This window comes from Xanthomonas arboricola pv. juglandis, from assembly GCF_001013475.1.
Taxonomy (GTDB): Bacteria; Pseudomonadota; Gammaproteobacteria; order Xanthomonadales; family Xanthomonadaceae; genus Xanthomonas; species Xanthomonas arboricola.
The window spans coordinates 1-115,343 of the sequence record NZ_JZEF01000005.1; the positions used below are offsets into that span (position 1 = coordinate 1).

Annotated in this window: 91 protein-coding genes, 5 pseudogenes and 1 riboswitch (1 of these 97 running past the window's edge); of the genes and pseudogenes, 62 read left to right on the forward strand and 34 right to left on the reverse strand. The window is 65.3% G+C overall.

Annotated features, from left to right (window positions below):
* Nucleotides 1-70: 70 nt before the first annotated feature.
* The gene (locus tag XARJCFBP2528_RS17225) at nucleotides 71-10,264 is read right to left on the reverse strand and encodes an autotransporter-associated beta strand repeat-containing protein (protein ID WP_047124944.1); all 10,194 of its coding nucleotides are present in this window, start codon (nucleotides 10,262-10,264) and stop codon (nucleotides 71-73) included.
* A gap of 731 nt (nucleotides 10,265-10,995) precedes the next feature.
* On the opposite strand from XARJCFBP2528_RS17225, the gene XARJCFBP2528_RS17230 reads away from it, so the two are divergent.
* Nucleotides 10,996-12,807, forward strand: coding sequence for an EAL domain-containing protein (locus tag XARJCFBP2528_RS17230; RefSeq protein ID WP_039814526.1), 1,812 nt, complete (start codon nucleotides 10,996-10,998; stop codon nucleotides 12,805-12,807).
* A gap of 118 nt (nucleotides 12,808-12,925) precedes the next feature.
* Here the strand turns inward: XARJCFBP2528_RS17230 and XARJCFBP2528_RS17235 are convergent, their stop codons facing one another.
* The 4 genes from XARJCFBP2528_RS17235 to XARJCFBP2528_RS17250 all read right to left on the reverse strand — a co-directional run bounded on the left by XARJCFBP2528_RS17235 (nucleotide 12,926) and on the right by XARJCFBP2528_RS17250 (nucleotide 17,071).
* Nucleotides 12,926-13,624, reverse strand: coding sequence for a DUF1349 domain-containing protein (locus XARJCFBP2528_RS17235; RefSeq protein WP_039814511.1), 699 nt, complete (start codon nucleotides 13,622-13,624; stop codon nucleotides 12,926-12,928).
* Nucleotides 13,625-13,760: 136 nt separating this feature from the next.
* Complete coding sequence (locus XARJCFBP2528_RS17240; RefSeq protein WP_039814524.1) at nucleotides 13,761-14,681, reverse strand: M14 family metallopeptidase; 921 nt, start codon at nucleotides 14,679-14,681, stop codon at nucleotides 13,761-13,763.
* Between the two features lie 673 nt (nucleotides 14,682-15,354).
* Nucleotides 15,355-15,612: a KGG domain-containing protein gene (locus XARJCFBP2528_RS17245; RefSeq protein WP_039521587.1), complete on the reverse strand. Its 258-nt coding sequence runs from the start codon at nucleotides 15,610-15,612 to the stop codon at nucleotides 15,355-15,357.
* Nucleotides 15,613-15,940: 328 nt separating this feature from the next.
* Nucleotides 15,941-17,071 carry an NAD(P)/FAD-dependent oxidoreductase gene (locus XARJCFBP2528_RS17250; RefSeq protein ID WP_047124945.1) on the reverse strand — a complete coding sequence of 377 codons (1,131 nt, stop codon included), beginning with the start codon at nucleotides 17,069-17,071 and terminating at the stop codon, nucleotides 15,941-15,943.
* A gap of 232 nt (nucleotides 17,072-17,303) precedes the next feature.
* Between XARJCFBP2528_RS17250 and XARJCFBP2528_RS17255 the strand changes: the two genes are divergently transcribed.
* The 5 genes and pseudogenes from XARJCFBP2528_RS17255 to XARJCFBP2528_RS24310 all read left to right on the forward strand — a co-directional run bounded on the left by XARJCFBP2528_RS17255 (nucleotide 17,304) and on the right by XARJCFBP2528_RS24310 (nucleotide 21,494).
* On the forward strand, nucleotides 17,304-18,488 hold the full coding sequence (locus XARJCFBP2528_RS17255; protein WP_039527248.1) for a glycosyltransferase family protein: 1,185 nt from the start codon (nucleotides 17,304-17,306) through the stop codon (nucleotides 18,486-18,488).
* 167 nt (nucleotides 18,489-18,655) lie between these two features.
* Nucleotides 18,656-19,105: a dTDP-4-dehydrorhamnose 3,5-epimerase family protein gene (locus tag XARJCFBP2528_RS17260; RefSeq protein WP_016904473.1), complete on the forward strand. Its 450-nt coding sequence runs from the start codon at nucleotides 18,656-18,658 to the stop codon at nucleotides 19,103-19,105.
* Nucleotides 19,102-20,403 carry an NAD(P)H-dependent oxidoreductase gene (locus tag XARJCFBP2528_RS17265; protein WP_016904472.1) on the forward strand — a complete coding sequence of 434 codons (1,302 nt, stop codon included), beginning with the start codon at nucleotides 19,102-19,104 and terminating at the stop codon, nucleotides 20,401-20,403. Before XARJCFBP2528_RS17260 ends, XARJCFBP2528_RS17265 begins: the two co-directional genes overlap by 4 nt.
* A gap of 109 nt (nucleotides 20,404-20,512) precedes the next feature.
* Nucleotides 20,513-20,908: pseudogene (locus XARJCFBP2528_RS24305) on the forward strand (acyltransferase family protein); the annotation flags it as partial.
* Between the two features lie 94 nt (nucleotides 20,909-21,002).
* Nucleotides 21,003-21,494, forward strand: a complete 492-nt coding sequence (locus XARJCFBP2528_RS24310) for an acyltransferase family protein (RefSeq protein WP_231103936.1) — start codon at nucleotides 21,003-21,005, stop codon at nucleotides 21,492-21,494.
* Between the two features lie 130 nt (nucleotides 21,495-21,624).
* On the opposite strand, the pseudogene XARJCFBP2528_RS23585 reads toward XARJCFBP2528_RS24310, so the two are convergent.
* Together XARJCFBP2528_RS23585 and XARJCFBP2528_RS17280 are read right to left on the reverse strand one after the other, a co-directional pair.
* Nucleotides 21,625-21,762: pseudogene (locus XARJCFBP2528_RS23585) on the reverse strand (ABC transporter substrate-binding protein); the annotation flags it as partial.
* 4 nt (nucleotides 21,763-21,766) lie between these two features.
* Nucleotides 21,767-22,150: pseudogene (locus XARJCFBP2528_RS17280) on the reverse strand (ANTAR domain-containing response regulator).
* Nucleotides 22,151-22,232: 82 nt separating this feature from the next.
* On the opposite strand from XARJCFBP2528_RS17280, the gene XARJCFBP2528_RS17285 reads away from it, so the two are divergent.
* Nucleotides 22,233-23,234: an NAD(P)-dependent oxidoreductase gene (locus XARJCFBP2528_RS17285; protein ID WP_047124946.1), complete on the forward strand. Its 1,002-nt coding sequence runs from the start codon at nucleotides 22,233-22,235 to the stop codon at nucleotides 23,232-23,234.
* A 27-nt stretch (nucleotides 23,235-23,261) separates the two neighbouring features.
* Here XARJCFBP2528_RS17285 and XARJCFBP2528_RS17290 read toward each other — a convergent pair whose 3' ends face one another.
* Genes XARJCFBP2528_RS17290 through XARJCFBP2528_RS17300 form a run of 3 tightly spaced genes read right to left on the reverse strand, consistent with a single transcriptional unit; the run spans nucleotide 23,262 to nucleotide 25,477 of the window.
* Nucleotides 23,262-23,624, reverse strand: coding sequence for a hypothetical protein (locus XARJCFBP2528_RS17290; protein WP_016905048.1), 363 nt, complete (start codon nucleotides 23,622-23,624; stop codon nucleotides 23,262-23,264).
* Nucleotides 23,608-24,177: a molybdenum cofactor guanylyltransferase gene (locus tag XARJCFBP2528_RS17295; protein ID WP_016905047.1), complete on the reverse strand. Its 570-nt coding sequence runs from the start codon at nucleotides 24,175-24,177 to the stop codon at nucleotides 23,608-23,610. The genes XARJCFBP2528_RS17290 and XARJCFBP2528_RS17295 overlap by 17 nt, the downstream gene beginning before the upstream one ends.
* 46 nt (nucleotides 24,178-24,223) lie before the next feature.
* Nucleotides 24,224-25,477, reverse strand: a complete 1,254-nt coding sequence (locus XARJCFBP2528_RS17300; RefSeq protein ID WP_016905046.1) for a molybdopterin molybdotransferase MoeA — start codon at nucleotides 25,475-25,477, stop codon at nucleotides 24,224-24,226.
* A gap of 211 nt (nucleotides 25,478-25,688) precedes the next feature.
* Here XARJCFBP2528_RS17300 and XARJCFBP2528_RS17305 point away from each other — a divergent pair, with 211 nt between their 5' ends.
* Nucleotides 25,689-25,976: a hypothetical protein gene (locus XARJCFBP2528_RS17305; protein ID WP_047124947.1), complete on the forward strand. Its 288-nt coding sequence runs from the start codon at nucleotides 25,689-25,691 to the stop codon at nucleotides 25,974-25,976.
* A 10-nt stretch (nucleotides 25,977-25,986) separates the two neighbouring features.
* Here the strand turns inward: XARJCFBP2528_RS17305 and xth are convergent, their stop codons facing one another.
* A complete protein-coding gene (xth, locus tag XARJCFBP2528_RS17310) occupies nucleotides 25,987-26,979 on the reverse strand; it encodes an exodeoxyribonuclease III (RefSeq protein WP_047124948.1) in 993 nt (330 codons plus the stop codon).
* A gap of 161 nt (nucleotides 26,980-27,140) precedes the next feature.
* On the opposite strand from xth, the gene XARJCFBP2528_RS17315 reads away from it, so the two are divergent.
* Nucleotides 27,141-27,893, forward strand: coding sequence for an OBAP family protein (locus XARJCFBP2528_RS17315; RefSeq protein ID WP_039527295.1), 753 nt, complete (start codon nucleotides 27,141-27,143; stop codon nucleotides 27,891-27,893).
* 90 nt (nucleotides 27,894-27,983) lie between these two features.
* Here the strand turns inward: XARJCFBP2528_RS17315 and XARJCFBP2528_RS17320 are convergent, their stop codons facing one another.
* From XARJCFBP2528_RS17320 to XARJCFBP2528_RS17330, 3 genes are all read right to left on the reverse strand, one after another.
* Nucleotides 27,984-28,400 (reverse strand): hypothetical protein, encoded by a 417-nt coding sequence (locus XARJCFBP2528_RS17320; RefSeq protein WP_146011239.1) that lies wholly within the window; start codon nucleotides 28,398-28,400, stop codon nucleotides 27,984-27,986.
* Nucleotides 28,401-28,457: 57 nt separating this feature from the next.
* Nucleotides 28,458-29,036, reverse strand: coding sequence for a DUF4142 domain-containing protein (locus XARJCFBP2528_RS17325; RefSeq protein WP_047124950.1), 579 nt, complete (start codon nucleotides 29,034-29,036; stop codon nucleotides 28,458-28,460).
* Between the two features lie 585 nt (nucleotides 29,037-29,621).
* Complete coding sequence (locus XARJCFBP2528_RS17330) at nucleotides 29,622-29,837, reverse strand: hypothetical protein (protein WP_016904861.1); 216 nt, start codon at nucleotides 29,835-29,837, stop codon at nucleotides 29,622-29,624.
* A 104-nt stretch (nucleotides 29,838-29,941) separates the two neighbouring features.
* Here XARJCFBP2528_RS17330 and moeB point away from each other — a divergent pair, with 104 nt between their 5' ends.
* The gene (moeB, locus tag XARJCFBP2528_RS17335; protein ID WP_047125005.1) at nucleotides 29,942-31,084 is read left to right on the forward strand and encodes a molybdopterin-synthase adenylyltransferase MoeB; all 1,143 of its coding nucleotides are present in this window, start codon (nucleotides 29,942-29,944) and stop codon (nucleotides 31,082-31,084) included.
* Nucleotides 31,085-31,313: 229 nt separating this feature from the next.
* Here moeB and XARJCFBP2528_RS17340 read toward each other — a convergent pair whose 3' ends face one another.
* The 8 genes from XARJCFBP2528_RS17340 to ndk form a co-directional block, all read right to left on the reverse strand.
* A complete protein-coding gene (locus tag XARJCFBP2528_RS17340; RefSeq protein ID WP_047124951.1) occupies nucleotides 31,314-32,552 on the reverse strand; it encodes a molybdopterin molybdotransferase MoeA in 1,239 nt (412 codons plus the stop codon).
* A 176-nt stretch (nucleotides 32,553-32,728) separates the two neighbouring features.
* A complete protein-coding gene (gene der / locus XARJCFBP2528_RS17345) occupies nucleotides 32,729-34,126 on the reverse strand; it encodes a ribosome biogenesis GTPase Der (RefSeq protein WP_016904421.1) in 1,398 nt (465 codons plus the stop codon).
* A 10-nt stretch (nucleotides 34,127-34,136) separates the two neighbouring features.
* Nucleotides 34,137-35,354 carry an outer membrane protein assembly factor BamB gene (bamB, locus tag XARJCFBP2528_RS17350; protein WP_016904422.1) on the reverse strand — a complete coding sequence of 406 codons (1,218 nt, stop codon included), beginning with the start codon at nucleotides 35,352-35,354 and terminating at the stop codon, nucleotides 34,137-34,139.
* Nucleotides 35,354-35,992, reverse strand: coding sequence for a YfgM family protein (locus tag XARJCFBP2528_RS17355; protein WP_016904423.1), 639 nt, complete (start codon nucleotides 35,990-35,992; stop codon nucleotides 35,354-35,356). Before XARJCFBP2528_RS17355 ends, bamB begins: the two co-directional genes overlap by 1 nt.
* Before the next feature lie 70 nt (nucleotides 35,993-36,062).
* Entirely contained in the window at nucleotides 36,063-36,923 is an 861-nt protein-coding gene (locus XARJCFBP2528_RS17360; RefSeq protein ID WP_016904424.1) for a helix-turn-helix domain-containing protein, read from the reverse strand.
* Nucleotides 36,920-37,708, reverse strand: coding sequence for a type IV pilus biogenesis/stability protein PilW (gene pilW, locus XARJCFBP2528_RS17365; RefSeq protein WP_016904425.1), 789 nt, complete (start codon nucleotides 37,706-37,708; stop codon nucleotides 36,920-36,922). The genes XARJCFBP2528_RS17360 and pilW overlap by 4 nt, the downstream gene beginning before the upstream one ends.
* Nucleotides 37,709-37,718: 10 nt before the next feature.
* Nucleotides 37,719-38,924, reverse strand: a complete 1,206-nt coding sequence (rlmN, locus tag XARJCFBP2528_RS17370; protein WP_047124952.1) for a dual-specificity RNA methyltransferase RlmN — start codon at nucleotides 38,922-38,924, stop codon at nucleotides 37,719-37,721.
* An 18-nt stretch (nucleotides 38,925-38,942) separates the two neighbouring features.
* Nucleotides 38,943-39,368, reverse strand: coding sequence for a nucleoside-diphosphate kinase (gene ndk, locus XARJCFBP2528_RS17375; RefSeq protein ID WP_016904427.1), 426 nt, complete (start codon nucleotides 39,366-39,368; stop codon nucleotides 38,943-38,945).
* Between the two features lie 217 nt (nucleotides 39,369-39,585).
* Here ndk and XARJCFBP2528_RS17380 point away from each other — a divergent pair, with 217 nt between their 5' ends.
* From XARJCFBP2528_RS17380 to XARJCFBP2528_RS17390, 3 genes are all read left to right on the forward strand, one after another.
* Complete coding sequence (locus XARJCFBP2528_RS17380; protein WP_016904428.1) at nucleotides 39,586-40,218, forward strand: TetR/AcrR family transcriptional regulator; 633 nt, start codon at nucleotides 39,586-39,588, stop codon at nucleotides 40,216-40,218.
* A gap of 25 nt (nucleotides 40,219-40,243) precedes the next feature.
* Nucleotides 40,244-42,616, forward strand: coding sequence for a 3-hydroxyacyl-CoA dehydrogenase/enoyl-CoA hydratase family protein (locus XARJCFBP2528_RS17385; RefSeq protein WP_047124953.1), 2,373 nt, complete (start codon nucleotides 40,244-40,246; stop codon nucleotides 42,614-42,616).
* A 157-nt stretch (nucleotides 42,617-42,773) separates the two neighbouring features.
* A complete protein-coding gene (locus tag XARJCFBP2528_RS17390; protein WP_016901771.1) occupies nucleotides 42,774-43,979 on the forward strand; it encodes an acetyl-CoA C-acyltransferase in 1,206 nt (401 codons plus the stop codon).
* A gap of 343 nt (nucleotides 43,980-44,322) precedes the next feature.
* On the opposite strand, the gene crcB is transcribed toward XARJCFBP2528_RS17390, so the two are convergent.
* Both crcB and XARJCFBP2528_RS17400 read right to left on the reverse strand, forming a co-directional pair.
* Nucleotides 44,323-44,724, reverse strand: a complete 402-nt coding sequence (gene crcB, locus XARJCFBP2528_RS17395) for a fluoride efflux transporter CrcB (protein WP_016901770.1) — start codon at nucleotides 44,722-44,724, stop codon at nucleotides 44,323-44,325.
* A gap of 114 nt (nucleotides 44,725-44,838) precedes the next feature.
* Nucleotides 44,839-44,907: riboswitch (Fluoride riboswitch) on the reverse strand.
* Between the two features lie 2 nt (nucleotides 44,908-44,909).
* The gene (locus XARJCFBP2528_RS17400; protein ID WP_026064158.1) at nucleotides 44,910-46,283 is read right to left on the reverse strand and encodes a replication-associated recombination protein A; all 1,374 of its coding nucleotides are present in this window, start codon (nucleotides 46,281-46,283) and stop codon (nucleotides 44,910-44,912) included.
* Between the two features lie 238 nt (nucleotides 46,284-46,521).
* Between XARJCFBP2528_RS17400 and xopZ the strand changes: the two genes are divergently transcribed.
* Nucleotides 46,522-50,688, forward strand: a complete 4,167-nt coding sequence (xopZ, locus tag XARJCFBP2528_RS17405) for a XopZ family type III secretion system effector (RefSeq protein ID WP_087962267.1) — start codon at nucleotides 46,522-46,524, stop codon at nucleotides 50,686-50,688.
* A gap of 102 nt (nucleotides 50,689-50,790) precedes the next feature.
* Here the strand turns inward: xopZ and lolA are convergent, their stop codons facing one another.
* The 3 genes from lolA to XARJCFBP2528_RS17420 form a co-directional block, all read right to left on the reverse strand.
* Entirely contained in the window at nucleotides 50,791-51,420 is a 630-nt protein-coding gene (gene lolA / locus XARJCFBP2528_RS17410; RefSeq protein WP_016901760.1) for an outer membrane lipoprotein periplasmic chaperone LolA, read from the reverse strand.
* Nucleotides 51,421-51,527: 107 nt separating this feature from the next.
* On the reverse strand, nucleotides 51,528-53,453 hold the full coding sequence (locus XARJCFBP2528_RS17415; protein WP_047124954.1) for a DUF3857 domain-containing transglutaminase family protein: 1,926 nt from the start codon (nucleotides 53,451-53,453) through the stop codon (nucleotides 51,528-51,530).
* 180 nt (nucleotides 53,454-53,633) lie between these two features.
* A complete protein-coding gene (locus XARJCFBP2528_RS17420) occupies nucleotides 53,634-55,991 on the reverse strand; it encodes a DNA translocase FtsK (RefSeq protein ID WP_016901756.1) in 2,358 nt (785 codons plus the stop codon).
* A 283-nt stretch (nucleotides 55,992-56,274) separates the two neighbouring features.
* Between XARJCFBP2528_RS17420 and trxB the strand changes: the two genes are divergently transcribed.
* The 4 genes from trxB (at nucleotide 56,275) to infA (ending at nucleotide 59,716) form a co-directional block, all read left to right on the forward strand.
* Nucleotides 56,275-57,243 (forward strand): thioredoxin-disulfide reductase, encoded by a 969-nt coding sequence (gene trxB / locus XARJCFBP2528_RS17425; protein ID WP_016901755.1) that lies wholly within the window; start codon nucleotides 56,275-56,277, stop codon nucleotides 57,241-57,243.
* Nucleotides 57,244-57,303: 60 nt separating this feature from the next.
* Entirely contained in the window at nucleotides 57,304-58,422 is a 1,119-nt protein-coding gene (locus XARJCFBP2528_RS17430) for a GNAT family N-acetyltransferase (protein ID WP_016901753.1), read from the forward strand.
* 245 nt (nucleotides 58,423-58,667) lie between these two features.
* Complete coding sequence (aat, locus tag XARJCFBP2528_RS17435) at nucleotides 58,668-59,417, forward strand: leucyl/phenylalanyl-tRNA--protein transferase (RefSeq protein WP_026064155.1); 750 nt, start codon at nucleotides 58,668-58,670, stop codon at nucleotides 59,415-59,417.
* 80 nt (nucleotides 59,418-59,497) lie between these two features.
* Nucleotides 59,498-59,716 carry a translation initiation factor IF-1 gene (gene infA / locus XARJCFBP2528_RS17440; RefSeq protein WP_002813418.1) on the forward strand — a complete coding sequence of 73 codons (219 nt, stop codon included), beginning with the start codon at nucleotides 59,498-59,500 and terminating at the stop codon, nucleotides 59,714-59,716.
* 285 nt (nucleotides 59,717-60,001) lie between these two features.
* Here infA and clpA read toward each other — a convergent pair whose 3' ends face one another.
* Entirely contained in the window at nucleotides 60,002-62,284 is a 2,283-nt protein-coding gene (gene clpA, locus XARJCFBP2528_RS17445; protein WP_016901749.1) for an ATP-dependent Clp protease ATP-binding subunit ClpA, read from the reverse strand.
* 142 nt (nucleotides 62,285-62,426) lie between these two features.
* Nucleotides 62,427-62,747, reverse strand: coding sequence for an ATP-dependent Clp protease adapter ClpS (gene clpS / locus XARJCFBP2528_RS17450; protein ID WP_016901748.1), 321 nt, complete (start codon nucleotides 62,745-62,747; stop codon nucleotides 62,427-62,429).
* A gap of 250 nt (nucleotides 62,748-62,997) precedes the next feature.
* Here clpS and XARJCFBP2528_RS17455 point away from each other — a divergent pair, with 250 nt between their 5' ends.
* From XARJCFBP2528_RS17455 to XARJCFBP2528_RS17475, 5 genes are all read left to right on the forward strand, one after another.
* A complete protein-coding gene (locus XARJCFBP2528_RS17455; RefSeq protein WP_016901745.1) occupies nucleotides 62,998-63,456 on the forward strand; it encodes an NUDIX hydrolase in 459 nt (152 codons plus the stop codon).
* Complete coding sequence (gene mnmA, locus XARJCFBP2528_RS17460; protein ID WP_016901743.1) at nucleotides 63,453-64,589, forward strand: tRNA 2-thiouridine(34) synthase MnmA; 1,137 nt, start codon at nucleotides 63,453-63,455, stop codon at nucleotides 64,587-64,589. Before XARJCFBP2528_RS17455 ends, mnmA begins: the two co-directional genes overlap by 4 nt.
* Nucleotides 64,589-65,203: a high frequency lysogenization protein HflD gene (gene hflD / locus XARJCFBP2528_RS17465; RefSeq protein ID WP_024940108.1), complete on the forward strand. Its 615-nt coding sequence runs from the start codon at nucleotides 64,589-64,591 to the stop codon at nucleotides 65,201-65,203. The genes mnmA and hflD overlap by 1 nt, the downstream gene beginning before the upstream one ends.
* A 60-nt stretch (nucleotides 65,204-65,263) precedes the next feature.
* Complete coding sequence (locus tag XARJCFBP2528_RS17470; protein ID WP_026064154.1) at nucleotides 65,264-66,541, forward strand: methyl-accepting chemotaxis protein; 1,278 nt, start codon at nucleotides 65,264-65,266, stop codon at nucleotides 66,539-66,541.
* 84 nt (nucleotides 66,542-66,625) lie between these two features.
* Nucleotides 66,626-66,910, forward strand: coding sequence for a hypothetical protein (locus XARJCFBP2528_RS17475; RefSeq protein ID WP_016901738.1), 285 nt, complete (start codon nucleotides 66,626-66,628; stop codon nucleotides 66,908-66,910).
* An 899-nt stretch (nucleotides 66,911-67,809) separates the two neighbouring features.
* Here XARJCFBP2528_RS17475 and XARJCFBP2528_RS17480 read toward each other — a convergent pair.
* Complete coding sequence (locus XARJCFBP2528_RS17480) at nucleotides 67,810-70,596, reverse strand: sensor domain-containing protein (RefSeq protein WP_026064153.1); 2,787 nt, start codon at nucleotides 70,594-70,596, stop codon at nucleotides 67,810-67,812.
* A 120-nt stretch (nucleotides 70,597-70,716) separates the two neighbouring features.
* Here XARJCFBP2528_RS17480 and XARJCFBP2528_RS17485 point away from each other — a divergent pair, with 120 nt between their 5' ends.
* Nucleotides 70,717-72,849, forward strand: a complete 2,133-nt coding sequence (locus tag XARJCFBP2528_RS17485; protein WP_026064152.1) for a sensor histidine kinase — start codon at nucleotides 70,717-70,719, stop codon at nucleotides 72,847-72,849.
* Nucleotides 72,850-72,852: 3 nt separating this feature from the next.
* A complete protein-coding gene (locus XARJCFBP2528_RS17490; protein ID WP_016901733.1) occupies nucleotides 72,853-74,574 on the forward strand; it encodes an EAL domain-containing protein in 1,722 nt (573 codons plus the stop codon).
* 141 nt (nucleotides 74,575-74,715) lie between these two features.
* Here XARJCFBP2528_RS17490 and XARJCFBP2528_RS17495 read toward each other — a convergent pair whose 3' ends face one another.
* The 4 genes from XARJCFBP2528_RS17495 to flgA all read right to left on the reverse strand — a co-directional run bounded on the left by XARJCFBP2528_RS17495 (nucleotide 74,716) and on the right by flgA (nucleotide 77,466).
* Nucleotides 74,716-75,942, reverse strand: a complete 1,227-nt coding sequence (locus tag XARJCFBP2528_RS17495) for an ATP-binding protein (RefSeq protein WP_026064151.1) — start codon at nucleotides 75,940-75,942, stop codon at nucleotides 74,716-74,718.
* A 153-nt stretch (nucleotides 75,943-76,095) separates the two neighbouring features.
* On the reverse strand, nucleotides 76,096-76,428 hold the full coding sequence (locus XARJCFBP2528_RS17500) for a flagella protein (RefSeq protein WP_016901730.1): 333 nt from the start codon (nucleotides 76,426-76,428) through the stop codon (nucleotides 76,096-76,098).
* Nucleotides 76,429-76,443: 15 nt separating this feature from the next.
* The gene (gene flgM, locus XARJCFBP2528_RS17505; protein WP_016901729.1) at nucleotides 76,444-76,755 is read right to left on the reverse strand and encodes a flagellar biosynthesis anti-sigma factor FlgM; all 312 of its coding nucleotides are present in this window, start codon (nucleotides 76,753-76,755) and stop codon (nucleotides 76,444-76,446) included.
* A gap of 66 nt (nucleotides 76,756-76,821) precedes the next feature.
* Nucleotides 76,822-77,466: a flagellar basal body P-ring formation chaperone FlgA gene (flgA, locus tag XARJCFBP2528_RS17510; protein ID WP_016901728.1), complete on the reverse strand. Its 645-nt coding sequence runs from the start codon at nucleotides 77,464-77,466 to the stop codon at nucleotides 76,822-76,824.
* 305 nt (nucleotides 77,467-77,771) lie between these two features.
* On the opposite strand from flgA, the gene XARJCFBP2528_RS17515 reads away from it, so the two are divergent.
* The 37 genes and pseudogenes from XARJCFBP2528_RS17515 to XARJCFBP2528_RS17695 form a co-directional block, all read left to right on the forward strand.
* Complete coding sequence (locus XARJCFBP2528_RS17515) at nucleotides 77,772-78,716, forward strand: chemotaxis protein CheV (RefSeq protein WP_016901727.1); 945 nt, start codon at nucleotides 77,772-77,774, stop codon at nucleotides 78,714-78,716.
* Between the two features lie 349 nt (nucleotides 78,717-79,065).
* Nucleotides 79,066-79,467, forward strand: coding sequence for a flagellar basal body rod protein FlgB (gene flgB, locus XARJCFBP2528_RS17520; protein ID WP_024939612.1), 402 nt, complete (start codon nucleotides 79,066-79,068; stop codon nucleotides 79,465-79,467).
* Nucleotides 79,468-79,470: 3 nt separating this feature from the next.
* Nucleotides 79,471-79,878 carry a flagellar basal body rod protein FlgC gene (gene flgC / locus XARJCFBP2528_RS17525; RefSeq protein WP_005914451.1) on the forward strand — a complete coding sequence of 136 codons (408 nt, stop codon included), beginning with the start codon at nucleotides 79,471-79,473 and terminating at the stop codon, nucleotides 79,876-79,878.
* A gap of 37 nt (nucleotides 79,879-79,915) precedes the next feature.
* The gene (locus tag XARJCFBP2528_RS17530) at nucleotides 79,916-80,587 is read left to right on the forward strand and encodes a flagellar hook assembly protein FlgD (RefSeq protein WP_016901725.1); all 672 of its coding nucleotides are present in this window, start codon (nucleotides 79,916-79,918) and stop codon (nucleotides 80,585-80,587) included.
* A gap of 31 nt (nucleotides 80,588-80,618) precedes the next feature.
* On the forward strand, nucleotides 80,619-81,842 hold the full coding sequence (gene flgE / locus XARJCFBP2528_RS17535; RefSeq protein ID WP_016901724.1) for a flagellar hook protein FlgE: 1,224 nt from the start codon (nucleotides 80,619-80,621) through the stop codon (nucleotides 81,840-81,842).
* 150 nt (nucleotides 81,843-81,992) lie between these two features.
* On the forward strand, nucleotides 81,993-82,748 hold the full coding sequence (flgF, locus tag XARJCFBP2528_RS17540) for a flagellar basal-body rod protein FlgF (RefSeq protein WP_005921307.1): 756 nt from the start codon (nucleotides 81,993-81,995) through the stop codon (nucleotides 82,746-82,748).
* Between the two features lie 881 nt (nucleotides 82,749-83,629).
* Nucleotides 83,630-84,415 (forward strand): flagellar basal-body rod protein FlgG, encoded by a 786-nt coding sequence (gene flgG, locus XARJCFBP2528_RS17545; RefSeq protein ID WP_016901723.1) that lies wholly within the window; start codon nucleotides 83,630-83,632, stop codon nucleotides 84,413-84,415.
* Between the two features lie 38 nt (nucleotides 84,416-84,453).
* Complete coding sequence (gene flgH, locus XARJCFBP2528_RS17550) at nucleotides 84,454-85,146, forward strand: flagellar basal body L-ring protein FlgH (protein WP_016901722.1); 693 nt, start codon at nucleotides 84,454-84,456, stop codon at nucleotides 85,144-85,146.
* A gap of 10 nt (nucleotides 85,147-85,156) precedes the next feature.
* The gene (locus XARJCFBP2528_RS17555; protein ID WP_047124956.1) at nucleotides 85,157-86,275 is read left to right on the forward strand and encodes a flagellar basal body P-ring protein FlgI; all 1,119 of its coding nucleotides are present in this window, start codon (nucleotides 85,157-85,159) and stop codon (nucleotides 86,273-86,275) included.
* A gap of 1 nt (nucleotide 86,276) precedes the next feature.
* Nucleotides 86,277-87,455: a flagellar assembly peptidoglycan hydrolase FlgJ gene (flgJ, locus tag XARJCFBP2528_RS17560; RefSeq protein ID WP_047124957.1), complete on the forward strand. Its 1,179-nt coding sequence runs from the start codon at nucleotides 86,277-86,279 to the stop codon at nucleotides 87,453-87,455.
* Nucleotides 87,456-87,466: 11 nt separating this feature from the next.
* Nucleotides 87,467-89,341 (forward strand): flagellar hook-associated protein FlgK, encoded by a 1,875-nt coding sequence (flgK, locus tag XARJCFBP2528_RS17565; RefSeq protein WP_047124958.1) that lies wholly within the window; start codon nucleotides 87,467-87,469, stop codon nucleotides 89,339-89,341.
* Complete coding sequence (gene flgL / locus XARJCFBP2528_RS17570; RefSeq protein ID WP_016904868.1) at nucleotides 89,341-90,546, forward strand: flagellar hook-associated protein FlgL; 1,206 nt, start codon at nucleotides 89,341-89,343, stop codon at nucleotides 90,544-90,546. Before flgK ends, flgL begins: the two co-directional genes overlap by 1 nt.
* Before the next feature lie 317 nt (nucleotides 90,547-90,863).
* On the forward strand, nucleotides 90,864-92,063 hold the full coding sequence (locus XARJCFBP2528_RS17575; protein ID WP_039814449.1) for a flagellin: 1,200 nt from the start codon (nucleotides 90,864-90,866) through the stop codon (nucleotides 92,061-92,063).
* Nucleotides 92,064-92,297: 234 nt separating this feature from the next.
* Nucleotides 92,298-93,386: pseudogene (gene fliD / locus XARJCFBP2528_RS17580) on the forward strand (flagellar filament capping protein FliD); the annotation flags it as partial.
* Between the two features lie 2 nt (nucleotides 93,387-93,388).
* Nucleotides 93,389-94,036, forward strand: a pseudogene (locus tag XARJCFBP2528_RS17585) (3-oxoacyl-[acyl-carrier-protein] synthase III C-terminal domain-containing protein); the annotation flags it as partial.
* Nucleotides 94,033-94,806: an SDR family NAD(P)-dependent oxidoreductase gene (locus tag XARJCFBP2528_RS17590; RefSeq protein ID WP_016904812.1), complete on the forward strand. Its 774-nt coding sequence runs from the start codon at nucleotides 94,033-94,035 to the stop codon at nucleotides 94,804-94,806. The pseudogene XARJCFBP2528_RS17585 and the gene XARJCFBP2528_RS17590, both read left to right, overlap by 4 nt.
* Nucleotides 94,803-95,555, forward strand: a complete 753-nt coding sequence (locus XARJCFBP2528_RS17595) for an SDR family NAD(P)-dependent oxidoreductase (RefSeq protein WP_039515090.1) — start codon at nucleotides 94,803-94,805, stop codon at nucleotides 95,553-95,555. The genes XARJCFBP2528_RS17590 and XARJCFBP2528_RS17595 overlap by 4 nt, the downstream gene beginning before the upstream one ends.
* Nucleotides 95,555-96,205 (forward strand): acetyltransferase, encoded by a 651-nt coding sequence (locus XARJCFBP2528_RS17600; protein WP_039515089.1) that lies wholly within the window; start codon nucleotides 95,555-95,557, stop codon nucleotides 96,203-96,205. The genes XARJCFBP2528_RS17595 and XARJCFBP2528_RS17600 overlap by 1 nt, the downstream gene beginning before the upstream one ends.
* A 3-nt stretch (nucleotides 96,206-96,208) precedes the next feature.
* Complete coding sequence (locus tag XARJCFBP2528_RS17605) at nucleotides 96,209-97,354, forward strand: aromatic ring-hydroxylating oxygenase subunit alpha (protein WP_026064869.1); 1,146 nt, start codon at nucleotides 96,209-96,211, stop codon at nucleotides 97,352-97,354.
* Nucleotides 97,344-97,967 carry an LbetaH domain-containing protein gene (locus tag XARJCFBP2528_RS17610; RefSeq protein ID WP_016904752.1) on the forward strand — a complete coding sequence of 208 codons (624 nt, stop codon included), beginning with the start codon at nucleotides 97,344-97,346 and terminating at the stop codon, nucleotides 97,965-97,967. Before XARJCFBP2528_RS17605 ends, XARJCFBP2528_RS17610 begins: the two co-directional genes overlap by 11 nt.
* Nucleotides 97,964-99,487, forward strand: coding sequence for an FkbM family methyltransferase (locus XARJCFBP2528_RS17615; protein WP_016904753.1), 1,524 nt, complete (start codon nucleotides 97,964-97,966; stop codon nucleotides 99,485-99,487). Before XARJCFBP2528_RS17610 ends, XARJCFBP2528_RS17615 begins: the two co-directional genes overlap by 4 nt.
* A gap of 87 nt (nucleotides 99,488-99,574) precedes the next feature.
* Nucleotides 99,575-103,084, forward strand: coding sequence for a glycosyltransferase (locus tag XARJCFBP2528_RS17620; RefSeq protein WP_052768002.1), 3,510 nt, complete (start codon nucleotides 99,575-99,577; stop codon nucleotides 103,082-103,084).
* Between the two features lie 321 nt (nucleotides 103,085-103,405).
* Nucleotides 103,406-103,777 carry a flagellar hook-basal body complex protein FliE gene (gene fliE / locus XARJCFBP2528_RS17625; protein WP_006449786.1) on the forward strand — a complete coding sequence of 124 codons (372 nt, stop codon included), beginning with the start codon at nucleotides 103,406-103,408 and terminating at the stop codon, nucleotides 103,775-103,777.
* A gap of 13 nt (nucleotides 103,778-103,790) precedes the next feature.
* Nucleotides 103,791-105,521 (forward strand): flagellar basal-body MS-ring/collar protein FliF, encoded by a 1,731-nt coding sequence (gene fliF / locus XARJCFBP2528_RS17630; RefSeq protein WP_016904679.1) that lies wholly within the window; start codon nucleotides 103,791-103,793, stop codon nucleotides 105,519-105,521.
* Between the two features lie 10 nt (nucleotides 105,522-105,531).
* Nucleotides 105,532-106,521 carry a flagellar motor switch protein FliG gene (gene fliG / locus XARJCFBP2528_RS17635; RefSeq protein WP_016904678.1) on the forward strand — a complete coding sequence of 330 codons (990 nt, stop codon included), beginning with the start codon at nucleotides 105,532-105,534 and terminating at the stop codon, nucleotides 106,519-106,521.
* Nucleotides 106,518-107,138, forward strand: coding sequence for a FliH/SctL family protein (locus tag XARJCFBP2528_RS17640; RefSeq protein WP_016904677.1), 621 nt, complete (start codon nucleotides 106,518-106,520; stop codon nucleotides 107,136-107,138). Before fliG ends, XARJCFBP2528_RS17640 begins: the two co-directional genes overlap by 4 nt.
* Nucleotides 107,135-108,511, forward strand: a complete 1,377-nt coding sequence (fliI, locus tag XARJCFBP2528_RS17645) for a flagellar protein export ATPase FliI (RefSeq protein WP_016904676.1) — start codon at nucleotides 107,135-107,137, stop codon at nucleotides 108,509-108,511. Before XARJCFBP2528_RS17640 ends, fliI begins: the two co-directional genes overlap by 4 nt.
* Before the next feature lie 3 nt (nucleotides 108,512-108,514).
* The gene (fliJ, locus tag XARJCFBP2528_RS17650) at nucleotides 108,515-108,970 is read left to right on the forward strand and encodes a flagellar export protein FliJ (protein WP_016904675.1); all 456 of its coding nucleotides are present in this window, start codon (nucleotides 108,515-108,517) and stop codon (nucleotides 108,968-108,970) included.
* Complete coding sequence (locus XARJCFBP2528_RS17655) at nucleotides 108,967-110,256, forward strand: flagellar hook-length control protein FliK (RefSeq protein WP_047124960.1); 1,290 nt, start codon at nucleotides 108,967-108,969, stop codon at nucleotides 110,254-110,256. The genes fliJ and XARJCFBP2528_RS17655 overlap by 4 nt, the downstream gene beginning before the upstream one ends.
* A gap of 190 nt (nucleotides 110,257-110,446) precedes the next feature.
* Nucleotides 110,447-110,971, forward strand: coding sequence for a flagellar basal body-associated FliL family protein (locus tag XARJCFBP2528_RS17660; protein ID WP_016904990.1), 525 nt, complete (start codon nucleotides 110,447-110,449; stop codon nucleotides 110,969-110,971).
* Nucleotides 110,972-110,981: 10 nt separating this feature from the next.
* Nucleotides 110,982-111,995: a flagellar motor switch protein FliM gene (gene fliM, locus XARJCFBP2528_RS17665; protein ID WP_016904991.1), complete on the forward strand. Its 1,014-nt coding sequence runs from the start codon at nucleotides 110,982-110,984 to the stop codon at nucleotides 111,993-111,995.
* The gene (gene fliN / locus XARJCFBP2528_RS17670; RefSeq protein ID WP_016904992.1) at nucleotides 111,992-112,330 is read left to right on the forward strand and encodes a flagellar motor switch protein FliN; all 339 of its coding nucleotides are present in this window, start codon (nucleotides 111,992-111,994) and stop codon (nucleotides 112,328-112,330) included. Before fliM ends, fliN begins: the two co-directional genes overlap by 4 nt.
* Entirely contained in the window at nucleotides 112,327-112,734 is a 408-nt protein-coding gene (fliO, locus tag XARJCFBP2528_RS17675) for a flagellar biosynthetic protein FliO (protein WP_047124961.1), read from the forward strand. The genes fliN and fliO overlap by 4 nt, the downstream gene beginning before the upstream one ends.
* 1 nt (nucleotide 112,735) lies before the next feature.
* Nucleotides 112,736-113,581, forward strand: coding sequence for a flagellar type III secretion system pore protein FliP (gene fliP / locus XARJCFBP2528_RS17680; protein ID WP_047124962.1), 846 nt, complete (start codon nucleotides 112,736-112,738; stop codon nucleotides 113,579-113,581).
* A gap of 370 nt (nucleotides 113,582-113,951) precedes the next feature.
* Complete coding sequence (locus tag XARJCFBP2528_RS17685) at nucleotides 113,952-114,221, forward strand: flagellar biosynthetic protein FliQ (protein ID WP_005917968.1); 270 nt, start codon at nucleotides 113,952-113,954, stop codon at nucleotides 114,219-114,221.
* Between the two features lie 14 nt (nucleotides 114,222-114,235).
* Nucleotides 114,236-115,027: a flagellar biosynthetic protein FliR gene (gene fliR, locus XARJCFBP2528_RS17690; protein ID WP_024937668.1), complete on the forward strand. Its 792-nt coding sequence runs from the start codon at nucleotides 114,236-114,238 to the stop codon at nucleotides 115,025-115,027.
* A 122-nt stretch (nucleotides 115,028-115,149) separates the two neighbouring features.
* Nucleotides 115,150-115,343, forward strand: partial view of a diguanylate cyclase gene (locus XARJCFBP2528_RS17695; RefSeq protein ID WP_016904239.1) — the 5' end (the start) only. It continues 2,758 nt past the right edge of the window; only the first 194 of its 2,952 coding nucleotides appear in the window; its start codon is at nucleotides 115,150-115,152; the stop codon falls past the right edge of the window.

Here is a 115,343-nt window from a genome sequence, read left to right on the forward strand (position 1 = left end):
AGATCGGAAGGCTGCTCCGCTTAAGTGAACAGCATTACGGCAATGCCGGGGCTTTTTGGTCTGCGGTGAATCAGAAGCTCCAGCCCCAGGTGACCTGGCCGCCGTATGCGGTCTGGCCATCGCCGTTGAGTCCCTGCAACGACAAGGCCATGCGGCTGTTAGGCGAGGTGATCAGGCTGACGCCCAGTTCGCCGACCACCGCGTTCTTGGCCAGCGTGACGCTCTGCACCGAGAACTGCGAGCCGCTGCCGACAAAGCCGGCCGACCGCTCCACAGCGCGGTCGCCGAACGCATGCCGCCAACCCACCGAGGCGTACACCCCGGCCGCCGCACCCAACTGCCAACGCCCGCGTACGCCCACCGTGCTGGTGGTGTACTCGTCCTTGGCACTGTCCACCGACAGCCCGGCAACGCCGCCGCGCTCGTTGAAACCATCGGTCTTCAGATGCGTGTAGTCCGCTGCGATGAAGGGGCTGTACACCGCATTACCGGTGCGCAGTCTCCAGGCCGCCTCCACCGAGACGGTGATGGCCTTCGCATCGTAATCGCTGGTCAGCCGCTCTTCGAGCACGCCGGGCAACATCACCCGACGGCTGCTGTCCACGTTGTAGTCCGCATAGTCGACCGCAGCCTGCAGAGCGAACGCGGACCAATCGGCCTGGCCGTAGATGCCGGCATGGGTGCCATCGATATCGGAACGCTCGAAGGATTCGCGCGAGCGGGTTTCGATGTCCTGATTGCCGACCGCGACACCGATCACACTGCGCTCGCCGATACGCCGTTCTGCACCAGCCATGAGGCCGTTGTCCTCGCGTCGTACCGAGGCGGCGTTGGCATCTCCATCGACACGATTGGGCAGGCTACGGCCGGTGATCCAGACCGTGGTGTCGCCCACCCGCGCGTCCTGACTGTCGCCACGCAGATGATTGCCGATCCCGCTCAGCAGGAAGCGGCTATCCAGCAATGCGGTCGCCGTGCTGGCATGGCTTTCGCCCGACAACGATGCAAACGCGGTGCTGATCGCTTGCGGTTCGTCGGGCAGACGCACCACCGCCTGGTAGACCGGGCTGGTGGTCGGCAAGCCCTCCACGGCCGCTGCGGCAGCCTGCTGGTTTGGCACGGTGACCGCATCGACCATGGACACGGCGTTGCGGCCGAACGACACCGACAGCGCCGTGGCACTGGCGCTGAGATTCGGCGCGACGAAGGCGTAGTCGGAGACGACGTTGGTGAACTGACCGGTGAGCCCGCCAGCGGCGTTGATGACCGGAATCTCGGTAAACAACGGCAGATCCGTCGCACGCACCAGTTGCAGGGTGCTGCCCGGTGCCAGCGTGGCCGCACCGCCCACACTGATTGGTGTGACCGCGCCACCTGCGCCCGGCGTGACCTGCAAGGTGGACCCGCTGCCGAGCGTGGCATTGCCGCCGACGCTGATGGTGCCGCCGCCACCGATCGCCACGGTACCGCCCGAGCTCAGGCCACCGATGCTGCCGCTGCCGGTGAGCGTGCCGCCCGGACCCACCGTCACCGGCCCACCCAACGCGGCACCCGGATTGGCCGGGTTGCCCACGCTCAAGGCGCCTGCGGCGATCGTGGTCGGGCCGGTGAAGCCACTGCTGTTGGCGGTGACCAGCAAGGTGCCCACACCATCCTTGAGTAGACTGCCGGTACCCGACAAGGTCCCTGCGTAGGTGCCATTGGCGGTTTGCTGGAACACCAGCGCGCCGGCATTGGCGATATTGCCCTGCAGGCTGTCGGTATCGCCAATCAATGTGCCTGCATTGATCGTGGTGCCACCGAGATAGGCATTGACGCCATCCAGCGTCAACGCGCCTGCGCCGTTCTTGATCAACGTACCGCTGCCGGTGACGTTGCCGGCAAACGTGCCATCGCCGGCCTGGTCGAACACCAGTGTCGCGTTATCGACGATGTTGCCCTGCAGGCTGGTGGTGTTGCCGATCAGGCTGCCGCTGGCAATGGTGGTGCCACCGCTATAGGTATTGGGCGCAACCAGCGTCAGCGCCCCCGCTCCCTGCTTGACCACACTGCCGGTGCCGCTGACCGCGCCGGCGAACACGCCATCGGTGGCCTGATCGAACACCAGCGTGGCATTGTCGACGATGTTGCCTTGCAGGCTGGTGGTATTGCCGATCAGGCTGCCGGCGCCGATCACGGTGCCGCCGGTATAGGTGTTGGGCCCGAGCAGTTGCAGCGCGCCGGTGCCGGCCTTCTGCAGCGAGCCGGTGCCGCTGAGCGTGCCGGCATACACGCCGCCGGTGTTCTGGTTGAACACCAGTGCCGCGTTGTTGGCGATATCGCCCTGCAGGCTGGTGGTGTCGCCGATCAAGGTACCGGCCGCAATCGTGGTGCCGCCGGTGTACCCGTTCGCACCGTTGAGCAATAGTGCGCCGGCACCGTCCTTGATCACGCTGCCGGTGCCGGTGATCGAACCGGTGAATACGCCATCGGCCACCTGGTTGAACGCCAGCGTCGCGTTGTCGACGATGGCTCCCTGCAGGCTGGCGCTGTCGCCGACCAGCGTGCCGGCATTGACCGTCGTGCCGCCGGTGTAGCTGTTGCTGCCGTCCAGTGTCAGCGTGCCGGTGTTGGTCTTGATCAAGGCGCCGCTGCCGCTGATATCGCCGGCAAGCGTGAGGTCTGCCGGATTGTCGACGCTCAGCGCAGCGCCCAGGACGACCGCATTGCCCACGGTTGCGGCAACAGGGTTGGTCAGCACCGCAGCGCCGACCACCGACAAGCTGCCGGTGCCCAGCGCGTTGTTGCTGCCGATCGACAAGGTGCCATCGCTCAGCGCGGTCCCGCCGGCATAGCTGTTGTTGCCACTGAGCGTGAGCGTGGATGCACCGGCCTTGATCACGCTGCCGGCACCGCTGATGGCGCCGGTCAGGGCGAGATCGTTGCTGCCGAGCAGCGTCACCGCACCGTCGAGCACCACCGCATTGCCCACGGCCAATGCCTGGTCGGTATCGAGGCTGGTGCCGGCTGCCGCGGTCAGCGTGCCGGTGCCCAGTGCCTGCGCGTCGCCCAGCACCAGCGTGCCGCCGCCGAGCGCGGTGCCGCCGGTGTAGGTGTTGGCGGCGCTCAGCACCAGCGTGCCGGTGTCGAGTTTCTGCAGCGTACCGGTGCCGCCGACGCCCACATCAATGGTGCCGGTGACGCCGGGGTCGACCCGGATGATGGTGGTGGCCGCATTGGCGCTCAATGCACCGCCGCCGGCATCGCTCAGCACATACCCGTCGCTGACGAACTGCATGCCGGTAATGCCTTGCGTGCCCTGCACGCCTACATTGCCCGCGGTGCCGGCGAACACGGCAAAACTGTTCTGCCAGTCGCTGTTGCTCAGCCCATCGATCGAGGTCCAGTTGGTGGGGCCTGCGGCCCAGACGCCTGCGCCGCCATCGATGCTGCCATTGGCAACCGTCTGCGCACCATCCCAGAACTGCACGTTGCTGCCGGGCGCCAGCAGCACCACGTTGACCTGCTGGGCCAGCGCGGTCTGCAGCGTCAGCTGGGTGGGATCGATCGTACCGGGCAACGTGCCGATGCCCAGGCCGTTGTCGGTCAAGCCACCGCTGTAGTCGATCAGGCGGTACACACCGGTGCCGAACCCGCCGATGTCGGTGATGTTGAGCGTGCCGTCCAGAGTGAGATCGCCATTGACCGCCAACACGCCGGTCTGGCTGGGGATGCCCAGGAACGCGTCCAGCGTGGCAGTGGGAGCCAGGCTCAGGCTGCCGGTGGTCAACACTGCGCCACTGGTCACCACCAGACGGCCGCCGTCATTCACCGTGACCGCCGCATCGACCACGCCGCTGCCGCTCAAGCTGGCACCGCTGCCCACGGTCAGGCCGCCTGCACTGGCCAGCGTGCCATCCACGTCCAGCGTGCCGGCGGTGACCTGGGTGGTGCCGCCGAGCGCGCTGGTGCCGGTGAGCTGCAAGGTGCCGATGCCGACCTTGTCCAGATTGCCTGCATCGCTCAGGCTGCCGGCAAAAGTACTGCCGACGTTGTTGGCGCCAAGCTGCAGCGTGGTGCCGCCCAGCACCGCGACATTGCCCTGCCCGGTCACTGCACCCAGGGCCGCATTGCTGCCGAGCGAGAGCCCGGCACCTGCGGCAACGTCCACGGCGCTGGTGTTGCCCAACGCGCCGGGGGCGGCGGTGGCGAGCACGCCGGCCTGCACCGACACCGGGCCGGTGAACGTGTTGCCGCCGGACAAGGTCAAGGTGCCCAGGCCCGTCTTGGTCAAGGCACCCGCGCCACTCAGTACCCCGGTCAGGGCCAGATCGTCCGCGCTGGCAATGGTCAGATCGGCACCGAGATTGACCGCATTGCCCAGTGCCAGCGCAATCGCGTTGCTCAAGGTGGCATTGCCCAGCACCGACAGGCTGCCGACACCGAGCGCGGTGTTGCTGCCAACCGCCAGGGTGCCTGCGTTCAACACGCTGCCACCGACGTAGCTGTTGGCGCCGTCGAGCGTGAGCGTGGACGCGCCGTTCTTGATCAGACTGCCCGCGCCGCTGATCGGGCCGGACAAGCGCAGGTCGTTGCTGCCGACCAGGTTGACCGCGCCATCGAGCACCACCGCATTGGTGACCGCCAATGCCTGGTTGCTATCGAGGTTGGTGCCGGTTGCTGCGGTCAGGGTGCCGGTGCCCAGCGCCTGCGCGTCGCCCAGCACCAGGGTGCCGCCGCTGAGTGCGGTGCCGCCGGTATAGCTGTTGGCCGCATCGAGCACCAGCGTGCCGGTGTCGCGTTTTTCCACGCCACCGCTGCCGGAAATGGCGACATCGATGCTGGCGGTTGCACCCGGATCCACACGGATCGCGGTCAACGGCGCAGTCACAGCCAGTCCACCCGCGCCGGCATCGGTCAGCTGATAGCCATCGGTGACGAACTGCAGGCCGCCGATGCTCTGCGTCCCCACCACGCCAACGGTGGCTGCGTTGCCGGCAAAGACCGCAAAATCGCCTTGCCAGGTGCTATTGGCGCTGCCGTCCTGGCTGGTCCAGTTGGTCGCCGCACCCCAGGTTCCTGCACCGCCATCGACGGTGCCGTTGGCGGTGGTTTGCACACCATCCCAGAACTGCACGATGCTGCCCGGCGCCGTCACCACCAGGTTGAGTTGCTGGCCGATGGCGGTCTGCAGCGCGAGCTGGCTGAGATCCACGCTGCCCGGAAACAGGCCGATCGCCAGACCGTTGTTGGTGAGCAGGCCGGTGTAGTCGATCAGCCGGTACACACCCGTGCCGAACCCACCGATGTCGGTGATGTTGAGCGTGCCGTCCAGGGTGAGGTCGCCATTGACCGCGAGCAGCCGCGTATTGCTCGGCGCTGCCAATGCGACGTCCAAAAACGCACCCGGTGCCAGGGTCAGGCCACCCACGCTGAGCGAGGAGCCACTGGTCAAGGCAAGCCGGCCACCGTCGGCGATGGTCACATTGCTTGCCACGTTGCCGGTGGTGCCGGTGCCGGTCAGCGTGCCGCCCAGCGCCACGTTCAATGCACTGGTGCCCAGGGTGCCGATCACATCCAGGGTGCCGCCGCTGACCTGGGTGGCACCGCCGATCGCGCTGTTGCCGAGCAGGCGCACCGTGCCGGCGCCGACCTTGTCCAGATTGCCGCCACCGCCAAGGCTGCCGCCAAAATCGCCACCGCCCAACTGCAGCGTGCCGCCGGCATCGGTAGTGACATTGCCGGCGCCGCTGAGCGCGCTGATCAGGCCACCGTTGCTGAGATTCAGCACCGCACCTGCAGCGACATCGACGTTGCTGGCGTTGCCAAGCGACGCGGCGGTGCTGGCCACTAGCGTGCCGGCCTGGATCGCCAGCGGGCCGGTGTAGGTGTTGCTGCCATTCAAGGTCAGGGTGCCGGCACCGGTCTTGATCAAGTCGCCTGTACCGCTGATGCTGCCGCTGACCAGCATGTCCGCACCGTTGTCCACGGTGAGCGCTGCGCCAAGCGCGATGTCGTTGCCCAGCGCCACCGCAATCGCGTTGCTCAGCGCTGCATTGCCGACCACCGACAGGCTGCCGGTGCCGAGTGCATCGTTGGCGCCGACCGCAATGGTGCCGGCCGTCAAGGTGGTGCCACCGCTATAGCTGTTGCCCGCGTTGAGCGACAACGTGCTGGCGCCATTCTTGATCAGGCTGCCGGTGCCGGTGATGGCAGCGTTCAAGCCGAGATCGTTGCTGCCGACCAGCGTGAGCTGATCGTTCAACTGCACCGCATTGCCCAGCGTCAGCGCGGCAGCGGCATCCAGTTCGGCAGGGCCGCCGACCAGCAGCGCACCCACGCCCAGCGCAGCGTCGTTGCCGAGTACCACACGCCCCGCATTCAGCGCAACGCCGCCGCTGAAGGTATTGGCATTGGCCAAGGTCAGCGTGGCAGCGCCTTGCTTGTCGAGACTGCCGCTGCCGCTGACCACGCCATTGAGCGTGATGTCCTGCGTGCCAGGCAAGGTGAGTGCGCCATTCAAGGCAAGCGCATTGCCCAGCGTCACCGCGGTGCTGGCATCCAGTGTGGTGCCCGCGGCGGCGCTCAGCGTGCCCAAGCCCAGTGCCGTGTCGCTGCCGACCACCACTGCGCCGCCCTGCAGTTGCAGTCCGCCCGCCCAGGTATTGTTGCCATTGAGCGTGAGCGTTTGCGTGCCGTTCTTGATCAGGCGACCGGCGCCGTCGACCACGCCATCAAGGGTGAGGTCCTGGCCATCGATGGCGAGTTGACCGGCGACATTGACCGCGTTCTGCAAGGTCACCGCAGTGCTGGCAGTGAGCTGTGTGCCATCAGCAGCGGTGAGCGCGCCGGTGCCGAGTGCGCTGTCGCTGCCGACCGACAGGATGCCGGTGTCGAGCAAGGTGCCGCCGGTATAGACGTTGTTGCCGGTGAGGGTCAGCGCACCGGCGCCCTGCTTGATCAGGCTGCCTGCGCCACTGACGATGCCGGTGACGCCCAGATCGTTGTTGCCGGTGAGCGAAAGCGCACCGTTGAGTACCACAGCGTTGCCGATCGTGGTCGCGGCGGTGGCCTGCAGCTGCGTGCCATCGGCAGCGGTCAGCGCCCCGGTGCCGATGGCTGCGCCGTCGCCGATCAGCAGCGCGCCTGCATTGAGATCTACGCCACCGGCAAAACTGTTCGGTCCAGCCAGCGTCAATGCAGCATTGCCGTCCTTGACCACGCCACCCACGCCACTGACCGCACCGGTGAGGGTGAGATCCTGGCTGCCGCCGAGCTGCAGGTCCGCTTCCAGCGCAACGTTGTTGGCGAGCACGCGTGCGGCGGTGCTGTCGAGCAGTCCGCCGCCGACGGTCAGGGTGCCAAGACCCAAGGCGGTGTCGCTGCCCAGGATCAGGCTGCCTGCACTCAGGCGCGTGCCGCCGGTGTAGCTGTTGTTGCCGGCCAGGGTCAGGCTGGCGGGCCCCAGCTTGTCCAGGCTGCCCACGCCGGTGATGGCGCCGGTAAGCGTGAGCGCGTTGCTGCCACCCACATTGACCAGGCCTGCCAATGCAATGGCATTGGCCAGCGTGCTGACAGTTGCATTGTCCAGGGTGGTACCGGCTGCTGCGCTCAGCGCGCCAACACCGAGCGCGGTGTCGCTGCCTACCGTCAGCTTGCCGGCGCTGAGCGTGGTGCCGCCGCTGTACAGATTGTTGCCGCTCAGCGTGAGGTCGCCGGTGCCGGATTTGATCAGGCTCCCGGTGCCGCTGATCGCGCCACTCAGTGTCAGTGCTTGCGCCCCGCTGAGTGTCAGCGCACCTGGAGTCAACGCGATCGCGTTGCTCAACGAGGTGGCCGCCGTGTTTTGCAGGGCCGCATTGCCGGTGACGTTCAACGCACCCGTGCCCAGCGCGGTGCCGCTGGCCACCTGCAAGATGCCGGCATTGAGGTTGGTGCCGCCGGCATAGGTGTTCAGGCCACTCAGGGTCAAGCTGCCGGTGCCGAGCTTGTTCAACGCACCGGTGCCGCCAATGGCGCCGGTCAGGTTCAAGGCATTGCCGCTGCTGCCCACGCCCAAGCTACCGGTGAGTGCAATCGTGTTGCCCAGGGTTGCCGCAGCGGTGGCATCCAGCTCGCCGCCGCTTGCGGTCAGGGTGCCGGTGCCCAGTGCCGCGTTCGAGCCCACCACCAGGCGCCCGGTACTCAAGCTGGTGCCACCGGTGTAGGCGTTGTTACCGGTCAGGGTGAGGTCGCCCGCGCCGCTCTTGATCAGGCTGCCGCCGCCGTTGATGGCACCGCTCAATGTCAGCGCCTGCGCGCCGGTCCAGTTCAAGGGTCCGCCAAGGCTGATGCCGTTGGCCACCGTCAGTGGCGTACTGCTGCTGAGGTTGGACGCGCCGGTGACGTTCAGGCCGCCGCTTCCCAGTGCCGAGGCACTGCCCAGTTGCAAGGTGCCCGATGCCAGCGTGGTTCCGCCAGCGTAGGTGTTGGCGCCGTTGAGCGCGAGCGTGCCGGTGCCGGTCTTGTTGACACCACCCGCACCGGCAAGCGTACCGGTCAGGGTCAGCGCATTGCCGCTGGCACCCAGGCCCAGCGTATTGGTCAAGGCAACATTGTTGGCCAGGGTCAGTGGAGCGCTGGTATCCAGCTGCCCACCGGCGGCTGTCACCGTGCCCGCTCCGAGCGCAGTGTTGGTTTCGATCAGCAGCGTCCCCGCACCCAGCGTCGTGCCGCCTGCGTAGGTATTGCTGCCGCCCAGGCTGAGCGTGCCGGTGCCGATCTTGTTCAGCGCTCCGGCGCCGCTGATGCCGCCGCCGAGTCGCAGGTTATTGGCACCGCCGATGCCGATGAAATCGTTGAGCACGAACGCGTTCGGCAAGTCGACCGCCGCACTGGAAAGCACGCTGCCGGCAGATACGTTGACGGTGCCTGTTCCCAGTGCGCCATTGGTGCCAACGGTCACTGAGCCGCCGAGCAGGTTGACGCCACCGCTGAAGGTATTGCTGCCGGTCAGGCCCAACGCACCGGTCCCGGTCTTGGTCAGCGCACCGGTGCCGATGATGGGGCTGGCAACGATCAGGGCATTGGCGCCCTGCAAGGTCAAGCCACCTGTTCCCAAGGTGATGCCGCCGGCAGGCGACAGGCTCAGGCCGGCGGCCGTCGCCTCCAGCGCACCGCCGTTGGCGGTGATGGCAGTGCCTAGCTGCGCAGGATTGGCAAACTGCAGTACGCCGCCATTGAGCGCGCTGCTGCCGAAGTTGCTTCCGCCGCCCACCGACCAGGTGCCGCTGTTGACGCGCAGGCTGCCGAAATTGATGTACTGCGCGGTGCTGAGTGTTCCGACGCCGGTGCTGCCGCTGCCAGTGCCGGTGGCCGAATTCTGCAGGATCAGCGTATTGGTGCCGCCTGCGCCGCCATCCACCACACCGGTCTGCGCAAAGCTCAGCAAGCCACCCGGCCCAAGCAGTTCGAGCGCGAGCCCGCCGCCGCTGTTGACGCTGCCGCCAGTCACCGCCGTGAAGCTGTTGGTGCTGCCCGCCCCCATCGACACGCTGCCGTTGATGCTGCCGGCGTTGACGAAGCTGTTGCCGGTGGCCGAACTCTGGAAGCCCACACGCCCGTTGATGGTGCCGGTGTTGACCGCATTGACGGTACCGCCGCCGCTGACCGCAATCACCGGCGTATCCGCACTCAGGACCGACAGGTTCAACAATGCACGGCTATCGATCAGGCCGGCATTGTTGATCTGCACGACGCCATTGCTGGCCGAGGTGATGCCAAGCGCCATGCCGGCGAGATTGAGCAGGTTCGCCCCCAGCAGGCCGCCGGTGCCGTAAATCGCGCCGGTGGCGAGATTATTGGCGGTCACCGTGGTGGAACTGGCGTTGCCCATGGTGACGCCGGTGCTCAACACCGACAACAGGCCGAGCACCGAGGGATCGATCGTACCGCTGTTGTTGAGCGTGGCATTGGTGCCGGTGAGCGCAATGGCGGTTCCACCCAGCAGCCCGGCGGTCATTTGCGTGCCAGCCGCAACATTGATGGTCAGGTTGTTTGCGTTGCTTGCGAAGCTGTTGCTGGTGATTGGCAGCCCTGTGCAGGTGACGGTCGCACCCGCTGCGGGGAGCGCAGGTGTGCATGCCCCCCAGGCCAGCATCGGTGCGGCGGCTCCCACCGCCAGGACGACCAGGCTCGCCACACTGCGGCGGGTTGAACCGGGCTTACGCCGCCGACGTACCAGCTCGTGCGTCACCACCCAATTGCCAATCGCCGCGTTCCAGACCAGCGCAAATGCACGATTCATTTTATTCCCCCTGTATCGCCGTGCAGAGACTCACGCACACACACACGCGCTCTCCAACAGCAGAAAGTTGATTTACTGTCGAGTCGGTTTAAAACAGCTTTTGCCGTGCCAACCGGTATCGCCTACGGATGAGGACGTTTAATACCATTCCCTGCGGATAATATTGGGAGATTAATAGGCAAAGCGCCATGCATGAAACTGTGCTGAATATCACTAACCACAAAACTATCCATGACACACGTCGAAACTGTCGACTGGTTTGCTCGTGCCTGTCAGTATTATCGTGCCACCTCATGCGGCAGGCGCCGCAGATCATGCGCGGCAGGCTTCAAGTAAAAAATGGCATAATTCAGCTATAAAGCCGAATATGATTGGATGAGGCCGAATGAGTTAAAGCGATCTGATGCGGTAATATTGATGTTAGCGAGCCGAACCATTTCGACTACAACTTTTGTGTGGAATGCTGCGGCGCAGGAATGAATCCCCGATCTTTTCAGTGCCGTTATTTGTTTTAATGAGCCCGCTTTCACTATTAAGACCACCACCAACTGTCGACACCGTTCATTGATTGCGGTATTTGTGTTCAGCCACTCCGCCTGTCCATTTTATTGTCGCGTTCGATAGCCTGCGATGGAGTTTATTGAGGAGGCCGGCTTATTCGAAAAGGTTTTAGTGCCCGATGATCGTCACCTGTCGATGACCTCGGTTTGTTTCTAGTAGCCATGCAGTGTGTGATCTTCAACACGGAATCTGACGACATGACGCTTGCTTTGGATACCAAACGGCAGGAACAGCACTTCGACTGGTCGGGTGTGCCGATCGACCTGGGTGGCATGGAGCCGCTCGATCAGATCGCGCGTCTGCTGTGCCATGCACTGGTTGCGCCTGCGGCCGCACTGACCATCGTCGAGGGCGGCCGCGTGCGCGTGCTGGCGGCGCGCGGCATCAGTGCCGCCCATGTCGAGCAAGCCATCGAATTGTGCCGGCATGCGTCTACTGCGCCCAACGGCGTGACGGAGCTGATCGAACCTGCCGCCCTTGCCCCGATCCAGCTGGGCGACGCCGCCTTCCCGGGCTTGCCGGCGCGCTTTATTGCCTGCGTTCCTGTGGGTGCACCGCAGACCGGCGTCTCCGGCACCCTGTGCGTGATCGATACGCGCGAGCGTCGCCTGGCCAACCAGGAACACCAACAGTTGTTGATGTTCGCCAATGTGGCAGCCGCGCAGCTGGAACTGCAATTCGGCGCCGGGCGGCGCGAACCGCACAGCGGCCTGCTCAATGCACGCCAGCTGCAGTCGGACCTGGATGCCCTCGCCTTTGGCAGCCACTGTGTGCCGACCATCGCCGCCTTCATCGAGGTCTACGACACCCAGGCGGCCAATGAAGCACGTCAGGCGCTGGGCATGCAGCCGCTGGAAGAACTGGTGCGCCATGCCAGCTACGTGCTGACGCGCGCACTCCGCGGCAAGGCCACGGTCTATCACGTGGCACCGATGCGTTTCGCGTTTTTTCTGTTGAATTCCGCGCCCGACGAGATGGAAGACCTGTTGCTCGATCTGCGCGACATGTTGCATGCACCGATGGATGCGGCCGGCATCCCCATGTCTTTGACCTTCCATGCCGGTGTGGTGCGCTTTGCGCCGCAGCAACCGGACACCAACGATGTCATGCGCAAGGGGCTGGTGGCGCTGGGCGATGCGATCAGCAATCACGCCATCGTGTGCTGGTACAGCGCCTCCCACGACGATGCGATCCAGCGCTCGTACCGGTTGGCGCTGGATGCCGAAAAGGCGCTGGAAGCCGGCGATTTCCGCCTGGTGTTCCAGCCCAGGATCAATCTTGAAGACTTGTCGGTGACCGGCTTCGAGGCGCTGTTGCGCTGGCGGCATGCCAACCTCGGCCCGATCGGCCCGGATGAATTCATCCCCTTGTTCGAAAAGACCGCCTTGATGTGCACCGTCACCAATTGGGTGATCGAAAACGCGCTGGTGCACTTGGCCAGCTGGCGTGCGCAGGGGCTGGATTTCTCCATGTCGATCAATCTGTCTTCGCGCGACTTCGGCAACCGCAATCTCGCCGCAGACGTCATCCAACGTTGCAGGGAACTGGCCATTCCCACCCATCGCATCGAGCTGGAGATCACCGAGGGCCGCTGGTTGCGCAGCAATGTCGAGGCCGTGCCCCGGCTGCGCACCCTGCGTGACGCCGGGGTCAGTGTGGCCATCGACGACTTCGGCACCGGCTACAGCAACTTCGGTTATCTCACCGAGCTGCCGGTCAACGTGCTCAAGCTCGATCGATCGCTGGTGACCGGGATCGCCAACAAGGCCGGCATGCAGCTGCGCGCCGAGGCGGTGGTACGTCTGGCCAGTGCACTGGGATATCGCACCGTGGCAGAAGGCATCGAACACGCCGACGAAATTGCGCTGCTGCGCAGTTGGGGATGCGATGAAGCGCAGGGCTATCTGCTGGCCCGGCCGATGGAAGCGGAGCTGGTGGCGGCCTATGTGGCAAGCGCGGTGGCCGAACAGCGCTTGCCGTGATGCGATCTGCCCGAGTAGGCGCGTGCGTCGTCCTTGATCGACTCACACAGCGCCGCCCTCGCCGCCTGCAGTGATACGCGTGGCAACGCAGCGCGCACGCTGCATTGCCACGCGGCCATTAACTGAGATCGTGCAGGTCCTTGCCCAGCGGCGGACCTAGCGTCCAGTCGGAAAACCGCACCTTCAGCCCGGCACGCTCCGGCGTGCAGCACATCGGTCCGACCTGGTACGCGTCGGCGACGGGAAACGGGCAGAGCCTGACCAGCGGCCAGGTCCGGCCATCGGCCGATACCTGCAGACGGAGGACGCCGTCTGCAACGGTGGCGCGTATCCAGAAGTCCTTGGGGTCGGCCTCGTAAGGGCCGGTCGCCCAATCCGAGACAGGGTTGGTCAACACGCTGCTGAGCATGGCACGCCCATCGCTTAGCTCGATGCCCGCCTTGACCCAGTGCTGCTCGTCCACGCGCACCATGATGCCGGCCTGATCGTAGAGCGACTCGTATTGCGCACGCACCCGCAACTGTGCAGTGAAGCGCGCTGCGGCGGTGATACCGAGAAAATGCCCGCTATCGCGCGTGAATCCGTAATGCGTCTTGCGCCAGAAATCGGTGGCCTTGTCGGTGACCACGTCCAAGGTGCCGCCGCTGATTGCGACGGTCTGTGGCCGATTGAGCCAGCTGCCATCCTGCCACTGCGTGTCCTGCGCCATCGTGCTCTCCGTGTTGGGTTGCCTGGCAAGCACACCGCCGCTGATGGCCATTCCCATCGCGCCGCCCAGCAGGCGTCTGCGTGCACCGTCTATCGCATCGTGGGTCATTCGGGGTCGTCCATGCGTGCGCTTGAAGAACTGCATAGTCTAGCCGTGCGGTGGCTCAGGGCATGCATGCGTGGGCCGTGCTGCAGATGGCTGGCATCGCCGCGACGCCAGCGTCGATCTGGCGCCAGCCCATGCGTCAGCGCTGTGCGAGCGCGTAGTCCAGCGCCGCGCAGATCGCAGCCACCTGCGCGGCGTTGCACTGCGCGGGCGTTGCGCGCGGGCTGTCCGGATACACCTCGGTGGTGGTGCGATAACGTGCGTCGGTGACGCCCGCGCACAGGCCCAGATGCCGCACCGGGTAGTTGATGACGCCAGGAGCGACCACCGCTGCGCCGATGATCTGGCCGTTCGCGTCGGCAGGTGCGATATGGGTGAGCTCGGCGACGGCGGCAACGATTGCCTGCTGAAACTGCGGTTGCGGATCGTCGCTATCGCCCACCAGGTAAAACCCATCGGGAATGCTGCCGGGCACGAAATCGACGCCGTCACGCGCGGCCAGGGCCGGGCGAAATTCGCTCTCGTCGCTGTCGGTGGTTTCGTGCAGATCGATATGCACAAGCATCTGTCCGGCCACTGGGGCGACCAACTGCATCAAGGCCGCCGACTCGGCGGCGGGGCTGTCCGGCCGAAACGCACGATTGGGGTCGATGGCATCGGCATTCCAGCGCTGGACCCGCTCGTAGCCCCACGGATTGACGCAGGGCACCACCAGCAGATTGAGCTTGCCTGCGTAGGCCGCCGCGCGTTGCTGCAGGAACTGCAGTGCGCCCTGCACGCCGCTGGTTTCATAGCCATGCACGCCACCGGTCACCAGCGCGCAAGGTAAGCCGGCGTTCCACTGCGCGCTGCGCAGCGCCATCAACGGATACTGCTCGGCTGCCGCCTGGATCGTCCCGTAATGCACACGCTCATAGCTGGCATCCAGTGCATCGATGACCTGCACCACATCGTCGGCATGACTGCGCTGACGCAGCTGACGTGCCCGCCATGCGGCGCGCTCCGCCTCGCCCCAGGGCTGTTGTGGAGTGCCGATCGGATACGCCATGCGTTCTGTCATTACCGGTGCCGTCCATTGAAAGACGGCCAGGGTAAGCGCTGCGCGCCGGGCGGTCCATTCGGCGGCAGATGCGATGATGGTGACGACCCGTAAGGTCGAGCCCGGTTGCTGCTGGCCCTCAAATTTGCCTGTCAACCAGGCTGTGTCGGCATCGAGCGCGATACCGCTTTGCATAAGGATTGCCGCAACTGTGGCCGCGGTTGGGCCTGCCCCATTCGCTGACCCGGTTTCAATGTTGGGCAGTCGAGGGGGTCAACGCAGGCGAGCTGCCATGCAATGGCATCCCTAAGCCTTCCACCGAACGCGCTTGGCTCCTACTCCATCTGCCGGCTTTGCAACTCTGCAGTGGATGCAAATCCTGCATTCCCCTGGGTAGGTGCACCAGGCAATCGCGAAATATTTCCCTGCAATCGATAGCGTGCGTGCGACAACGAGTGAAAAAACTTCCGATCTCGTCGTGATGCATTGCACATCAATATCTTTATCAGGTCTCAATCAATCCAGGCAACGCACAAGCAGATCGAAAACAACATGTCGCTGCAATCGATTGTTCCAGACATGCTGTCAACACTGCGGACGGCTCCGCAAAACGAAGCAGGCCCCGCACATGGCGTGCAGGGCCTGCAGTCCGCTGCAGCAAGAACGGCGCGCCAGATGCGCGCCGCACTCTTGCCTAGACGGCCTCTTCCTGAGGTTTGGCCTGCTTGGAACGCCCACCCTTGCTGCCGATCCGCGACATATGATCGCGATCGCGGCTGACGGCCTGGCCGCCCTTGCGGCCAGCTTCGCGTGCTTCGTCGCTGGTGAATTCGTGCGCGTTGCCGCTGGCATGTGCTGCCTTGCCGCCGCTGCTCGCCAACACGCGGCGCTTTTCAGGATCCAATGCGGCAAAACCGCGCCGGCTACGAGTATTGCTTTGTCCGTCTTCCACTGTGCCTCCTCTCGATGCGTCGATCACGCCACTGGTAGGAGGGGTAACGCAACTATCGTGCCAACCCGTAAAGCCCTGGCAGGCGGCGCCACGCCGCACGCTGCAGGAAAAAACAGCTGCGCTCGCTGTGCAAATCTTGCACTCCTGCCTTGCGCAGGCTGATGTTGCGCACGCGACGCACCGATAGCGCTACCAACGCAGCCGCATGAACCACCTGCCCATGCGGCCGCCGCCGGCAGCACCCAGGCATGCAGCATCGTCAGATCGATCGATGCCTGGCTCGCCCAATGCGTCAGCGAACCGCAACCAGGCGCAAGGTCCGGCGATGTCAGACCGGCAGCGTAGTGGCGCTGCGCCCTGCAGCCATCAATGCGGCCACATGCCGCGCGATGCTCAGGCAGCAGGTCGAGCCTGGCGACTCGATCCCGAACAGGTTTACCAGACCGGCGATGCCGTGCATGGACGGACCGTCGATACGGAAATCGGCCGCCGCCTCGCCCGGCCCGCTGATCTTCGGTCGCACACCGCAATAGCCGGGCTGCAAAGCGCCGTCCGGCAGGCCAGGCCAGTAACGCCGGATCGCTGCGGCAAAACGCGCCGCATGCGCTGGCTCGCAGTGATAGTCGGGCTGCGCGACCCACTCCACGTCGGGGCCGAAGCGCGCACGCCCATGCAGATCCAGCGTGAGATGCACACCCAGGCCGCCAGGTTCGGGCATGGGGTAGATCAACTGCTGGAAGGGCGAGCGCCCCGCCAGGGTGAAGTAGCTGCCCTTGGCGAAATAGCCGCGCACCTGTGCATGCGCAGGCAGGCCATCGATCCGCGCGGCCAGTGGCGGCGCACCATGACCAGCCGCGTTCACCAGCCAGGCGCAGGTCAGCCTTGCCGGCGCCTGGCCCGCGACGCTTACGCGCAAGCCCTGCGCAAGCGGCTCGACCTGCACGACTGGTGCGCGCAGCGCCACGGTGGCGCCATGCGCTTCGGCATCGCCCTGCAACGCCAGCATCAGCGCATGGCTGTCGATGATGCCGGTGGCGGTGGATTCCAGCGCCGCCACGCATCGCAAGGCGGGTTCACGGGCCTGTACCTGCGAAGCGTCGAGCGGCAGCAAGCCGTGCGCGCCGCTGGCGATGGCACTGCGGTGCAACTGCTCGAGCTGGTCGCGCTGTGCGTGGTCGCAGGCGATGATCAATTTGCCACAGCGCCGATGCGGCACGTGGCGCTGTTCGCAATACGCATACAACAGCGGATTGCCGCTGATGCACAGCTGCGCTTTCAAGGAACCGGCCGGATAGTAAAGCCCGGCATGAATCACCTCGCTGTTGCGTGCGCTGCTGCCGGTGCCGATGGCACCTTCGGATTCCAGCACCAGCACCTCGTGCCCTCGCATCGCCAGCTCGCGCGCAATTGCCAGCCCCACCACTCCGGCACCTATCACGATGCACTCGACGTCTTGCATGGCCGCTCTCACACGATGGCCGATCAGTCTATCCGCACACTAGAACGCGCAGGATTGTCGCGACCGTTATCACTGTTTTCTCACTATCCAGCTCTATATTCAGCTGAAGCATGACGTAAATCACGTTATTCAACGCCGACAGACGTTTTCCGAATTTTGCGGTGTGCATTCTTCCCCCACCCGAGCGCCCCGTCGCGTCCGGTTCGAAGCTGCAATCACCGAAGGAGTTTGAATGGACGCAACGCGTTCGGTCCTGCTTGCCTCCAATTACGAGGCATGGCCAGAGGCCTTCAATGGGCAGGCATATGCATTGCTCAACGTGGTCCGCAGTCTGGAACACGCGCAGCTGTTGTGCCCGCCCGCGGCCGATTACACCCGCGGGCGCGGCGTCAATCCCGGCGTGTCGTATCTGCTCAACGAACTCAAATACCGCAGTGTCTCTGCGCTGCAGCGGCTGAGCGGGCAACCTGCGCTCTCCAACGCACAGCCACGGGTGGTCGAACAGGACTATGACCTGTTCTTCTACGTGTGCCAGTTCCCCAGGGAATTGAGCACGCTGGGGCGCATGAAGGGATGGCGCGAGCGCTGCCGTACCCGCGTGGTGTACCTGCTGGAAACCTGGCCGGAATTGCTGGAATCGCAGAAGGCCGAGTTGAAACTGCTGGACCAGTTCGACCATGTGTTCGTACTCAATGCCAGTTGCGTCGATGCGCTGCGGAGCTATACCAGCACGCCGGTCTCGTTTCTGGCCAGCGCCTGCGACACCCTGCTGGCAACGCCATTGCCGCGGCCGCCGCAGCGCTGCATCGACGTGGTCAGCATCGGCCGGCGCATGCCGCAGGTGCACGCGCAGTTGCTTGCGCATGCACAGGCCAACCCGGATTTTTTCTATCTGCACGATGTGCTGCGCGGTGGCGCGGTGCAGGACTGGGCTGCCCATCGGCTGCAGTCGGCAACCATGATCAAGCGCGCCAAGTTCTTCATGGCGCACGACTTCGTGGTCGACACCCAAGGATTTTTCAAGGGTGTGAAAAAACAGGCGCTGGCAACGCGCTATTTCGAAGGCGCCGCCGGAGGTGCGGTGATTCTGGGCTCCGCACAGGCATGCCCGGAGTTTGCCGAGCACTTCGATTGGGAAGATGCAGTGATCGAGCTGCCGGCCGATGGCAAGGAGATTGGCCTGTTCCTGCGCGATCTGGAGCAGCAGACCGACCGATTGGAGTGTGCCCGCCTGCACAACGCCGTGCAGTGCCTGCGACGGCACGACTGGGCACACCGATGGGCGCAGATCCTGCAGACGCTGCAGCTGCCGCGCCCGCCACTGATGGCCGAGCGCTTTGCCATGCTCGACAACTTGGCCACGATGGCCGAACAGACCGCCTGCCCGCCGGCGATTGCGCTGAGCATGACTGCCTAGCGCTCCATCGCACTGCGCCGAGTCACCGGCGCGTCAGTTCAAGGAATCGCAATGAAAGCAGTCATTCTGGCGGGCGGCCTGGGAACGCGCATTTCCGAAGAAACCGCCATCCGCCCCAAGCCCATGGTGGAGATCGGCGGCAACAGGCCGGCCTGGTCGATCAGTTCGTGCAGGTCAACAACTCGTTCAATGCACAGGCCGGCACCTTGCGCGGCATGCATTACCAATTGCCGCCCGCTGCCGAGGTCGAGGTCGTGCGCTGCATCCGCGGTGCGCTGTGGGATGCGATCATGGATCTGCGCCCGGATTCGCCCACCTACCTGCAGTGGTACGGCACCGAATTGACTGCCGACAATCGCCTGGCGCTGTACGTGCCGCGCGGCTTTGCGCATGGCTTCATCACCTTGCAGCCGCAGACCGAGGCGTTCTATTTCGCCAGTGCGATGTACACGCCGCAGGCCGAGCGCGGCTTGCGCTGGAACGATCCGCGCCTGGGCGTGCAGTGGCCGCTCGAACCACAGCTGGTGTCCGACAAGGATGCCGCGTGGCCGGATTTCAACGAACAACAACACGGCATCCCCACCCTTGCCGGACTCACCCCGCGGGAGCGCGCATGAATATCGATCGTCTATTGCAGGCCCGCGCCGCCGAAGGCCGCCCCTTGCGTGTTGGCCTGTACGGCGCCGGCTTCATGGCGCGCGGCATCGTCAACCAGATCGCGCATTCGGTGCCGGGCATGCGGGTGTCGGTGATCTGCAACCGGAGCGTGGACAAGGCGCTGGAAGCCTACCGCCAGGCTGGCCAGCACGCACGCGTAGTGGATGGCGCCAGCGAGTTGAAGCGCCAGATCGCTGCCGGCATTCCCGCCGTGACCGATGACCCTGCACTGCTGTACGAATGCGATGCGCTGGACTGCCTGATCGATGCCACCGGCGCCATCGACTATGGTGCGCGCATCAGTCTGGGCGCCATCGCCCACGGCCGCCACATGGTCACCATGAATGCCGAACTCGACGGCACCGTCGGCCCGCTGCTCAAGCGCAAGGCCGATGCAGCCGGGGTGATCTTCAGCGCCTGCGATGGCGACCAGCCCGGCGTGCAGATGAACCTGTACCGGTTCGTGCGTTCGATCGGCCTGACGCCGCTGCTGTGCGGCAACATCAAGAGCCTGCAGGACCCGTATCGCACACCGGCGACACAGGCCGGTTTCGCAGCGAAGTGGGGCCAGGACCCGCATATGGTCACCAGTTTTGCCGACGGCACCAAGATCAGCTTCGAGCAGGCGATCGTGGCCAATGGCACCGGCATGTCGATCCTGCAGCGCGGCATGACCGGCTATGAGCATCGCGCACATGTCGACGAACTGACCCGGCGCTACGACATCGAGGCCTTGCGTGCGGTGGGCGGCGCGGTGGATTACGTGGTCGGCGCCCTGCCCTCGCCCGGCGTGTTCGTGCTGGCCAGCCACGACGATGCCGGGCAGCAGCACTACCTCAATCTCTACAAGCTCGGCGAAGGCCCGCTGTACAGCTTCTACGCCCCGTACCACCTCTGCCACTTCGAAGTCCCGCTGTCGGTGGCGCGGGTGGTGCTGCTGGGCGATGCGGTGCTGCAACCGCTGGGGGCACCGCTGGTGGAAGTGATTGCCACCGCCAAGCGCGACCTGGCCATCGGCGAAACCATCGACGGACTCGGCGGCTACATGAGCTACGGCCAGTGCGAGCGCGCCGATATCACCGCAAACGCACGGCTGCTGCCGATGGGCGTGGCCGAAGGCTGCGTGCTGCGGCATGCGGTGGCCAAGGATCAGGTGCTGACCTACGACGATGTGCAGTTGCCGGCCAACCGCCTGATCGATCGCCTGCGTGCCGAGCAGGCCAGCGTCTTTGCCGACGCTGCGGAACTGGCCGCCTGAGCGCAGGGACACGGCCGGCGTCCGCGTACCGATGCCGCAGCCGATGGTCGCGCTGCCTGCCTGTCCCACCATCCGCGTCCTGCAGGCCGGGCGTGCGCTGGCCGCCACGATGGTGGTGCTCAGCCACAGCGTGCTGCCCACCACGCATCTGGTGCAGCCGCTACCGGCATGGCTGGCCGCGGCGCTGGCGCACGGCTATCTGGGTGTGGATTTCTTCTTCGTGCTGTCGGGCTTCATCATCTACTACGTCAACCATGCCGGCGCGGACACGCCGGGCTGGAGCTGCGATTACGCCAGCAGCCGCATCAGCCGCATCTATCTGCCGTACTGGCCGGTGGGTGTTGCGTTGGCATTGGCCTATACGCTGCGGCCCAGCCTGGACGATGGGGACATGGGCTGGTCCTGGTTTGCCACGCTGACCCTGCTGCCGGTGGGTGGGCAATCCGCGTTGGGCGTTGCGTGGACGCTGAGTTACGAGCTGATGTTCTATGCACTGGCGTGGCTGTTCTTCCGTAGCGGGCATCCGCTGCGCTGCGCGCTGCTCTGGGCCGGCGTGACGCTGCTGTACGCGGCGCTTGGGGGCGCCGTTCGCGCAACCGGTGGAAGTTTCCTGGCGGGCGTTGTTGTTGCATCCCATCGCGCTGGAATTCGTGTTCGGCATGCTGGCGGCACGCGCGGTACTGAGCGCTGCAGCATGGACGCTATGGGTCAGCGCTGCAGTCGCGGTCGTGGCATCGACGTGTTTCGTGTTCGATGGCATGCAACGCGTGCATTCGCCATTGTTCGGCTTGGCGATCGCTGGCGCAGTGGTCGGCCTGGTGCGCGCGGAATGGCGCGGCTGGCTGCGTATCGGCCCGGCGCTGCTATTGCTCGGCAATACGTCGTATGCGATCTACCTGGTGCATATGCCGTTGATGTCGCTGGTGGCACGCACCACGCGGCGGATGGGGACGACGCTGTCCACCTGGCCGGTGAACCTGCTGCTCAGCGTGAGCGCCGCGCTGCTGCTCGGCGTGAACTATCACCTGTGCTACGAGCGCATCGCATTGCGGCATGCGCGCCGCGTGTTGGCACGCCGCGTGATCCGTTGAAGTTTTACGCCCAAGCCGCGCGTGGATCGGCGCGCACGGCGCTAGGCAAATTGCGTTCAACCGACCGCCTGCTCCAACGCCATGCCGAAGCGCTCGTCGCAATGCGCTGCCGCCTCGGATAAGGCAGCGTCCACCAGGCCTGCCGCTGCAAGTCCAACTTCAGTCCGTAAACCCGATCCAGGTCCAGCCGCTGCGCCGCGACCAGGGGCGCGCAATCGATCAGCGGCATGTAGGCCACGCGCAATACGGGGAGGTCGGCTTGGCTCATGTGTTCATCCCAGCAACTCGGCCATGGCCACGATGCGTCGCGCCACTTCGGCCAGTTTGACGCCCTGCTTCATCGCCTGCTAGCGCAGCGCCGCATAGGCGTCGGCCTCGCTCAGGCCGCGTTTTTCCATCAGCAGGCCCTTGGCGCGATCGCTCAGCTTGCGGTCCTGCAGCGCCTGCTGCACATCGTCCAGGCGCTTGCGCATGTTGCTTTCCTGTGCAAAGCGCGCAAGCGCCACCTGCACGATCGGCGCCAGCCGCGCCAGCGCCAGGCCATCGACCACATAGGCGGCGACGCCGGCGCCGACAGCCGCGTAACCGGCGCACGTCAGTGCCTGACGCAGTTCGCCGATCGGCTTTTCGGTATCGTTGACCAGCAAGACACGCATTGGCGGCAGCGAGGCGTGGACGTGGCCTGATGGTGCCATGCAACATGCCGTCGGTGCGAGCCATCCTTTCGGAGTACGTCTGATGCCGTTGTTCCCGCTGTTCGCAAACCTGCAAGCGCGCGCCGTGCTGGTCATCGGCGGTGGCGAGGTCGCCACGCGCAAGGTGCTGGCGCTGCTCAAGGCGGGCGCGCAGATCCGCCTGTATGCGCATGCGCTCTCGCCCGAACTGGCGGAACTGATGCAGGCCGGCCGTTTCGAACAACTGGACGGCGAGTTCGATCCCGCCTGGATCGACGACGTGTGGCTGGTGGTCGCCGCCACCGACGATGGCGAGTTGAATCAACGCGTCGCCGCTGCCGCCGGCGCGCGTCAGCGCCTGGTCAATGTGGTGGACGATGCCGAGTTGTCGACCTATCAGGTGCCGGCCATCGTGGATCGCGACCCGCTGGTCATCGCCATTTCCTCCGCCGGTGCCGCACCGATGCTGGCACGCCGCCTGCGCGAACGGCTGGAACGCGAACTGGATGTCTCGGTCGGCCGCTTCGCCGGCATGTTCGCGCGTCACCGCGAGCGCATCCGCAGCCAGTTCCCCGACATGAACCGGCGCCGGCGCTGGTTCGATCGCGTTATCGACGGTGACGTGCCGCTGCTGCTGCAGGCCGGCAACGACGACGCAGCCGAAGGCGCCTTCATCGCGGCACTGGACGATGCCGGCGCGGTGCCGGCGCGCGGCAGCGTGCAACTGGTCGGCACCGGCCCGGGCGATCCCGGCCTGCTCACCATCAAGGCGCTGCGTGCGATGAATCTGGCCGACGTCCTGCTGATCGGCGACGACATTCCCGACGCGGTGCTGGAACTGGCAAGACGCGATGCCGCACGCCGCGCCTTGCCGCAGCAGGCCGACGCACAACAGCACCTGGTGCTGGAACTGGCCACAGAAGGCCTGCACGTGGTCGCGTTGCGCAGTGGCGCCGGTTACAGCGATGCCGATGTTGCGGCCATTGAAGCGGCGCTGCAGGCGCGCGGCCTGGCCTGCGATCGGGTGCCCGGCATTGCTGCAGGTCTTGAAAAAATCAACGCATGAGCGCTGCGCGTGTGCGCTGATGGAACGTCAGGCCTTCGGAAAGCGCTTGCGCGCACTGTCACGCACATCGATATCGAAGCTCACCTGCAACGCCGTCGGTTCAGCATGACCAGCACCGGCATCGAAGCTGAAGCGCAATCCCTCGCGGCTGGGCAATTGCCGTGCATGCTGTTCCAGCGCATCGCGCGGCACCGACAACTGCCAATGCTCGGCAGTGCAATTGCAGGCCGCGTCACCATCGCTCAGGCTGACGCTGTGGCGCAACAGTCGTGCGCCCTGCCCGCTCGGCAAGCGGCTCAGATTCTCGACCGTGCGTCCGGCAAGCAAGTCGGCCAATTCGGCTTCGTCGATGCGGAAGCGCAGCTGCTGAGCTTCAATCTGGATTTTCATGGATGAGCTGACTCCACTGCTCGGGCGTGTTGCAATTGACGAACGCGGCGCGTTCGCTGGCGGTGACAGCGATGCGATGGCATTGCAGCGCAGCCTGCAGGGCGCGCAGCGAGCGTGACGAACCAGTTCCTGCCATCAGCGCAGTGAGCGCCTCACGCACAACGTCATCTACGTATAGCCGCATCGGCAGCATCTGGTCTTCAAAGGTAACGCAGCGCCGATGCGGTGGCGCCAGCAGCCGATCCAGCAATGACCGGGACAGCAGCGGCATGTCGACCGGCACCACCACCAGCGTCGTTGCATCGGCGAGCTGATCGATCACGCTGGCCAGGCCGCCGAGCGGCCCCAGGTCCGGCTGCGCGTCGGCAATGCCGGCGTAGTCCGGGCGATCGCCGCTGATCACCACCTTGTGCGCGCCGGCATCGCGCAGCAACGCCTGCATCTGCTCCAGCAATGGACGTCCGCGCCACTGCAGCAGCGCCTTGTCCTGCCCCATCCGCGAGGAACGGCCGCCGGCCAGCACCACGCCCGTCCATGCAGGCCTCGCGCTCATGCCGCCTGCTCGCCGGCACGGCATCGCACGACGTGCAAGTGCAGGCTCATGGCGCGATCGCCGGTGCAGCCGGCTGCAGATGGCCCAGCCCGAACACCTGCGCCGTCGTACCGGGCGCGGCACCTTCATCCTGCGGCTCCAGTACGGCCCACGCATTGGCCTGCAACAACGGCGCCACGCGGAACGACTCCTGCTGCGGCAGGATCTGCACGCAGAGCACGCCGGCAGCGCTGCAGGTCAAACGTGCGCGCAGGTGCTGCCGCCACAGCGGTCGTGCCTGCATCGGCGTTTCCAGCACAACCTGCAAGCCGCGCTCGGCCGGCATGCCAAGCAAACCGCGCAGCGCCGGCTCCACGAAAAAGCGCAGCCCGGCAGCGCTGGCCATCGGATTGCCCGGCAAACCGACATACAGCGCACCGTCTGCGAAGCGCGCCAGCAACACCGGTTTGCCCGGCCGCACCGCAACCTTGTGGAATAGCACCGCCGCGCCATGCCGTACCAAGGCATCGGGCACGAAATCGTAGCGACCGCGCGACACCGCACCGGTGCTCAGAATCACCTCGGCGCCCGCATCGCGCGCCTGCGCAAGCGCCAGATCGAAGCCGGCATCGTCATCGCCCACCTGCCCATGCCAGACCAGTTCGGTACCGGCTGCACGCAGCTGGCTGAGCAGATAGCTGCTGGTGCCATCGCGAATCTGGCCAGGCCGCAACGGCTGCGCCGGATCGCCGATCAACTCGCGGCCGGTCGCAATCAAGGCCACACGCGGACGCCGTACCACCTGCACCCGCGCACAGCCCAGCCCGGCCAACAGCATCAGGTGCGCGGCGCGCAGCACGGTGCCGGCCTCGATCACGCGATCGTGCAAGGCCACATCTTCCCCACGTCGACGAATATGCTGACCGGCGCGGATATCGGCGCGCAGCCGGATGCGGCCGGGCCGCGCGCCATCGTGCGCCAGCACGTCCACCTGCTCGATCGGCACCACTGCATCGGCACCGGCAGGCAAGCCGGCACCGGTCATGATTTCCCACGCGCTGCCCGCCGTGATGCCACCTACATCTTCGCCTGCGGCAACGCTGCCACCGATCACATGTTCGCTGCCGACGATCGCGCCACGGCCGGCCGTGACCAACGCAAATCCATCCATCGCGCTGTTGTCGAACGCCGGCAACTCGGCCGGGCTCGACAACGCCTGCGCAAGCACACGCCCCTCGGCATCGGCACTGTCCACCCACTCGCCGGCAAGCATGGCGATCTGCCGATGGACAATCGCAAGTGCGTCGGCGTAGCTGATCATGAGCAAGGCACGGTCGACCGGTGGATGACCTGGCTAGGATACCGGCCCCCGACGCGGCGGGTACAGGCGCAGCGATCGCGGCATCATCGCATCCTGCTGCATGCGCGCCCTCGTCTCGACCAGTGCGCACGTCGCTTGAAGCCGCTAGAACGCAGCGCCTACACGGCAGATCGCACAGTGGCACGTAGTTCCCCCACGGTATCTGTGCCGCATGCAACTCGTCGACCTTGTGGGCCGGCTCGCCAGTGCCGTCCTGATTGCCACCTTGATCCGTCAGATCTACAAGCAATGGCGCTCGGATGCGGCACAGGGCGTGTCGCGCTGGCTGTTCATCGGCCAGATCAGCGCCTCGGTGCTGTTCATCCTCTACAGCTACCTGGTCGGCAATGCCGTGTTTATCGTCAGCAACGTGTTGATCCTGCTGACCGCCCTCACCGGGCATGTGCTGCACCGGATCAAGCAGCGTCGGATGGAGCGTCACGCGGGCAGTATCGGCTAGCGTTGCCGCGTTATTTGGCGCTTTTCTTCGCCAGCTTGCGCGGCTTGGCGGGTGCGATTGACTTGCTGGCGACAGACCGCGTTGCGGCCTTTTTCGCCGCGGTCTTGGGCGTTTTCTTCGTCGTGGACTTGCGTGCCGGGCTTGCCTTTGCCACGGCCCGCTTCCGTGGCCTGGGCACAGCCTTGGCCTGCGCTGCTGGCTCGGCTACCGCTTCGGGCACACGGACGCTGATCCAGGTCGGCGCGTGATCGCTGGCCTTTTCCAGTGCACGTACCCACTTGTCCACGCCGGCGTCCTGCAGCCCGAGCGCCAGGGTGCGATTGAGCAGCAGATGATCGATGCGCAAGCCGCGATCGCGCGCAAAATGCTGGCGAAAATAATCCCAGAAGGTGTAAATCGGCGTTTCGCCATGCACTGCAAGCAGGCTGTCGGTCCAGCCCTGCTCGAGCAGGGTCTGGTACGCCTGGCGACTCTCCGGCTGCAGCAACGCATCCTTGCGCCAGCCCTTGGGGTCGTAGATGTCGGCATCGGTCGGCACCACGTTGAAATCGCCGATCAGTGCTACCGGGTGCGGTAGGTCCACCAGCGTCCTGGCGTGCCGGATCAAGCGTTGAAACCACGCCAGCTTGTAGTCGAACTTCGGCCCGGGCTGCGGATTGCCATTGGGCAGATACAGGCAGGCCACCACTACCCCGTGAATTGCAGCTTCCAGATAACGGCTCTGGGTATCGCCGCGGTCCCACGGCAGCCCGCGACGGATTTCGACCGGATCGGCGCCGCGCGCCAGCAATGCCACACCGTTCCACGACTTCTCGCCTTGCCAGATGACGCCATAGCCGGCATCGCGGATCGCCTGTTGCGGAAAGGCATCCTGCGTGGCTTTCAATTCCTGCAGGCCGACGATATCCGGTTGCTCGCGCTGTAGCCATTCCAGCAGATGCGGCAGCCGGCTAGTGATGCCATTGACGTTGAATGTCGCGATCTTGCGGGTGGTGGCGGACATGGGTGAGCGACCAGGCATGCGTAGCTGCGCAGCATCGTCGCCATGGCATTAAGCAGATGCTCAAGCGAGGTGAAGCTCCGCTGCAGATCGGCACACGCACTCACGCCTCGCAAACCATCAGCCTCCGTAGCCTGACCCCACCACTCATTGTTGGAGATCGCATGCGACAGTCCGCGCTCTGGATTGCCCTGCTGTGCGCCGGCTGCTCGCGCAGCCCGCCTTCGGTTACCCCACCGGGCGCGCCTGAAAGCGCCAAGACCAATGTGCTGGAAGCCGGCGCCAGGGTTCTGCAACCGACCGGGCCGGTCGGCAAGCTCGACATCTACTTGGTGGGCTTCCATCCGATGAAAGACGCACCGGATGTACAGATGGAGGCACATCACTACTGCCATCAGGTCAACGAAGACCTGGCGCAATGTGCGCTCTACGACGGCAATACCGATCAGGCCAACCTGACCGGTATCGAGTACATCATTTCCGAACAACTGTTCGCGCAGTTGCCGGAGCGCGAGCGCAGTTTCTGGCATCCGCACAATGGCGAAATCCTGTCGGGCCAGCTGTCCGCGCCCAATCTGCCGCTGATCGCCGAGAAAGAACTGATGCGCAGCAAGCTCAACAGCTATGGCAAGACCTGGCACACCTGGCACTCGCGCAACGGCACCGTCGCGGGCGATGCATTGCCGTTAGGCGAACCGATGCTGGCCTGGTCATTCAATCGCGATGGCGAGGTCCAGCAACCGCTGATCGATCAGCGCGACAAGCTGGCTACGTTCTCTACTGCGCAACGTCGCGCCAATCGCCAGGACCTGACCCCGCTGGCAAAGCCGCAGCACGGAGTGGATGCCCTGCGGCCGCACTTCGGCAATGCCGAACCGATTTCCGGGGTAGTTGACGCAAGCACCCCATCCGACTGAATCCTCAAAACCTGACCGCCCGTTGCAACTGCAATCGGGCGGCAAGGTATTCGAAGTCCATCGACAAGGTGCAGACAAGCGGACGCGATCTCACACGTCCATACCGTCACGCAGCCGCCGTAACGCCTTGCCCATCCACAGATGCCGGGCACGCTGCATGCGCTCGACCGATGGCTGAGCGCTCTCCCGCCCATCTGCGCCCTGCAGGCTCAACGTGACACAACTGCCCTCGCATGCAGGCGCAGTCTGCACATGCAGCAACACGCCCAGCTGCAGGCCGCGATCGCCATCAACCTGGTAACGCACCGATTCACCCAGGCGCGCCTCACCACGCTGCAACCCGACAACACCGCGCCGACACCAGGTTGCCTGCAGCGCCCAGCGCGATGCATGTCCATCGCCAGCGACCAGCTCCGCCACTCCACGCAGGATGCGTCGCTGCACATTGGCATCGCACCACGCATCCAGGATCTGGTGCGGCTCGGCACGGATGATCAGGCGACGCATCCACAGCATCGGGTCTTCAGCAGCGGCAACCGGTGTTGCCGGCAATCCAGGCACGTCTCAGCGCCCAGCACCCTTGCTGCTGGCCTGCAGCGTCTTGGCAGCCGCCAGATGCTCGGCGACATGGCTGCGCGTAGTCTGCAGATGCGCCAGCACCTGTGGCGTCTTGGCCGCAGGAATCAGTTGTTTGTCCAGCGCCGCCAGCGCATCGGTGTGGTCCTTGACCATTGCCGTGACGTAGGCGGCCTCGAAGGCCTTGGTATCGAGCTTCTGCAACATCGCCAGTTCGGTCTTGCCCTTGCTCATCTGCGCCTTGGCAGCGGCAGCCGACAGGTCCGGCGACCACTTGGCCAGCTTCTGATTGTTGTCGGTATGCTCCTTGACCATCTGCATTGCATAGTCGCGCACGCCACCTTGCACCTGCTTCTGCAGCGCCAGATTGGCCGCACTGATTTCACTGGTATTGATGGCGCTCAAGGTGCCCAGTGCCTCACGCTCCTTCACGCTCGGGGCGCTATTGCCCGCCTGTTGCTGCGTGGTGGCGGGCATGCCGGCCTGCGTTGCATTCTGCGCATGCGCAGCAGTGGCGATACCTAGACACAGGGTCAGCGCCGCAAACATCGGGTGACGTACTTTCATGTGAATCTCCAGCCAGAAGGGGTGCATCCATGCTGGACTTGGTTGCGTGACCCGATCGTCGTACCGATGTCGAAAGACGGAGAGGAAACGGTGCTGCACCGCAGTGCGCTTCACATGGAGTGAAGGTGGTATGGCGTTCCTGTTCGGCGCGCCGCTACGTATAGTGCAGGTAAGTTGCGCAACAGGCTCCTGCGCCGACGGAACATGGCTCGGACGTCAGACTGCTTTGGAACACCCAGCACTCAGCACCGCCGATGCTGCGATCAAGCGCTGTACGCATATGCTTCAGAGCTCAATCTGCCTAGGGCAGCGCGCACCGCGGGCGTAATGGTGTCTCAGTAGGTCGAGCGTTATCACTCCGACCGATCCGCATAGCTGCGGAGATGGCCGACCCCATGCGCTAATCGATTGCATGCAGCGACTGCGTGCCAGGCAGGATCCCTGTATGCACCGCTATGCGATGCCAAGGGCAAGCCGGCGCTACCGTAATGCTGCGCCAGCTTGCTGCCGGTCGATGCTATGGATACGCGGAGTGGGCGCAGGCCACCCACTTGCGGCAAAGCCCGCGCATTGAAGACTGCTGGGTCAGGCGCCGGGATCCGCAGGGCCCAGCTGATGCGCCGACAGGATTTCGTCGATGCGTTTGACGATTTGCGCCGCCTGCTCCTGCGACTCTGCGGCAGCAGTGATCTTCTCTGCACGTGCGTGGAATACATCCCAGAAATCGTCCGGATGCTGGCGACGAATATCTGGCAATGCATCGGCAAGTTGTTTCAATTGCGCGTCGATATCGGGGGTCATTGGGGGTCTCCTTGTGTGCCCACGCTACCGCCGTGCTGGTGAGCCTGATGCCAACATGGCAGTCCTGTGCATCGCATCGCCTGTGTTTGCGCGACAATGGCGCCATGAGCAGCCACTACATCTCCCCTGCAAATGCCCGCCTGCGCGCTCTGCAAGGCGCCTTGCTGATCGATATCCGGCAGTTGCACGAACGTGCCGGCGGCCAGGCCGAAGGCGCATTGGCGATTGCGCAACACGATCTGGAAACCGCACCCGCACAGCATCTGTCGGAGCAGGCGCGCGAGATCGTGCTGATCTGCCAGAGCGGCAAGCGCTCGGCACACACGGCGGAGATCTTGCGCGCGCAAGGCTATACGCAGGTGTCTTCGGTACTCGGTGGCACCGCCGCATGGACCGGCGCCGGCCTTCCCTTGGTGCGCCCTACCCTGCCGCCCGACGAACAGGATTTTCTCGAGCGCTATTCGCGCCATCTGCGCCTGCCGCAGGTCGGGCTCGAAGGCCAGCAGCGCCTGGCGCGTTCGCGCGTGTTGCTGGTCGGTGCAGGCGGACTTGGCTCGCCGGCGGCGTTCTATCTCGCTGCCGCCGGGGTCGGCCACCTGCGGATCGCCGATGACGATGTGGTGGACCGCAGCAATCTGCAGCGCCAGATCCTGCATGTGGAAGACAGCGTCGGCGTCGCCAAGGTCAGCTCGGCCGCGCAGCGCATTGCCGCGCTCAATCCACGCGTGCAGGTCGAAGCGCTGCAGGCACGCGTGACTGCCGGCAATGTCGAAGCCCTGCTGAAGGACGTGGATGTCGTGGTCGACGGCGCCGACAATTTTCCTGCGCGCTATCTGCTCAACGATGCCTGCGTCAAACTCGGCAAACCGCTGGTCTACGGCGCGGTACAGCAGTTCGAAGGGCAATTGAGCGTGTTCGATGCCGGCCGCAAGCGCGGCCATGCACCGTGCTATCGCTGCCTGTTTCCGGAGCCGCCGCCGCCCGAATTCGCCCCCAGCTGCGCCGAGGCCGGCGTGCTGGGCGTGCTGCCCGGGGTGATCGGATTGCTGCAGGCCACCGAGGCGATCAAGTTGCTGCTGGGCATCGGCGAGACCCTCACCGGGCGCCTGCTCAGCTTCGATGCGCTGGCAATGCGCTTTCGCGAAATCCGGCTGCCGCCCGACCCGCATTGCCCGGTGTGTGCTCCCGGTGTCGCATTGACTGAGTATGCCGATTACGCCGCGTTCTGCGGCAGCACAGTCGGCTGAGAACGGCCTGATCGATGCTGGTTGCAGCCTCGCGTCCGGACGCCGTGTTCCCGCGTACGACGTGGACGGGGCGGTCTGCCACACCGGTCTGCGCCCTCCATGTGGTTGCCATCAGCTCGCGCAGCGTCGGCGTTTAGTGCCGAAGGCGCGAAAGAACCGGCGTGCATCCGATAGCGCCGCCTGGCGGCGAGCGCGGCCCGCTGTTTGTCGCGCGTGCTGCACCAAACGCTCAAAGCGCGTAAGGAATCACCCGCACGCTCTCGCCTGCCTCGAAGCGCCGTGCCTGCTCGGGCAACACGATCAAGGCATTGCTGTCGGCCGCGCCGCGCAGCAGATGCGATGCATCGCCCCGATGCGGCAACGCCGTCAGACGCCCGTCTTCGCCGCACTCCAGCCGCCCGCGCAGGAACTCCAGGCGCTCGTGGCGTTTTTCCCAAGGACTGGCCAAGGCCGCATGCCACAGCGGGCGCGGCTCGCTACGTCCCTGCAGGCCATCCAGCAGCGGCACGCCGTAGGCGATCAGCGTCGCCAGCACCGAGACCGGATTGCCCGGCAGGCCCAGCACCAGGCAGCGGCCGATCTGGCCCAGCACCGCCGGCATGCCCGGGCGCATGCGCACGCGCCAGAAGTGGATGCGGCCCAGTTCGCCGATCAGTTGCGGCAGGTAGTCTTTCTCCCCCGCCGAGACGCCGCCGCAGGTGATCACCACGTCGAAGGCCGCAGCCGCGTCTTCCAGCATGGTACGGATGCGTTGCGGATCGTCCGGCAGGGTCGGCCATGCGGTCGGCGCGTAGCCCAGTGCCCGCAGCTGCGCCATCAGCATGTCGCGATTGCTGTTGTAGATCTGTCCCGGCCCCAGCGGCATGCCCGGCTCCACCAGTTCATCGCCGGTGGCCAGCACCGCAATGGTCGGCCGCGGCGCGACCGCAAGCCGCGACAGACCGAGCGCAGCCGCCAGTCCGATCCGCGCAGGCGTCAACACCTGGCCGCTCTGTACCACCAGATCGCCCGCGCGCACGTCACTGCCGGCCTGTCGCACCGCCGCACCCGGCGCACCCGGCGCACCCGGCGCAGGCATGCTATGGAAACGCACCACGCCATCGCGTTCCTGCGCATCCTCTTTCGGGATTACCGTATCGGCGCCATCAGGCAGCGGCGCACCAGTGGTGATGCGCAGGCACTGCCCGGCGCTCAGCGTGCCGGTCCAACGCTCGCCAGCGAACTGTTCGCCGACCAGTTGCAACGCCGCATCGCCGCCAGCGACATCGGCATGCCGCAACGCGAAGCCGTCCATCGCGCTGTTGGCAAAGGGCGGCAACGCAATCGGTGCGATCAGATCGGCAGCGCTGATCCGCCCGTCGGCACGCGAAGTGGCGATGTTCTCGTCGGGCGGACGGCTGTTGGCGGCGACGGCCTGCAGGATCTGCAGCGCCTGTGCATAGGGAATGCGGGATGGATAGTCGGTCATGGCACGCAGGATACCAGTGCACCACGACGACTCAGAACGCCAGGCACTGCCGGTGCAGATGCCAGAAGGAGTCACTGCACTTTCCCGGCGTAGCTCGCGGCACTGGACCACGGCAGTTGCAGGCGCTGCGGCCACTCCACCTGACGATCATTCGCCAGGCACGCACCGTTTCCTGCTTACTTGCCCTTGACGTGCTTCATCAACCGCCTTTTGCGCGCCACCTGCCGTTCGGTGAGCGTGTTCTTCTTGCCCTCGTACGGATTGGCACCTTCGCGGAAGATGAAACGCACCGGCGTGCCGACCAGCTTGAAGCGCTTGCGGAAGAAGTTTTCCAGATAGCGCTTGTACGATTCCGGCAGCACCTTCAGGCGCGTGCCGTGCACGATGAAGGTGGGCGGATTTGCGCCACCCGGATGCACGTAACGCAGCTTGGAGACGTGGCCACGGATGCTCGGCGGCGGATTGGTCTCGTAGGCGATTTCCAGCGCCTGGTTGACTTCGCTGGTGCTGAACTCGTGCGTGGCCGACGCGTGTGCACGGTGGATCGCCTGGAACAGCTCGCGCATGCCCGAGCCGTGCAGCGCGGAAATCCGCACCGCCTCGGCCCAGCTGACAAAGCCCAGCTTGCGCGACAGCAGGTCTTCGGCCTGCGCACGCTGGTAGTCGCTCTGCCCGTCCCACTTGTTGATCGCCACCACCAGGGCGCGGCCAGCGTCCAGGATGGCGCCCAGAATGGTCGCGTCCTGGTCGGTGACGCCTTCACCGGCATCCAGCATCAGCACCGCGACCTGGCATTGCTCGATCGCCTGCAGCGTCTTGAACGCGCTGAACTTCTCGACCGCCTCCTCGACCTTGCCGCGGCGACGTAGGCCGGCCGTATCGATCAAGCGGTACTGACGCCCGTCACGGTCCATGTCCACGGCGATCGAATCGCGCGTGGTGCCCGGCACTTCCGAGGCAATCATGCGTTCTTCGCCGAGCAGGCGATTGACCAGCGTCGACTTGCCCACGTTCGGACGACCGACGAAGGCGATGCGCACACGCGCCGGGTCGGTATCCAGCAGCTCGCCGGCACCTTCCTCGGGCAGACGTGCGCCGACTTCCTCGAGCAGTTCGTCGATGCCTTGCCGATGCGCGGCAGACAACGCCACCACATCGGAGAAACCGTAGCGCGCGAATTCCGAGCGCACGGTTTCCTCGTCGGTGCCGTCGATCTTGTTGATGACCAGCACGGTCGGCCGCGCCAGCTTGCGCAGCCAGGCCAGGATCTCGTCGTCCAGCGAGGAAGCGCCTTCGCGGCCATCGACCACGAACAGCACCAGATCGGCTTCGCCGGCAGCGGCGCGGGCCTGCCGCGCGGTAGCGCCGGCCAGGCCCTCCTCGTCGCCGGCGATACCGCCGGTATCGACGACGATGAACGGGCGTTCCTCGTCGAGACGACAGACCCCGTAGTTACGGTCGCGGGTGACGCCGGGCTGGTCGTGGACCAGCGCGTCACGGGTGCGCGTCAGCGCATTGAAGATGGTGGACTTGCCGACATTGGGCCGTCCGACCAGGGCGACCAGGGGCAGCATCGCGAAGTCCTTATTGTGCCAACCGGAAGGCGGTGATATCGCCATCGGTGTTTTGTACCAACAGAATGCCGTCCACGACGATCGGCTGCGCCAGCAGCGTGTCGCGTCCAGCGCGAGCGCGCGCGGCCAGTGCACCGTCGCTGAGTTTCAGCCAGTGCAGATAGCCCTTGTAATCGCCGACCACAGCGTAATCGCCCTGGATAGCGACGCCGGTCAGGGAGCGACGCGCCAGCGCGGCCTGCGACCACATCGCCGCACCGCTGCTCTTGTCCAGGCCCCAGACCGAGCCGGCGTTGTCGGACACCACCACCACCGCCGACGACACGCCAACGCCACCGGCGCCGCCGTGATCGCGCGTCCACAGCGGACGGCCGCTCGGGCCTTCCAGTGCGAGGGTTTCGTTCTTGAAGCTGGTCGCATACAGCGTGGTGCCGTCGAGCACCGGGGCACCGTCCACATCGGACATGCGCTCCAGCTCGGTGCGGCCTTCCGGCACACCGATCGCCTGCTCCCACAACGGGCGGCCGTCCTGCAGCGCCAGGGCGCTCAAGGTGCCGCTGTCGTTGCCGACGAACAGCACGCCCGGGCCGGTCACGATCGGCGCGTTGCCGCGCACCGACAGGGCCGGCCCTTCTTCGGCATGGAACCAGCGGCGCTCACCGGTAGTAGCGTCGAAGGCACTGACGCGACCATCGTTGCTGCGCACCAACACCAGGTTCTGTGCAATCGCCGGTGCGGCGATGACTTCGTTCGGCACCTTGGCACGCCATTTTTCGGTGCCATCGGCCTGGTTCAGCGCAATCACGTCGCCAGACAGCGTGCCGATCACCACCAGGCCTTCGCCGACGCCGGGGCCGCCGGACAGGCGCTGCTTGAACTTGCGATCGTTACGCTCTTCCTTCTTGGGCTTGTATTCCCACACGCGCTTGCCGGTCTGCAGGTCCAGCGCCTGCACGCCGCCGGTAATCGCCGCAGCGTACACCTTGCCATCGGCCACCGCCGGACGCTGGCGCACGCCGATATGGCCTTCGCCCTTGCCCACGCCGGTGGACCAGATCTTGTCGACCTTGACCGACGGCTCGAACTTGACCAGCTCGGCAGGTTCCTGCGCCTTCTTGGCAGCGGCGTCCTTCCCGGCAAACCAGCCCTTGACGGTGCTGCAACCGGCCAGCGACACGCCCATCAGGGCGATCAATGCAATGCGCTTGTACATATCAACCTGCTTCATCAAATCTGCTCCGCCGGATCGGGCACCTTGCCGCCCACATCCATCAGCTTGGTTTCCAGCAAACGGCGCTGCGGCGAGGCCACGTCCACCGTGGTCAGGGCCTTGGCGTAGAGCGCACGCGCCTCATCCGGCTTGCCCTGCACGACCAGCGCATCGGCGCGGATCTCCAGGCTGGTGTGGTCCTGCGCATCGGCCAGCAGCTTGATCGCTTCGTCCGGCTTGCCGCTTTCGGTCAACACACGCGCCAGGCGCTGCTGCACGATCTGCTTGAGCTCGCCTTCGGCCGGCACGTCGCGCAGGGTCTTGATCGCTTCGGCATGCTTGCCGGCATCCACCTGGGCCTTGGCCAGACGCAACGCAGCCAGTTCGGCGTAGACACCGCCCTTGCCGTCATCGAGCGCCACGATGTCCTTGGCCGCCTTGTCCAGGTCCTTGCCCTGGATGGACTTGACCACCGCCTCGTAACGGGTGTTGGCTTCCACCGATTGAGTGGCGGTGTGCTTCTGCCACCACTGCCAGCCTAGGATCAGGGCCAGGCCCACCACGACGCCGCCCACCAGCCCTGCGCCATTCTTTCTCAACCAGGAACGAACGCGTTCGCCTTGTTCGTGTTCGTCCAGCAGATCGTCGATCGCCATGCGTACTCTCGCTCCGTCATCCCGGAGGCGCGGAACATCAATAGGGAAAAATGAAAAACCGCAGTCCGCTTCACTCGGAAGCAGGTACCACGGAGCCGTCGGAGGATACCGCAAAACGGGCCACGTTAGCGCGCTGGAACGGTTTCACGTCGACGATACTGCCGCCTTGCTGAACCTCTACCGCCGACGCATTGCCCAGCACGATGCGGCCCACCTGCCCTGGCGAATAACTGCGACGCTCGCCGGCACGCACCAGCGCCTTTTCGACCGCGCTGCCATCCGGTGCCAGAATCTGCACCCAGCTGTCGCCGCTGAAACTCAACGACAAACTGCCGCCACCGGCGGCAGACGCTGCAGGCGTCTCGAGCTCGGGCGTGGCCCGCGGCACCGGCGTCATCGACGCGATGTACGGCGCCGGCTGCTCGCGCGGCGCACTGGCCGGCTGCGTTGCAGCGTTGACCGGGGAGCCGGTCCTGGGCGCTTCCGGCATGCTGTCCAGCGATACCGTGCTGGGCGCCTTGCCATCCAGATGCGAACGGGTCGCGTACCACACCGGCACCGCGAACACGCCGGTGATCACTACATACATCGCCTTGCGCGCCGTGCTTTCCAGGATGCGCCGCGCCCGCGGCGTATGCGTGTGGCTGACCAGCTTGACCGGCTCGACCGGCGCAATCGCCGCCTGCTGCAGCAGCGGCTCCAGGTCCACGTGCAGCAAGCGCGCATAGCTGCGCAACTGACCGCGCACGAAGACCGGCGCACCCAAGCGTTGCCACTGCTCCTGTTCCAGCGAGCGCACCACATGCGCCGGCATACGCAGCTTGCCGGCGACCTCGTCCACGCTCAGACCTGCTGCTTCGCGCGCGTCGCGCAAATGCTGTCCGCAGCCCTTTTCCTGCTCGAAAGGGTTCGGATTGGAATCACTGATCACAATGCATTGGCCCCGGGGTTAGCGGTCGCTGCGTCAGGGAATTCCTTGACCAACCGCTGTTGATAACGGCTGGCAGCTACCTTGTCGCCTAGCCCTTGCTCAATCTGAATGGCGAGTTGTAACACGGAAGCGGTTGCAGGTGCAGCCGCAAGCCGCCGTTCGATAAACGCGCGCGCTTCGAAATAATTGCGATGCGTCGCTTCGGAGCGCGCCATCGATTCAAGTGCGTATGGATTCTGCGGATCCAGTTCCAGCGCCTTGCGCAAGTCACCGGCAGCCCGCTGCGGCTGCCCCGCCTTGAGTGCGCAGCCACCTGCATTGCCCAGCGCGGAGGCTGGCGATGCGTAGGTTCTGTCGGTCAGGGCGCGATCGAACAAGGTCAGCGATTCGGCCGGCGAGCCGTTCGCGCACAACCATGCGCCGTAATTGTTCAAGACATCACCGCGCTGCGGTGCAAGTTCTGCAGCCCGGCGGTATGACGCGCCGGAACCGGCAATATCGCCCTTGGCGCCTTGAATCAGCGCCAGCAGACCAATGGCATCCACCGACTGGGGGTCTTTCTTCAAGGCTGCACGGACCTGCTCTTCGGCAGCGGCGTAGTCGCCTGTTTGCAGCCGGTTATTGGCCAGGCCGAGCTTCTCCTGCACCGCCAGACGATTCTTTGTCGCAGTGCTGTCGCGGAACGCATGCACCTGCGCCACCTCCTCGACCGTCTGGACCGAGCCCGCCTTGGCATTGCGGCCACCGCAGCCGACCGCGCCCAGCGCGATCGCCACGGCCGCCATGACTAGAAGATCACGCTGCCGCATCTCGACCGGCCTGCCCTTCCAGGGTGCGCAGGAAATCCGCCTGACGACGGGTGCGGTCCATGACCTGTCCCTTGAGCTGTCCGCAGGCGGCGTCGATGTCGTCGCCGCGGGTACGGCGGACCATCGTCAGCACTTGCGCGTCGAGCAGGATTTTCTGGAAGGCACGGATCTCGGTCTCTCCGGAGCGCTCGTAACGCGTGCCCGGGAACGGATTGAACGGGATCAGGTTGACCTTGCCGGCGTCCTTGGACTGCACTGCGTTATCGAACTGACGCATCAACCTGGCCAGTTGACGCGCATGCTCGGGCTGGTCGTTGATGCCCTTCATCAAGGTGTATTCGAAGGTGACCGAATCGCGCTTCTTGCTGCCGCGCAGATAGCGCGCGCAGGACTCCATCAGCTCGGCGATCGGGTACTTCTTGTTCAACGGCACCAGGCTTTCGCGCAGCGCGTCGTTGGCGGCATGCAGCGAGACCGCCAGCGAGACATCGCTTTCGGTCGAAAGCCGGTCGATCATCGGCACCAGGCCCGAGGTCGACAGCGTCACCCGCTTGCTGGCCAGGCCGTAGCCAAGGTCGTCGCGCATCACGCTCATCGCGCGCACGACGTTGTCGAAATTCATCAGCGGCTCGCCCATGCCCATCATCACCACATTGGTGAGGCGGCGCTGCTGGTGCGGCACGTTGCCCAGATGGCGCGCCGCCACCCATACCTGCCCGACGATCTCGGCAGTGGTGAGGTTGCGGTTGAAGCCCTGGGTGGCAGTCGAACAGAACGTGCAGTTCAGGCCGCAGCCGACCTGGGACGACACGCACAGCGTGCCGCGGCCCTTGTCGGGGATATAGACGGTTTCGATCGCGTTCTTGCCGTCGGTACCCATGGCCAGCAGCCATTTATGGGTCCCGTCGGTGGACGGCTTGTCGAACACGACATTGGGGACGAGGACCTCGGCGTGCTGGTACAATTTCGCACGCAGCGCCTTGCCGAGGTCCGTCATCTGGTCGAAATCGGTGACGTAGCGATGGTGGATCCACTTCATCACCTGATGGGCACGGTAGCGTGCCTCGCCGAGCGTGTCGGCGAAGAAACGCTCCAGTCCCTCGCGGTCGAGGTCGAGCAGGTTCTGCTTGCGCAGTTCCGGGGCGCGGACAGGGACGTCCTGCAGCACGGAGGGGATCACGACCTCATTCACGATTCGACTCTCTCGGCCTCAGCGCGAGACCACTTCGGTGGCGGCAAAGAAATACGCGACTTCGTTGGCGGCGTTCTCGACCGAGTCCGAACCGTGGGCGGCGTTGGCATCGATCGAGTCGGCGAAGTCGGCGCGGATGGTGCCCGGCGCAGCGTCCTTGGGATTGGTCGCGCCCAGCAGGTCACGGTGTGCGGCAACGGCGTTCTCGCCTTCCAGCGCCTGGATCACCACCGGGCCGGAGATCATGAACTCGACCAGCGCGTTGAAGAACGGACGCTCGCGGTGCACGGCATAGAAGCCTTCGGCTTCGCGACGCGACAGCTGCTTGTACTTGGATGCCACGATCTTCAGGCCGGCCTTTTCGAAGCGGCTGTAGATTTCGCCGATGACGTTCTTGGCAACGGCGTCGGGCTTGATGATGGACAGGGTGCGCTCCAGCGCCATGGGAAGATCTCCGTTGGGCGGGCCACTGAAGGCCCGAGATTATCATGAAAAAAACCCGCGTCAAAACGCGGGCTTAGGCTTCTTTGCGATGGTCAATTCTATCTCTTCGTCGTTGCAATTGCACACCGCCTCCTGAATCGTGCTGCATTGCCGCATGACCGGTGCGCCGTCCAGCCCGTAGACTCAAACAATCGTTTGATTGAGTTCCACCCCGCGCATGCCCAAGCCTGCCCACTTCTCCACCAAAGACCGCATCCTCGGCGCGGCCGAGGAGCTGTTCGCCCAGCATGGCTTCGCCGGGACCTCGCTGCGCCAGCTGACCACCCAGGCCGACGTCAATATCGCGGCCGTCAACTACCACTTCGGCTCCAAGGAAAACCTGGTCAACGAGGTATTCCGTCGCCGCATGGACGAGATGACCGCCGCGCGCCTGCAGCAACTGGAAGCCGCCAGGCGGTCGCAGCCCGGCGAACTCACCGCGGTGCTGGCGGCCTTCGTCGAGCCGGCGCTGGCAATGGCGCAGGACCGCCAGAGCGGCGGCGCGTTCGTGCGGGTGATTGCACGCGCCTACGCCGAAAAGAACGACAACCTGCGCAAGTTCCTGTCCGACCACTACGGGCATGTGCTGCGCGAGTTCGGCAAGGCCATCGCCGCCTGCGTGCCGGGCCTGAGCAAGGAGGAGCTGTACTGGCGCCTGGATTTCCTCGCCGGCGCGCTCACCTATGCGATGGCCGATTTCGGATTGATCAAGCGCCCGGCCGGGGTCAGCGAGGCCGACCACCGCGCGCGCGCCGCGCGCGAACTGATTCGTTTTGCGGAACCCGGTTTCCGTACCCATCCCACACCGTAGTCGCTCACACCAAAGGCTCATCGCTATGTCCAATCCGTTGCTAGTCCGTCGTGCTGCCGTGCTCGGTGCCGGCGTCATGGGCGCGCAGATCGCCGCGCACCTCACCAACGCCGGTGTCGACACCGTGCTGTTCGACCTGCCTGCCAAGGAAGGTCCTGCCGACGGCATCGTGCTCAAGGCCATCGCAAACCTCGGCAAGCTCAGCCCTGCCCCGCTCGCCAGCAAGGCCCTGGCCGAGGCGATCACGCCGGCCAACTATGAAAGCGGTCTGGAGCAGCTGCGCGATTGCGACCTGATCATCGAAGCGATCGCCGAGCGCATGGACTGGAAGCAGGACCTGTACAAGAAGATCGCCCCGTTCGTGGCCGATCACGCCGTGCTGGCCTCTAATACCTCGGGCCTGGGCATCAACAAGCTCTCCGACGTACTGCCCGAGCAGTTGCGTCACCGCTTCTGCGGCGTGCATTTCTTCAATCCGCCGCGCTACATGCACCTGGCCGAACTGATTCCCGCCAAGGGCACCGACAAGGCCGTGCTGGAAGGACTGGAAAGTTTCCTGGTCACCACGCTGGGCAAGGGCGTGGTGTATGCGAAGGACACCCCGAACTTCATCGGCAACCGCATCGGCGTGTTCTCGATCCTGTCCACCATCCACCACACCGCCGAGTTCGGGCTGGGCTTCGACGAAGTCGATGCGCTGACCGGCCCGCTGGTCGGGCGCCCGAAGTCGGCGACCTACCGCACCTCGGACGTGGTCGGCCTGGACACCATGGCGCACGTGATCAAGACCATGGGCGACACCCTGCCTGACGATCCGTGGCACCAGTACTTCAAGTCGCCCAAGTGGCTGGATGCGCTGATCGGCAAGGGCGCGCTCGGCCAGAAGGTGGGTGCCGGCATCTTCCGCAAGGTCGGCAAGGACATCGTGGTGCTGGACCTGGAGAAACAGGATTACCGTCAGGCCGATCGCAGCGCTGCGCCAGAGGTGGTCGAGATCCTCAAGATCAAGAATCCGGCCGAAAAGTTCGCCCGGCTGCGCGAAAGCCAGCATCCGCAGGCGCAGTTCCTGTGGGCCACGTTCCGCGACCTGTTCCACTACAGCGCCTACCACCTGGCCGATATCGCCGAGACCGCGCGCGACGTGGATCTGGCGATCCGCTGGGGCTACGGCTGGTCGCTGGGCCCGTTCGAGACCTGGCAGGCCGCCGGCTGGAAGCAGGTGGCGCAGTGGATTGCCGAAGATATCTCCAACGGCAAGAGCATGAGCAGCGCGCCGTTGCCGAACTGGGTGTTCGACGGCCGCGATGGCGTACATGCGGCCGAGGGCTCGTACAGCCCGGCGCGCGATGCCAAGCTGCCGCGCTCGGCATTGCCGGTGTACAAGCGCCAGCGCTTCCCCGATCCGCTGCTGGGCGAGCAGTTCTCGCCGGGCGAGACAGTGTTCGAAAACGACGGCGTGCGCATGTGGCACGACGGCGACGACATCGCGGTGGTCAGTTTCAAGACCAAGATGAACACCGTCTCCGATCACGTGCTCAACGGTCTGCAGGAAGTCGTCGGTCGCGCCGAGAAGGACTTCGCCGGGCTGGTGATCTGGCAGCAGAAGGAGCCCTTCTCCGCTGGTGCGGATCTGGCCGGCGCGTTGGGTCTGCTGCAGGCCGGCAAGGTCGATGCGTTCGAAGCGCTGGTCGCCAACTTCCAGGCCACCAGCCAGCGCATCAAGTACGCGCAGGTGCCAGTGATTTCGGCCGTGCGCGGGCTCGCGCTGGGCGGCGGTTGCGAGTTCCAGATGCACAGCGCCAAGACCGTGGCCTCGCTGGAAAGCTACATCGGCCTGGTCGAAGCCGGCGTCGGCCTGCTGCCGGCCGGTGGCGGTCTGAAGGAAATCGCCGTGCGCGCTTCGCAGGCCGCGGGTCCGGGCGGCGATGTGTTCGCCGAGCTGAAGAAGACCTTCGAAACCATCGCGATGGCCAAGGTCTCCAACTCTGCGGTCAATGCCCAGGAGCTGGGCCTGCTGCGTGCCACCGACAAGGTCGTGTTCAACAGCTTCGAGGCGCTGCACATCGCCAAGGCCGAAGCGCGCGCACTGGCCGAAGGCGGCTACCGCGCCCCGCTGCCGGCACGCCGCATCCAGGTCGCCGGCGACGTCGGCATCGCCACCTTCAAGATGCTGCTGGTCAACATGCTGGAAGGCCGCTTCGTCAGCGAATACGACTATGAGATCGCCACCCGCATCGCCACGGTCATGTGCGGCGGCGAAGTCGATCGCGGCGCGCTGGTCGACGAAGAATGGCTGCTCAAGCTGGAGCGCAAGCACTTCGTCGAACTGGCCCAGCAAGAAAAGACCCAGGCGCGGATTGGGCACATGCTCAAGACGGGTAAGCCGTTGAGGAACTGAGAATCGGGAGTGGGGAATCGGGAATGGGTAAAAGCCCAACCGACTCCCCGCTTCTCCCCATTATTTTGCCGGGTGATGAAGATGGTGGACTCAGGCGAATCCGCACTTGCGATTCCCGATTCCCCATTCTCGATCCCCGGCCATCGGAGATAGCCAAATGAGCAAGCAGATTCAAGAAGCCTACATCGTCGCCGCCACCCGTACGCCGGTCGGCAAGGCGCCCAAGGGCGTGTTCCGCAATACCCGTCCCGACGACATGCTGGCGCACGTGCTGCGTGCGGTGGTGGCGCAGGCGCCGGGCATCGATCTGTCGCGGATCGACGATGCCATCATCGGCTGCGCGATGCCCGAGGGCGAGCAAGGCATGAACGTGGCGCGCATCGGCGTGCTGCTCGCCGGCCTGCCCAACACCGTGGCCGGCCAGACCATCAATCGTTTCTGTTCGTCCGGCATCCAGGCCGTGGCGATGGCCGCCGACCAGATCCGCCTGGGCAATGCCGACCTGATGCTTGCCGGCGGTACCGAGTCGATGTCGATGGTGCCGATGATGGGCAACAAGGTCGCCATGTCGCCGAATGTCTTTGCCGACGACCATGTGGCGATCGCCTACGGCATGGGCATCACCGCCGAGAAAGTGGCCGAGGAATGGAAGGTCTCGCGCGAGGATCAGGATGCGTTCGCGCTGGCCTCGCATCAGAAGGCGATTGCCGCCATTGCCGCCGGCGAGTTCCGCGACGAGATCACGCCGTACGAGATCCTGTCGCACCAGCCCGACCTGGCCGGCAATGTCATCGCGCTGCGCAAGCGGCTGGTCGACACCGACGAAGGCCCGCGTCCGGACAGCTCGCTCGAGGGTCTTGCCAAACTGCGCCCGGTGTTCCGTAACGGCCAGTTCGGCGGCAGCGTCACCGCCGGCAACTCCTCGCAGATGAGCGACGGCGCCGGTGCGGTGCTGCTGGCCTCCGAGCAGGCGATCAAGGATTACGGCCTCACCCCGCTCGCGCGCTTTGTCAGCTTCTCGGTGGCCGGCGTGCGCCCGGAAGTGATGGGTATCGGCCCGATCGCGGCGATTCCCAAGGCGCTCAAGCAGGCTGGTCTGACCAAGGACCAGCTCGACTGGATCGAGCTCAACGAAGCCTTCGCCGCGCAGGCATTGGCGGTGATCCGCGACAGCGAACTGGATCCGTCCAAGGTCAACCCGCTTGGCGGCGCCATCGCCCTGGGCCACCCGCTGGGCGCCACCGGTGCGATCCGTGCCGCCACCCTGGTGCACGGCCTGCGCCGCCGTCAGCAGAAGTACGGCATGGTCACCATGTGCATCGGCACCGGCATGGGCGCGGCAGGCATCATCGAAGCGTTGTAAGTCACCGATTGCGAGATCGGCCGCCAGGCCGATCTCGCAACGCTGATCAGGCTGCCAGTCAACGACGGCGTGCGCGGGCACGCCTTCTTCGTTATCCGCCAGTGTCGGCGGTCAGCGACTGCGAGCGATGCCGTGTCTCCATCTACGCGCCCGGTAGGCGCGCCGGCCCAACGTCGCGTTTGAGCATGACTCCTGACGTGCAGATTGACCGCCGCATGGCGGTGCCCCCGGCAATCACACCCCGAACATGCCAGCATGTCGAGAGCTGATATGGCGCTACGCACGCTACGCCGCCGCATCCCGGCCTTGGCTTCACTCCCGCGGTTACACGGCAGAGCTGCGCCTAACGCGTCACCAGCCACTGACCGGTACGCGCACCGGCGAACACCAGCGCCAGCCCGGCTACCAGCGTGATGGCCAGATACACGCCGATCATCGCTGAGCGCTCGCTGCGCGCGAACACCAGGCATTCCATCATCAGCGACGAGAACGTGGTCAGCCCGCCGATCACGCCGATGATCAGCAAGGCCCGCAGCGCCCAGCTCGCCGGCCCGCGCGCATCCAGCCAGACCAGCAGCACGCCGGCGACGAACGAGCCGAGCAGATTCACCGTCAGCGTGCCCCACGGAAAGCCGTTACCGAAGCGCTGCAGCAACGAGGCACCGATGGCAAAGCGCAGGCCGGAACCCAGCGCACCGCCGGTCATCGCCAGCAGCAACTGCTGCCACCACACCGGCGCGCTCATGCGCGCACTCGGCAGGCGGCCGAAGGGGTTTTCAACGAAGTGTCGTGCATGGTCGGCATCATCGGGTTCCTGAGCGAGAATAGATGCCGGGGCACAGGCCTGCCGCCCCGGCGGGGGTGGGCAGGCATCATCAGCGCGCAGAGTGCGTGCGGTTCAAGGAGCAATGCCATCTCCTGTGCGGCCGATCATGCCGTGGGCTTGCCGCCCTTGTCAGCCCGCGCCTGTTCGCGCGCGGCGCGCAGGCGGTCGAGCTTTTCCTTGAGCTTGATCTCCAGCCCGCGCGGCACCGGGTTGTAGTAGACCCGCTCGCCCATCGCATCCGGAAAGCCGGTCTGGTCCAGCGCGATCCCGCCTTCGGCATCGTGGTCGTATTGATAGTCCTGCCCGTAGCCCAGCGTCTTCATCAGCTTGGTCGGCGCGTTGCGCAGATGCAGCGGCACCTCCTGCGTGCCGGTGGCGCGCACCTCGGCCTTGGCCTGATTGAAGGCGGCATAGCCGGCATTGGACTTGGCGGTGCTGGCCAGATACAGCACCAGTTGCGCGAACGCCAGCTCGCCTTCCGGACTGCCCAGGCGCTCGTAGATGTCCCAGGCTTCCAGCGCCATGCTCTGCGCGCGCGGATCGGCCAGACCGATGTCCTCGATCGCCATGCGGGTCAGCCGCCGCGCCAGATAGGCCGGGTCGCAACCACCGTCGAGCATGCGCGTGAGCCAGTACAGCGCGGCATCGGGGTTGGAGCTGCGCACCGATTTGTGCAACGCCGAAATCTGGTCGTAGAACTGCTCGCCGTTCTTGTCGAACCGACGCGTGCGGTCGGCCAGCACCTGCAGCAGCGTCTGCGGGGTGATCTGGCCACCCTCGCCGCCTGCCAGTTCCGCGGCGATCTCCAGCAGCGTCAATGCGCGGCGCACGTCGCCGTCGGCCGCGCCGGCAATTTCCAGCAGCGAGGCATCGCTGACCTGGATGCTCTCCTGCCCCAGCCCGCGCTCTGGATCATGCAGCGCACGTTGCAAGGCCTCGACGATATCCTGCGGCGAAACGCCCTCCAGCACGTGCACGCGGCAGCGCGACAACAATGCCGAATTCAGTTCGAACGAAGGATTTTCCGTCGTCGCACCGACGAACAGGATCGTGCCGCGCTCGATATGCGGCAGGAACGCGTCCTGCTGCGCCTTGTTGAAGCGATGCACCTCATCGACGAACAACACCGTGCGGCGCCCGCCGGCGAAGCGCTGCGCAGCCTCGGCCAGCACCTGGCGCACCTCGGGCAAACCCGACAGCACTGCCGAGATCGCCTTGAATTCGGCGTCGGCGTAATGCGCCAGCAGCAGTGCCAGGGTGGTCTTGCCACAGCCGGGCGGGCCCCACAGGATCATCGAATGCACGCGCCCGGATTCGACCGCGCGCCGCAAGGCACTGTCAGGAGCCAGCAAGCGCTTCTGGCCCACCATCTCGTCAAGCGTACGCGGCCGCATCCGCTCTGCTAATGGCCCCATGGTGTTGCGATCAACATGCAGCAGATCGGGCGTGATCGAGTCGGGACGTTTGGCTTTGCTCACCACTTCATTCTACCGCCTCTGTCGGCGGGACGTTCCACAATGCGGTGTTCGGCCATGGCTGGCAGAAATGCTGGCGTTCTCTTTCCAAGCGACCACTTCGCGCAGGTGCAATGCCTAAAACGCGCAGCACAATAATGTTACTAAGTAACGAGTGACCGCATGCAATCGCTTGCCGGCAACCCGCACCGGCCGCCAGCTGCGCCAGCGCAAGCGGCACGTTCAGCGTACGGATCCCACCATGCCCCGCATTCCGCTTCGTCCCTCTGTCATCGCCGCTTGCCTTTCAGGGATGGCCGAGACCATCTCGCATCCATCCAAACCTTCAGCGAAGCGGCAGACGCACAACAAATTGGCGACCCCCGACCCACGCGCGTTCGAGGCGGAACTGATCCAGGCACAGGAAGATCCGCTGGGTTGGTCAGAGACGCTGCGTGAGCAAGTCAGACAGGCAAGCGTCGTCGAGCCCGGATTGAAAGCCGCTCCCAAACGCAAACACGCTCTCCCGCGGCTCTGCAGGAAGGCCGCAGAGCGATTTGGCCTCAGCAGAGGTGCGCCAGAACCGCACGCGCGCCTGCTGCGCTATTCCTCGTTGCAGTGCGAGCGTGACAGACCCGCCGATCCATCGGATCGCAGCGCCAATGTCGTCCTTGATCCGCACGCATCCCCGCTGCTGTCGAATGCCACCCAGGATCTCAATGGAGCGCTGATAGCACGCCTTGAGCAATCCAACCACGACCTGGCCGCAGGGATCTCCCGGCGTCGCCAAGCCGAATTGAAGTACGCGCACGCACAAACGCTACACGCTGCACGCGAGCAGTTGGCGTTGAGAGCCCGGCGCGCTGCCAATCTCAGCGACAGCATCAATGTGCTGACGCGTGAACGCGCCGAACTGCTGCAGCAGCTGCATGGATGCAATGCGCGAACTGATGCAGTGTCGGCCGCGATACGCGATCTCGAGTCGAACATCGTCTCCGCGCGCGCTGCATTGAACGCGTTACCAGGCGTTCGGCAATCGCGCGCTGTCGTGGCGCGCGCGGCGCCATCCGCGGCCAACGCGCATCAGGGCGAGGATCCCTCACACCTGCAGCGCGTCTGCACTCGGCTCGAACGCGCAGTGCAGGATGCGCGCGCGCGCGGCGATGCGCTGGCCAAAACGGTCTTTTTCGGCCGCGGCTCGGCACAGGCAGCACAGGCAGAGCAAGCACTTGCGGATACTAATGCGGAGATCGATCAATTACGGAGCGCGTATGCACAAGCGCGCGATGCGTTGCGGTCAGATCCAGCAAGCAGCTCTGCCAACAGGCCGGCGTCTCGCACGCTTGCGTCGGAACTAGCTGCAGAGCAAGACAGAGAAATCGAGGCACTACGCACACGACTTGGGTACGACGAGAAGATGCTGACCCTGCAACGCACGCATGCCCAGCGCTGCCAGCGGAATACGCGGCGCCTACAGGAGCGCCTAGCTCAGGTCGACGCAACACTGGAGCAGGCGCGGCATTCGTCGCGGATCAACACCGAGGAGTTGTGGCAGCAGGAACAGACTGTCACCGTGCTGGAAGCAGCGGACGGCGACATGCAGCGCGTAGTGGAACATGCAGCCGCGCAGCTGCCGGCAGATGAGGCCCGGCCCGCAGCTTCCGATATCGTCGCCGACACCATCCAGGCACTGCTAGACATCCTTCCCGGCTTTCGCGAGGAAACGCTCGACCCCGTGAGTCGACAGGTTCTGCGCGACTGGGCTGATGGCCTGCATGGTCGCAGCGCTGCGTTCGGGACCGACGCCCTGCAGCCGGTCGACGCGTTGCGCATTGCCCTGCAGGCCTTATCGATCGCCAGCGGGGGCGATGCCACGGCAGCGGCCAACGCACTGCAACGCCTGAGCATCGTGCAGATGCGTGAGCTGATTCCGCCGCCGCAGGTCTCCATCGCTGCCAAGGCGGTCCCGCCGATGGATACCGTCACCGCCTGCGTCGGCCTGCTGGCCAGCGTGCCGCGCGGCATGCAGGTGCTTTCGCACATGCTGCGCGAAGAACCCACGCCTGCCTCCAGGGAATGGCTGGAGGCGGCGCAGGTCCATCTGCGTGCCAGCCACCGGCTTGCACTGACGCCGGACGCAGAACAGGCTGAACGCACCTGGCTGGGCGATGCGCAAATGGGAGCGCGCCATGCCGTGCACGGCGCTTCGCCGCTGCAGGGCCTGCAGTCTGCAACCGATGCCCAGCGCGGCGCATTTCATGCGTTCCGCAATGGCTACGAAACCACCCGGGCAGGTTCACCCTATGCGCGCGTCAACGCATGCCTGCAGATGTTTGCGCAATGGGCGGTAGCAGGCAGCAGAAGACGGCGCAATAGCGACCTCAACCCCTTCAACGCGCTCGCACTGGGAATGAAGGTCGGCGCCTCCGAAGCGCTTCCCACCGCTGTGCGGCGTGCCAACGATGCTTTTCGCGAGGCGGCCGGCCACTTGACCAGCTGGCTCGTCGCGCGCCGCCAGATCCAGCTGGCGGGCGGGCGAATGCCGTCGCAGGACGAGCTGGCGATGCAGGCGCTGTCGGAATACGCGCACTGGCTACCACACGAGCAGAACGCGACCGACCTGACCTTCACTGCCAAGGTACTGGGCACGATCGAGCGGCGCGCCCAGGAGCTGCAGCGCTCGGTGGCTGCCTCCGCGAGCGAGAGCGACGATCTGCAGCCGGCGGCGTGCCATCCGGCGATCGCGTCGACCTGGGTTGCATTACGCGCGGGCCGCATGCGTCTGCCGGAAACGCTGCGCCTGATCCAACGCGGCCTGCTCGACCACGCCGGACAGCCGACCGACATGCCGATCGGTGCAGCGCCCTTGGATGAAGAACTGGCGTCGGTCGCACGCAACCACTTTCATCAGGCCGTTGGTCAAGCCAGTCGCTTTCTGCATGAGGGCGACACGGCCCGCGTCAGGTCGCCCCGCGCGCTATTCGAATGCCTGCGCAACCTGATGGAACGGCTGGAATGGCGCGACAAGCTGCGTATTACCGAACAACGTGTGATCGGACTCAATACGACGCCGCTATCGGCTGCGCTTGCGATCATCTCCAGCGGCCTGGGACTGAAACTCTCCGCGGGCGGTCAGGCCAGTTCCGATCGCTCGGTGGAGATTTACATGGGGCGGACCGGGCTGTCGCTGCAGATCGGGCGGCAGAAGGCGCGGCAGTTCAACGCCAGTACGGGCATTAGCGCGGGCGTGCTGCTGCCGGGCACCGAACGCGCACCGGTGGTTATCACGGGCGCAGCCGAGTGGCGCATGAAAAAGGAATCGGGCATCGAGCATGGCGTGCAGATCCGCGTACCACGGCGGGGCAAGGGCCAGGAGCTGGAGCAGCGCGCGCAATTCCTGGCCATGTTTGAACATCTGCTGCAGCTCGCCGAGCAATCCGGCGGCGATGCAGGCCAGCTGACCGAGCGCGACTTTCTGGGGGAGCTGCTGGCGCATCACCCCAGCATCACCGTTGGTTTGATCGGCCATGCCGAGCGCAACGCTTCGGCCACCGAGTCCAGCATCAGCGTCGCTGCGGGCGTACGCGTGGGAAACATGGATGGCAAACCGCGTCGGGCCACCCTGGGGGCTTCGCTCGGCTTAAAAGCGCGGCGGGAAACCTCCCGTTCGCAGACGCCGATCGAAGGCTACATGACGATGGTGCTGAAGGATTCGAGCGCGCAATCCAGGGTAGAGATCGCAGGCCGCGCATCGGCCAGTGTCGTCGCTCAGCAGTGGACGCGCCCAAGCATTGGCAATGCGCCGCCCACGCAGGTGGCGCGGCTGTCCATGGCCACGCTCGATCTCGGCTATAGCAGAGAACTGCATTTGGCCGGCAGCAATACGTTCTCCACCTTGTGGATGTTCAACAACGAAATCGACCCTGTGCGTACGGATCGTGGCTTCGAATTCTTCAACTTCGCCTCATTCGAACGCGAAGTGAAACGCAACTGGCAGTTATGGACGCACTATGGAACCTCTAAACTGCAAGGCAAGGTCGACGACCAGCGGGTCTACATGGTGGCCGAGCGCCAATTGCAGGACTTCGTCGACCGGGTCCGCCTCCATATGCAAGACAACAAGTTCGCCTCGATGATCGTGGACTGGGTGTTACAGGCAGAGGCTGCACCGCGCCTGGACGCATTGCGCGCGCAGGCCCAGCTATTGCGGGTCGCAGGATGCGAAGCGCAAGCAGTGGAAGCCGATCGCGCCTTCGATGACCTGATCAGCTACCCAGGCATCTGGGAGCCGACCATCCTGATCCTGCGCGAAAAGGGAAAGCGCCAGCGCGAGCGTGGCATCGATTTCTTCATCAAACGCCAGACCAACCAGGCGGCGGAGGCGAGTCGGACGGTCGGTCAATGGATCCCGTACGAGCCAGTCCCGTAGCGCTGCCGGCATCGCCCCTCTGTGGGCGCCTCCGCCAGGTCACAACGAACGCTGCGCCGCTCGCTGCGCCATGCCTTTACGCCGTGCGCCCCGCAGACGCCTCTACTGCGCGTCGCCGACCACGTCCACACCCTTGCCCGGCGTGTAGCGGAAGGTGTCGGCAGCGAATGCCGGATTGCGCTTCCAGCCGCTGAAGCTGATCGCGGTGCGCTGGCCGACCGCATCCACCACTTCCATCCTGGCCAGGCCATCCTTGCCGAACCCCAGCGAGGCCATCTGGAAACTGGCTTCGGTGTCGACCTTGGGCGTCAGCGACAGCCACTGCAGTCCGTCACGTGGCGCCGCTTCTTCGCTGACGTCGTATTGCTTGTCCAGGCGCGCCGGGTCGATCAATGCAACCAGTGGGCTGTTCTGTTCTTCGCTGCCCTGCGCACGCACGGTCACCTGCTCCAGATCCGGGTCGAACACCCAGACCTTCTTGCCGTCGGCCACGATCAGCTGCTTGTAGGGCTTGGCGTATTCCCAACGGAACTGGCGCGGCGCCGACAATGCCACCCGCCCGCTCGCGCGTTCCTTGACCCGGCCATTGGCATCGGAGACCTGCTGGCTGAACTGCCCGTCCAGGCCTTTCAGGCCGCGCGTGAACGTGTCCAGCTCCTGACGCGCACCGGCAAACGCGGTGCCGGCGAACAGGGCGGTGGCGAGAACGGCATAACGGAGCTGGCGATGCATCGCGGTGTTCCAGAAAGGGTATGCGGGAATTCTGATACTTCATGGATGAATGGGCGAGCTCTATCGCACAAGGCGTTCAGATCGCGGCCGCCGCCAGTCGATTCATCTCACTGCGCCGTCTGCACCCTGGACAGATCGCCATACACGATCTGCCCGCGAAAGCCGCGCCGCACCTGCTGGTAGAGCTCACGAAACGCGCGGTAATCCTGCGGCTGACACAGCGCCTGCGGCCCACGCACTGCCGCGCGTTGCAGGCGATGCACCGCCGTCACCGTCTGGCCCTGGCGCGTCCACTCGACCGCGTACTCGCCAGCGGCATTGCGAAAGCGGCTGCTGCGCGGAATCGCAATGATCGGCACCGTCGCCGGGAAGCTCACCACATAAGTCTCTTCGCGCACGCTGTCGTTGCAGTAGAACGGGGTCAGGTTGTCGTCGGCCGAGGTGGTCGTATAGATGCCACGGGTGGATTCGGCACCGGGCATATCGGGCAAGGTCATGCCGCCGACCACCGAAAAATCCACCGCATCCTCGGCCTGGAAGGAGTAGCGATAGTTGAACGGCGCATCCAGATCCAGCGGGTCGCCCTGGATCAACAGATCGCCGGTGCCGTCGAAGCCGGACTGCGCAATGATCGACTCCTCGATGCGATTGCGGTTCTGCGCATTGAGCTGCACGAACATCGCACGCAGCCCCACCTCGCCGGTCTGTCCGCTGTCGAGCGTGGTCAGGCCGTGCAGCCCGCCCTGCGGGGTAAAGCGGTACTCGGTACGCGCGACGTAGCGGTTGACCTTGCGGTCGTTGGGCGGGGTATGCGTGACCTTGCCGTCCAGCGTATGCACCACCGGCGCCCCGAGGTCGCCGGCCGGCAACTGGCCGAAGCGCGCGTAGGGGTTGGTCGAATCCACATACAGATCGAACGCCGGGATATAGGTGATGGCGTGATTGAAGCGGCCGAGCACCGGGATCGGCGGCAGCGTCGGCCCGCCTTCGGCGCCGATCAGCACCGGGGTGCTGGCGATGCCCTTGGCCGCCAGCAAGGCTTCCAGGATCACGGTGTGATCCTTGCAGTCGCCATAGTGGTTGGCCAGGATGCTGTCGGCGCTGTTGGGCTCCAGTCCGCCATTGCCCAGGTACACCGCCACGTAGCGGATATTGCGCGCCACCCACGCGTACAGCGCAGCGGCCTGCGCACGCGGCGCGTCGATGCCGCGGGTCACCTCGTCGGCCAGCGACTGGATCGCCGGCGTCACCGCAGCGGCGCGGCCACCCTTGACGTGATAGGCCAGGCCCATCTGCGACCAGCTGTCGAAGGTGCTGGCCATCAAGGTGGGGCTGAACTCCCAGGTCGCCGCGCTCCAGTTCTGGTTCTTCATCGGCGTGGCGCGCTGATAGCGCCACTCCCAGCGCGCCTGATCGCCACGCACCACCGGCCTGGTCCCGCCCTGCAAGCCGCGCACCGACAAATGCATCGGCAATGCCTTCGGTGCCACCAGCGTGACCACCGCATCGTCGTATTGCGCGAACACGCTGAAGGTCTCCCACAGGCTGAAATAACCGGGGAAGTACGGGGTGTTCTGCGCACGCCGCACGCGATAGACGATGCGCGCGCCAGGCGCCAGATTCGGGAACACCACCACCTTGACCTTGCGATCGGCATACATCGCCGCCGCCGCGCTGGAATAGCTTTCCTGGGTATAGATCTTGTCGGACGCCACGTCCTGGCGCAGCCCTTCGGCGGTGACGGTGTAGGCCTGCAGCACCTCCAGGGTTTCCATCTTCTCGCTGTAGCTCAGCCGCACCTGGCTGAACTGCTCCACTGCCGATTTGGTCTTGAGCAGGATCTCGTACTCGTCGGTTTCCACGCTGCTGGCATCGGCACGCACTTCGTAGTCGGCGCGATAGCGCACGAAGCTGTAGTTGGTGTCGGCCTGCGTGCGCGCCGCGGCAGCGGCAGGCGCGGCCTGTTGCTGGGCCTGGGCCAGCAACGGCAATGAGATCAGCAGCAGCAACAGCAACACGGAACGACGCAGCATGGGTCTCGATCGCGGCGGGCCGGAGCGGCCCTCGTGCGACAGGGTAGCCGGTGTGCGCCGCAGCGTCAGGCACCGGCCTCCAACATCGCCGCATCCACGCGTCTACGCATCCGCAATCCGAACAAGCCCGGAACGCGGCGCCACGGCCAAGTCGATACGCGCCGCGTTGCCGGCCGCCGATTACTTGGGCGGCGGCGGCGCCAGCACGGTGCGGTCGCCATTGTGCTCGGGCTGGCTGACCACACCGGCCGCTTCCATCGCTTCGATCAGGCGCGCGGCGCGGTTGTAGCCGATCTTCAAGCGCCGCTGCACGCCGGAGATCGAGGCGCGCCGGGTTTCGGTGACGATGCGCAAGGCCTCGTCGTACAAGGGGTCGGACTCGTCGCCACCGCCACCGCTGCTTTCCGGCAAGCCGGTCGCACCGACCACGGTGCCATCGCCCATGGTCTGCACTTCGTCCAGCACGCCCTCGACGTAGGACACCGGCCCGCTGGCTTTGAGATGCTCGACCACCCGATGCACTTCCTCGTCGCTGACGAAGGCGCCATGCACGCGGTCCGGCAGCGCGGTGCCTGGCGGCAGATACAGCATGTCGCCATTGCCCAGCAGCGCTTCGGCGCCGGACTGATCCAGGATGGTGCGCGAGTCGATCTTGGAACTGACCTGGAACGCCACGCGGGTCGGGATATTGGCCTTGATCAGGCCGGTGATCACGTCCACCGACGGCCGCTGCGTGGCCAGGATCAGATGGATACCGGCCGCGCGCGCCTTTTGCGCCAGGCGCGCGATCAGCTCTTCGACCTTCTTGCCGACGATCATCATCATGTCGGCGAATTCGTCGATGAAGATCACGATGAACGGCAGCGTTTCCAGCGGACGCGGCGCCTCGCCCAGCTCGGGGTTGGGCTTGAACAACGGGTCCATCATCGGCTGGCCGGCGTCGATGGCGTCCTTGATCTTCTTGTTGAAGCCGGCCAGGTTGCGCACGCCCACCGCGCTCATCAGCTTGTAGCGGCGCTCCATCTCGGCCACGCACCAACGCAGGCCGTTGGCGGCCTCCTTCATGTCGGTGACCACCGGCGCCAGCAGATGCGGGATGCCCTGATAGACGCTCAGTTCGAGCATCTTCGGGTCGATCATCAGCATGCGCAGTTCCTTGTGCGAGGCCTTGAACAGCAGGCTCAGCACCATCGCGTTGACCGCCACCGACTTGCCCGAGCCGGTTGTGCCGGCCACCAGCAAGTGCGGCATGCGCGCCAGGTCGGCCACCGTCGGGCGCCCGGCGATGTCCTTGCCCAGGGCCAGGGTCAGCGGGCTGGCCGACTTGTCGTATTCCTTGGAGCGCAGCAGCTCGGACAGGAAGATCATCTCGCGGCTGACGTTGGGGATCTCCAGGCCGATCACCGACTTGCCCGGGATCACGTCGACCACGCGCACTGACTTGACCGACAGCCCGCGCGCGATGTCCTTGTCCAGCGAGCTGATCTGGCTGACCTTGATGCCCGGTGCCGGCTCGATCTCGAAGCGGGTGATCACCGGACCCGGATAGGCCCCGACCACCTGCGCCTCGATGCGGAAATCCTTGAGCTTGAACTCGATCTGCCGCGACAGCGTCTCCAGCGTCTCTTCCGAATAGCCCTTGGCCTGCGGCTTGGGGTCGTCCAGCAAGGCCAGCGGCGGCAGGTCGGAGCCGTCGGTGCTCACGCCCTGGAACATCGGGATCTGGGTATCGCGCTTGGCGCGCTCGCTCTTCTCCACCACCGGTGCCGGCGGCGGCTCGATCCTGACCGGCTCGCGCTTGGCCTGCTTGACCGCATCGACCTTGCGCACTTCCTCGCGCTCTTCGCGCATCACGCGGGTCTGCTGCCACTCGGTGGCCTGATGGGTCTTGCGCTGCATCAGCGGCCCCAGCGCCAGCACCCAGGTGCCGATGCGCTCCATCACCGCAAACCACGACAGGCCGGTGGCCAGGGTGATCGACACCAGCAGCAGCACCAGCACGAACAGGTTGGCGCCCAAGGCGCCGAACCCGGCGCTCAGCGAATTGCTGACCAACCGCCCCAGGATCCCGCCAGCGGCGGCCACGTCGCCGTTGAACAGGCGCAGATGCAGGAAGCCGGTCGAAGCGATCAGGAAACCCACCATGCCGACCAACCGCAACGCCGGCCCCAGATCGGCCTCGGCCTGTCCTTCCTTGTCCATGCCGAACAAGGCGATCCAGGCCACCGCGCCCAGTACCACCGGCAGCAGGAAGGCCACATAACCGAACAGCTGCAGCAGCACGTCGGCCGTCCAGGCGCCGACGCGGCCGCCCATGTTGTGCACCGGCGCGACCACGCTGCCGGTCTGCGACCAGCCCGGATCGGCGCTCGAATAGGTGAATAGGCTGGCCAGCAGATACAGCAGCAGCGGCGCCACCGCGATCAATGCCAGATCGCGCCAGAGCTTTTGCCGACGCGGATTGTCCGCCGCCGCTGTCTTGCGCGAGGACGTCTTGCCCTCAGCGGGCTTGCTGCGTTCGGGAACCTGCTTTGCCACCTGTAGCCAGACCTTAGAAAAATGCTGTTAGTGGTTGATAATAAACGACTGAGGCCACGGTTTCAGCTGTTGCATGCGCATCGCCTGCCCGGGCATGCGATGGTCAACAAAAAACGCCGCACGGGGCGGCGTCGATTACGCGTACTGGGTGGACCATGCCATCTGCGGTTCAAGCAGTTCCATCGCGCCGCCTTGATTCACCGGGTGGGGACCGCCACTCTATGCCGCCACAGGGACGCGAATTCACCCGTCTGCCCTGCCAATTCCTAGATCGCGAGTATACATGAGCGCCTCTTCTGCCAGTCCCGCCAAGCATTCCCGCCTGTTGATCCTGGGCTCCGGCCCGGCCGGCTGGACCGCCGCGGTCTACGCCGCCCGCGCCAACCTCAAGCCTGTGGTGATTACCGGCCTGCAGCAAGGCGGGCAGCTGATGACCACCACCGAAGTCGACAACTGGCCGGGCGACCCCCACGGCCTGATGGGCCCGGACCTGATGAGCCGCATGCAGGCGCATGCCGAGCGCTTCGAGACCGAGGTGATCTTCGACCACATCCACACCGCCGACCTGTCGCAGCGCCCGTTCCGGCTGACCGGCGACGGTGCCGAATACACCTGCGACGCACTGATCATCTCCACCGGTGCCACCGCCAAGTACCTGGGCATCCCCAGCGAGGAAGCCTTCAAGGGCCGCGGCGTGTCCGCCTGCGCCACCTGCGACGGCTTCTTCTACAAGGACCAGGACGTGGTGGTGGTCGGCGGCGGCAATACCGCAGTCGAAGAAGCGCTGTACCTGTCCAACATCGCCCGCAAGGTCTACCTGGTGCACCGCCGCGATACGCTGCGCGCCGAAAAGATCATGCAGGACAAGCTGTTCGCCAAGGTCGCCGCCGGCAAGATCGAAACCGTCTGGCACCACGCCATCGATGAAGTGCTGGGCAACGATGCCGGCGTCACCGGCGTGCGGGTCAAGTCCACCCTCGACGGCAGCACCCGCGAGATCGTCGCGCACGGCTTCTTCGTTGCCATCGGCCATCATCCCAACACGCAACTGTTCGACGGCCAGCTGGCGATGAACAACGGTTACCTGGAAATCCGCTCCGGCCTCAACGGCGCGGCGACCGAGACCTCGGTGGCCGGTGTGTTCGCCGCCGGCGACGTCGCCGACCAGCACTACCGCCAGGCGATCACCTCGGCCGGCTTCGGCTGCATGGCCGCGCTGGATGCCGAGCGCTACCTCGACAAGAGCGCCTGAGGTGGCTGCTGACCGCCGGCCGCGCCGTGCGGGCAGCGCCGAAACCAGCGGACCGTGCGCATGAGCGTCACGGCCCGCTGGTGCCGCCGGCTGGACGAGCTTCCGGCCGGTGCCTGGGACACGCTGCACGACGGCGCGCACCCATTCATTTCTTATGCGTTCCTGGAAGGCCTGGAGCAGGAGGGCTGCCTGCGACCGGACTGGGGCTGGAACCCGCTGCACCTGACGCTATGGGACGGCGACACGCTGGTCGCCGCCGCACCGGGATACCTGAAGAACAACTCGCATGGCGAGTTCGTGTTCGACCACGCCTGGGCGAACGCCTACGCGCGCTACGGGCAGGAGTACTTCCCCAAGTGGCTGTGCGGGGTGCCCTACTCGCCGGTGACCGGACCGCGCCTGCTGGGCGCACCGCGCTGGCGCCCGCAGTTGCTCGCGGCGATGCGCACGCTGGTGGAGCGCAGCGGGCTGTCGTCGGCGCACGTCAACTTCCACCCGGCCGACGAAGACACCGCCTTCGACGCCGACTGGCTGGAGCGCAACGATCTGCAGTACCACTGGCACAACGCCAGCGGCTGGAGCGATTTCGAAAGCTTCCTGGCGGCGATGGATCACAAGCGGCGCAAGAACATCCGCCAGGAGCGCGCCAAGGTGCAGCGGGCCGGCGTGCAGTTGCGCGTGGTGCATGGCGATGAAGCCAGCGACGCCGACCTGGAAGCGATGTACGGCTTCTATCTCAAGACCTTCAACGAATACGGCAACTCGCCCGCGCTGACGCCGGAATTCCTGCATCACCTGGCCCGGCACCTGCCGCGCCAGCTGGTGATGTTTCTGGCCGAGCTGGACGGGAAACCGATCGCCGGCGCGCTGTGTCTGCGCGGGCGTGACACGCTGTACGGGCGTTACTGGGGCGGTGAAGCCCTTCCGGGGCTGCATTTTGAAACCTGCTACTACCAGGGCATCGAATACTGCCTGCGCGAGGGCCTGGCCCGCTTCGAGCCCGGCGCGCAAGGCGAGCACAAGATCGCGCGCGGCTTTCTGCCGACACTGGTCCGCAGCCGCCACTGGATCGCCGACCCCGGCTTCCGCGAGCCGCTGGCGCAATGGTGTGCCGACGAGCGCCAGGCGGTGGCCCGGCATGCACGCGAGCTGTCCGAGCACAGCCCGTTTCGTGACTGACCCCGGCGGCGGCGGCGCAGGGCACAGGCGTAGCTGATCGCCGGCCGGGCAGCTTGCGGACGTCTGAACAAGGCGGCCAAATCCATCCAGCGACCAACCGTCTGGCGAGCACGACTTGCGCGCCCAGCATCGCGGTGCGTTTGGGTACATTCCGCAGAGCATGTCGACCACACCCGCGAACCGTTGCGTGCCGGCATGGTCTTCGCCCTGGGTGCAGCATGTACGACACGCTCTACACTGCGCGCATGTCCCGCGCCCTTCCCTACCTGCTGGCGGCCGATCCGGCCGCACCGTTTCCGCCGGCCGAGTCCGCGTTGCGCGAGCCGGACGGCCTGCTCGCCATCGGTGGCGATCTGTCGCCGCAGCGGTTGCTCAATGCGTATGCGCACGGCGTATTCCCGTGGTTCTCCGACGACCAGCCGATCCTGTGGTGGAGCCCGGATCCGCGCACGGTCTTTCGCACCGATGCCGTGCATCTGTCCTCGCGCTTTCGGCGCGAGCTACGCAGCAGCACCTGGACCGTGCGTGCCGACACTGCCTTTGCGCAGGTGATCGACGCCTGCGCATCGCTACCGCGCGCAGGCCAGCACGGCACCTGGATTACCACGCCGATGCAGCAGGCCTACATCGAACTGCACCGCCTGGGCCACGCGCACTCGCTGGAAGTGTTCGATGGTGCGCGCTTGGTTGGCGGCATCTACGGTGTGGCGATCGGCCAGATGTTTTTCGGCGAAAGCATGTTCAGTGCCGAAAGCGGCGGCTCGAAGGTGGCGCTGGCAGCGCTCGCTGAGTATCTGCATGGCTGCGGATGGCCGCTGATCGATGCGCAGGTGGAAAACCCCCATCTGATGCGGCTGGGCGCGCAGCGCCTGCCACGCGCGCAGTTCCTGCAGCAGGTGCGGCGACAGGTCACCCAACCTGCGCTGCCCGGCAACTGGTCCGAGCGCTACGCCGAGCGGCCTGCCAGCGCGCTCGCTGAAGTCCGCTTAACATAAAATTTGCACCGGGGGGAGATGGAGCGTAAAATGCTGTCCCTTACGGCCCTCCCGGGCCAGCCGTGATTGCACAGGATTACATGTCGAAAGACGACTCCATTGAATTCGAAGGCAGCGTCAGCGAGACGCTCCCCAACACCACGTTCCGGGTCAAGCTGGAAAACGGGCATGAAATCATCGCCCATATCTCCGGCCGTATGCGCAAGAACTACATCCGCATCCTGACCGGCGACCGGGTCAAAGTTGAGATGACTCCCTACGACCTGACCAAGGGTCGTATTACCTACCGCATGAAGTAAGCGGTTCTGGTGTGAGACGTGAGGCGGCCACTGGCCGCTTTTTGTCGTGGCCGAGATTTGCGCATCTAAGTGGCAGCTGTGATCGGGCGGTGTCGGCTTGCTCCTGTCTCCACCTCCAGCGCTTGCGCCTGATCGCTACATCGCCAAAGGTACGGAAGCGCGCTATCGCTGCTCCTCGCGAGCCGCCATCGCCGCTCCGCTTCTACGCCCCCTCGGGCCACAAGTTCTGAGGCATAAAAAAACCGCTCTTTCGAGCGGTTTTTTCGTTTCAGGACCGCAAGGCGATCAGTCGACCGTTGCCGGCAGCAGACGCTCCGGTTCCGGGTGCGCTTCCACCACCAGCTCGCCATCCTTGACGTCGATATTGACCCGGCCGCCTTCCACCAGCTTGCCGAACAACAGTTCGTCGGCCAGTGGGCGCTTGATCTTCTCCTGGATCACGCGCGACATCGGGCGCGCGCCCATCAATGGATCGAAGCCGTGCTGGGCCAGCCAGTCGCGCGCAGTCGGGGTGGCGGACAGCGAGACGTGCTTTTCTTGCAACAGCATTTCCAGCTCGATGATGAACTTGTCCACCACCCGCAGGATGTGGTCGAAGCCCAGCGGCTGGAACTGCACGATCGCATCCAGGCGGTTGCGGAACTCGGGCGTGAACCCGCGGCGGATCGACTCCATCGCATCGGTGGAGTGATCCTGCTTGGTAAAGCCGATCGACCGCCGCGACGCCTGGGTGGCACCGGCATTGGTCGTCATCACCAGGATCACGTTCTTGAAGTTCGCCTCACGCCCGTTGGTGTCGGTGAGGATGCCGCGATCCATGACCTGCAACAGGATGTTGAAGATGTCCGGATGCGCCTTCTCCACCTCATCCAGCAGCAGCACGCAGTGCGGCGTTTTGACGATTTTCTCGGTCAACAGACCGCCCTGATCGAAGCCCACATAACCCGGAGGCGCACCGATCAGACGGCTGATCGAATGCGCTTCCATGTACTCGGACATGTCGAAGCGCACCAGTTCGATCCCCAGCTGCAACGCAAGCTGCTTGGTGACCTCGGTCTTGCCGACGCCGGTGGGGCCGGCGAACAGGAAGTTGCCGATCGGCTTTTCCGGATTGGCCAGGCCCGAGCGCGCCAGCTTGATCGAACCGGCCAGCGTCTCGATTGCCGGGTTCTGCCCGAAGATCACCATCTTCAGGTTGCGCTCCAGATGCTGCAGCACATCCTTGTCGGTCGCGCTGACCTGCTTGGCCGGAATCCGCGCCATTTTGGCGACGATGGTCTCGATCTCCTCGATATCGATCAGTTCCTTGCGCTTGCCTTCCGGCAGCAGACGCTGACGCGCACCGGCCTCGTCGATCACATCGATCGCCTTGTCCGGCAGCAGGCGGTCACCGATGTGCTTGACCGACAGGTCTACGGCCGCCTGTAGCGCGTCATCGGCATAGGTCACGCCGTGATGCGCCTCGTACTTGGGCTTGAGGCCCTGCAGGATTTCGAAGGTCTCGCCCACGGTCGGCTCGACGATGTCGATCTTCTGGAAGCGACGTGCCAGTGCACGGTCCTTTTCAAAGATGCCGCGGTATTCCTGGAACGTGGTCGAGCCGATGCAGCGCAGCTCGCCCGACGACAGCGCCGGCTTGATCAGATTGGACGCATCCATGGTGCCACCCGACGCCGATCCGGCACCGATGATGGTATGGATCTCGTCGATGAACAGCACCGCGTTGGGCACCTTCTTCAGCGCCGCCAGCACGCCCTTGAGGCGCTTTTCGAAGTCGCCGCGGTACTTGGTGCCGGCCACCAGCGCGCCCAGGTCCAGCGAGAAGATCACTGCATCGGCCAGTACCTCCGGCACGTCGTTGTCGACGATGCGCTTGGCCAGACCTTCGGCGATCGCGGTCTTGCCCACGCCGGCCTCGCCTACGTACAGCGGATTGTTCTTGCGGCGGCGGCACAGCACCTGGATGGTGCGCTCGATTTCGTCGCCACGGCCGACCAACGGGTCAATCTTGCCGTTGCGGGCCTGCTCGTTGAGATTGGTGGCGAACTCGGCCAGCGCATCGCCTTTGGCCTCGCCCTCCCCGCCCTCGCTCTTGGGCTCGCCATCGGAGGCGGACGGCTGCTCGCCGTCTTCACCCAGCTTGGCGATGCCATGGGAGAGGTAGTTGACGATATCCAGACGGGTGATGTCCTGCTGGTTCAGGAAGTACACCGCGTGCGAATCCTTCTCGCCGAAGATCGCGACCAGCACGTTGGCGCCGGTGACTTCCTTCTTGCCCGAGGATTGCACGTGATAGACCGCACGCTGCAGCACACGCTGGAAGCCCAGGGTGGGCTGGGTGTCGCGGCCATCGTCTTCGGCCAGGCGCGAGACCGAGGCCTCGATCGCCTGCTCCAGATCGTTGTGCAAACGCACCTGGTCGGCACCGCAGGCCTTGAGGACGGCCTGGGCGGACGGGTTGTCCAGCAGCGAGAGCAGCAGGTGCTCGACGGTCATGAACTCATGACGCGCCTCGCGTGCTCGCTTGTAGCACTGGCCGATGGTTTGCTCTAGGTCTTTGCTGAACATTGGTAACTCCGAACGGCTGTTGCCAACAATATGCGGCTTTTGTTGGGATTTACCACAACCCTATCGGATAGGCATGTTCAGACGGCGTTAGCATGTGATTGCAGCCACAGTGTTGCGCTGCTGGAATGATCGGATTGACGCCTCAGGTCTGTTCCATCGTGCACAGCAGCGGGTGCTGGTTCATGCGCGAAAATTCATTGACCTGCGCCACCTTGGACTCGGCAACTTCGCGGCTGTAGACCCCGCAGACGCCGCGTCCACGGGTGTGGACATGCAGCATGACCTGGGTGGCCCGCTCCAGATCGAGATTGAAAAACTGCTGCAGCACCGTCACCACGAAGTCCATCGGGGTGTAGTCGTCGTTCAGCAAAAGCACCTGATAACGCGGCGGTGGCGCCACTTCAGGCTTGCTGGCTTCGACGGTGAGGCCGTGATCGTGTTCGTGTGAGGTCTTACGAGGCATCCGGGCATTATACGGTTCATCGCCGCACGCATTGGACGATTTACGCCGCGCCCCGCACAATTTGTCTCCGATTCCATGGCTGGCCCTTGATGACCGATTCCCTGACCGCGCGGTTGCTGGCGCCGTCGTTCACTGCCGACTTGTCCAGCTCCGTGCACCTTGCCGGGTCGCAGCGCCGCTTAACCCGGCTTCAAACCGTACGGTTCGCCGCTAGCGCGAGCGCGGCCCCGATCACGCAGGACCCGCAGCGATGAGCGCTTCCGACCAACGCTGGCATCCGGATGTCACCGTGGCCACCGTGGTGGTGCGCGATGGGCGCTTCCTGCAGGTGGAAGAGACCATCGGCGGCAAGCTGTTGTTGAACCAGCCTGCCGGGCACCTGGAACCAGACGAGAGCCTGCTCGATGCGGCGGTGCGCGAGACGCTGGAAGAGACCGGCTGGGATGTCCGCCTGACCCACTTCATCGGCACCTATCAGTGGGTCGCCCCGACTGGCCAGTGCTTCCTGCGGTTCGCGTTTGTGGCCGAGGCCGTGACCCACCATCCCGAGCGCAGCCTGGATACCGGCGTGGTGCGTGCGTTGTGGATGACGCCGGACGAATTGCGCAGCGCGACCGAGCGCCTGCGCAGCCCGCTGGTGTGGGAGGTGGTGGCCGACTATCTGGCCGGCCAGCGCCATCCCTTGGCCTTGGTGCGGCACGTCGCATGAGTACGCCGCGGATCGTTGTCGGTGTCTCCGGCGGTGTGGATTCGTCGGTGGCGGCCTGGCGGCTGGCCCAGCAGGGCGAGTCGATCGCCGGGCTGTTCATGCAGAACTGGGCCGACGACGGCAGCGGCGATTGCCGCGCCGAGGACGACCGCCGCGATGCGGTGGCGGTGTGCGGGGTGCTGGACATCCCGTTCCATTTCCGCGATTTTTCCGGCGAATACTGGAGCGGCGTGTTCGAGCACTTCCTGGCCGAATACGCGGCCGGGCGCACGCCGAATCCGGACGTGCTGTGCAACCGCGAGGTCAAGTTCAAGCATTTTCTGGATGCTGCCCAGGCGCTGGGCGCCGAGCGCATCGCCACCGGCCACTATGCGCGAGTGGCGCACAGCGGCGGGCGCTGGCGCCTGCTGCGCGGCGCCGACCGCAGCAAGGACCAGAGCTATTTCCTGCATCAGCTGGGACAGACGCAACTGGCCGCGACGCTGTTTCCGATCGGCGATATGGAAAAAAGCACGCTGCGCCGGGTCGCCCAGGACGCAGGTCTGCCGACCCATGCCAAGAAGGATTCCACCGGCATCTGCTTCATCGGCGAACGCGATTTCCGCGAGTTTCTGGGCCGTTACCTGCCCGCGCGCAGCGGCGAGATCCGCGACCCGCAGGGGCAGCGCATCGCCGAGCATCCGGGGGTGTTCTATTTCACCCTGGGTCAGCGCGAAGGCCTGAACATCGGTGGCGTGCGTGGGCGTGCCGCCGCGCCGTGGTACGTGGTCGGCAAGGATGTGGCGAGCAACGTGCTGTATGTGGACCAGGACCGCGACAGCCCGCTGCTGCAATCGCGCTGGCTGCAGTCCGAGCAGGCCCATTGGGTCACCGGGGCGCCGCCGGCGCGCGGCTTCGGCTGCACCGCACAGACGCGTTACCGGCAGCCCGACGAGCCGTGCACGGTGGAGGTGCAGGACGATGGCAGCGTGCAGGTGCGTTTCGAGCGGCCGCAGCGGGCGGTGACGCCCGGGCAGTCGCTGGTGCTGTACGACGGCGAGGAATGCCTGGGCGGCGCAGTCATCGCCGCTACCGATGCGCCGCTGGAACGCCAACTGGCAGGATCTTCTTTTTCACCTGAGGTAGTGGCTTGATGAGTTCTTCCATGGATCACCGCGTGCTGGCGCTTGCCGGCGTCGCCCAGGCCCTGCAACAGGTGCGGCGGATCGCCGAAACCGGGCATTCGGAGGCTGCGACGGTGCGTACCGCCATGGACAGCGTGTTCCGGGTGGATGCGTCCTCGCCGGAGGCTGTGTACGGCTCGCCAGCGGACCTGGCGCCGGGCCTGCGGCTGTTGCACAACTATTTCCACAACCAGGGCCAGGACGAGGTCCTGCCGCGGCTGGCGCTGGCAGTGCTGCAGCTGGAGCGCCGCTTCGTGCGCGACACCGCCACCGTCGCCACGGTCTCCAATGGCATCGAGGCAGCGGCGCGGCAGGCACACAGCCTGGGCGACAGCGGCCACCCTGACGTGCTGAGTTCGCTGGGCGGGCTGTATGCGCAGACCATCAGCCACCTGCGCCCCAAGGTCATGGTACAGGGCAATCCGCATTACCTGGGCCAGGCCGGCGTGGTTGCGGAAATCCGCGCACTGCTGCTGGCCGCGGTCCGCTCGGCCGTGTTGTGGCGGCAGATGGGTGGCAGCCTGTGGGATTTCCTGTTTGCCAAGCGCGCAATGATCGAGGCGGTGGACCGCGCGCTGCGCTAAACCACTGACGATCCCGGTGTGCTACACGCGCTGGCGGTCGCTGGCGCGTGTCAACAAAGCTTGAACGGGCGAGACGATGTGGCGATCGTCGCTAAAGACAAAGGGGGTACGGCCGATACAGCAACCGTGACTCTGCCGAGAACGCCCATGTATTCACGTCCACTTATCCGTCTGGCCGCCCCTTTGGCCCTGACCTTGCTGTTTCCCTTCGCTGTCGGATTCGACTGGCCCGCTTCGGTGCGCTGGGCGATCCTGGCGACCATGACGCTCAGCTGGCTCGGTTTCGCTGCCTGGGTGACCTACTCCCAGTTCCGGCGTAATCCGGACCAGACCCGCATCCTGCGCGAGCAGGACCAACTGCTCAACGAACTGCGTACGTTCGTCAGCAACGAAGTCGACGGTTCGCGCTCGGAAGTCGAGCGTGCCCGCGAACTGATCCGTCAGGCCGTGTCCGGTCTTGGTGGCAGCTTCGAAGCGATGAACCGCAAGTCGCGTCAGCAAAGCCAGGCACTGGCACGCATCGTCGACCGTGCCGGTGACGATGGCAGCGCCGGCGTCGACGTCGCTCGCTTCGCCCAGCACGCCAGCTCCCGCATGGAGCAGTTGGTGGAAGCGCTGGAACAGGTGAGCGGACAAAGTACCAACACGGTGCATCACATCGATGAGATGGCGCAGCACCTGGATGGCATCTTCGCGCTGCTGGAAGACGTCAAGTCGATCGCCGACCAGACCAACCTGCTGGCCTTGAACGCCGCCATCGAAGCAGCACGTGCCGGTGAAGCCGGTCGTGGCTTCGCAGTGGTCGCCGACGAGGTGCGCAATCTGTCCGAGCGTTCCACCACCTTCAACGAACAGATCCGCAAGCTGGCGCACAGCTCCAAGGAATCGATCGCCAAGGTGCGTGAAACGGTCTCGCAGCTGGCCTCGCGCCACATGGATCGTTCCCGCGAAGCCCGCCATGAATCGGCGGCGATGCTGGAGAATGTCGCTCAGATCAACGCCTCGTTGGGCGATGGCATGCGCGAAATTTCCGAGTGCGCTCGCTCCATCGACGGTAGCGTGGCCGAAGCGGTGCGTGCCCTGCAGTTCGAGGACATCGCCACGCAGACGCTGAGCGGCATCCACACCCACCTCGATCGCCTCACCGCGATCAACCGTGAAGCGGTGGCGCTGCAGGAACTGCTGCATCGCAATGGCGGCGTGTACGACAGCGATCTGGTCGCCGCGCTGCAGAAGGTGTCCACCCGCCTGCGCGATATGCGCGTGGAATGGGAGCGCCCGCCGCACAAGCCGGTGGCGCAGCAAGGCATGGGTGCCGGCACGGTCGAGTTGTTCTAAGACCGATGCCACGCACCATCTGACCCCGACATTCCCCGGCCTCCCCGGGGATTTGTCGTTCCGCAACAACCTGGTATTCCGCTGATGACGCTCCTTGCCCCGCCCACCGATGCACCCACCGCCGTGCTGGAATCAGCCGCGCTGGCGGCTGCACACGCCCAGCGCATTGCGCAAAGCGACGCTGCCCGGCCTGCGCTGCGCAGCGTGCGCATGCCGGCCGCGCTGGAACGGCTGGAGCGTGCCGCCCGTGCGGAAGTGCAGGCAATGCAGAACCCGCGCCGCAGCTGCAGCGAAGAAGAACTGCTGTTCGCGACCGTGGCCTGGGACCTGGGGCTGGATGGCGCCGCTGTCGACGTATCCGGAAGCTGACGTTTTTGTGCGACAGCGGGGCGTGCCTCGGCAGGCGCCCCGCTGGCTGTATTCACTGCCCGACCTATGGCGTTTGTGCATCAGGCCGTGCTACCCGGCGTGGCTCCGAACACGCAATGCCGTGCGATTGCAGCACCAGGGTGAGGTCTCCCCTGCTCGTCTGCTCGACGACTTCTACGACACCACGTCGGGTGTAGAGCGCCTAGCTCTGTAGCTTGGCTGCAGGGCCCTTGCCTGCCTACAGTCGCTGGTCACGCCCTGAACCCTTTCCTGAAGTCTCATAAGCGGAATCCATGCCGCACAAGGTCCCACGATGGGGAGCGGACCGCGCCGGCAAGACGCTACTTCTGCTCAGAATCGCGGCGTGTACCTTTTCGGTCGTCTGGCGGGTGATGGATAAGGTGTAGAGCACCCAGCTTTGCAGGTGGCTGCAGGGCCCTTGTCCGCCCACCATCGCAGGACACGCCGCAAGTACGTCCATGTAGGCTCTTACGCGGCATCCATGCCGCGTAAGGTCCCGCGACGGTGGGCGGACAAGGACCTGTCGAGATTGTCGGTATGTGTGGTTGCAAGCAGAGCACGAGGTGCATTGTTCGGATCACCTTGCGTCCGAAAATCTTCCTCACGCAAGCCGAATAACAGTCAGGCGATGGACTTCTCAAAGTCTCAAGACCCTGCAATAAGTATGTTTTTTATCTGGCCACCGACCAACTCTGTGGTGCGCGACCCTTGCCGGTTGCTGGCTCCTTGGCGGCATGGACGCCGCCAGGGAGCCTCCATGGACGGATTCACGGCGTGTCCCGCAAGTAGCGAGGGCATCGCGCCCTCGACTCACTGAGCTTTTGACCGGCGCATTTCAACAGCCGGGCGGGCGACGCCGGGCGCTGCGACAGCTTGCGTCAGCTGGCGATGACCAGGCGCGCGCCTAGGCGCATGCCGGCTTCGGCTTCGCGCAACCACTGCGCCATGTCGCGCGGCGACAGCGGCCGCGAATAGAAGTAGCCCTGGATTTCGTCACAGCCCTGCTGGCGCAGCAATGCGTCTTCCTGCACCGTTTCCACGCCTTCGGCGACCACCTGCATGCCCAGCGCGTGGCCCAGATGCACGATGGCCTGGGTCACTTCGGCGGTGTTGGCGTCGTCGAGCATGCCTTGCACGAAGCTGCGGTCGATCTTCAGACGCTGCACCGGGAAGCGGTTGAGGTAATGCAGGTTGGAGAAACCGGTACCGAAGTCGTCCACCGCCAACAGCACACCATTCTGTTCGAACAGCTCGAAGCAGCGGCGCAGCGAGTCGGAATCGCGGATCAAGGCCGATTCGGTCAATTCCAGTTCCAGGCGCGATGGCGACCAGCCGTTGTCGCGGCAGATTTCCAGTACGCGCTCGGCAAAGCCGCGCTCGCGCAGCTGCACCGCAGAGACATTGACCGCGATGCGGCTGAAATTGAGTCCGGCGCGATCCCAGACCACGGCCTGGCGGCAGGCCTCGCCGATCACCCATTCGCCCAGGCGCACGATCTCGCCACACTCCTCGGCAATCGGAATGAACTCGACCGGGCTGCACTGGCCATGGCCGGGACGATTCCAGCGCATCAGCGCTTCGATCGCCGGCGAGGATTCACCCACCGTGTTGACCAGCGGCTGATAGACCAGGCTGAATTCTTCGCGTTCCAGCGCACCTTGCAGCGCGTGTTCCAGCTCCAGGCGGCGCTGTGCACGCATCAGCACGTCCTGGCTGTAGTAATGGCAGGTGTTGCGGCCCGATTCCTTGGCTGCATACATCGCCGCATCGGCGGCGCGCAGCAGGCTGTCGAAATCCGACAGGCCCTCGCCCTGCAGCGCGATACCGATGCTGGCACCGAGCTTGAGGGTGACGTGGTCCTTGCGCAGCGGCTCGCCGAGCGCGCTGATCAGCTTGCGCGCTACGTGGCCGGCGTCTTCCGGTTCGGAGAGATCGCGCAGCAGCACGATGAATTCGTCGTCGCTGAAGCGGCCGAACAGGTCGCTGTTGCGCAGATGCTGGTGCAGGCGTGCGGAGGCCAGTTTGAGCAGATTGTCGCCGGTGGCATGACCGAACGAATCGTTGATGCTCTTGAAGCCATCCAGATCGATCAGCAGCATTGCCAGCACCTGGCCGCGCTCGTGCGCTTCGCGGATCGCGTTCTCTGCCTGCTCGCGCAGCAGGAAGCGGTTGGGCAGACCGGTCAGGCGATCGTAGTGGGCCAGCAGCTCGATGCGCTCGTTGGCTTCGCGCTCGCGGGTGACGTCGCGGAACAAGGCGACGAAACGCGGCGGCAGGCCTTCGCGACGGTCCAGCTCGATCAGCACCTGTACCCAGATCCGCTGGCCGGAGTTGCGGTAGAAACACAGCTCCAGCTGTTCGGGCAGGCCGCCATCGGAGATACGCAGCAGCGCCGCCTCGAAGGCGTCGCGCGAGTCCTGCGTGTACAGCGACAGCGCCTGCTCCAGGGTGATGTTTTCCTTGCGCAGGCCGTGGATGCGGTAGCACTCCTCGGTCCACTGCATGCGCCGGGTGTCGACCTCGATCTCGCAGCCGCCGATCTTGCCCAACGCAGACACGCGGTTGAGCAGCTCGGTGCGCCAGCGGATCAATGCATCGGTCTGGCGCTGCTCGGTGACGTTCTGCAACTGGCCGAGCAGACGCACCATGCTGCCGTTGCCATCGAACACCGGCTGCGCCCAGACCCGCAGGTGATGCGGATTGACGTCGCCAAGCCCATTGATTTCCAGCTCGAAATGCACCGGCAGGCCTTCGTGCTTGATCTTGCGCCAGGCGCTGCGCAGATGCGCAACCGACGGCCGGCCCAGCAGGCGCAGGATGTCGCGAATGCCCTGCAGGCGCTGCTGGCTCACGCCGAGCTGTTGCAGGAAATCCGGCGACACCCACAGCGCGTCCTTGAGCGTGTCCCAGCTCCAGCTGCCCATGCTGGCGATACGCTGGGCCTCTTCGAGCTGGGCCTGCTGCTCGCGCAGCTGCTGCTCGAGCAACTTGTGGTGGTGCACATCGGTATGCGTGCCGACCATGCGCAGCGGGCGGCCGTCGGCGGTCCGCGACACTACGCGGCCGCGATCCAGGATCCAGCGCCACTGGCCGTCGTGCTGACGCAGACGGAATTCGGCGGTATAGGTATCGGTACGGCCGTCCAGGTGCGCCTGCACGGCAGCACTGACCAGCGCATGGTCGTCGGGATGGATCAGCCCGGACAACGCGGTGAGATTGTTCGGCAGCGGCTGCTCGGAATAACCGAGCATGCGGGTCCAGCGCTCGGAGCGATAGACCACATCGGCCGGAATGTCCCAGTCCCACAGACCGTGATCGGCGCTGTCCAGGCCCATTTCCCAGCGGCTGGTACCGTCGGCACCCATCGGCTCGGGAATGCTCAGGGTGAAGGCCATGACCTGGCCGTGTTCGTCGCTGACCGCGCGCAGCCAGCCTTCCAGACGCCCGCCACCGGTACCCGGCAGCACGCAGGCGGCCATGCCGCCGCTATTGGCCACCTGGACGCGACTGCTTTCCAGGACTTCGGCATAGGCGCCAAGGGTGGCCGGCAATCCCAGCGATTGCGCAACGCGGTTGGCCGCCAGAGGCTGGCCATGCGCATCCAACAACACCACCGCCGAGGTCAGCGGGTGCTGCAGCATGCTTGCAATGACGCCTGAGTCCACTCTGGAACACTCCGAAGAATCGACCCCGGCCTTCGGAGTCGCAATGGATAACGGCCGTTTCCTGGATTAGTTGAGGCGCGTGTTTCGGGCCCGACCGAACCGGGACGAGTTGCGGCTAAGATGGTTGCATCGCCAGCACCAAAGGTCGTCCGCGGACCCATGCCTCATCCTGTCGCCGCGCCCGCGTTTTCGTCCGCTCCCGTGTCCCGTCTTCGCCTCGCCGAGCGCCTGCAACAAGGTCTGTGGACCCTGACCGGTCTGTATTTGCTGGTCGGCGTGATCTGGCTGCTGCTGGGCAACCGGCTGCTGCACCTGGCCGGCGCCGCCATGCCCGAGCGCTGGTCGGACGCCAGCTTCCTGCTGGTGTCGAGCGTGGTGATCCACCTGGTGCTGCGCCGTTTCGTGGCGCTGATCGTGGAAGAGCACGCGCAACTGGCGCAATCGGAGGCGGTGCTGCAGGCCAAGTTCCTGGCCCTGCCCAGCCCGGCGCTGATCTACGACCTGGCCACGCTGCGCATCCTGGATGCCAACCCGGCAGCGCTGGAATTCTTCGGCTGGGAGCGCGACGAATTCCTGCAGCAGACGCTGCAGGCGATCTGGCCCAACGCCGACGGCGCGCGCCTGGAAGAGATCATCGCCCAGATCCGCGCCAAGGGCGACGCCACCTGCACCCTGCACGAGGATCTGCTGACCCGCAGCGGCCCGCGTCATGTCGAGATCCGCAGCAACCAGCTGCATCTGGCCAGCGGCCCTGCCCACCTGGTGGTCACCGTGGACCGCAGCGAGGAACGCCAGGCACAGCATCTGCGCGACGAGGCGCTGCAGCGGCTGGAAGAAGCACAGAGCATCGCGCGGCTCGGCTCATGGCAGCTGGATCGCGCGACCGGATTGGGGCGCTACTCGCCGGCGGTGTACCGCCTGCTCGGCCGCAGCGTGCCGATGCATCGGCGCGAGCATCGGCTGGAAGAACTGTTGACCGCCTCGGACACCGCCACCCAGGCGCGGATCGAGCGCATGATCGAGGACATGTGCACCGGTGGCGAAGTGCAGATCGACGTGCTGCTGCCGCTGACCGGCGGCGATTCGCAGCCGCGCACGGTGCATCTGCGCGCCGAAAGCGTCACCAACCCGAACGGCGCGCGGCATATCCATGGCACGCTGCAGGACGTCAGCGAGCGCGAGCAGTCGCGCCGCTTGCTGCGCGAGCGCGAGGAGCAGTTCCGCGAGCTGGTCAGGGTGCTGCCCGATGGCGTGCTGATCCTGGCCGACGAGCACGTGATGTATGCCAATGCCGCCGGGTCGGTGCAGTTCGGTTTCCAGGGCGAAACCATCCTGGGCGAGCCGTTGCAGACGCTGGTCGGCGACAGCGACCTGCCGGTGGTGCGCGAGTACCTGCGCGCGGGCAGCGATCGCAACGAGCCGGTATCCAGCGCACGGGCGATGCGCCGTCGCGATGGCAGCACCTTCTATGCCGGCCTGTCGGCCGGCGATATCCGCTATGGCGGACGCAGCTGCAAGTTGCTGGTGGTACGCGACCTGAGCGAACCCGAACGCATGCGCGATGCGCTGGCCGAGAGCAACGCCGAGTTGCAGGCGATGGCCAAGCGCCTGTTCTCGCTGCAGGAGGACGAACGCCGCGCGATCTCGCGCGATCTGCACGACGACATCGGCCAGGCGATCACGGCAATGAAGCTGTCCGCGCATGCGGCGCTGGACGAGCCCGATCCTGACGCGCGCCGCGAAGACCTGCTGGAAGTGGTGTCGCTGGCCGACAGCACCGTGACCAAGCTGCGCAACCTGTCGATGCTGTTGCGTCCGCCGCAGCTGGATGCGCTGGGCCTGGAGGCGGCGCTGCGCTGGCAGGCCTCGATGCTGTTTCGCGCATCGCCGGTGCGGCTGGAGCTGGATATCCAGGCACTGGACGTGCGCCCGGGCAACGAGATCGAGCAGGCGTGCTTCCGGATTGCGCAGGAAAGCCTGACCAACGCGCTGCGCCACGCCTGCGCCGGCGAAGTGCACATGCGGCTGTACTCGATCGACAGCGAGAGCTTTCGCCTGGAAGTCAGCGACGACGGCGATGGCTTCGAGCCGGAAGGCCCGCGTGGGCTCGGGCTGATCGTGATGCGTGAGCGTGCGCAAACCGTCGGCGGCGCGCTCGCGATAGAATCAGCACCCGGAGCAGGCACGCGCGTGACGTTGCGCCTGCCCTATCACCCGGTCGGCGAGCCCGTCCACGACGATGGTGGACGTTAAGTCATGTGGAGTCCCGTAATCCCGCCCGGACTGGAAATCGTCAAACCCACCCGCCTGGGCGCGGGCAATCCCGAACTGCTGCATCTGGTGGACGCTGCCGCATCCGGCGGCCCGCCGTTGATGGTGTTCCACATCGATATCGATCACTTCGCCTCGATCAACGAGAACATGAGTGCCGAAGTCGGCGATCAGGCGCTGACGCTGGTGGCGCGCCGGCTGCAGGATTTTCTCGGCACGCGCGGCAAGTTGTGGCGTCACGGCAGCGATGAAATGGTGGTGGTGGCGGTGCGTCGCGAAGACACCCCGCTGCCGGAGGATTTTGCCGAAGAGATCCGCCAGCAGCTGGAACTGCCGCTGTCGGTGCTGCCGTACACCTTGTTCATGACCGGCAAGGTCGGCATCAGCCTGTGCCCGGAACACTCGACCTCGCTGTCGATCCTGCTCGACTACGCCGAAGAAGCCAGCTACCAGGCCGCACGCGAGGGCGGCAACACGGTGCGGCTGTACACGCGCAACTCGACCACCAATGCGCATAGCGAAAGCATCATTGCGCGGCAGATCGTCGATGCGATCCCGCATGGCGAACTGCGGCTGCGCTACCAGCCGCTGGTGAGCGCGCGCGACGGCCGCATCGTCGGCATGGAAGCGCTGCTGCGCTGGCAGTCGCCTACCCTGGGCATGCTGGTGCCGGAACGCTTCATGCGCACCGCCGAGCGCCTGGGGGTGATCGTGCAGATCGGCGAATGGGTGCTGCAGAACGCGGTGCGCCAGGCGCGGCTGTGGCGCGACCAGGGCTTCGACGATTTCAGCATCGCGGTCAACGTGTCCACGCTGCAGCTGTTGCGCCCGGGTTTCTTCAACGAAGTGATGGCGATGCTGCAGACCGCCGGCGTGCCGGCGCAGTTCGTCACGCTGGAGATCAACGAAAGCGCGTTGACCAACAACGTCAACTTCGTCCACGAGACGATGGCCAACCTGCGCAACGAAGGCATCAGTCTGAGCCTGGACAACTTCGGCACCGGCGATTCCAGCCTGAGCGCGCTGGTGCGCTATCCGGTGGACCGGCTGAAGATCGATCGCAGCTTCATCAAGAGCGCGCCGGCCGGCAGCCGCGAGGCGGCGATTGCGCGCGCGATCATCGCGATGGGCCACCAGCTCGGCATGACGGTGATCGCCAACGGCGTGGAATCGCAGGCGCAACTGGGCTTTTTGCGGCGCAACGATTGCGACATTTTCCAGGGCTATCTGTTCGGCGAACCGATGTCGGCCGAGTCGGCCGGCATGGCGCTACGCCGCCGCTACCTGCGCCCGGAATCGTTTGCCGAAAGTCGCCCCGACCGCACCCTGCTGCTGCTGGACGACGAAGAAAACGTGTTGCGCTCGCTGGTGCGGTTGTTCCGCCGCGATGGCTACCGGATCCTGGCCGCCGGCAATGTGCGCGACGCCTTCGACCTGCTGGCTACCAACGACGTGCAGGTGATCCTGTCCGACCAGCGCATGAGCGACATGAGCGGCACCGAGTTCCTGGGCCGGGTCAAGATGCTCTACCCCGACACCGTGCGCCTGGTGCTCTCCGGCTACACGGACCTTGCCACCGTGACCGAGGCGATCAACCGCGGCGCGATCTACCGCTTTCTGACCAAACCCTGGAACGACGACGAACTGCGCGAGCACATTCGTCAGGCCTTCCGCACGCACGATGAGTTGCGTAACGGCCGGGAGTAGGGAATCGGGAATGGAGAATCGGTAGAGCAGATCTCTACCGCCTGATTCTCCGCGTGCCAAATCGTGCCTCAAAACCAAAGCACCAGCGCACGCCGCTCTACCGATTCCCTACTCCCGATTCCCCATTCCCAGCGCGAAGCGCTACCGCGGCTGCCGCACCGGCAACACGATGCGGAAACTGGCCCCCTGCCCTGGCGTGCTTTCGACGTCGATGCGGCCGTGGTGCTTGTTGATGATGCCGTAGGAGATCGACAGGCCCAGGCCGGTGCCGCTGCCGACCGGCTTGGTGGTGAAGAACGGGTCGAAAATGCGTTGCAGCAGGTCCGGGGCGATGCCCGCGCCGCTGTCCTGGAACTGGATCCAGACGTTGTCGGCCTCGTCGCGGCCGGTGGTGACGGTGATCGTGCCGCGCTCGACGATCGCCTGACCGGCGTTGAGCAGCATGTTCATGTAGACCTGGTTGAGCTCGGACGGCAGGCATTCCACCAGCGGCAGCTCGGCGTAATTGCGCTCCAGCGTGACCTTGTACTTGAGCTCGTTCCAGATGATGTTGATCGTCGACTCGAGCCCGGCATGCAGGTCGACCATCTTCCACGACTCGGAACGGTCCGAGTACGAGAAATCCTTGAGGTCGCGCACGATGCGGGTAACCCGCTCGATGCCTTCGCGCGACTCGGCCATCAACTGCGGCAGATCGCGGCTGATGAAGTCGATGTCGGCGCGGTTGCGGATCTCGTCGATCTCCGGAATCAGCGCCTTCGGATCCGGCGCCTGCAGTGCGCGCTCATAGGCTTCGATCAGCGTGAACAGGCTGCGCAGGTATTCCTGCAGGCTGCCGAGATTGGAGTGCACGTAACCGATCGGATTGTTGATTTCGTGCGCCACGCCGGCGGCCAGCTGGCCGATGGAGGCCATCTTTTCCGACTGCAGCAGCTTGTCCTGCGCGCCGTTCAAACGCAGATAGGCCTGGCGCAGTTCGGCATGGCGCTGCTGCAGCTCGCGCTCGTAATCCTGCTGGCCTTCGATGTTGTGGAACAGCACCAGGAAATGCCCGACGCCCTGCTCCTCGTTGTAGTACAGATGCGCGATGACCACCCGATCAGCCACCGGCAGGCTGCCGGTCCAGCTGCCCTTGCTGCGCGCTTGGTTCAGCGCATCCGACGGCAGCACCTGCGAGATCCGCTCGCCGAGATTGCGGTCGTCGGCAGGATCTTCCTTGCACAGGCTCTGGCGTGCGACGGCGTTGGCGAGGATCAGCTGCCCGTCTGCGCGGAACAGCAGCACACCCTCGAGCATCTGGTCGCCGAACGCGCGCAGCATGGTCGAGGATGGTAGTAAGGCTTGATTGAGAAAAAACTTGGCAGTCACGGGACAAGGGGGGCGTAGAGGACGCTTCAATATACGCCGAACCGCCCAGGCCTCGTATTGCGCGGGGCCACGTTACTGTACGCCTGGCAGCTCAACGCTGCACTGCTTGCACTTGGCCCAGCCTGCGCGTGCGCTCGGGCACGCTGCGGTGCTTCAGGCCACTGCCAGCGAACGACCGCCGCGCAGCACGCTCGATTGGCCCTTGGCGTCGTAGGACGGCGCACTCTCGGTGCGGCCCAGATGACGCAGTGCCCAGTTCACTTCGCGGCGCCGGCGTGCCAGCAGCGCGCCGTTGGCGCGATTGGCTTCGGCCAGTTCGCGCAGCCGCCCTTCTTCGCCCTGGGGCATTGCCGCTTCCAGCGCGCGCAGTGCCGACAGCTTGTCCTGCGTATGGCGCATCAACCCATCGATGTCGTTCTCGAGTAATGCCTGGCGTTCGCCGGCCAGCGCATCGCTGAGACGTTGCAGGAACTCGTTCACGTTCATCCTTTGGGTCGGGGATTAGCCCGCCAGTTGCTGATTCAGATCCATCATGCGGCTGGCGATGGCATCCGGGTTGATGGAGTAGCTGCCGTTCTGCAACGCATCCTTCACTGCCTGGACGCGACCGGTGTCGATCGCCGAGGACTGCGACAGCGTGCGCTGCAGGTTCTGCAGGTTGGTCGCCTCACCGGTCAGCTTGACGCTGTCGGTCGGCGGCAATGCGGCGATCGGGGACGCGCGATCTTCGCCGGCCGAAGCGATCTTGCTGCTCGTGGCCGCGGTGCGAAGGGTTGCAGCGGTCGGTAGATTGCCTTCGATTTTCTGGCTCATGTCGGGAACTCCTCTACAGGTCGTAGGGGATAACGGCATGCCAAAAAAAAACTTTATAGCGATTTTCTATCTGGACACCACAACGGTCCCGCTCGCTTCGACGATCCCCTGCACCACCCGGCGCGAAGAGGAATTCTCCACCGAGACCCGCTCGTTCTCGCCGGCATCGGACAGCGCGCGACCGCTCATGCGCACCTCCAGCCCGCCGTTGCGCGACACCAGCGGCACGGTGTCGCCGCGCCGGACCAGCCGCTGCGTGACCAGATCGTTGGCCGACAGCAGCGAGCCGGCCGGCAGGACGCGCCGGGCGGTCTTGCCCACCGCCGCCACCGGATCGGCCAGCACCGCACCGACGATGCGCGCGGCATCGCGCTTCTCGATACTGATATCGGCCAGCGAAATGACTTCTCCAGCGCTGATGCCGCGGCGCAACACCAATACGTCCTGATTGCGGCGCACCTTCAGCGGTACGAACAGGCGCCAGCCGGCCGGCTGCGGGCAGGCCACTTCCACCGTATTGGTGCCGGTCGGCTGCGCCTGCAGCGCGATCGGACAGGCCGGCATGCGCAAGCCCGGATCGAGCGTGGCCTCGGCCTCGGCATCCGGGCCAACGGTGGCCAGCGCCGCAGCGCGGATGGAATCGACAGACTGATAGCTCTGGGCCCAGGCCGGAGCGGCAGCCAACAAGATGACAAGCAGGAGCAGGCGCATGGGACCAGATCCGGAGGGAGACGGAACAGGCAGTGCAAGAGGCGTGCCTGTTTTTTGAATCGGGATTCGGGATTCGGGAATGGGGAATCGGCCGGGGGCCGAGCCCTGGTCGGTCTTCGTTGATGATGTGCGATTTGCTTAGTGAACACCTTAGGTACGTCACAGAACGGTCCTTCGCCTCGGGCTTGCTGCAAAAAGCCCTCCGCTTTTGCGATTCCCCATTTCCGACTCCCGATTCCCGACAGCGCCCCACACCAAACTTAAAACCGCTCAAGTTTTCCGAGGGCGCTGTCGATATCTGCCCCATGACCCACGATCTGCTCAACCGCATCGACCAGCGCACGCGTCTGGCTGGCCACAACCGACTGGCCCTGCTGCTGTTCCGGCTGGGCGGGCGCCAGCTTTTTGGCGTCAACGTGTTCAAGGTGCAGGAGGTGCTGCGCCGCCCGGAGCTGTTCCAGGTGCCCGGCCTGCCGACCGAGTTCGCCGGCGTGGCCGACGTGCGCGGGCGCTCGGTGCCGGTGCTGGACTTAGGGCTGGCGATCGGCCACCCGGAGCGCGACGCGCACTCGGAAAACGGCCCCGGCTATCTGGTGGTGGCTGAATTCAACCGCTCGGTCCAGGGCTTTCTGGTCAGCGGCGTGGAGCGCATCGTCAATATTGCGGTGGAAGATATCCATCCGCCGCCGGAACTGGGCGCCGAAGCCACTTATTTGACGGCGGTGACGCGCTTCCAGGGCGAGTTGATCCAGGTCATCGACGTGGAAAGCGTGCTCGCCGACATCGCCAAGGTCAGCAAGGACGTGCAGCTGGATCCCTCGCTGCAGCTGGTTGCCTACGACCGGCAGTTCCAGGTACTGGTGGTGGACGACTCGCGCGTGGCGCGTCAGCAGATCCGCAGCGTACTCGACCAGCTCGGCGTCTCGGCAACTTTGTTGTCCGACGGCCGCCAGGCGCTGGACCACCTCCTGCAGGTGGCTGCATCAGGCGAGAATCCGGCCGACCGCTATGCGATGGTCATCTCCGACATCGAAATGCCGGCCATGGATGGCTACACGCTGACGACGGAAATCCGGCGCACGCCGGGCCTGCAAGGCCTCTACGTGCTGCTGCACACTTCGCTGTCGGGCGTGTTCAACAACGCCATGGTCGAACAGGTGGGCGCCAACGCCTTCGTGGCCAAGTACAGCGCCCACGAATTGGCCGATTACGTGCTGGCGCGCCTGAAAGTGGTCGCCGAAGCGGCCTGAGCAGCCCAGGCGGCTTCCGGGTCGGAGCCGATGGCAGCCACAGGATGCTACGCCGGGCTTCCAGGAGCCCGGCAACATTGAAGTCGGGGCGGTGTGCGTCAGCTCGCTTTTAAACTGACATCTGCGAAGGCCGGACGTCGCCGGGCAGCCCTGTCGTCATGCCGAACCTTCCGGCCTGGCATTCCTGATTGAAGCAGCGCCGCGACGGATACGAAGTCCATCGCGTTCCCGGGACGGCCAAGCTGCCGTTCGTCGGCAGCTCCGATCACTCTCCGCGTTCCGCGGCCCGCACCACCTCGATTGGCACAAACATTGCTTTCTCCCTGGTAACACTTCGCGGGAGAGCACCGTGTCCAATTCCATCTCGTCCTTTCTAGGCATCCACGGCGATGCTCTGCCGCTACGCGAGCAGCGCATGAAGCTCATTGCCAGCAACCTGAGCAATGTGGATACCCCTGGCTACAAGGCAAAGGATCTGAATTTCGAGGCGGCGCTCAAATCGGCCGAAGGCGTGCGCGACGGCACCCTGCTGCAGACCACCGACGCCAAGCATTACGAGATCGGCAGCAGTGCCGGGCTCAACCCGTTCCAGATCACCCGCGAATCCGACCAGCCAAGCCTGGACGGCAATACCGTCGATCCCGATGCCGAACGTGCTGCCTACGGCCGCGCCGCGCTGGAATACCGCGCCTCGCTGAGCTTCCTCGAATCCAAGGTGCGCTCGATGCTCACCGCGATCACCGGCCAATAAGTCATGAGCAATCTACCCATCTTCGATGTGGCCGGCTCGGCGCTGCACGCGCAGTCGGTCCGCTTGAGCACCATCGCCTCCAACCTGGCCAATGCCGACTCCGTCGCTGGCTCGGCCGAGGCGACCTACAAGCCGATCGAGCCGATCTTCCAGGCCCAGCAAAGTCGCCAGGACCCCAGTCTGACCTCGGTGAACGTCAAGGAGATCACCACCACCAACGCGCCGCCGATCCGTCGCTACGAGCCCGGCCATCCGCTGGCCGATGCCGATGGCTACGTGTTCTCGCCGGACGTGGACCCGGTCTCGCAGATGGTCAACATGATCTCGGCCTCGCGCAACTACCAGGCCGGCGTGGAAATGCTCAACACCGCCAAGGAACTGGCGCTCGCCACCCTGACCATGGGTCGCTGACCCTCCTAGCTGACCCTTCCCTTACGGACCCTTTCACATGAGCACAATCGGTAGTGACCTCTACACCAGCCTCGGGCTGACCTCCAGCAGCGCCACAGCGACCAAGAAGAAGGAGGAATCGCTCGGCCAGGCCGACTTCCTCAAGTTGATGACCGAGCAGCTGCAGCACCAGGACCCGCTCAAACCAATGGAAAACAGCGCGTTTCTGGGCCAGCTGGCGCAGTTCTCCACCGTGCAGGGCATCGGCGACCTCAATACCAAGGTCAGCAGCTTCTCGGCAGCGCAGAGCAGCGATCAGGTGCTCAAGGGCGCCTCGCTGGTCGGGCACAACGTGCTGGTGCCCTCCGCACAGCTCGCCATCGATGCCACCAATTCGGCCAAGGGCGTGGTCGCCGCGACCTCGGCCGGCACCGTCAATTTCGAAATCACCGATGCCAACGGCGCCTTCGTCAAACAGCTCAGCGTGCCGGCCAGCGCCGCCGGTGAAGTGTCGTTTGCCTGGGACGGCACCGATGCCAACGGCAACCGCATGGCCGCCGGCAAGTACGGCGTGACCGCCACCCAGACCGACACCGCCGGTTCCAAAAGCAAGTTATCCACCTATGTCGACGCGCCGGTGGACAGCGTCACGATCGGCTCGGACGGCCTGTATCTCAACCTGACCGGGCTAGGCACTTCCCCGCTCGCCAACGTGCTCCGCGTCAGCTGAGCCGGCAACCGACACTTAAAGGACCTCATCCATGGCTTTCAATACCTCGTTGTCCGGCATCAACGCAGCCAATGCCGATCTGAACGTCACCTCCAACAACATCGCCAACGTCAACACGACCGGTTTCAAGGAATCGCGTGCCGAGTTTGCCGACATGTTCCAGAGCACCAGCTACGGCCTGTCGCGCAACGCGGTGGGTTCGGGCGTGCGCGTCAGCAATGTGGCGCAGCAGTTCTCGCAGGGCAATATCGATCCGACCGGGCGCAGCCTGGACCTGGCGGTCTCCGGCGAGGGTTTCTTCACCGTGACCTCCAACGGCGCCAAGATGTACACCCGCGCCGGCAACTTCCAGACCGATGCCAACGGCTACGTGATCAATCCGCAGGGCGCGCGCCTGCAGGTCTTCGCCCCCAACCCGAGCGGCAACGGCTTCGACGTCGGCCGCCTGTCGGACCTGCAGCTGCTGACCACCGACAGCCCGCCCAAGTCGACCTCCACGGTCAATCTGGCCTTCACCCTGCCCGGCAATGCCACCGCCCCGTCGGTGACCCCGTTCAGCCCGGCCGACGACAAGACCTACAGCCACTCCACCGGCGGCATCAACGTCTACGATTCGCTGGGCGTCAGCCATGTGCAGACCTCCTACTTCGTCAAGACTGCCAACCCGAACGAGTGGCAGGTGCACAACTACGTGGACGGTGCCGCGGTCGGCGCGCCCACCACGCTGCAGTTCTCCGATACCGGCGCGCTGACCACCCCGGCCAACGGCATCATCACGATGGACCCGTTCACCCCAAGCACCGGCGCCGGCGTGCTGAACATGCAGCTCAACGTCAGCGGCTCGACCCAGTACGGTGAAGCCTTCGCGCTGCGTGATACCCGCCAGGACGGCTATGCCAGCGGCAAGCTCAACGAGATCAGCATCGACACCAGCGGCGTGGTGTTCGCGCGCTACTCCAACGGCGCCGACAAGCCGCTGGGCCAGGTCGCCCTGAGTACCTTCGTCAACCCGCAGGGCCTGCAGTCGCAGGGCAACAACATGTGGGCCGAAAGCTACACCTCCGGCGCCGCCCGCACCGGCGCGCCGGACACCTCGGACCTGGGCCAGATCGAATCCGGCTCGCTGGAATCCTCCACGGTGGACCTGACCGAGCAGCTGGTGAACATGATCGTGGCCCAGCGCAACTTCCAGGCCAACTCGCAGATGATCTCGACCCAGGATCAGGTCACGCAGACGATCATCAATATTCGTTAACGGCTGGGAATCGGGATTGGGGAATAGGGAATCGTAAGAGCTGGCATTGCGTGTATCGGATGCCGGCCTTGCCCCCCTCTTCCAGTCTCCAGCAATCCCGCCTTTGCGATTCCCGATTCCCGACTCTCCATTCCCCAATCCCGGTGCCTCATGGACAAAGCTCTCTACGTTGCGATGACCGGTGCCCGCGCCTCCCTGCAGGCGCAGGGCACCGTGTCGCACAATCTCGCCAACGTCGATACGGTGGGGTTCAAGGCTGCGTTGGCCAATACCGAGGCGTTCAAGATCCAGGGCAAGGGCTATCCGTCGCGGATCGATGCGCTGCATGTGGACCAGGGCTTCGACCGCAGCCAGGGCCACCAGAAAGTCACCGGCAACCCGCTGGACGTGTCGCTGCAGCAGGACCGCTGGCTGGCGGTGCAGTCGCCCGACGGCAGCGAGGCCTACACCCGCAACGGCGAGCTGGCACTCACCGCCAATGGCCAGCTGGTCACCGCCAATGGCCATGCGGTGCTGGATGAGGGCGGCAACCCGATGACGATCCCGCCGCACCAGGCGATGGAGATCGGCAGCGACGGCAGCATCTCGATCATTCCGCAGGGCGAAGGCCCGCAGACCATGGCCATCGTCGGCAAGATGAAGGTGGTCGACGCCCCCGCCGACCGTTTGACGCGGCGCCCGGACGGGCTGATGCGTAACACCAGCACCGACCCGGCGCAGGCGTTTGCGGTGGCCACCGGCAAGACCATCAACAGCGGCATGCTGGAGGGCAGCAACGTGGACGCCGCCGGCGCGCTGGTGGAGATGATCCAGCTGCAGCGTCAGTTCGAAATGCAGGTCAAGATCATCAAGAATGGCGACGACAACGCGCAGTCGGCCAATTCGCTGCTGCGGGTCAGCGGCTAAGCGTCACTGGCGCCCATTGACGCACCGCCGGTTGGCTTGCCGCGCTGCCGAGCACCTGGATGGCGGCCGCCCGGGGGGCGTGGCTCGCGAGCGAAGTGACATGTCGTTTGACTCTGACTCCTGCGGTCTCGCAGGTGGTTTGTACGCGGTTGACGCTGACTACCGATGGTTTGTCGGCCAGGTGTGTGCGGTTGGCAATGCTGTTGATCTGGGCATTCGCTGTAGAGCGGCTGGTTTGTGATTTGGCTGCAGGGCCCTTGCCCGCCCACCCTCGCAGGACACGCCGCAAGTACATCCTTGTAGGCTCTTACGCGGCATCCATGCCGCGTAAGGTCCCGCGACGGTGGGCGGGCAAGGACCAGTCGAGAAGGTCGGCGTGCATGGTGCAAACAATGCCTGACGTGGGTTGCTTGGATAACGGCGCTTCCAATGATCTTCTCAATGCAAGCCGAGCAATGGACAAGCTTTAAGAAAGCAACCTTCAAACTCTCTGGTGCGGTGGCCTCGCCGATTGCGGGACCGTGTGGCGGCATGGATGCCGCCACCGAGCCTACATGGACGTACTTGCGGCGTGTCCCGCGGGCGGTGAGGACACCGCGCGCTCCCAAGAACCCTTCCGCACGCAGCGCCGAGTGTTCACACCTCGCCGAACACATCGCTGACCGGCGACCGATCTACCGCGCCTGATCTGCCGCGCAGGCTTCCACTGCTTAGGCCTAGCCGCTGCCTTCCTGTCGCCAGCCTGCCCCGCGCAGGCAGTCGCGCCCGCTTCGCGTGATCCAGTGCACAGCCGGCAAAAATCCGACGCGGGTTTGGCACGGCACGTGCATATACCCACCCGTACCCGGAACACATCCCCGGGTCTAACGAGGAATCGGGTCATGAATCAGGCTTTGTGGGTCGCCAAAACCGGACTGGATGCGCAGCAGACGCGCATGTCGGTCATTTCCAACAACCTGGCCAATACCAATACCACCGGCTTCAAGCGCGATCGTGCGGCGTTCGAAGACCTGTTGTACCAACAGGTGCGTGCGCCGGGCGGTTCCACCTCCGCGCAGACGCAGCTGCCGACCGGCCTGCAGCTGGGTACCGGCGTGCGGGTGGTCTCCACCTTCAAGGGCTTCGACCAGGGCAGCCAGCAGCAGACCGGCCGCGCGCTCGACGTGATGGTCAACGGCCGCGGCTTTTTCGAAGTGCAGATGCCTGACGGCACCTCGGCCTATACCCGCGACGGCACCTTCCAGATCAATGCGCAGGGCGAGCTGGTCACCAACAGCGGCTACCCGCTGCAGCCGGGCATCCAGATCCCCGAAGGCGCGCAGTCGCTGACCATCGGCAACGACGGCACCATCAGCGTGACGCTGGCCGGCCAGGCCGCCGCGCAGGAAATCGGCGCGTTGACGCTGACCGACTTCATCAACCCCTCGGGCCTGCAGTCCAAGGGCGAGAACCTGTTCGTCGAAACCACCGCCTCCGGCCCTGCGCAGAACGGCACCCCCGGCCTCAACGGCCTGGGCAACACCGTGCAGGGCGCGCTGGAAGGCAGCAACGTCAACACGGTGGAAGAACTGGTGAGCATGATCGAAACGCAGCGCGCCTACGAAATGAATGCCAAGGCGATCTCCACCACCGACTCGATGCTCGGTTACTTGAACAACAACGTCTGATCGGCCCGCCGGTCGCTGCCCTCTCAGGAATCCACGCCATGTCCCGCCTGCCTTCTCTCTCCTCCCTGTGCCTCGCCATTGCCTGCAGCGCGCTGCTGGGCGGCTGCGTGGCGGCCGGCGATGTGCGGCCGTTCGCCGAACTGGCGCCGATCGTGCCGGTGGTCGCGCCGGTGGCGCAGCCCACCGCCGGTGCGATCTACGCCGCCGGCCCGAGCCTGAACCTGTACGGCGACCGCCGCGCCCGCGATGTCGGCGATCTGCTGACGGTGAACCTGGTGGAAAGCACCACCGCCTCGTCCACCGCCAATACCAGCATCAGCAAGAAGGACGCGACCACCATGGCCGCGCCGACGCTGCTGGGTGCGCCGCTCACCGTCGGTGGCTTGAACGTGCTGCAGAACTCGTTGAGTGGCGATCGCAGCTTCGACGGCAAGGGCAACACCGCGCAGAGCAACCGCATGCAGGGCAGCGTCACGGTCACGGTGATGCAGCGTCTGCCCAACGGCAATCTGGTGATCCAGGGGCAGAAGAACCTGCGCCTGACCCAGGGCGACGAGCTGGTGCAGGTGCAAGGCATCGTGCGCGCCGCCGACATCGCCCCGGACAACACCGTGCCCTCGAGCAAGGTGGCCGACGCCCGCATCGCCTACGGCGGCCGCGGCGCGATCGCGCAGTCCAACGCGATGGGCTGGTTGAGCCGCTTCTTCAATTCCCGTCTGTCGCCCTACTGAGCCTGCGACCATGAATCTGTCTTCCCTGCCCTTCCGTCTGCTGGCCGCCGCTGTGGCGGTCTGCGCGATCGCCGCGCCGGCTTCGGCCGAGCGCATCAAGGATCTTGCCCAGGTCGGCGGCGTGCGCGGCAACGCGCTGGTCGGCTACGGCCTGGTGGTCGGCCTGGACGGCAGCGGCGACCGCACCAGCCAGGCGCCCTTCACCGTGCAGAGCCTGAAGAACCTGCTCGGCGAGCTGGGCGTCAATGTACCGGCGAACGTCAATCCGCAGCTGAAAAACGTCGCGGCCGTGGCCATCCATGCCGAACTGCCGCCGTTCGCCAAGCCTGGCCAGCCGATCGACATCACCGTGTCCTCGATCGCCAACGCGGTGTCGCTGCGCGGCGGCTCGCTGCTGATGGCACCGCTGAAAGGCGCCGATGGCCAGGTCTATGCGATGGCGCAGGGCAACCTGGTGGTCGGCGGCTTCGGCGCGCAGGGCAAGGATGGCTCGCGGGTGTCGGTCAACATTCCCAGTGTCGGTCGCATTCCCAACGGTGCCACCGTCGAACGCGCATTGCCGGACGTGTTCGCAGGCACCGGCGAGATCACCCTCAACCTGCACCAGAACGACTTCACCACCGTCTCGCGCATGGTCGCGGCGATCGACAGCAGCTTCGGCGCCGGTACCGCCCGTGCGGTGGATGGCGTGACCGTGGCAGTGCGCTCGCCCACCGATCCTGGTGCACGTATCGGCCTGCTGTCGCGGCTTGAGAATGTCGAACTCTCGCCGGGCGATGCGCCGGCCAAGGTGGTGGTCAACGCACGCACCGGTACGGTGGTGATCGGCCAGCTGGTGCGGGTGATGCCGGCAGCGATCGCGCATGGCTCGCTCACCGTGACCATCAGCGAAAACACCAACGTCAGCCAGCCTGGCGCCTTCAGTGGCGGACGCACCGCGGTCACCCCGCAGTCGACGATCACGGCCACCTCCGAAGGCAGCCGCATGTTCAAGTTCGAAGGCGGCACCACGCTCGACCAGATCGTGCGCGCGGTCAACGAGGTGGGCGCCGCGCCCGGCGACCTGGTGGCCATCCTGGAAGCGCTCAAGCAGGCCGGTGCGCTCACGGCGGAGCTGGAGGTGATCTGACATGCGTATCGCAGCCTCGCCCATTGATCTCAACCCGAGCACCAAGGCCGATCCCGCCAAGATCGACAAGGTCTCCCGTCAGCTCGAAGGACAGTTCGCGCAGATGCTGGTCAAGAGCATGCGCGATGCGAGCTCCGGCGACCCGATGTTTCCTGGCGAAAACCAGATGTTCCGCGAGATGTACGACCAGCAGATGGCCAAGTCGCTGACCGACGGCAAGGGGCTGGGCCTGTCGGCGATGATCTCCAAGCAGCTGAGCGGCGATACCGGCGGCCCGGCATTGAATACCTCGCTCAGCACGGCCGATGCCGCCAAGGCCTATGCGCTGGTGGCCGGCAAGCGCGACGCCTCGTTGCCGCTGCCGACCCGCGATGGCGCGACAGGCAGCGTCGGCGCAACCAGCGGCACTGCTGCAGGCATCGGCGCAGGCGGCCTGAGCGGCATCGGCATGAGCCAGGTGCTGGATCTGATCGCCGGGCGCACCGGCAGCAGCGATGCCGGCAGTGACGATGCGGCCGCACTGAGCTGGCCCTCGGCCAACGATCGCTGGAGCGACGTGGCGGCCAGCGATGCCGCCGATGCCAGCGCCGCGGTCACTGCAAGCGCGGCGAGCAGTGCTGCCGCCAGCCTGGGCGAGCGCACCCCGGAAGGCTTCGTCGCCAAGATCTGGACGCACGCGCAGAAGGCCGCGCGCGAACTGGGCGTGGATCCGCGTGCGCTGGTCGCACAGGCGGCGCTGGAAACCGGCTGGGGCCGTCGCGGTATCGGCAATGGCGGCGACTCCAACAACCTGTTCGGCATCAAGGCCACCGGCTGGAGCGGCGACAAGGTCACCACCGGCACCCACGAATACGTCAACGGCGTCAAAACCACCGAAACCGCCGATTTCCGCGCCTACGGTTCCGCCGAGGAGAGCTTTGCCGACTACGTGCGGCTGCTGAAGAACAACAGCCGTTACCAGCCCGCCCTGCAGGCCGGTACCGACATCAAGGGTTTTGCACGCGGCTTGCAACAGGCTGGATACGCCACCGATCCGGGCTATGCAGCCAAGATCGCGGCGATCGCCAACGGTCCGACCATCGACCGTGCGGTAGCCGCGATCGGCAACGCGGCGGCCGACCTGTCCAACCGCTACGCCAGCACCGCCGAGCCTGCTGGGCTCGGCACCATTCGTCGTTGAGGTAAACGCCCATGTCCATCATGTCCACCGGGACCAGTGCGCTGATCGCCTTCCAACGGGCGTTGTCGACCGTTAGCCATAACGTCGCCAACATCAATACCGAAGGCTACAGCCGCCAACGTGTGGAATTTGCAACGCGCACGCCCACCGACATGGGCTACGCGTTCGTGGGCAATGGCGCCAAGATCACCGACGTGAGCCGGGTGGCCGACCAGCTGGCCACCTCGCGCCTGCTCGACAGCGGCGGCGAGCTCTCGCGCCTGCAGCAGCTATCCTCGTTGTCCAACCGCGTCGACAGCCTGTACTCCAACACTGCCACCAATGTGGCCGGGCTGTGGTCGAACTTCTTCGACTCCACCAGCGCGGTATCGTCCAATGCCTCGTCCACCGCCGAACGGCAGAGCATGCTCGACAGCGGCAACTCGCTTGCGACGCGTTTCAAGCAGCTCAACGGGCAGATGGACAGCCTGAGCAACGAGGTCAACAGCGGCCTGACCTCCTCGGTGGACGAGGTCAATCGCCTGACCCAGCAGATCGCCAAGATCAACGGCACCATCGGCAACAGCATCGACAGCGCCTCGCCGGACATGCTCGACCAGCGCGACGCGCTTGTGAGCAAGCTGGTCGGCTATACCGGCGGTACCGCGGTGATGCAGGACGGCGGCTTCATGAACGTTTTCACCTCCGGCGGCCAGGCCCTGGTGGTGGGAACCACCTCGTCCAAGCTGACCACCGTCGCCGACCCGTATCAGCCGAGCAAGCTGCAGGTGGCGATGCAGACCCAGGGCCAGAATGTCAGCCTCAGCGCCAGCTCGCTGGGCGGGCAGATCGGCGGGCTGCTCGAGTTCCGCACCAGCGTGCTGGAACCGACCCAGGCCGAACTCGGCCGCCTGGCCGTGGGCATGGCCAGCACCTTCAACGCCGGTCACGCGCAAGGCATGGACCTGTACGGCGCGATGGGCGGCAACTTCTTCAACATCGGCTCGCCCACCACCGCCGCCAACCCGGGCAACACCGGCAGCGCGTCGCTGAGCGCCAGCTTCAGCAACATGGCGGCGGTGGATGGGCAGAACGTCGCGCTCAGTTTCGACGGCACTGCGTGGAAGGCCACCAATGCCAGCACCGGCTCGGCGGTGCCACTCAGCGGCACCGGCACCCCGGCCAATCCGCTGGTGCTCAACGGCGTCAGCCTGGTGGTCGGCGGCACGCCGGCCAACGGCGACAAGTTCCTGCTGCAGCCCACCGCCGGGCTGGCCGGCACCCTGTCGGTGGCCATCACCGACCCCTCGCGGATTGCCGCGGCCACCCCGGTCAAGGCCACCGCCACGGTCGCCAACCTGGGCACCGGCAAGATCAGCGACGTCAAGGTCACCAATGCGCAGAACCCGGCGCTGCTGACCCCGGCATCGGTGGAGTTCATCGACGCCAACCAGTACACCATCGACGGCACCGGCCCGTTCGCCTACACCGCCGGCCAGACCATCAGCGCCAACGGCTGGAGCTTTGCGCTGGACGGCGCGCCCAAGGCCGGCGACACCTTCGGCGTCGGCCCCACCGGTGCCGGCTCCAGCGACAACGGCAACGCCAAGTTGCTGGCCAATCTCGACGATGCCAAGGCGCTCAGCGGCGGCACGGTCACGCTCAACGGCGCGCTGTCTGGTCTGACCACCTCGGTCGGCTCGGCCGCGCGTGCGGCCAGTTATGCCTCGGACGCGCAGAAGGTCATCAACGACCAGGCGCAGGCCAGCCGCGACTCGATTTCCGGCGTCAACCTCGATGAGGAAGCCGCCAACATGCTGAAGCTGCAGCAGGCCTACCAGGCCGCCGCACAGATGATCTCCACCGCCGACACCATCTTCCAAGCCATCCTGGGTGCCGTACGCTGATGACCGACCGTATCTCCACCAGCATGATGTACAGCCAGTCGGTGTCGTCGATGACGGCCAAGCAGTCCCGGCTGAACCAGATCCAGGCCCAGCTCACCAGCGGTCAGCGCCTGGTCACCGCCAAGGACGATCCGGTCGCCGCCGGCACTGCGGTCGGCCTGGATCGCGCACTGGCCGCGATCACCCGCTTTGGCGAGAACGCCAACAACGTGCAGAACCGCCTTGGCCTGCAGGAAAACGCCCTGTCGCAGGCCGGCGACAAAATGGCGCGCGTCACCGAATTGGCGGTGCAGGCCAACAACTCCTCGCTCAGCCCCGACGACCGCAAGGCGATCGCCTCGGAGCTGACCGCACTGCGCGACAGCATGGTGAGCCTGGCCAACAGCACCGACGGCACCGGGCGCTACCTGTTCGGCGGCACCGCCGATGGCAGCGCGCCTTTCATCAAGAGCAATGGTGGCGTTACCTACAACGGCGACCAGACCCAGAAGCAGGTGGAAGTGGCGCCGGACACCTTCGTCAGCGACACCCTGCCCGGCAGCGAAATCTTCATGCGCATCCGCACCGGCGACGGCACCGTGGACGCGCACCCCAACACCGCCAATACCGGCACCGGGCTGCTGCTGGATTTCAGCCGCGACGCCAGTACCGGCAGCTGGAATGGCGGCAGCTACAGCGTGCAGTTCACCGCCGCCGACACCTACGAGGTGCGCGACAGCAGCAATGCGGTGGTCAGCACCGGCACCTATAAAGATGGCGAAGATATCAACGCGGCCGGCGTGCGTATGCGCATCAGCGGCGCGCCGGCGGCGGGCGACAGTTTCCAGATTGGTGCCTCCACCACCAAGGACGTGTTCTCCACCATCAACGACCTGGTCGGCGCGCTGAACTCGGACACGCTGACCCCGCCGCAGAAGGCGTCGATGATCAACACCTTGCAGTCGTCGATGCGCAACATCGCGCAGGCGTCTTCGAAGATGATCGATGCGCGCGCCTCCGGTGGCGCGCAGTTGTCGGCCATCGACAACGCCAACTCCTTGCTCGAATCCAACGAAGTCACGCTCAAGACCACCTTGTCGTCGATCCGCGATCTGGATTACGCCTCGGCGATTGGGCAATACCAACTTGAGAAGGCCTCGTTGCAGGCCGCTCAGACCATTTTTCAGCAGATGCAGTCGTCGTCGTTGTTCAACCTGATCCGCTGATTTGCCGCAGAAAACCTGCGTTTTCTTCGCTCCTGCGCGTAGGCACTTGCGCAGGCCGACGGAGTTTATTCGTCGAAATTTATACCAACGCTAAAGATCTACGGGGTGCTGCCGAATAAACCAAACCCCTTGATAAACAACGCTTCCGTATTTCGTCCCGCAGCAGAAAGACAGTAAAAAAACACTGGATTTCGCTAAAGGTTCCCGACGCAACGCCGTTATTCATCTCAGCAGCGGCAACGGCCAACTTGATGGCCCCCCTGCGGAGGCTCCAGGCAAGTCCCCCTTGCCGGAAAAATCGCTTAGGAGAAATCAAAATGGCACAGGTAATCAACACCAACGTAATGTCGCTGAACGCTCAGCGTAACCTCAACACCAACAGCTCCAGCTTGGCGCTGAGCATCCAGCAGCTTTCGTCGGGCAAGCGGATCACCAGCTTTGCCGTCGACGCAGCCGGCGGCGCAATCGCCGAGCGCTTCACCACCCAGATCCGCGGCCTGGACGTTGCCTCGCGCAACGCCAACGACGGCATCTCGCTGTCCCAGACTGCCGAAGGCGCAATGCAGGAAATCGGCAACAACCTGCAGCGTATCCGCGAGCTGTCGGTACAGTCGGCAAATGCAACCAACTCGTCCACCGACCGCGAGGCACTGAACTCGGAAGTCAAGCAGCTGACCAGTGAAATCGACCGCGTCGCCAATCAGACCAGTTTCAACGGCACCAAGCTGCTTGACGGCTCCTTCAGCGGCGCGCTGTTCCAGGTCGGTGCCGATGCCGGCCAGACCATCGGCATCAACAGCATCGCCGACGCCAACATCGATACGCTAGGCAAGGCCAACTTCGCCGCCGCCGTCTCCGCTGCCGGCGTGACCGGCACCGCCACCGCCTCGGGTTCGGTCAGCGGCATCAGCCTGTCGTTCAAGGACGCCAGCGGTTCGGCCAAGAGCATCACCATTGCAGACGTCAAGGTCGCTTCCGGCGACACCGCTGCCGATGTGAACAAGAAGGTCGCGGCGGCGATCAACGACAAGCTCGACCAGACCGGCATGTACGCCTCGATCAAGACCGACGGTACGGTGCAGATTGAATCGCTGAAGGCTGGCCAGGACTTCACCTCGCTGTCGGCCGGTACCTCCAGCGCCACCGGCATCACCGTCGGCGCCGGCATCACCACCGCCTCGGCCGCTTCCGGCTCCACCGCTTCGACCTTGGGCAGCCTGGATATCTCCACGTTCTCGGGCGCACAGCAGGCCCTGGAAATCGTCGACAAGGCATTGACCACGGTCAACTCCTCGCGCGCCGATATGGGTGCGGTGCAGAACCGCTTCACCTCCACCATCGCTAACCTGAGCGCAACCTCGGAAAACCTGTCGGCCTCGCGCAGCCGCATCGCCGATACCGACTACGCCAAGACCACCGCCGAGCTGACCCGCACGCAGATCCTGCAGCAGGCCGGCACCGCGATGTTGGCCCAGGCTAAGTCGGTTCCGCAGAACGTGCTGAGCCTGCTGCAGTAACTTTCCGCAGTCACCAGAAACGCTTTGCAGCAAGTCAAAAGCCCCTCTTCGGAGGGGCTTTTTTGTGAGCGCGGTTTTTTGACGCGGGTCGATCAGCACATTGGGCACGGAAGTTGCATCCACAAAAGGGTGAGCAAGACGCGTCGGCGCCGCTAAAGTCCTCCCGGATGCGGCCGATATCCGTCTCGTAATCCGATGCATCCGTTGTTCGGATGCCCAGACGAGGAATGCAACATGGCATCGTTGATCAGTACTTCTGCTTCAGGATTGGATATCCCCACCGTGGTGTCCACCCTGGTCTCCCGTCAGAGGGATCCGGAGCAGGCGCGCATCAACAAGGCCGGCACCGCCGCGACCACGCAGCTGTCGGCGATCAGCCAGATCAAGAGCAGCATGACCACGCTCAAGTCCGCGCTGGACAAGGTGGTCAGCAGCGCCGACACCAACGCCTACAAGGCCACGGTGCCGACCGATGCCGGCTTCACCGCCACCACCACCAGCTCGGCGGCGCCGGGCAACTATTCGGTGGAAGTGGTCTCGCTGGCGACCTCGCAAAAACTGGCCTCCGGCGCGTTTACGGCCGATGCCACGGTGGGCAGCGGCACGCTGACGATCGGCTATGGCGATCAGAGCGTCACCGTGGACATCAGCGGCACCGCCAAGCTCACCGACATCGCTGCAGCCATCAACAAGGCTGCCGGCGGCAAGGGAGTCACTGCCAGCGTGGTCACTGCCAACGATGGCCAGCACCTGGTCTTCAACGCGGTCGATCCCGGCACCAAGGGCGCCCTGACCATCAGTGCCAGCGATCCGAGCCTGAGCAGCCTGACCTACGGCCCCGGCATCACCGGCGGGCTGAACCAGACCGTGGCTGCCGCCGACGCACTCGTGCGCGTGGACGGCTTCGAGCGTACCTCCAGCTCCAACACCATCAGCGACATCGTGCCAGGCGTGGTGCTCAACCTGACCAAGGCCGCCGAAGGCACAAAGTTCAACCTGGGCGTAGCGGCCGATACCAGCGGCCTCAAGGGTAACCTTACTGCGTTTGCTGCGGCCTACAACACCGCCAACACCTTGCTGGCCAAGAGCAGCGCCTACGACGCCACCACCAAGACCGCCGCAGCCCTGACCGGCGACTCGCTGGTGCGCAGCCTGCAGCAGCAGTTGCGCGGCCAAGTCAGCGGCAACGTCAACGAACTCAAGGCGCTGGGCCTGACCATCGACAAGGATGGCGTGATGAGCTTCGACAGTGCCAAGTTCGACACCGCCATCGCCTCCGACGGCGGTGCTGCCGCCGAAGTGTTCGGCAAGGACAGCAAGTTCGGTCGATGATCGCCGCCGGCGGCGTCAAGAAAGGTTTGCTGCTGGTCGGTGACCGCAGTGCCAATCTGGAAGACCCGATCTTCTCGGACTCTGGCACCGCCACGGCGCTGGAGTTCGATCAGAACGCAGCGCCGATGTATTTCGACCTCAACAGCGATGGCAGCGGCTACAAAGCCATCATCCTGCCGGTGGGTGGTCAACGCGAGCCTGTCGCCATTCAGCACCTGCTGCCTTATCGTGAAAACGAGAAGGATCGCTGGCACCGGGCCACCGATCTGCAGCTCGATGGCACCGCCGTGCTCAGCTTCTCGACCCAGCGCGTTCCCCCCGCAGTTGACAAATTGATCGCGTATGCCGGTGTAAGCAAGGATGACATCGATTATTTCGTGTTCCACCAGGCCAACCGGATGATCAACGAGACCATTCGCAAGAAGCTCGGCCTTGCGATCGAAAAGGTGCCGTCCACCCTGCGCGACTTCGGCAACACCAGCGGCGCATCGCTGCCCCTGACCATGACCGCACGGATCAACAAGGAACTGGAATCTGGCCCCAAGCGTGTCCTTCTTTCAGGCTTCGGGATCGGGTTGTCTTGGGGTACCTGCCTGGTTGATATCGAAGGCGCGGTGTTTCCTGAGTTGATCGAGTCGTGAATATCGCCCTCGATCCCAACGACCCGTTCTCGTTGCAGGGCAAACGCATCCTGGTCACCGGCGCATCGTCAGGCATCGGACGACAGATCGCGCTGAGTTGCGCGCAGACTGGCGCACAACTGGTCATCAGCGGCCGCGACGAAGGCCGCCTGGCCGAGACCTTCGCCGCACTTGAAGGCACCGGGCATGAGCAGGTAATCGCCAATCTGGACAAGCAGGAGGATATCGACCATCTGGTGGCTTCGGTCGGTGCCCTGGATGGCGTCGCACACGCGGCCGGCATCGCCCGGCTAGCACCATTCCGGATGATCAACCGCGCGCAACTGGACGAAACCTTCGCCAGTAATGTCTATGCACCGCTGCTACTGACGCGCGGCCTGCTGGCGAAAAAGCGCATCAACGCCAAAGGTTCGATCCTATTCATCTCGGCGGTGGGCTCGCACATCGGTCCTGTGGCCACTGCCGCCTACTCCGCCAGCAAGTCAGCCCTGCTCGGCGCAATGCGCACTCTGGCACTGGAAGTGGCCAAGCACGGTATCCGCGCCAACTGCATCGTGCCCGGCTACGTGCGCACGCCAATGCTTGAAGGCCTCAACAAGAGCGGCGGCAACATCGATGAGCACGCCAAACTGACCCCGCTGGGACTGGGCGAACCGGAAGACGTGGCTTATGCGGCGGTGTTTTATCTGTCCGACGCAAGTCGCTGGGTCACCCGCAACTACTTCGTCGTAGATGGTGGCCTGACCGTGCCGATGGACATCTACGCATGAGCAATCCGACTCGCAAAGCCTTTTCCCTAACTGGCAAGACCATCCTGGTCACCGGCGCATCGTCCGGCCTTGGCCAGGAAATCGCTCTGACCTGCGCACGGCGTGGCGCGCGCTTGGTCATCAGCGGTCGCGATCCCGAGCGTCTCCAGCAAACCCATGCGCAACTGGCCGGCGATGGGCATGTGCAGGTGCAGGCCGACCTGACTGTTTCGCAGGACCGGGAGCGCCTGGTGCAAGCCAGCCAGCGCATCGACGGCGTCGTGCACTGCTTCGGCGGGCAGATGCTGTCGCCGATCCGCCAACTGAAGGAAGAACTGATGACGCGCATGTACCAGGTTCATTTCCTGGCACCGGTCATGCTGACGCAGCGTCTGCTGCAAGCCAATGCCATTAACGCGCAAGGCTCCATCGTGTTCATGCTGTCCACCTCCGCGCATATTGGTACACGCGGCGTGGGGCCGTACTCGGCAATGAAGTCCGCCCTGCTGGGCATTATCCGGTGCTTAGCTTTGGAACAGGCGAAGCACCGCGTGAGAGTCAACGGGATTTCGCCATCGGCCGTGCCCACTCCGCGCCTTTGGGGCGAGGACAACGGGCTCAATGAGCTGCTGAACCAACAACGCGCGCGCCATCCACTGGGTCTGGGCACACCGCAAGATGTCGCCAACGCTGCGGTCTACCTGCTGTCCGACGCCAGCCGCTGGGTCACCGGCACCAGCCTGGTCATGGACGGCGGGGCGGTGCTCTGATGGAACGCGCACTCATTATCGGCGCCGGCGGCTGGGGCCGCGAAGTCCTGGAGCAAATGCGTAACGATGCCGGGCATGGCAAGGACTGGCTGATCGGCGGGTTCCTGGACAGCCGCGCCGATATCCTAGATCGCTACGGGGTCGATACACCGATCATCGGCGATCCGATGAGCTATCTGCCCCAGCCTGACGATGTATTCGTCTGTGCGATGGGAAACCCCTACGACCGCCACCGCTATGCTCTGCCGATCCTCGAAAAGGGCGGGCGGTTCATTCCAATCTGCACCGACGTCCGCCTGGGCAGGCGGGTGCATTTCGGCCAGGGCTGCTTCTTTGGTCTGCTGGTCCATTCCGGGCCGGACGTGCGCATGGGCGACTTTGTCACCATCCATGCCCAAAGCATGCTCGGGCACGACGTACGCATCGGTGACTACGTGCACGTTGGCGCAATGACGTTCATGGGCGGTGGCGTGCAGATCGGCGACTTCGTCACCGTGCACCCACGCGCTACCCTGATGCCAGGCGTCAAGGTCGGTGACGGCGCGGTCATCGGAGCCGGTGCGGTGGTCATGAAGGACGTACCGGCCGGCGCCACGGTGTTCGGCAATCCGGCCAAAATTGTTTTCCACAAAAACAACCCAGCAGACTGATCGATGCGCTCCCGGATGCACCCCAAGTATTACCTGTCGCAGGAAATCTTTGAGCGCGAGCAGCGCAAGATCTTCCGTCGGGTTTGGTTGTTTGCAGGGCTCAAGACGCTGCTGCGGGAAAACAACTGCTTCATCACCCGCAAGATCGCGGGCATTCCCCTGGTGATTCAGAACTTCCACGGCCAAATCCGTGCGTTCGAGAACGTCTGCCTTCACCGCAGTGCACTGATTCAAACCGGTGCTATCGGTTGCCGGCCTTTGGTGTGCCCCTACCACGCCTGGAGTTACGACGAACAAGGCCGGGTAAAAAACATTCCGGACTGCGATGCGATCTATCGCCTGGACACTAGTGAAAGGGACAACCTGAAGCTGCGCGAATTCTCACTGCGCGCCATCGGCAACCTGCTGTTCGTCAACCTCGACCCCGACCCGATGCCCATCGAGGAGCAGTTTTCGGCAGACTTCATCGCCTTGCTGGAAAGTAGTTCCAACGTCTACGACACCGAGGTCATGGTGACCACATGGCATGGACGGTACAACTGGAAGCTGGCCTACGAGAATCTGCGGGACGCCAATCACCCGCGCTTCGTCCACCCCAAGACACTGGCAAAGAGCGTCAGCTTCGTTCCCCAAGTAAACGAGGAACAAGCCAAGGAGTCCATGGGAGCCTTGCAGGACACATCGCCCGCAGCCTTGCGGTGCGAAATGCGTCGCTTCAGCTTCGGCGGCCCGGAAGCACCCATCCCCAGGCTTCAGCACTTCGGCTGGCACGAGAAAGTGGAACGCTGGGGCAAGCAGGATGCCTACTTCAACTGGCTGGCCTTCCCGAACTTGCATATCGCCAGTCCCAACGGCGGCTATTCCTTCACGCTGGAACACCACATCCCCGTCGCACCGGACCGGACCGACCTGGAAATCTATTGGTTTAGCGCACGCAGGAAACAGCCTTACGGTTCTTCCAGCCAAGTGCTGCTTGCGCAGATGCACGGCAGCAAGGTGGTGGTGGGCGAAGACGTTGACATCATGGAGCGGGTGCAGGCGGCATTACACACGGATGCTCCGCTACCCACCCAGGGTGCCTACGAATCCATGAATCGCCTGGTCGAACGCTGGTACACGGTGCTGATGGAGACCGAACATGAAATCTAGATGGATCATCGGCAGCAGCGTATACCTCGACCTGGCCTTTCACGCCTGGAAGCAGGCGCGTCAGGACGAGGCGGTTATCAGGATCGATGTGCCACAAGACGCGGAATACGAATTCGATCTGGCCGTGCTGGATGGACTGGATCCGACCGCTGGGGCCATGTTCGTGGCGTTCGACGAACGCTTCGGCAACTTCAAGCGCCTAGAACTGATGCAGGCAGCGATGGAACGTGGCTTCAAGCTGGAGCCCTTCATCCACTCCAGTGCAGCCATCGCCTCTGACACGGTCATCGGGCTCAACGCATTCGTGGGTGCCAATGCTGTCGTCGGGCACGGGTGCAGGATCGACTACAACACCGTCATCCACGCCAGCGCACACCTCGGGCCGGCATGCCGCGTCAAATCGTCATGCTGGATAGAGAACGGTGTGCAAATCGGCACGGGCGTCGAGATCGGCGGCAACAGCATCCTGCGCACCGGCGCCATCGTGAGTGGGGGCGTCAAGGTGGGACGAAGCTGCGAACTTGGCTGGCCGCGTACCTACCGCGAGGACGTGCCGGCCAAGACCTATTTCGACGCCCGCTACGACGCCCCCATTCATACCTACGAGAGATGACGTTCATGAACTCAAGAAATGAGCAGCTTCGCCAACGGATTCTCCGTATTGCGGAGCAGGAGCGCCCTGCGCTGGAGGATGTCATTGCGCGCCTGCCCGCGATTGCCAACCGTCCTGTCTTCCTCGTCGCTCCCGAGTCCTATGCAGGCATGGTGCATGGTCCCAGGGTCGCTGCCCACCTGCGCAATGTTATTGCTGCAATTGATGATCAAAGCATCCACCAGGACCGCATCCACGGCGCGCCGCGCTGGAGCGGTCAGGAGTTTCTTGCCAAGGCGGGGCAGTATGCCGATGCGATCGCTATCGATTTCTCTTGCAGCCCGCGCGGACGGGCGTTTGCAAATGACCTGTGCACCAGCGCGGGTATTGAGCAACTGAGCGTTGCGCCTTCCCTGGATCCGCTGATCCCACACTTCGAGCAGCGCCCCCTCTTTCTGCTCCATCCACGCTCGGGCATTGGCAACATTTATGGCTCAAAGATCGTCCAGCACGCCAGCCATGTAATCGCCGCCGTTGATGATCAGCGAAGCGACAGCGACACCGTTCATGGGGTGCCGCGCTGGAGTTCTCGCCAGTTCATCGAACAAGCGGCCCAGCATCCCCAGGCATTGGCCATCGACTTTTCTTATAGCCCGGGAGAATCGGGCTTGGCCCGCGAGCTCTGCGAGCAAGCAGGAATTGAAAGGGTAGATGCCTGCCTGGCCGTTGCCCACTGTGGGCTGCTCGCCGTATACGAGCCTGCCCAGGTATACCGTCAGCGGACGCTTCTGCGCCTGGAAGAATTTCTGCGCTTTGCGGATCGACTGGACGACGAATTCAGCATCTTTACGCTCTATAGCAACCTGTTGTTCCGCCTGACCTACGATTCCAGTCTCCTGCTGGGCTGCTGGGCGACGCCGATCAACGAGTACTTTTCAGAATACGCCGATACCAGTACGTTCCAGCTGGGCACGCGTGAACATTTCTGCGATGGCGGTGCCTTCCAAGGTCCCATCGTCCACAAGTTTCTAGAAGCATCCCGCCATCGCTACGAAAGCATCACCGCCTTCGAACCCGACAATATCAACTTCCAGAAATTGGAGGGCGTCGCAAGCGCCCTCCCACTTCCCCCGCACAATTTCAGGGCCATCAAAAAAGCGATCTCCAACGAACACACGACGCTGCGCTTCGAGGAGACCGGCACCGTTTCCAGCCATGTGTCGCCGGATGGCGGAATCTCCGTTGCTACTACTCGTCTTGACGATGAATTGGAAAAGCTGACGTTACTGAAGTTGGACATTGAAGGGTTCGAAGCCAGGGCACTCGAAGGCGCATCTCACCTCATCCGCACCCAGCGCCCCCGCATGGCTATCTGTGTGTACCACTACGCCCAGGATTTACTGGATATCGTGGAACAACTGGACAAGTTGGTGGATGGCTATCACTTCCGTCTACGCCAGCACTCTCCCGGCCACTACTACGACCTGGTTTTGTATGCATCGCCCGTCGCCGGTGCCGCACCGCCGCCCTGGGCGGCGTAAGCCCAGGCCAACTCACGACCTGCTCATCGGCCCATGATGCACCACCCAGAAGATTGCTCCGCCACCTGTGCGCTTGTCAGCATCGTGATGCCTGCCTACAAGCTGCGCTATCTCGATGAAGCGCTCAGGAGCGCAGTTCTGCAGTCGTACCCCAGGCTCGAGCTGATCGTCTGCGACGACAGTGTCGATGCGCTGATCGAGCAATGCGTCGCGCGGCATGCGCTGGAATGTCCTTTTCCGATCCGCTATTTCCGCAATCCAGATCGCCTGGGCGAGCTCGGCAGCAAACTCAAAGGCATCGGCCTGGCCCAGGGCGAATACATCAAGTTCCTGCACGACGACGACGTGCTGCAGCCGGACTGCGTCGCGCAGCTGGTCGGCGCCATGGAGCGCAATCCTGGTACCGCGCTGGCGTCCTCGCGCCGGTTGCGCATCGACGACGACGGTGCGCCGTTGCCGGACATCCTGGCCACCAGCTTCCCGTTTGCCGAAGATGTGCTGATCGATGGGCCGGAGCTGGTGTCGTTCCTGGCCGACCATGCCATCAACTTCATCGGCGAGCCGAGTTGCGTGCTTGTACGGCGCGACGACCTGGTGGCGATGGGTGGCGAGCTGATGATGTTGAACGGCAAGCCCATCCACTGGGTTGGCGATCTGGCGATCTACGTCAAGTTGCTGCGTCACGGCAACCTGGCCTTGCTGTCCAGCCCGCTCACGCAGTTCCGCGTGTCCAGCGCGCAGTTCAGTCAGGCCGGTCGCGATCAGCCGGGCATCGGCGATCAGGGCCACGACGACCTGCGCCAGGGCATCCGCCAACTCGGCTGGCGGCGCGAGGGCGGCGACAACCGCCAGGTGCGTGTCGCCCCGCTCAACCCGCACAAGGCGCGGGTGTTCAAGTCGGTGGACCTGGTCAACGCCTTGATGCAGAGCGCAGGAATGGCCGAGCGCGTGTCGCCGGCCACCTGGTTGGGAGTGCGTCATCCCAGCACCGTGCAGCGAGCCTTGATCGATGCGCGCCTGCAGGCGCATGCGGGCGGCCCGCAGATTGCAGTGATCGTGGTCGACAGCGACGGCGATGCGGCAGCGGTGGCCGCAACCCAGGCCAGCCTGGCGGCGCTGGCGTGTTATCGGAACCAGCAGACCTGGGTGATCAGCAGCTCGCCGCAGCAGGCCGCCGAGCACGGCGAGCGCGGTGTGCTGATCGGTCCGGACGGGTTGGTGCCCGCACTCAATCGGACCATCGCCACGCAACAGTCCATCGACTGGGTGCTGCTGGTCCAGGCCGGCAGCCTGTTCACCGCCAGTGGCCTGCTGATGCTGGCGCTGGAGATGCTCGCGCTGCCGGACACGTGTCAGGCCATCTACGCCGATGAAGTGATCGCGCTGGACGGCGGTCAGCTCGGGCTGGCGATGCGGCCGGCGCTGTATCTGGACATGTTGCTCAGTTCACCGTCGACGATGTCGCGGCATTGGCTGTTCCGGCACCAGACGCTAGTGGCCGATGGCGGCTTTGCAACCGAAACGAGCGACGCCTTCGAACTGGATTACCAGCTTGGGCTGGTCGAGCGTTATGGCCTGGCCTGCATCCAGCACATCGCCGAACCCTTGCTGGTGGCATCGGCCACCACGCGGCATGGCGACGAAGACGAGCAGCGCGCCATCAGCCGCCATCTTGCCGCGCGCGGGTACCTGGAAGCGGTGGTGAGCAGCAACGGCCCCGGCCGGCACGCGGTGGATTACCGGCATGCACAGCAGCCATTGGTCAGTATTGTGGTGCTGGTGGATGGACGCCTGGCGCAGGTGCAGCGCTGCCTGGAAAGCGTGCTCGCCAACACCGGTTATCCGCACTACGAGCTGCTGTTGCTGGATCGCGGCGACAGCGCCGAACCGGGGCTGCGCGACTGGCTGGCGGGCATCGACAACCTCGGCCTGCAGCAAATCCGCGTGCTGCGCTTCGACGGTGCGCCCTCGCGCGAAGCAGCCTGCAATGCGGCAGCCGAACAGGCACGTGGGGAGGTGCTGCTGTGGCTGGCGGCCGGCGCGGCAGCGATCAAGGCCGATTGGCTGGCGCAGCTGCTCAACCACGCGCTGCGCCCGGAGGTCGGCGCGGTGGCCGGCAAGCTGCTGCGCGGCGACGGCACCGTGCATCACGCCGGCTTGCTGCTGGGCCTGGGGGCACCAGCGGCGCGCGCCTTCGCAGGTGCGGCGTTCGACGAATCGGGTTATCTGCAGCGCCTGCAACTGGATCAGAACTACAGCGCGCTCAGTGGCGAATGCCTGATGCTGCCGCGCCAGCTGTTCCTGGACGCCGGCGGCTTTGCGCAGGAACCGGCATTGGCGCAATGGAGCGACGTCGACCTGTGTCTGCGCCTGCAGCAGGCCGGCTATCTCAATGTCTATGCCGCGCGCGCGCAGCTGCTGATCGACCCGCCCGACGCGACGCCCGCCACTGCACTCGACGAAGAGGCGATGTATGCGCGTTGGCTGCCGGTGATGGCCAACGACCCGGCCTACAACCCGGGCTTCTCGCTGGACCCCGGCGCCGGCTTCCAGCTGGCCGACCCGCGCGCCAGTTGGCGGCCGCTGCAGTCGTGGCGACCGCTGCCGACGATGATCGCCCTGCCCGCCGATATCGAAGGCTGCGGCCACTACCGGGTAATCCAGCCGCTGCGCGCCCTGCGCGAAGCCGGCATGGTCGAAGGCGTGCTGTTCAACGGCTATCTGGAGATCAGCGAGCTGGCGCGCCAGGATCCCGACGTGGTGATCCTGCAACGCCAGGTCGGCGAGCCGCGACTGGAAGCGATGCGGCGCATGCAGGCGCTGTCGCGCGCGTTCAAGGTCTACGAGCTGGACGACTACCTGCCCAACCTGCCGCTGAAGAACGCGCATCGCGAGCACATGCCCAAGGACATCCTCAAGACCGTGCGGCGCGGGCTGGGCATGGTGGACCGCTTCGTGGTGTCCACCCCCGCCCTGGCCGAGGCGTTCGCCGGGTTGCATGGCGATATCCGCGTGGCCGAAAACCGCCTGCCGCCGCATTGGTGGGAGCACCTGCCCGCAGGCAGCGAACGCAAGCAACGCCAGGGCGGCAAGCCGCGCATCGGCTGGGCCGGCGGCGTCAGTCACACCGGCGACCTGGAACTGATCGGCGATGTGGTGCGCGAGCTGGCCGACGAGGTCGAATGGGTGTTCATGGGGATGTACCCGTTCGCGTTGCGCCAGCACATCCATCAGTTCCAGCCTGGTGTGCCGATCGATCATTACCCGGCCGCACTGGCGGCGCTGGATCTGGATCTGGCGCTGGCGCCGGTGGAGCAGAACCTGTTCAACGAGTGCAAGAGCAATCTGCGCCTGCTCGAATACGGCGCCTGTGGCTATCCGGTGATCGCCAGCGATGTGCGCTGCTACCAGGGCAACCTGCCGGTGACCCTGGTGAAAAACCGCTACCGCGACTGGATCGGCGCAATCCGCGAGCATCTGGCCGACCCGGCCGCTTCAGCGGCAAAGGGCGCGGCGTTGCGTGACGTGGTGCGCCGCGACTGGATGCTGACCGGACGCAATCTTGATCGCTGGCGCCAGGCGTGGTTGCCGGATTAGTGGATCGAGGCCGCAGGTGCATGCACTACCGTCTCGACTGGTCCTTGCCCGTCTACCGTCGCGGGACCTTACGCGGCATGGGTGCTGCGTAAGCGCCTACAGGGACGTACTTGCGGCGTGTCCTGCGATGGTGGGCGGGCAAGGGCCCTGCAGCCAAGCCGCAGATCCGACGCTCTGCACCCAATACTCCCGGGCCATCCCCCAGCGCCGGACCCATCCGCGTTGACTTAAAGCCCCTCCCCGCCCCCGGCGCCGGAATCCCGGCGCGGTTTCGGCACGCCGCTTGCATTGGTGTGGATGCCTCCCTGGCTGACCGCACCCATGAGCGACTCCGTTACCTCCATCCTCTCGCAGATCCGCAGCTACCAGACGCAGATGGGCCAAGGCCCGATGGGCGCGGTGGGCGATGCGGCGCGCGGCAATCAGATCCAGGGGCTGGCCGGCACGCAGGGAACACCGGCCACCCAGGCACCGAGCTTCAGCGAGACCTTGCGCGGCGCCATCGGCGGCGTCAACGAGGCCCAGCAAAAGTCCGGCGCCTTGGCCAAGGCCTTTGAAATGGGCGACCCCAGTGCCGATCTGGCACGGGTCATGGTCGCCTCCCAGCAGTCCCAGGTGGCCTTCCGCGCCACCGTGGAAGTCCGCAACCGTCTCGTCCAGGCTTATCAGGACGTCATGAACATGCCGCTGTAAGGGTTGACGACACATGGCTCTCGCGATCACCAAAGAAAACATGAACCAGAACGCCGAAAAGGCGGGGCAATGGTTCGACCGTGTCCGCAGCCTGCAGATCACCCGCAAGCTGACCATGATGGCGATGATCGCCGTGGCGGTGGCGGCCGGTCTGGCGGTGTTCTTCTGGTCGCAGAAGCCCGGTTACCAGTCGCTGTACACCGGCCTGGACGACAAGGGCAATGCCGAAGCGGCCGACCTGCTGCGCACCGCGCAGATCCCGTTCAAGATAGATCAGGACACCGGCGCCATCTCGGTGCCGCAGGACCGTCTGTACGACGCCCGCCTGAAACTGGCCGGCTCCGGCCTGACCGGCAAGGAGACCGGCGGCGGCTTCGAGCTGATGGAAAAGGACCCCGGTTTCGGCGTCAGCCAGTTCGTCGAAAATGCCCGCTACCAGCACGCCCTGGAAACCGAACTGTCGCGCACCATCGGCACCTTGCGCCCGGTGCGCGAGGCCCGTGTGCATCTGGCCATTCCCAAGCCCAGCGCCTTCACCCGCCAGCGTGACGTGGCCAGCGCCTCGGTGGTGCTGGAGCTGCGCGGCGGCCAGGGCCTGGAGCGCAACCAGGTCGATGCAATCGTCAACCTGGTCGCCTCCAGCATCCCGGACATGACCCCCGAGCGCGTCACCGTGGTCGACCAGAGCGGCCGCATGCTCTCCATCGCCGACCCCAACAGCGACGCCGCCCAGCATGCCGCCCAGTTCGAACAGGTGCGTCGCCAGGAAAGCTCCTACAACCAGCGTATCCGCGAGCTGCTCGAGCCGATGACCGGCCCGGGCCGGGTCAACCCGGAAGTCAGCGTGGACATGGACTTCTCGGTGGTCGAGGAAGCCCGCGAGCTCTACAACGGCGAACCGGCCAAGCTGCGCAGCGAACAGGTCAGCGACACCAGCACCAGCGCCACCGGCCCGCAGGGCCCCCCTGGCGCCACCAGCAACAGCCCCGGCCAGCCGCCGGCGCCGGCCGCAAACGCCACTGCCGGCGCACCGGGCACCCCGGCCGCTGCCAATGGCCAGGCCGCCGCACCGGCCGCGCCGACCGAAAGTTCCAAGAGCGCCACCCGCAATTACGAATTGGACCGGACCTTGCAACACACCCGCCAGCCGGCCGGCCGCATCAAGCGGGTGTCGGTGGCGGTGCTGCTGGACAACGTCCCGCGCCCCGGTGCCAAGGGCAAGATGGTCGAGCAGCCGCTGACGGCCGCCGAGCTCACCCGCATCGAGGGCCTGGTCAAGCAGGCGGTGGGCTTCGACGCGGCCCGTGGCGACACGGTGTCGGTGATGAACGCCCCGTTCGTGCGCGAAGCGGTCGCCGGCGAGGAAGGTCCGAAATGGTGGGAAGACCCGCGCGTGCAGAACGGTCTGCGCCTGCTGGTCGGTGCGGTGGTGGTGCTGGCGCTGCTGTTCGGCGTGGTGCGCCCCACCCTGCGCCAGCTCACCGGCGTGACCGCGATCAAGGAAAAGCAGGCCAAGGGCGGCAACGATGGCACTCCGCAGAGCGCCGACGTGCGGATGGTCGACGATGACGACCTGATGCCGCGCCTGGAAGAGGACACCGCCCAGCTCGGTCAGGACCGCAAGAACCCGATCGCGCTGCCGGACGCCTACGAAGAACGCATGCGTCTTGCACGCGAAGCAGTCAAAGCCGATTCAAAACGTGTCGCACAAGTCGTGAAGGGATGGGTCGCCAGTGAAGCCTGATACACCACCGATGACCGGCGTACAGCGCGCCGCCGTGCTGCTGCTGTCGCTCGGGGAAAGCGACGCCGCCGAAGTGCTCAAGCACATGGACCCCAAGGAGGTGCAGAAGATCGGCATCGCCATGGCCACCATGACCGGCATCTCGCGCGATCAGGTCGAGAAGGTGATGGACGAGTTCAACGGCGAACTGGCCGGCAAGACCTCGCTGGGCGTGGGCGCCGACGACTACATCCGCAACGTGCTGATCCAGGCGCTGGGCGCCGACAAGGCCGGTGGCCTGATCGACCGCATCCTGCTCGGCCGCAACACCACCGGCCTGGACACGCTGAAGTGGATGGACCCGCGCGCGGTGGCCGACCTGGTGCGCAACGAGCACCCGCAGATCATCGCCATCGTCATGGCACATCTGGACAGCGACCAGGCCGCCGAGGCCCTGAAGCTGCTGCCCGAGCGCACCCGCGCCGACGTGCTGCTGCGCATCGCCACCCTGGACGGCATCCCGCCCAATGCGCTGAGCGAGCTCAACGACATCATGGAGCGCCAGTTTTCCGGCAACCAGAACCTCAAGTCGTCCAATGTGGGCGGCATCAAGGTGGCCGCCAACATCCTCAACTTCCTGGACACCGGCGCTGACCAGGGCGTGCTGGGCGAGATCGGCAAGATCGACGCCGACCTGGCCGGCAAGATCCAGGACCTGATGTTCGTGTTCGACAACCTGGTGGACCTGGACGACCGCGGCCTGCAGACGCTGTTGCGCGAGGTCTCCGGCGAGCGCCTGGGCCTGGCCCTGCGCGGTGCCGACGTCAAGGTGCGCGAGAAGATCACCCGCAACATGTCCCAGCGCGCCGCCGAGATCCTGCTCGAGGACATGGAAGCGCGCGGCCCGGTGCGCCTGGCCGACGTGGAAGCGGCGCAGAAGGAAATCCTCACCATCGTCCGCCGCCTGGCTGACGAAGGCGCCATCAGCCTGGGCGGCGCCGGTGCGGAGGCGATGGTATGAACGACATCGTCACCCGCTGGCTGGCCCCCGACCTGCACCTGGAGCCGGCCCCGCCAGCGCCGGAGTATGACGAGCCGGCCGTGCTCGAGCCGGTGCTGCGTCCGCCGACCCTCGAAGAGATCCAGGCGATCGAGGACGCCGCCCAGCAGGAAGGCTTCGCCCGCGGACATGCCGAAGGCTTTGCCCAGGGCCAGTCCGAAGTGCGCCGCCTGACCGCGCAGATCGACGGCATCCTGGACAACTTCACCCGCCCGCTGGCGCGGCTGGAGAACGAAGTGGTCGGCGCGCTCGGCGAACTGGCCGTGCGCATCGCCGGCTCGCTGGTCGGGCGTGCCTATCAGGCCGACCCGCAGCTGCTGGCCGAGCTGGTGCAGGAGGCCGTCGATGCGGTCGGCGGCGCCGGCCGCGAGGTGGAAGTGCGCCTGCACCCGGACGACATCACCGCGCTGCTGCCGCATCTGGCGCCCAGCAGCACCACCCGCGTGGCCCCGGACCTAAGCCTGAGCCGCGGCGACCTGCGCGTGCACGCCGAAAGCGTGCGCGTGGACGGCACCTTGGACGCGCGCCTGCGGGCCGCGCTGGAGACAGTCATGCGCAAATCCGGAGCGGGCCTGTGAGCGCCCTGCTGGGTGCCACCCCGGCCGACTGGCTGGATGCACGCAACCTGCGCCTGGCCACCCGCCTGAGCGGACTCGGGCTGGAACCGAGCGCCGGCCGCACCCTGATCCGCGAAGGCATCCTGCGCCGCGCGGTCGGCCTGACCCTGGAAGCCACCGGCTGCGAGGCGCCGATGGGCGCCACCTGCAAGGTCGAAGTCGACGGTGGCTGGGTCGATGCCGAAGTGGTCGGCTTTGCCGGCGAACGCACCTACCTGATGCCCAGCGCCGAACTGCATGGCCTGCTGCCCAACGCCCGTGTGGTGCCCTCGCGGCGCCGCGGCGGCGTGGAAGTGGGCGAAGGCCTGCTCGGCCGCGTCATCGACAGCGACGGCACCCCGCTCGACGGCAAGGGCCCGATCCGCGGCGAAGGCAGCGTCAGCATGGCCGGCGTGTCGATCAACCCGCTGGCGCGCGAGCCCATCACCACCTCGCTGGATGTCGGCGTGCGCGCGATCAACGCGCTGCTGCCGATCGGCCGCGGCCAGCGCGTCGGCCTGTTCGCCGGCTCCGGCGTCGGTAAATCGACACTGCTCGGCATGATGACCCGCTTCACCTCGGCCGACGTGATCGTGGTCGGGCTGATCGGCGAACGTGGCCGCGAAGTGCGCGACTTCGTCGAAACCACGCTGGGCGAGGAAGGCCTGCGCCGCGCCGTGGTGGTGGCCGCCCCGGCCGACCGCCCGCCGTTGGCGCGCCTGCATGGCGCCTACCGCGCCACCGCCATCGCCGAATGGTTCCGCGACCAGGGCCTGAACGTGCTGCTGCTGATGGACTCGCTGACCCGCTTCGCCCAGGCGCAGCGCGAGATCGGCCTGTCGGTCGGCGAGCCGCCGACCACCCGCGGCTACCCGCCGTCGGTGTTCGCCAAATTGCCGGCACTGGTGGAACGCGCCGGCAACGGCGCCAAGGGGCGCGGCTCGATCACCGCCTTCTACACCGTGCTGACCGAGGGCGACGACCCGCAGGACCCGATCGCCGACGCTGCGCGCGCCATCCTGGACGGCCACATCCTGCTGTCGCGCCGGGTTGCCGACAGCGGCCTGTACCCGGCCATCGACGTCGAATCCTCGGTCAGCCGTGTGGTGCAGGACATCGCCGACGACACCTGGCGCCTGCGCATCCGCAAGCTCAAGCGTCTGCTGTCGGCCTACACCGCCAACCGCGACCTGATCGCCATCGGCGCCTATCAGCGCGGCAGCGACCCGGCCACCGACGAAGCATTGGCGCGCTGGCCGGAGATCGTCGAATTCCTCGGCCAGGACGTCCACCGGGCCGCCGACCTGCCCGACAGCCTGTCCGCGTTGCAGCGGCTGGTCGAACCCGAGAACTAATCCATGATGCAGTCCAAACGGATCGACCCCCTGCTGCGCCGCGCCCAGGAACAGGAAGACAAGGTCGCGCGCGACTTGGCCGAGCGTCAGCGCGCCCTGGACACCCACCAGTCGCGCCTGGAAGAGCTGCGCCGCTACGCCGAGGAATACGCCAACAGCCACATGGCCGGCACCAGCGCCGCTGCACTGACCAACCGCCGCGCCTTCCTGGACCGGCTCGACAGCGCCGTGCTGCAGCAGGCGCAGACCGTCGAAAACAACCGCAACAAGGTGGAAGCCGAGCGCACCCGGCTGCTGCTGGCCAGCCGCGAGAAGCAGGTGCTGGAGCAACTGGCGGCCAGCTACCGCGCGCAGGAGAACAAGGTGATCGAACGCCGCGACCAGCGTGAGATGGACGACCTCGGCGCGCGTCGTTCGCGCCTGGCCCGCAGCGAAGACACCCACGGAGAATCCGCATGAACCCCTTGTCCGCTTTTGCCGCCGGCCTCGGCGCACTCGCCGGCACCGGCAAGAAATCCAGCTACAGCGATCCCTCGTCCGAGCCGGACGCCGGCCAGGACCAGTTTGCGCGCATGCTCAACCCGGCCAACACGCCGAACCAGGCCCCGCCGCAGGCGCCCGAGCGCGTGCCGGCCAAGCAGGCCGCGCCCAAGTCCAACCAGCCCGACAAGCAGCGCAGCGACGACGACCACGGCGACGACGCGCCGGGCGATGCCACCGCACGCCCGCGCGCGCAGGACGGCGATGCCAAGGCCGCCAAGTCCGGTGCGACCAAGGAGCCGGCTGCCGCCGACGGTAGCAGCGCTGCCGCCACCGCCAAGACCGGCAAGGGCAGCAAGACCGCGAGCAACGGCGAAGACGCACAAGCCGACGCAGCCACCGCCACCGACACCGGCTGGCCACCGCCGGGCCTGGGCGGCTTCGGCATGGGTCTGCTGGCGCAGGCACTGCCGGGCGGCGATGTGCTGGCGGCCGCGGCTGCGGCACTGGCTGCCGGGGTGACCGCTGCCGCCGGCGCCACGCCGGCTGCAACCGCGCTGACGACCGACGCGGCCGCACCCACCGCACCCGCGACCGCCGGCACCGCCCTGCCCTCGTTGGGCGCGCTGGCACCGGCTGCCACCGCAGGCGCCAAGCCCACCTCCGTCACCGCCTTGAGCGGCGACGCCCAGGCAGCCGCGCTGATGAGCATGGCGACCAAGGCGCTGGACCCGGGCACCGACGACAGCGCCGGCCCGGCCGCGCCGGACGCCCCGGCGTTCGTGCTGCCGACCACCACGGCGGCCGCGCTCGGCCGCCTGCAGGACCCGGCGCCAGTGTTCAGCGCCTCGCCCACCCCGACCCCGGAAATGGGCAGCGACACCTTCGACGACGCCATCGGCGCGCGCATGAGCTGGCTGGCCGACCAGAAGATCGGCCATGCCCATATCAAGGTGACCCCGAACGAGATGGGCCCGGTCGAGGTGCGGCTGCATCTGGAGGGCGACAAGGTCAACGCCAGCTTCAGCTCCGCCAATGCCGACGTGCGCCAGGCGCTGGAGCAGAGCCTGCCGCGCCTGCGCGAAATGCTCGGCCAGAATGGCTTCCAGCTCGGCCAGGCCGATGTCGGCCAGCAACAGCAGAGCCAGTCCGGCAACCGCAACGGCGGCAGCGATGGCACTGGCCTCAGCCTGGACGACAGCCCGCCCGTCGGAATTCCGTCGGTCGTGTTACGCCAGCGTGGATTGTTGGACGCCTACGCCTGAGCGCGCGCGCCGGGCACGCCCCGGCGCGGCTGAAACCTGGATGCCGGCAAGCTCCGGCACCGCCCCACGCCCCTCGCAGCGCAAGGCCTGCGGGGGTTTTGCCGTTGAACCTGCACGCGCGCCAGGAAACCGTCGCCGGATTGGCACGCCAATTGCATCCACTGGGTGAGCATTCCCCCTGGAGCAGACTGTGGCAGCCGCGGAAAAACCCAAGAAGACCGAAGACAAAGACGACAAGGGCGACAAGAAGAAGGGCGGCAAGAAACTTCTGCTGATCGCCGTCGGGGTCGTGGTGCTGGCCGCTGCCGGTGGCGGCGCCTGGTTCTTCTTCGGCCACAAGGGCGAGGAGAAAGACGGCAAGCACGCCGCGCCCAAGGTGGCCGAGGTGCCCAAGCCGGCGCAGTACTTCCCGATGGACCCGGCGATCGTGGTCAACCTGGCCGATCCCGGCGACGGCCCGCAGTACCTGCAGGTCGAAGTGCAGCTGGTCACCCGCGACCCGGAAGACCTCAAGCTGATCACCGAAAACGCCCCGGCCATCCGCGCGCATCTGCTGATGCTGCTGTCGCAGGTCAAGGCCACCGATGTGGCCGACCTGGTCGGCAAGCAGAAGCTGCAGAAGGCCGCCCTGGCCGAAGCGCAGAAGGTCATGACCAGCGAGACCGGCAAGAAGTGCGTCGAAGAACTGCTGTTCACCAGTTTCGTCACCCAGTAAGGCCTGCCCCATGAGCGTCAGCGATCTGCTTTCCCAGGACGAAATCGATGCCCTGCTGCATGGCGTGGATTCGGGTGCGGTCAACACCGAGCCGGAGCCGCTGCCCGGCGAGGCGCGCCAGTACGACCTGTCCAGCCAGGACCGCATCATCCGTGGCCGCATGCCGACCCTGGAGATGGTCAACGAGCGCTTCGCGCGGCTGTGGCGCATCGGCCTGTTCAACCTGATCCGGCGCTCGGCCGACCTGTCGGTGCGCGGCATCGACCTGGTCAAGTTCAACGAGTACATGCACTCACTGTATGTGCCCACCAACCTCAACCTGATCCGCTTCAAGCCGCTGCGCGGCACCGGCCTGATCGTGTTCGAACCCACGCTGGTATTCACCGTGGTGGACAACTTCTTCGGTGGCGACGGCCGTTACCACACCCGTATCGAAGGTCGCGAATTCACCGCCACCGAGATGCGCGTGGTGCAGCTGATGCTCAAGCAGACCTTCGCCGACCTCAAGGAAGCCTGGGCGCCGGTGATGGAAGTGGACTTCGAATACATCAACTCGGAGATCAACCCGCACTTCGCCAACATCGTCACCCCGCGCGAGTACGTGGTGGTGTGCCGCTTCCATGTGGAGCTGGAAGGCGGCGGCGGCGAGATCCACATCACCCTGCCGTATTCGATGCTGGAGCCGATCCGCGAACTGCTCGATGCCGGCATCCAGAGCGACCGCAACGACCGCGACGACTCCTGGAACGTGATGCTGCGCGAGCAGCTGGACACCGCCGAGGTGACCCTGTCCAGCGTGCTGGCCAGCAAGCGCATGAGCCTGCGCCAGCTCACCGGCCTGAAGATCGGCGACATCCTGCCGATCGACCTGCCCGCACAGGTGCCGTTGTGCGTGGAAGACATCCCGTTATTCACCGGCGAATTCGGCGTTTCCAATGGCAACAACGCCGTCAAGATCACCGCCGTACGCCCGCCCGGCGTGCAAGCCCCACGCGCCGTTCCCTCCCAGGACTCCAGCAAATGATCAACTCCGACATCCTCGACGCCGCGCCTGCCACCTTCGACAGCCTGCAGGCCGAGCACGACCAGAATGCCACCGACCTCAACCTGGACGTCATCCTGGACGTGCCGGTGACGCTGTCGCTGGAAGTGGGCCGCGCGCGCATCCCGATCCGCAACCTGCTGCAGCTCAATCAGGGCTCGGTGGTGGAACTGGAGCGCGGCGCCGGCGAGCCGCTGGACGTGTACGTCAACGGCACCTTGATCGCGCATGGCGAAGTCGTCGTCATCAACGACCGCTTCGGCATCCGCCTGACCGACGTGGTCAGCCCCAGCGAACGGATCCGGAGGCTGCGGTGATCGGCCTGCTGGCCACTGCCGCGCCGGTCGCGGCCAAGGCCACCCAGGTCGGCGCGCAGGCGCCGTCCTCGCCCAGCCTGTTTGGCGCGGTGTTTGCATTGCTGCTGGTGCTGGCGCTGATCGTCGGCCTGGGCTGGTTGCTCAAGCGCATGCCCGGCAGCGGTTTCCGCAGTACCGAGGGCCTGCGGGTGGTGACCAGCCTGGCGGTGGGTGCCAAGGAACGCGTGGTGGTGGTGGAGGTCAACGGCCAGCAGTTGTTGCTCGGCGTCACCGCCGGCGGCATCAACACCTTGCACACCCTGTCCGAACCGCTGCCGTCCGCGCCCGCCCCCACCCTGCCCAACTTCAAGCAACTTCCCAATTTCGCCCAGCTGCTGGCACAGAAGCTGCGCAAGGACACGTGACATGTTGAGTCGTTGGAATCGCTGGGGGCGCAGCCTCCGCCTGATGCTGATCCTGCTGGTGATGAGCTGCCCGCTGCTGGCCGCTGCCACGCCTGCCGCATTGCCGGCCATGGCCCAGGCCGCCGCTCCTGCCGCCGCGCCTGCGAGAGCGTCGGCCGGCGCCAATCAGCTGCCGTCGTTGCCCAATGTCAGCGTCGGCCGCATCGGCGACCAGCCGGTGAGCCTGCCGCTGCAGACCTTGCTGCTGATGACGGCGATCACCCTGCTGCCGTCGATGCTGCTGGTGCTGACCGCCTTCACCCGCATCACCATCGTGCTGGGCCTGCTGCGCCAGGCGCTGGGCACCGGCCAGACCCCGTCCAACCAGGTGCTGCTGGGGCTGTCGATGTTCCTGACCGCGCTGGTGATGATGCCGGTGTGGCAGAAGATGTGGGGCGCCGGCCTGTCGCCGTACCTCAACAACCAGATCGATTTCCAGACCGCCTGGACGCTGACCACCCAGCCGCTGCGTGCCTTTATGCTGGCGCAGATCCGCGAGACCGACCTGATGACCTTCGCCGGCATGGCCGGCGACGGCAAGTACGCCGGCCCGGACGCGGTGCCGTTCCCGGTGCTGGTGGCCTCGTTCGTGACCAGCGAGCTGAAGACGGCGTTCGAGATCGGCTTTCTGATCTTCATCCCGTTCGTGATCATCGACCTGGTGGTCGCCAGCGTGCTGATGTCGATGGGCATGATGATGCTGTCGCCGATGTTGATCTCGGCGCCGTTCAAGATCCTGCTGTTCATCCTGGTGGATGGCTGGGTGCTGGTGGTGGGCACATTGGCCGCGAGCTTCAACGCGTCGTAGCCAAGAGGGTTGCATGCGCCGCCCTGACGGCGTGTCGACCCGGCCTGCCGCTTCGGCATGGGCCCGACGTCGAGCAACAGACGCAGAGCACACAGCAAGCGCGCCAGCCAGTGCAGCCGATAGCGGCCGAAGCGCACAGCTGAGCGACGCCCCAGCGGAACCACCCAACACGCATGGCTTCGCCTCGCACCCTGACCCCAACCCCTCTCCCGCTGGAGAGGGGCGAGCCTCTGCAGACCGTAGCTTCGTAAGCCCCGACACTGTCGCACCAGCTCAAATCTTCTCCCCCTATTCACGCTCCCGCCTCCCGCCTCCCGATTCCCGATTCCCCAATCCCGTCCTTTGGCACCCCACTTGCATCACCACACCCATGAGCCCTGAAATCGCCCTGACCGAATTGCGTGGTGGCCTGGTCACCGTCCTGTGGATTGCCGGCCCGATGTTGTTGGCGGTGCTGGTCGTCGGTGTCGTGATCGGTGTGGTGCAGGCCGCCACCCAGTTGAACGAGCCGACCATCGCCTTCGTGGCCAAGGCGGTGGCGTTGACGGCCACCTTGTTTGCCACCGGCAGCATGCTGCTGGGGCATCTGGTGGAGTTCACCATTGCGCTGTTCCAGCGCATACCGCATCTGATCGGCTAGCGGAACCCGTCCGGATGGATGCTGCCACCCAGATGGTGATCGACGGCCAGCGCGCGTTTGCGATGGTCGGGGCGATCATGTGGACCATGCTGCGCACCGGTGCGTTGCTGACCGCGATGCCGTTGATCGGCACGCGCGCGGTGCCGGGACGGGTGCGGGTGATGCTGGCCGGGACCTTGTCGATGGTGCTGGCGCCGCTGCTGCCGCCGGTGCCGGACTGGGACGGTTTCACCGCGCAGGCGGTGCTCAGCGTCGCCCGTGAGCTGGCGGTGGGCGCCAGCATGGGCTTCATGCTCAAGCTGATCTTCGAGGCCGGCGCGATGGCCGGCGAGCTGGTGTCGCAGTCCACCGGCCTGTCGTTTGCGCAGATGTCCGACCCGCTGCGCGGGGTCACCTCCGGGGTGATCGCGCAGTGGTTCTATCTCGGGTTCGGCTTGCTGTTCTTCGCGGCCAACGGACACCTGGCGGTGATCGCGTTATTGGTGGACAGCTACAAGGCCCTGCCGATCGGCACCGCGCTTCCCGATGCCGCCGCCTTCGCCGAGGTGGCGCCGACCCTGTTCCTGCAGATCCTGCGCGGCGGGCTCACCCTGGCACTGCCGATGATGGTGGCGATGCTGGCGGTCAACCTGGCCTTCGGCGCGCTGGCCAAGGCCGCTCCGGCGCTGAATCCGATGCAGCTGGGCCTGCCGCTGACGGTGTTGCTGGGGCTGTTCCTGCTGTCCAGCTTCGCCAGCGAATTCGCGCCGCCCGTGCAACGCATGTTCGATACCGCCTTCGACGCTGCCAGGGATTTGACTGCCTAGCGGACACATCCATAAGTGTGAACTGCCTCAAGTTTTTTTTTCGCCCGTCAGCCGTCAACGCCACAGGACGATTGATACCGCCAATCGCCATCACTCACCCACGCCAAATCCCGCGGGAACCGATGCCCAAGCTGTCTGCGCTGTTCGCTCCGATTGCGTCACGACGCGGCCACTGGTGGGCCTGGGCCTGCCTGTGGATTGCCGGGCTGGTGGTGTGCGGCCACCTGCAGGCGCAGACCTACAGCTTCCGCGACTACGCCCAGGCCGATGGCCTGCAGGGCATGACCGTCAACAGCCTGCTCGAAGACCGCCAGGG

Coding starts and splice junctions, on each gene's coding strand:
- XARJCFBP2528_RS17500 (WP_016901730.1), bottom strand. CDS start 76,428: ATGAACGTGAACGAGTTCCTGCAACGTCTCAGCGATGCGCTGGCCGGC.
- flgL (WP_016904868.1), top strand. CDS start 89,341: ATGACCGACCGTATCTCCACCAGCATGATGTACAGCCAGTCGGTGTCG.
- XARJCFBP2528_RS17475 (WP_016901738.1), top strand. CDS start 66,626: ATGACGCTCCTTGCCCCGCCCACCGATGCACCCACCGCCGTGCTGGAA.
- XARJCFBP2528_RS17485 (WP_026064152.1), top strand. CDS start 70,717: ATGGTTGCATCGCCAGCACCAAAGGTCGTCCGCGGACCCATGCCTCAT.
- infA (WP_002813418.1), top strand. CDS start 59,498: ATGTCGAAAGACGACTCCATTGAATTCGAAGGCAGCGTCAGCGAGACG.
- XARJCFBP2528_RS17385 (WP_047124953.1), top strand. CDS start 40,244: ATGTCCAATCCGTTGCTAGTCCGTCGTGCTGCCGTGCTCGGTGCCGGC.
- XARJCFBP2528_RS17255 (WP_039527248.1), top strand. CDS start 17,304: ATGGACGCAACGCGTTCGGTCCTGCTTGCCTCCAATTACGAGGCATGG.
- XARJCFBP2528_RS17555 (WP_047124956.1), top strand. CDS start 85,157: ATGAATCTGTCTTCCCTGCCCTTCCGTCTGCTGGCCGCCGCTGTGGCG.
- flgG (WP_016901723.1), top strand. CDS start 83,630: ATGAATCAGGCTTTGTGGGTCGCCAAAACCGGACTGGATGCGCAGCAG.
- XARJCFBP2528_RS17605 (WP_026064869.1), top strand. CDS start 96,209: ATGCGCTCCCGGATGCACCCCAAGTATTACCTGTCGCAGGAAATCTTT.
- XARJCFBP2528_RS17295 (WP_016905047.1), bottom strand. CDS start 24,177: ATGAGCGCGAGGCCTGCATGGACGGGCGTGGTGCTGGCCGGCGGCCGT.
- XARJCFBP2528_RS17340 (WP_047124951.1), bottom strand. CDS start 32,552: ATGACCGACTATCCATCCCGCATTCCCTATGCACAGGCGCTGCAGATC.
- XARJCFBP2528_RS17320 (WP_146011239.1), bottom strand. CDS start 28,400: ATGCGTCGCCTGATCATCCGTGCCGAGCCGCACCAGATCCTGGATGCG.
- fliN (WP_016904992.1), top strand. CDS start 111,992: ATGATCAACTCCGACATCCTCGACGCCGCGCCTGCCACCTTCGACAGC.
- XARJCFBP2528_RS17285 (WP_047124946.1), top strand. CDS start 22,233: ATGCCGTTGTTCCCGCTGTTCGCAAACCTGCAAGCGCGCGCCGTGCTG.
- bamB (WP_016904422.1), bottom strand. CDS start 35,354: ATGAAGCAGGTTGATATGTACAAGCGCATTGCATTGATCGCCCTGATG.
- XARJCFBP2528_RS17615 (WP_016904753.1), top strand. CDS start 97,964: ATGACGTTCATGAACTCAAGAAATGAGCAGCTTCGCCAACGGATTCTC.
- XARJCFBP2528_RS17515 (WP_016901727.1), top strand. CDS start 77,772: ATGACCCACGATCTGCTCAACCGCATCGACCAGCGCACGCGTCTGGCT.
- XARJCFBP2528_RS17240 (WP_039814524.1), bottom strand. CDS start 14,681: ATGACAGAACGCATGGCGTATCCGATCGGCACTCCACAACAGCCCTGG.
- fliE (WP_006449786.1), top strand. CDS start 103,406: ATGAGCGACTCCGTTACCTCCATCCTCTCGCAGATCCGCAGCTACCAG.
- hflD (WP_024940108.1), top strand. CDS start 64,589: ATGAGTTCTTCCATGGATCACCGCGTGCTGGCGCTTGCCGGCGTCGCC.
- XARJCFBP2528_RS17265 (WP_016904472.1), top strand. CDS start 19,102: ATGAATATCGATCGTCTATTGCAGGCCCGCGCCGCCGAAGGCCGCCCC.
- der (WP_016904421.1), bottom strand. CDS start 34,126: ATGCTGCCCCTGGTCGCCCTGGTCGGACGGCCCAATGTCGGCAAGTCC.
- xth (WP_047124948.1), bottom strand. CDS start 26,979: ATGTCCGCCACCACCCGCAAGATCGCGACATTCAACGTCAATGGCATC.
- XARJCFBP2528_RS17330 (WP_016904861.1), bottom strand. CDS start 29,837: ATGACCCCCGATATCGACGCGCAATTGAAACAACTTGCCGATGCATTG.
- flgK (WP_047124958.1), top strand. CDS start 87,467: ATGTCCATCATGTCCACCGGGACCAGTGCGCTGATCGCCTTCCAACGG.
- XARJCFBP2528_RS17610 (WP_016904752.1), top strand. CDS start 97,344: ATGAAATCTAGATGGATCATCGGCAGCAGCGTATACCTCGACCTGGCC.
- XARJCFBP2528_RS17455 (WP_016901745.1), top strand. CDS start 62,998: ATGAGCGCTTCCGACCAACGCTGGCATCCGGATGTCACCGTGGCCACC.
- flgE (WP_016901724.1), top strand. CDS start 80,619: ATGGCTTTCAATACCTCGTTGTCCGGCATCAACGCAGCCAATGCCGAT.
- pilW (WP_016904425.1), bottom strand. CDS start 37,708: ATGGCGGCCGTGGCGATCGCGCTGGGCGCGGTCGGCTGCGGTGGCCGC.
- flgA (WP_016901728.1), bottom strand. CDS start 77,466: ATGCGCCTGCTCCTGCTTGTCATCTTGTTGGCTGCCGCTCCGGCCTGG.
- flgJ (WP_047124957.1), top strand. CDS start 86,277: ATGCGTATCGCAGCCTCGCCCATTGATCTCAACCCGAGCACCAAGGCC.
- XARJCFBP2528_RS17595 (WP_039515090.1), top strand. CDS start 94,803: ATGAGCAATCCGACTCGCAAAGCCTTTTCCCTAACTGGCAAGACCATC.
- mnmA (WP_016901743.1), top strand. CDS start 63,453: ATGAGTACGCCGCGGATCGTTGTCGGTGTCTCCGGCGGTGTGGATTCG.
- XARJCFBP2528_RS17300 (WP_016905046.1), bottom strand. CDS start 25,477: ATGATCAGCTACGCCGACGCACTTGCGATTGTCCATCGGCAGATCGCC.
- XARJCFBP2528_RS17415 (WP_047124954.1), bottom strand. CDS start 53,453: ATGCTGCGTCGTTCCGTGTTGCTGTTGCTGCTGCTGATCTCATTGCCG.
- fliM (WP_016904991.1), top strand. CDS start 110,982: ATGAGCGTCAGCGATCTGCTTTCCCAGGACGAAATCGATGCCCTGCTG.
- XARJCFBP2528_RS17640 (WP_016904677.1), top strand. CDS start 106,518: ATGAACGACATCGTCACCCGCTGGCTGGCCCCCGACCTGCACCTGGAG.
- ndk (WP_016904427.1), bottom strand. CDS start 39,368: ATGGCGCTGGAGCGCACCCTGTCCATCATCAAGCCCGACGCCGTTGCC.
- XARJCFBP2528_RS17390 (WP_016901771.1), top strand. CDS start 42,774: ATGAGCAAGCAGATTCAAGAAGCCTACATCGTCGCCGCCACCCGTACG.
- lolA (WP_016901760.1), bottom strand. CDS start 51,420: ATGCATCGCCAGCTCCGTTATGCCGTTCTCGCCACCGCCCTGTTCGCC.
- XARJCFBP2528_RS17225 (WP_047124944.1), bottom strand. CDS start 10,264: ATGAATCGTGCATTTGCGCTGGTCTGGAACGCGGCGATTGGCAATTGG.
- XARJCFBP2528_RS17575 (WP_039814449.1), top strand. CDS start 90,864: ATGGCACAGGTAATCAACACCAACGTAATGTCGCTGAACGCTCAGCGT.
- fliR (WP_024937668.1), top strand. CDS start 114,236: ATGGATGCTGCCACCCAGATGGTGATCGACGGCCAGCGCGCGTTTGCG.
- moeB (WP_047125005.1), top strand. CDS start 29,942: ATGAGCAGCCACTACATCTCCCCTGCAAATGCCCGCCTGCGCGCTCTG.
- flgC (WP_005914451.1), top strand. CDS start 79,471: ATGAGCAATCTACCCATCTTCGATGTGGCCGGCTCGGCGCTGCACGCG.
- XARJCFBP2528_RS17235 (WP_039814511.1), bottom strand. CDS start 13,624: ATGACCCACGATGCGATAGACGGTGCACGCAGACGCCTGCTGGGCGGC.
- XARJCFBP2528_RS17600 (WP_039515089.1), top strand. CDS start 95,555: ATGGAACGCGCACTCATTATCGGCGCCGGCGGCTGGGGCCGCGAAGTC.
- XARJCFBP2528_RS17685 (WP_005917968.1), top strand. CDS start 113,952: ATGAGCCCTGAAATCGCCCTGACCGAATTGCGTGGTGGCCTGGTCACC.
- XARJCFBP2528_RS17290 (WP_016905048.1), bottom strand. CDS start 23,624: ATGAAAATCCAGATTGAAGCTCAGCAGCTGCGCTTCCGCATCGACGAA.
- xopZ (WP_087962267.1), top strand. CDS start 46,522: ATGCCCCGCATTCCGCTTCGTCCCTCTGTCATCGCCGCTTGCCTTTCA.
- XARJCFBP2528_RS17380 (WP_016904428.1), top strand. CDS start 39,586: ATGCCCAAGCCTGCCCACTTCTCCACCAAAGACCGCATCCTCGGCGCG.
- flgM (WP_016901729.1), bottom strand. CDS start 76,755: ATGAGCCAGAAAATCGAAGGCAATCTACCGACCGCTGCAACCCTTCGC.
- fliJ (WP_016904675.1), top strand. CDS start 108,515: ATGATGCAGTCCAAACGGATCGACCCCCTGCTGCGCCGCGCCCAGGAA.
- aat (WP_026064155.1), top strand. CDS start 58,668: ATGTCCCGCGCCCTTCCCTACCTGCTGGCGGCCGATCCGGCCGCACCG.
- trxB (WP_016901755.1), top strand. CDS start 56,275: ATGAGCGCCTCTTCTGCCAGTCCCGCCAAGCATTCCCGCCTGTTGATC.
- XARJCFBP2528_RS17355 (WP_016904423.1), bottom strand. CDS start 35,992: ATGGCGATCGACGATCTGCTGGACGAACACGAACAAGGCGAACGCGTT.
- XARJCFBP2528_RS17430 (WP_016901753.1), top strand. CDS start 57,304: ATGAGCGTCACGGCCCGCTGGTGCCGCCGGCTGGACGAGCTTCCGGCC.
- XARJCFBP2528_RS17655 (WP_047124960.1), top strand. CDS start 108,967: ATGAACCCCTTGTCCGCTTTTGCCGCCGGCCTCGGCGCACTCGCCGGC.
- flgF (WP_005921307.1), top strand. CDS start 81,993: ATGGACAAAGCTCTCTACGTTGCGATGACCGGTGCCCGCGCCTCCCTG.
- XARJCFBP2528_RS17490 (WP_016901733.1), top strand. CDS start 72,853: ATGTGGAGTCCCGTAATCCCGCCCGGACTGGAAATCGTCAAACCCACC.
- fliG (WP_016904678.1), top strand. CDS start 105,532: ATGACCGGCGTACAGCGCGCCGCCGTGCTGCTGCTGTCGCTCGGGGAA.
- clpS (WP_016901748.1), bottom strand. CDS start 62,747: ATGCCTCGTAAGACCTCACACGAACACGATCACGGCCTCACCGTCGAA.
- XARJCFBP2528_RS17325 (WP_047124950.1), bottom strand. CDS start 29,036: ATGAAAGTACGTCACCCGATGTTTGCGGCGCTGACCCTGTGTCTAGGT.
- XARJCFBP2528_RS17530 (WP_016901725.1), top strand. CDS start 79,916: ATGAGCACAATCGGTAGTGACCTCTACACCAGCCTCGGGCTGACCTCC.
- XARJCFBP2528_RS17250 (WP_047124945.1), bottom strand. CDS start 17,071: ATGCAAGACGTCGAGTGCATCGTGATAGGTGCCGGAGTGGTGGGGCTG.
- crcB (WP_016901770.1), bottom strand. CDS start 44,724: ATGAGCGCGCCGGTGTGGTGGCAGCAGTTGCTGCTGGCGATGACCGGC.
- XARJCFBP2528_RS17620 (WP_052768002.1), top strand. CDS start 99,575: ATGCCTGCCTACAAGCTGCGCTATCTCGATGAAGCGCTCAGGAGCGCA.
- fliP (WP_047124962.1), top strand. CDS start 112,736: ATGTTGAGTCGTTGGAATCGCTGGGGGCGCAGCCTCCGCCTGATGCTG.
- fliF (WP_016904679.1), top strand. CDS start 103,791: ATGGCTCTCGCGATCACCAAAGAAAACATGAACCAGAACGCCGAAAAG.
- XARJCFBP2528_RS17315 (WP_039527295.1), top strand. CDS start 27,141: ATGCGACAGTCCGCGCTCTGGATTGCCCTGCTGTGCGCCGGCTGCTCG.
- flgH (WP_016901722.1), top strand. CDS start 84,454: ATGTCCCGCCTGCCTTCTCTCTCCTCCCTGTGCCTCGCCATTGCCTGC.
- XARJCFBP2528_RS17305 (WP_047124947.1), top strand. CDS start 25,689: ATGCAACTCGTCGACCTTGTGGGCCGGCTCGCCAGTGCCGTCCTGATT.
- clpA (WP_016901749.1), bottom strand. CDS start 62,284: ATGTTCAGCAAAGACCTAGAGCAAACCATCGGCCAGTGCTACAAGCGA.